General features: G+C 34.3%; 121 protein-coding genes, 1 tRNA gene, 6 pseudogenes, 1 riboswitch and 1 other annotated feature (2 of these 130 cut by a window edge). Of the genes and pseudogenes, 99 read left to right on the top strand and 29 right to left on the bottom strand.

What is annotated here, in order from left to right; all coding sequences use genetic code 11:
• The 6 genes from EPL02_RS10910 to EPL02_RS10885 all read left to right on the top strand — a co-directional run.
• Window positions 1-9, top strand: partial view of an alpha/beta hydrolase gene (locus EPL02_RS10910; protein WP_131887713.1) — the 3' end only. 921 nt of this gene lie to the left of the window's left edge; only the last 9 of its 930 coding nucleotides appear in the window; its start codon lies beyond the left edge, outside the window; the stop codon is at window positions 7-9.
• The gene (locus tag EPL02_RS10905) at window positions 2-202 is read left to right on the top strand and encodes a hypothetical protein (protein ID WP_094912916.1); all 201 of its coding nucleotides are present in this window, start codon (window positions 2-4) and stop codon (window positions 200-202) included. Before EPL02_RS10910 ends, EPL02_RS10905 begins: the two co-directional genes overlap by 8 nt.
• Window positions 183-503, top strand: a complete 321-nt coding sequence (locus EPL02_RS10900; protein WP_094912917.1) for a YbjQ family protein — start codon at window positions 183-185, stop codon at window positions 501-503. The genes EPL02_RS10905 and EPL02_RS10900 overlap by 20 nt, the downstream gene beginning before the upstream one ends.
• A gap of 142 nt (window positions 504-645) precedes the next feature.
• The gene (locus EPL02_RS10895; protein WP_131887712.1) at window positions 646-1,335 is read left to right on the top strand and encodes a hypothetical protein; all 690 of its coding nucleotides are present in this window, start codon (window positions 646-648) and stop codon (window positions 1,333-1,335) included.
• Between the two features lie 82 nt (window positions 1,336-1,417).
• Window positions 1,418-1,897 (top strand): GNAT family N-acetyltransferase, encoded by a 480-nt coding sequence (locus EPL02_RS10890; RefSeq protein ID WP_131887711.1) that lies wholly within the window; start codon window positions 1,418-1,420, stop codon window positions 1,895-1,897.
• A 237-nt stretch (window positions 1,898-2,134) separates the two neighbouring features.
• The gene (locus EPL02_RS10885) at window positions 2,135-2,332 is read left to right on the top strand and encodes a hypothetical protein (protein WP_094912920.1); all 198 of its coding nucleotides are present in this window, start codon (window positions 2,135-2,137) and stop codon (window positions 2,330-2,332) included.
• Window positions 2,333-2,550: 218 nt separating this feature from the next.
• Here the strand turns inward: EPL02_RS10885 and EPL02_RS10880 are convergent, their stop codons facing one another.
• Both EPL02_RS10880 and EPL02_RS10875 read right to left on the bottom strand, forming a co-directional pair.
• Entirely contained in the window at window positions 2,551-2,823 is a 273-nt protein-coding gene (locus EPL02_RS10880) for a hypothetical protein (protein ID WP_094912921.1), read from the bottom strand.
• Between the two features lie 47 nt (window positions 2,824-2,870).
• Window positions 2,871-3,419 (bottom strand): flavodoxin family protein, encoded by a 549-nt coding sequence (locus EPL02_RS10875; RefSeq protein ID WP_131887710.1) that lies wholly within the window; start codon window positions 3,417-3,419, stop codon window positions 2,871-2,873.
• A gap of 117 nt (window positions 3,420-3,536) precedes the next feature.
• On the opposite strand from EPL02_RS10875, the gene EPL02_RS10870 reads away from it, so the two are divergent.
• The 4 genes from EPL02_RS10870 (at window position 3,537) to cls (ending at window position 6,959) form a co-directional block, all read left to right on the top strand.
• Complete coding sequence (locus EPL02_RS10870) at window positions 3,537-4,445, top strand: LysR family transcriptional regulator (RefSeq protein ID WP_131887709.1); 909 nt, start codon at window positions 3,537-3,539, stop codon at window positions 4,443-4,445.
• A gap of 188 nt (window positions 4,446-4,633) precedes the next feature.
• On the top strand, window positions 4,634-5,194 hold the full coding sequence (locus EPL02_RS10865) for a 3D domain-containing protein (protein WP_131887708.1): 561 nt from the start codon (window positions 4,634-4,636) through the stop codon (window positions 5,192-5,194).
• A 194-nt stretch (window positions 5,195-5,388) separates the two neighbouring features.
• The gene (locus EPL02_RS10860; RefSeq protein ID WP_131887707.1) at window positions 5,389-5,646 is read left to right on the top strand and encodes a DUF1292 domain-containing protein; all 258 of its coding nucleotides are present in this window, start codon (window positions 5,389-5,391) and stop codon (window positions 5,644-5,646) included.
• 107 nt (window positions 5,647-5,753) lie between these two features.
• Entirely contained in the window at window positions 5,754-6,959 is a 1,206-nt protein-coding gene (cls, locus tag EPL02_RS10855) for a cardiolipin synthase (protein WP_131887706.1), read from the top strand.
• A gap of 14 nt (window positions 6,960-6,973) precedes the next feature.
• Here the strand turns inward: cls and EPL02_RS10850 are convergent, their stop codons facing one another.
• Complete coding sequence (locus tag EPL02_RS10850) at window positions 6,974-7,708, bottom strand: MurR/RpiR family transcriptional regulator (RefSeq protein WP_131887705.1); 735 nt, start codon at window positions 7,706-7,708, stop codon at window positions 6,974-6,976.
• A gap of 145 nt (window positions 7,709-7,853) precedes the next feature.
• On the opposite strand from EPL02_RS10850, the gene EPL02_RS10845 reads away from it, so the two are divergent.
• The 15 genes from EPL02_RS10845 (at window position 7,854) to fucP (ending at window position 20,434) form a co-directional block, all read left to right on the top strand.
• Window positions 7,854-9,320: a glycoside hydrolase family 1 protein gene (locus tag EPL02_RS10845; protein ID WP_131887704.1), complete on the top strand. Its 1,467-nt coding sequence runs from the start codon at window positions 7,854-7,856 to the stop codon at window positions 9,318-9,320.
• A gap of 127 nt (window positions 9,321-9,447) precedes the next feature.
• On the top strand, window positions 9,448-9,807 hold the full coding sequence (locus tag EPL02_RS10840; protein WP_131887703.1) for a rhodanese-like domain-containing protein: 360 nt from the start codon (window positions 9,448-9,450) through the stop codon (window positions 9,805-9,807).
• A 112-nt stretch (window positions 9,808-9,919) separates the two neighbouring features.
• On the top strand, window positions 9,920-10,300 hold the full coding sequence (locus EPL02_RS10835; protein WP_131887702.1) for a YidH family protein: 381 nt from the start codon (window positions 9,920-9,922) through the stop codon (window positions 10,298-10,300).
• Between the two features lie 95 nt (window positions 10,301-10,395).
• A complete protein-coding gene (locus EPL02_RS10830) occupies window positions 10,396-10,806 on the top strand; it encodes a MarR family winged helix-turn-helix transcriptional regulator (RefSeq protein ID WP_131887701.1) in 411 nt (136 codons plus the stop codon).
• A complete protein-coding gene (locus EPL02_RS10825; RefSeq protein WP_131887700.1) occupies window positions 10,790-11,134 on the top strand; it encodes a DUF3147 family protein in 345 nt (114 codons plus the stop codon). The genes EPL02_RS10830 and EPL02_RS10825 overlap by 17 nt, the downstream gene beginning before the upstream one ends.
• Before the next feature lie 208 nt (window positions 11,135-11,342).
• A complete protein-coding gene (locus EPL02_RS20890; RefSeq protein ID WP_165932553.1) occupies window positions 11,343-11,501 on the top strand; it encodes a hypothetical protein in 159 nt (52 codons plus the stop codon).
• 154 nt (window positions 11,502-11,655) lie between these two features.
• A complete protein-coding gene (locus tag EPL02_RS10820; protein WP_131887699.1) occupies window positions 11,656-12,441 on the top strand; it encodes a GntR family transcriptional regulator in 786 nt (261 codons plus the stop codon).
• Between the two features lie 83 nt (window positions 12,442-12,524).
• A complete protein-coding gene (gene xylB / locus EPL02_RS10815; protein ID WP_131887698.1) occupies window positions 12,525-14,042 on the top strand; it encodes a xylulokinase in 1,518 nt (505 codons plus the stop codon).
• 24 nt (window positions 14,043-14,066) lie between these two features.
• Entirely contained in the window at window positions 14,067-15,026 is a 960-nt protein-coding gene (locus EPL02_RS10810; protein WP_165932552.1) for a phosphoglycerate dehydrogenase, read from the top strand.
• Window positions 15,010-15,675, top strand: coding sequence for a bifunctional 4-hydroxy-2-oxoglutarate aldolase/2-dehydro-3-deoxy-phosphogluconate aldolase (locus EPL02_RS10805; protein WP_131887696.1), 666 nt, complete (start codon window positions 15,010-15,012; stop codon window positions 15,673-15,675). The genes EPL02_RS10810 and EPL02_RS10805 overlap by 17 nt, the downstream gene beginning before the upstream one ends.
• A complete protein-coding gene (locus tag EPL02_RS10800; protein WP_131887695.1) occupies window positions 15,672-16,628 on the top strand; it encodes a phosphotriesterase family protein in 957 nt (318 codons plus the stop codon). The genes EPL02_RS10805 and EPL02_RS10800 overlap by 4 nt, the downstream gene beginning before the upstream one ends.
• A 21-nt stretch (window positions 16,629-16,649) precedes the next feature.
• Entirely contained in the window at window positions 16,650-17,234 is a 585-nt protein-coding gene (locus tag EPL02_RS10795; protein WP_131887694.1) for a glucose-6-phosphate isomerase, read from the top strand.
• Between the two features lie 44 nt (window positions 17,235-17,278).
• The gene (locus EPL02_RS10790; protein ID WP_131887693.1) at window positions 17,279-18,235 is read left to right on the top strand and encodes a shikimate dehydrogenase family protein; all 957 of its coding nucleotides are present in this window, start codon (window positions 17,279-17,281) and stop codon (window positions 18,233-18,235) included.
• 96 nt (window positions 18,236-18,331) lie between these two features.
• Complete coding sequence (gene nagB, locus EPL02_RS10785) at window positions 18,332-19,063, top strand: glucosamine-6-phosphate deaminase (RefSeq protein WP_131887692.1); 732 nt, start codon at window positions 18,332-18,334, stop codon at window positions 19,061-19,063.
• 27 nt (window positions 19,064-19,090) lie between these two features.
• On the top strand, window positions 19,091-20,434 hold the full coding sequence (gene fucP / locus EPL02_RS10780) for an L-fucose:H+ symporter permease (RefSeq protein ID WP_131887691.1): 1,344 nt from the start codon (window positions 19,091-19,093) through the stop codon (window positions 20,432-20,434).
• A 149-nt stretch (window positions 20,435-20,583) separates the two neighbouring features.
• On the opposite strand, the gene EPL02_RS10775 is transcribed toward fucP, so the two are convergent.
• The 3 genes from EPL02_RS10775 to EPL02_RS10765 form a co-directional block, all read right to left on the bottom strand.
• The gene (locus tag EPL02_RS10775) at window positions 20,584-21,462 is read right to left on the bottom strand and encodes an SMI1/KNR4 family protein (protein ID WP_131887690.1); all 879 of its coding nucleotides are present in this window, start codon (window positions 21,460-21,462) and stop codon (window positions 20,584-20,586) included.
• A 132-nt stretch (window positions 21,463-21,594) separates the two neighbouring features.
• Complete coding sequence (locus tag EPL02_RS10770; RefSeq protein WP_286175402.1) at window positions 21,595-22,140, bottom strand: GNAT family N-acetyltransferase; 546 nt, start codon at window positions 22,138-22,140, stop codon at window positions 21,595-21,597.
• Window positions 22,112-22,507: a YunG family protein gene (locus EPL02_RS10765; protein WP_131887689.1), complete on the bottom strand. Its 396-nt coding sequence runs from the start codon at window positions 22,505-22,507 to the stop codon at window positions 22,112-22,114. The genes EPL02_RS10770 and EPL02_RS10765 overlap by 29 nt, the downstream gene beginning before the upstream one ends.
• 383 nt (window positions 22,508-22,890) lie before the next feature.
• Between EPL02_RS10765 and EPL02_RS10760 the strand changes: the two genes are divergently transcribed.
• The 4 genes from EPL02_RS10760 to EPL02_RS10745 all read left to right on the top strand — a co-directional run bounded on the left by EPL02_RS10760 (window position 22,891) and on the right by EPL02_RS10745 (window position 26,195).
• Complete coding sequence (locus tag EPL02_RS10760) at window positions 22,891-24,393, top strand: malate:quinone oxidoreductase (RefSeq protein ID WP_131887688.1); 1,503 nt, start codon at window positions 22,891-22,893, stop codon at window positions 24,391-24,393.
• 233 nt (window positions 24,394-24,626) lie between these two features.
• Complete coding sequence (locus EPL02_RS10755) at window positions 24,627-24,890, top strand: hypothetical protein (RefSeq protein ID WP_094912937.1); 264 nt, start codon at window positions 24,627-24,629, stop codon at window positions 24,888-24,890.
• A 352-nt stretch (window positions 24,891-25,242) separates the two neighbouring features.
• Window positions 25,243-25,857: a DedA family protein gene (locus EPL02_RS10750; protein ID WP_131887687.1), complete on the top strand. Its 615-nt coding sequence runs from the start codon at window positions 25,243-25,245 to the stop codon at window positions 25,855-25,857.
• Window positions 25,858-25,934: 77 nt separating this feature from the next.
• Window positions 25,935-26,195, top strand: coding sequence for a hypothetical protein (locus EPL02_RS10745; protein WP_131887686.1), 261 nt, complete (start codon window positions 25,935-25,937; stop codon window positions 26,193-26,195).
• A gap of 192 nt (window positions 26,196-26,387) precedes the next feature.
• Here the strand turns inward: EPL02_RS10745 and EPL02_RS10740 are convergent, their stop codons facing one another.
• The 3 genes from EPL02_RS10740 to EPL02_RS10730 all read right to left on the bottom strand — a co-directional run bounded on the left by EPL02_RS10740 (window position 26,388) and on the right by EPL02_RS10730 (window position 28,703).
• Entirely contained in the window at window positions 26,388-26,714 is a 327-nt protein-coding gene (locus EPL02_RS10740; RefSeq protein WP_131887685.1) for an antibiotic biosynthesis monooxygenase family protein, read from the bottom strand.
• 50 nt (window positions 26,715-26,764) lie between these two features.
• A complete protein-coding gene (locus tag EPL02_RS10735; RefSeq protein WP_131887684.1) occupies window positions 26,765-27,949 on the bottom strand; it encodes a hypothetical protein in 1,185 nt (394 codons plus the stop codon).
• 175 nt (window positions 27,950-28,124) lie between these two features.
• The gene (locus tag EPL02_RS10730; protein WP_131887683.1) at window positions 28,125-28,703 is read right to left on the bottom strand and encodes an undecaprenyl-diphosphatase; all 579 of its coding nucleotides are present in this window, start codon (window positions 28,701-28,703) and stop codon (window positions 28,125-28,127) included.
• Between the two features lie 354 nt (window positions 28,704-29,057).
• Between EPL02_RS10730 and EPL02_RS10725 the strand changes: the two genes are divergently transcribed.
• Entirely contained in the window at window positions 29,058-29,261 is a 204-nt protein-coding gene (locus EPL02_RS10725; RefSeq protein WP_131887682.1) for a cold-shock protein, read from the top strand.
• Between the two features lie 100 nt (window positions 29,262-29,361).
• On the top strand, window positions 29,362-29,532 hold the full coding sequence (locus tag EPL02_RS20885) for a hypothetical protein (RefSeq protein WP_165932551.1): 171 nt from the start codon (window positions 29,362-29,364) through the stop codon (window positions 29,530-29,532).
• Window positions 29,533-29,599: 67 nt separating this feature from the next.
• Here EPL02_RS20885 and EPL02_RS10720 read toward each other — a convergent pair.
• Window positions 29,600-29,884 (bottom strand): annotated as a pseudogene (locus tag EPL02_RS10720) (immunity protein Imm33 domain-containing protein); the annotation flags it as partial.
• A gap of 2 nt (window positions 29,885-29,886) precedes the next feature.
• Window positions 29,887-31,359, bottom strand: coding sequence for a serine hydrolase (locus EPL02_RS10715; RefSeq protein WP_131887681.1), 1,473 nt, complete (start codon window positions 31,357-31,359; stop codon window positions 29,887-29,889).
• A 604-nt stretch (window positions 31,360-31,963) separates the two neighbouring features.
• Between EPL02_RS10715 and EPL02_RS10710 the strand changes: the two genes are divergently transcribed.
• From EPL02_RS10710 to EPL02_RS10670, 9 genes are all read left to right on the top strand, one after another.
• Window positions 31,964-32,158, top strand: a complete 195-nt coding sequence (locus EPL02_RS10710; RefSeq protein ID WP_131887680.1) for a hypothetical protein — start codon at window positions 31,964-31,966, stop codon at window positions 32,156-32,158.
• 1,815 nt (window positions 32,159-33,973) lie between these two features.
• On the top strand, window positions 33,974-34,528 hold the full coding sequence (locus EPL02_RS10705) for a hypothetical protein (protein ID WP_131887679.1): 555 nt from the start codon (window positions 33,974-33,976) through the stop codon (window positions 34,526-34,528).
• 2 nt (window positions 34,529-34,530) lie between these two features.
• Complete coding sequence (locus EPL02_RS10700; RefSeq protein ID WP_131887678.1) at window positions 34,531-36,507, top strand: hypothetical protein; 1,977 nt, start codon at window positions 34,531-34,533, stop codon at window positions 36,505-36,507.
• Window positions 36,508-36,781: 274 nt separating this feature from the next.
• The gene (locus EPL02_RS10695; RefSeq protein ID WP_131887677.1) at window positions 36,782-38,008 is read left to right on the top strand and encodes a DNA cytosine methyltransferase; all 1,227 of its coding nucleotides are present in this window, start codon (window positions 36,782-36,784) and stop codon (window positions 38,006-38,008) included.
• Window positions 38,009-38,099: 91 nt separating this feature from the next.
• Window positions 38,100-39,104, top strand: a complete 1,005-nt coding sequence (locus EPL02_RS10690; protein ID WP_131887676.1) for a PmeII family type II restriction endonuclease — start codon at window positions 38,100-38,102, stop codon at window positions 39,102-39,104.
• 409 nt (window positions 39,105-39,513) lie between these two features.
• Window positions 39,514-40,020, top strand: a complete 507-nt coding sequence (locus EPL02_RS10685) for a cold shock domain-containing protein (protein ID WP_131887675.1) — start codon at window positions 39,514-39,516, stop codon at window positions 40,018-40,020.
• Window positions 40,021-40,106: 86 nt separating this feature from the next.
• Window positions 40,107-42,887, top strand: coding sequence for a hypothetical protein (locus EPL02_RS10680; protein ID WP_131887674.1), 2,781 nt, complete (start codon window positions 40,107-40,109; stop codon window positions 42,885-42,887).
• On the top strand, window positions 42,880-48,528 hold the full coding sequence (locus EPL02_RS10675; RefSeq protein ID WP_131887673.1) for a DEAD/DEAH box helicase: 5,649 nt from the start codon (window positions 42,880-42,882) through the stop codon (window positions 48,526-48,528). The genes EPL02_RS10680 and EPL02_RS10675 overlap by 8 nt, the downstream gene beginning before the upstream one ends.
• Before the next feature lie 95 nt (window positions 48,529-48,623).
• Window positions 48,624-49,961 carry an LAGLIDADG family homing endonuclease gene (locus EPL02_RS10670; protein WP_131887672.1) on the top strand — a complete coding sequence of 446 codons (1,338 nt, stop codon included), beginning with the start codon at window positions 48,624-48,626 and terminating at the stop codon, window positions 49,959-49,961.
• A 355-nt stretch (window positions 49,962-50,316) separates the two neighbouring features.
• Here the strand turns inward: EPL02_RS10670 and EPL02_RS10665 are convergent, their stop codons facing one another.
• Window positions 50,317-50,727 (bottom strand): hypothetical protein, encoded by a 411-nt coding sequence (locus EPL02_RS10665; protein WP_131887671.1) that lies wholly within the window; start codon window positions 50,725-50,727, stop codon window positions 50,317-50,319.
• Window positions 50,728-50,901: 174 nt separating this feature from the next.
• Window positions 50,902-51,210, bottom strand: coding sequence for a hypothetical protein (locus EPL02_RS10660; RefSeq protein ID WP_131887670.1), 309 nt, complete (start codon window positions 51,208-51,210; stop codon window positions 50,902-50,904).
• Between the two features lie 682 nt (window positions 51,211-51,892).
• On the opposite strand from EPL02_RS10660, the gene EPL02_RS10655 reads away from it, so the two are divergent.
• Window positions 51,893-52,291, top strand: a complete 399-nt coding sequence (locus EPL02_RS10655; protein ID WP_094912951.1) for a DoxX family protein — start codon at window positions 51,893-51,895, stop codon at window positions 52,289-52,291.
• Between the two features lie 254 nt (window positions 52,292-52,545).
• Window positions 52,546-53,484, top strand: coding sequence for a ring-cleaving dioxygenase (locus EPL02_RS10650; protein ID WP_131887669.1), 939 nt, complete (start codon window positions 52,546-52,548; stop codon window positions 53,482-53,484).
• Window positions 53,485-53,596: 112 nt separating this feature from the next.
• Here EPL02_RS10650 and EPL02_RS10645 read toward each other — a convergent pair.
• Window positions 53,597-53,668 (bottom strand) — tRNA-Ala (locus EPL02_RS10645).
• Between the two features lie 221 nt (window positions 53,669-53,889).
• Between EPL02_RS10645 and EPL02_RS10640 the strand changes: the two genes are divergently transcribed.
• The 5 genes from EPL02_RS10640 (at window position 53,890) to EPL02_RS10620 (ending at window position 58,602) form a co-directional block, all read left to right on the top strand.
• Window positions 53,890-55,278 (top strand): PepSY-associated TM helix domain-containing protein, encoded by a 1,389-nt coding sequence (locus EPL02_RS10640; protein ID WP_131887668.1) that lies wholly within the window; start codon window positions 53,890-53,892, stop codon window positions 55,276-55,278.
• A gap of 114 nt (window positions 55,279-55,392) precedes the next feature.
• The gene (gene solA, locus EPL02_RS10635; protein WP_131887667.1) at window positions 55,393-56,523 is read left to right on the top strand and encodes an N-methyl-L-tryptophan oxidase; all 1,131 of its coding nucleotides are present in this window, start codon (window positions 55,393-55,395) and stop codon (window positions 56,521-56,523) included.
• The gene (locus tag EPL02_RS10630; RefSeq protein WP_131887666.1) at window positions 56,523-57,392 is read left to right on the top strand and encodes a PhzF family phenazine biosynthesis protein; all 870 of its coding nucleotides are present in this window, start codon (window positions 56,523-56,525) and stop codon (window positions 57,390-57,392) included. The genes solA and EPL02_RS10630 overlap by 1 nt, the downstream gene beginning before the upstream one ends.
• Entirely contained in the window at window positions 57,361-57,585 is a 225-nt protein-coding gene (locus tag EPL02_RS10625; protein ID WP_131887665.1) for a hypothetical protein, read from the top strand. Before EPL02_RS10630 ends, EPL02_RS10625 begins: the two co-directional genes overlap by 32 nt.
• Before the next feature lie 447 nt (window positions 57,586-58,032).
• Window positions 58,033-58,602: a dihydrofolate reductase family protein gene (locus EPL02_RS10620; RefSeq protein WP_131887664.1), complete on the top strand. Its 570-nt coding sequence runs from the start codon at window positions 58,033-58,035 to the stop codon at window positions 58,600-58,602.
• A gap of 228 nt (window positions 58,603-58,830) precedes the next feature.
• On the opposite strand, the gene EPL02_RS10615 is transcribed toward EPL02_RS10620, so the two are convergent.
• Complete coding sequence (locus EPL02_RS10615) at window positions 58,831-59,028, bottom strand: hypothetical protein (RefSeq protein ID WP_131887663.1); 198 nt, start codon at window positions 59,026-59,028, stop codon at window positions 58,831-58,833.
• Between the two features lie 384 nt (window positions 59,029-59,412).
• Window positions 59,413-59,563 (bottom strand): annotated as a pseudogene (locus tag EPL02_RS10610) (IS4 family transposase); the annotation flags it as partial.
• 360 nt (window positions 59,564-59,923) lie between these two features.
• Here EPL02_RS10610 and EPL02_RS10605 point away from each other — a divergent pair.
• Window positions 59,924-60,721 (top strand): phosphotransferase, encoded by a 798-nt coding sequence (locus EPL02_RS10605; RefSeq protein WP_131887662.1) that lies wholly within the window; start codon window positions 59,924-59,926, stop codon window positions 60,719-60,721.
• Window positions 60,722-61,019: 298 nt separating this feature from the next.
• Here EPL02_RS10605 and EPL02_RS10600 read toward each other — a convergent pair whose 3' ends face one another.
• Entirely contained in the window at window positions 61,020-61,853 is an 834-nt protein-coding gene (locus EPL02_RS10600) for an aminoglycoside 6-adenylyltransferase (protein ID WP_131887661.1), read from the bottom strand.
• A 164-nt stretch (window positions 61,854-62,017) separates the two neighbouring features.
• Between EPL02_RS10600 and EPL02_RS21145 the strand changes: the two are divergent.
• Window positions 62,018-62,230, top strand: a pseudogene (locus EPL02_RS21145) (DDE-type integrase/transposase/recombinase); the annotation flags it as partial.
• A 118-nt stretch (window positions 62,231-62,348) separates the two neighbouring features.
• On the opposite strand, the gene EPL02_RS10595 reads toward EPL02_RS21145, so the two are convergent.
• The gene (locus tag EPL02_RS10595; protein WP_131887660.1) at window positions 62,349-62,570 is read right to left on the bottom strand and encodes a DUF3006 domain-containing protein; all 222 of its coding nucleotides are present in this window, start codon (window positions 62,568-62,570) and stop codon (window positions 62,349-62,351) included.
• A gap of 167 nt (window positions 62,571-62,737) precedes the next feature.
• Between EPL02_RS10595 and EPL02_RS10590 the strand changes: the two genes are divergently transcribed.
• From EPL02_RS10590 to EPL02_RS21140, 3 genes and pseudogenes are all read left to right on the top strand, one after another.
• Window positions 62,738-63,223 carry a GNAT family N-acetyltransferase gene (locus tag EPL02_RS10590; protein WP_131887659.1) on the top strand — a complete coding sequence of 162 codons (486 nt, stop codon included), beginning with the start codon at window positions 62,738-62,740 and terminating at the stop codon, window positions 63,221-63,223.
• A 22-nt stretch (window positions 63,224-63,245) separates the two neighbouring features.
• Window positions 63,246-63,386 (top strand): hypothetical protein, encoded by a 141-nt coding sequence (locus EPL02_RS20880; protein ID WP_165932550.1) that lies wholly within the window; start codon window positions 63,246-63,248, stop codon window positions 63,384-63,386.
• A 2-nt stretch (window positions 63,387-63,388) separates the two neighbouring features.
• Window positions 63,389-63,622: pseudogene (locus EPL02_RS21140) on the top strand (cytoplasmic protein); the annotation flags it as partial.
• Window positions 63,623-63,878: 256 nt separating this feature from the next.
• On the opposite strand, the gene EPL02_RS10580 reads toward EPL02_RS21140, so the two are convergent.
• Window positions 63,879-64,304, bottom strand: a complete 426-nt coding sequence (locus tag EPL02_RS10580; RefSeq protein WP_131887658.1) for an HIT family protein — start codon at window positions 64,302-64,304, stop codon at window positions 63,879-63,881.
• 371 nt (window positions 64,305-64,675) lie between these two features.
• Here EPL02_RS10580 and EPL02_RS10575 point away from each other — a divergent pair, with 371 nt between their 5' ends.
• From EPL02_RS10575 to EPL02_RS20875, 6 genes are all read left to right on the top strand, one after another.
• On the top strand, window positions 64,676-64,912 hold the full coding sequence (locus EPL02_RS10575; protein WP_131887657.1) for a hypothetical protein: 237 nt from the start codon (window positions 64,676-64,678) through the stop codon (window positions 64,910-64,912).
• A 111-nt stretch (window positions 64,913-65,023) separates the two neighbouring features.
• Entirely contained in the window at window positions 65,024-65,389 is a 366-nt protein-coding gene (locus EPL02_RS10570; protein ID WP_131887656.1) for a CPCC family cysteine-rich protein, read from the top strand.
• A 267-nt stretch (window positions 65,390-65,656) separates the two neighbouring features.
• Entirely contained in the window at window positions 65,657-65,851 is a 195-nt protein-coding gene (locus EPL02_RS21370; RefSeq protein WP_438822794.1) for an immunity protein Imm33 domain-containing protein, read from the top strand.
• 259 nt (window positions 65,852-66,110) lie between these two features.
• Window positions 66,111-66,827 (top strand): hypothetical protein, encoded by a 717-nt coding sequence (locus EPL02_RS10565; protein WP_131887655.1) that lies wholly within the window; start codon window positions 66,111-66,113, stop codon window positions 66,825-66,827.
• 142 nt (window positions 66,828-66,969) lie between these two features.
• On the top strand, window positions 66,970-67,332 hold the full coding sequence (locus EPL02_RS10560) for a DUF5412 family protein (RefSeq protein WP_131887654.1): 363 nt from the start codon (window positions 66,970-66,972) through the stop codon (window positions 67,330-67,332).
• 221 nt (window positions 67,333-67,553) lie between these two features.
• Window positions 67,554-67,691, top strand: a complete 138-nt coding sequence (locus EPL02_RS20875; RefSeq protein WP_165932549.1) for a hypothetical protein — start codon at window positions 67,554-67,556, stop codon at window positions 67,689-67,691.
• A gap of 402 nt (window positions 67,692-68,093) precedes the next feature.
• On the opposite strand, the gene EPL02_RS10555 is transcribed toward EPL02_RS20875, so the two are convergent.
• A complete protein-coding gene (locus EPL02_RS10555) occupies window positions 68,094-68,654 on the bottom strand; it encodes a hypothetical protein (RefSeq protein ID WP_131887653.1) in 561 nt (186 codons plus the stop codon).
• 169 nt (window positions 68,655-68,823) lie between these two features.
• Between EPL02_RS10555 and EPL02_RS10550 the strand changes: the two are divergent.
• The 4 genes and pseudogenes from EPL02_RS10550 to argS all read left to right on the top strand — a co-directional run bounded on the left by EPL02_RS10550 (window position 68,824) and on the right by argS (window position 73,551).
• A pseudogene (locus EPL02_RS10550) lies at window positions 68,824-69,832 on the top strand (IS1595 family transposase).
• 716 nt (window positions 69,833-70,548) lie between these two features.
• On the top strand, window positions 70,549-71,007 hold the full coding sequence (locus tag EPL02_RS10540; protein ID WP_165932548.1) for a glycosyltransferase family 4 protein: 459 nt from the start codon (window positions 70,549-70,551) through the stop codon (window positions 71,005-71,007).
• Window positions 71,008-71,012: 5 nt separating this feature from the next.
• Window positions 71,013-71,470 (top strand): annotated as a pseudogene (locus tag EPL02_RS21275) (glycosyltransferase family 4 protein).
• A 131-nt stretch (window positions 71,471-71,601) separates the two neighbouring features.
• Window positions 71,602-71,816 (top strand) — a binding site (T-box leader).
• Window positions 71,817-71,862: 46 nt separating this feature from the next.
• Window positions 71,863-73,551: an arginine--tRNA ligase gene (gene argS / locus EPL02_RS10525; RefSeq protein WP_131887650.1), complete on the top strand. Its 1,689-nt coding sequence runs from the start codon at window positions 71,863-71,865 to the stop codon at window positions 73,549-73,551.
• A 605-nt stretch (window positions 73,552-74,156) separates the two neighbouring features.
• On the opposite strand, the gene EPL02_RS10520 is transcribed toward argS, so the two are convergent.
• Together EPL02_RS10520 and EPL02_RS10515 are read right to left on the bottom strand one after the other, a co-directional pair.
• Window positions 74,157-74,993, bottom strand: a complete 837-nt coding sequence (locus EPL02_RS10520; protein WP_286175400.1) for a hypothetical protein — start codon at window positions 74,991-74,993, stop codon at window positions 74,157-74,159.
• Window positions 74,994-75,164: a hypothetical protein gene (locus tag EPL02_RS10515; RefSeq protein ID WP_286175399.1), complete on the bottom strand. Its 171-nt coding sequence runs from the start codon at window positions 75,162-75,164 to the stop codon at window positions 74,994-74,996.
• Window positions 75,165-75,224: 60 nt separating this feature from the next.
• Between EPL02_RS10515 and EPL02_RS20870 the strand changes: the two genes are divergently transcribed.
• From EPL02_RS20870 to EPL02_RS10495, 6 genes are all read left to right on the top strand, one after another.
• Window positions 75,225-75,401, top strand: coding sequence for a DUF8096 family protein (locus tag EPL02_RS20870; protein WP_165932546.1), 177 nt, complete (start codon window positions 75,225-75,227; stop codon window positions 75,399-75,401).
• A 214-nt stretch (window positions 75,402-75,615) separates the two neighbouring features.
• On the top strand, window positions 75,616-76,491 hold the full coding sequence (locus EPL02_RS10510; RefSeq protein WP_131887649.1) for an abortive infection system antitoxin AbiGi family protein: 876 nt from the start codon (window positions 75,616-75,618) through the stop codon (window positions 76,489-76,491).
• A 2-nt stretch (window positions 76,492-76,493) separates the two neighbouring features.
• Complete coding sequence (locus EPL02_RS10505; RefSeq protein WP_131887648.1) at window positions 76,494-77,729, top strand: abortive infection system toxin AbiGii family protein; 1,236 nt, start codon at window positions 76,494-76,496, stop codon at window positions 77,727-77,729.
• Between the two features lie 25 nt (window positions 77,730-77,754).
• Window positions 77,755-78,468 carry a hypothetical protein gene (locus tag EPL02_RS10500; protein WP_131887647.1) on the top strand — a complete coding sequence of 238 codons (714 nt, stop codon included), beginning with the start codon at window positions 77,755-77,757 and terminating at the stop codon, window positions 78,466-78,468.
• Between the two features lie 20 nt (window positions 78,469-78,488).
• On the top strand, window positions 78,489-78,644 hold the full coding sequence (locus tag EPL02_RS21365; protein ID WP_483295834.1) for a DUF8096 family protein: 156 nt from the start codon (window positions 78,489-78,491) through the stop codon (window positions 78,642-78,644).
• A 195-nt stretch (window positions 78,645-78,839) separates the two neighbouring features.
• The gene (locus tag EPL02_RS10495; protein WP_131887646.1) at window positions 78,840-79,103 is read left to right on the top strand and encodes a hypothetical protein; all 264 of its coding nucleotides are present in this window, start codon (window positions 78,840-78,842) and stop codon (window positions 79,101-79,103) included.
• A 254-nt stretch (window positions 79,104-79,357) separates the two neighbouring features.
• On the opposite strand, the gene EPL02_RS10490 is transcribed toward EPL02_RS10495, so the two are convergent.
• Entirely contained in the window at window positions 79,358-80,125 is a 768-nt protein-coding gene (locus tag EPL02_RS10490; RefSeq protein WP_131887645.1) for a methyltransferase domain-containing protein, read from the bottom strand.
• Between the two features lie 575 nt (window positions 80,126-80,700).
• Here EPL02_RS10490 and EPL02_RS10485 point away from each other — a divergent pair.
• From EPL02_RS10485 to EPL02_RS10475, 3 genes are all read left to right on the top strand, one after another.
• Window positions 80,701-80,991 carry a DNA ligase LigA-related protein gene (locus EPL02_RS10485; protein WP_131887644.1) on the top strand — a complete coding sequence of 97 codons (291 nt, stop codon included), beginning with the start codon at window positions 80,701-80,703 and terminating at the stop codon, window positions 80,989-80,991.
• Between the two features lie 15 nt (window positions 80,992-81,006).
• Window positions 81,007-82,002, top strand: coding sequence for an HD domain-containing protein (locus EPL02_RS10480; RefSeq protein WP_131887643.1), 996 nt, complete (start codon window positions 81,007-81,009; stop codon window positions 82,000-82,002).
• A gap of 175 nt (window positions 82,003-82,177) precedes the next feature.
• Window positions 82,178-82,657, top strand: a complete 480-nt coding sequence (locus EPL02_RS10475) for a GNAT family N-acetyltransferase (protein ID WP_131887642.1) — start codon at window positions 82,178-82,180, stop codon at window positions 82,655-82,657.
• Window positions 82,658-82,956: 299 nt separating this feature from the next.
• On the opposite strand, the gene EPL02_RS10470 is transcribed toward EPL02_RS10475, so the two are convergent.
• Entirely contained in the window at window positions 82,957-83,469 is a 513-nt protein-coding gene (locus EPL02_RS10470; protein ID WP_131887641.1) for a D-glycero-alpha-D-manno-heptose-1,7-bisphosphate 7-phosphatase, read from the bottom strand.
• A gap of 210 nt (window positions 83,470-83,679) precedes the next feature.
• Here EPL02_RS10470 and EPL02_RS10465 point away from each other — a divergent pair, with 210 nt between their 5' ends.
• The 3 genes from EPL02_RS10465 to EPL02_RS10450 all read left to right on the top strand — a co-directional run bounded on the left by EPL02_RS10465 (window position 83,680) and on the right by EPL02_RS10450 (window position 86,449).
• Window positions 83,680-84,147 carry a DinB family protein gene (locus tag EPL02_RS10465; protein ID WP_131887640.1) on the top strand — a complete coding sequence of 156 codons (468 nt, stop codon included), beginning with the start codon at window positions 83,680-83,682 and terminating at the stop codon, window positions 84,145-84,147.
• A gap of 556 nt (window positions 84,148-84,703) precedes the next feature.
• Window positions 84,704-85,525 (top strand): class I SAM-dependent methyltransferase, encoded by an 822-nt coding sequence (locus EPL02_RS10455; RefSeq protein ID WP_131887639.1) that lies wholly within the window; start codon window positions 84,704-84,706, stop codon window positions 85,523-85,525.
• 147 nt (window positions 85,526-85,672) lie between these two features.
• Window positions 85,673-86,449: an SDR family NAD(P)-dependent oxidoreductase gene (locus EPL02_RS10450; RefSeq protein WP_131887638.1), complete on the top strand. Its 777-nt coding sequence runs from the start codon at window positions 85,673-85,675 to the stop codon at window positions 86,447-86,449.
• A 163-nt stretch (window positions 86,450-86,612) separates the two neighbouring features.
• Here the strand turns inward: EPL02_RS10450 and EPL02_RS10445 are convergent, their stop codons facing one another.
• The 3 genes from EPL02_RS10445 to EPL02_RS10435 form a co-directional block, all read right to left on the bottom strand.
• Window positions 86,613-86,792: a hypothetical protein gene (locus EPL02_RS10445; RefSeq protein WP_131887637.1), complete on the bottom strand. Its 180-nt coding sequence runs from the start codon at window positions 86,790-86,792 to the stop codon at window positions 86,613-86,615.
• A gap of 16 nt (window positions 86,793-86,808) precedes the next feature.
• Window positions 86,809-87,393, bottom strand: a complete 585-nt coding sequence (clpP, locus tag EPL02_RS10440; protein WP_131888451.1) for an ATP-dependent Clp endopeptidase proteolytic subunit ClpP — start codon at window positions 87,391-87,393, stop codon at window positions 86,809-86,811.
• A 430-nt stretch (window positions 87,394-87,823) separates the two neighbouring features.
• A complete protein-coding gene (locus EPL02_RS10435; RefSeq protein ID WP_131887636.1) occupies window positions 87,824-88,252 on the bottom strand; it encodes a MerR family transcriptional regulator in 429 nt (142 codons plus the stop codon).
• A 348-nt stretch (window positions 88,253-88,600) separates the two neighbouring features.
• On the opposite strand from EPL02_RS10435, the gene EPL02_RS10430 reads away from it, so the two are divergent.
• The 4 genes from EPL02_RS10430 to EPL02_RS10415 all read left to right on the top strand — a co-directional run bounded on the left by EPL02_RS10430 (window position 88,601) and on the right by EPL02_RS10415 (window position 91,045).
• Window positions 88,601-88,900, top strand: coding sequence for a DUF2089 family protein (locus tag EPL02_RS10430; protein WP_131887635.1), 300 nt, complete (start codon window positions 88,601-88,603; stop codon window positions 88,898-88,900).
• Complete coding sequence (locus EPL02_RS10425) at window positions 88,897-89,184, top strand: hypothetical protein (protein WP_131887634.1); 288 nt, start codon at window positions 88,897-88,899, stop codon at window positions 89,182-89,184. Before EPL02_RS10430 ends, EPL02_RS10425 begins: the two co-directional genes overlap by 4 nt.
• Before the next feature lie 193 nt (window positions 89,185-89,377).
• The gene (locus tag EPL02_RS10420; RefSeq protein ID WP_131887633.1) at window positions 89,378-90,259 is read left to right on the top strand and encodes a PhzF family phenazine biosynthesis protein; all 882 of its coding nucleotides are present in this window, start codon (window positions 89,378-89,380) and stop codon (window positions 90,257-90,259) included.
• Between the two features lie 348 nt (window positions 90,260-90,607).
• Entirely contained in the window at window positions 90,608-91,045 is a 438-nt protein-coding gene (locus tag EPL02_RS10415; protein WP_131887632.1) for a GNAT family N-acetyltransferase, read from the top strand.
• A gap of 204 nt (window positions 91,046-91,249) precedes the next feature.
• Here EPL02_RS10415 and EPL02_RS10410 read toward each other — a convergent pair whose 3' ends face one another.
• Window positions 91,250-91,957 carry an IS6 family transposase gene (locus EPL02_RS10410; protein ID WP_131887631.1) on the bottom strand — a complete coding sequence of 236 codons (708 nt, stop codon included), beginning with the start codon at window positions 91,955-91,957 and terminating at the stop codon, window positions 91,250-91,252.
• Between the two features lie 272 nt (window positions 91,958-92,229).
• On the opposite strand from EPL02_RS10410, the gene EPL02_RS10405 reads away from it, so the two are divergent.
• The 4 genes from EPL02_RS10405 (at window position 92,230) to EPL02_RS21270 (ending at window position 97,550) form a co-directional block, all read left to right on the top strand.
• Window positions 92,230-92,484 (top strand): DUF7660 family protein, encoded by a 255-nt coding sequence (locus EPL02_RS10405; protein WP_131887630.1) that lies wholly within the window; start codon window positions 92,230-92,232, stop codon window positions 92,482-92,484.
• A 331-nt stretch (window positions 92,485-92,815) separates the two neighbouring features.
• Window positions 92,816-92,924: riboswitch (SAM riboswitch) on the top strand.
• Between the two features lie 124 nt (window positions 92,925-93,048).
• Window positions 93,049-95,403: a M14 family zinc carboxypeptidase gene (locus EPL02_RS10400; protein ID WP_094912966.1), complete on the top strand. Its 2,355-nt coding sequence runs from the start codon at window positions 93,049-93,051 to the stop codon at window positions 95,401-95,403.
• 381 nt (window positions 95,404-95,784) lie between these two features.
• Window positions 95,785-97,167 carry an LVIVD repeat-containing protein gene (locus EPL02_RS10395; RefSeq protein WP_094912967.1) on the top strand — a complete coding sequence of 461 codons (1,383 nt, stop codon included), beginning with the start codon at window positions 95,785-95,787 and terminating at the stop codon, window positions 97,165-97,167.
• Between the two features lie 164 nt (window positions 97,168-97,331).
• Complete coding sequence (locus tag EPL02_RS21270) at window positions 97,332-97,550, top strand: Lrp/AsnC ligand binding domain-containing protein (protein ID WP_094912968.1); 219 nt, start codon at window positions 97,332-97,334, stop codon at window positions 97,548-97,550.
• A gap of 491 nt (window positions 97,551-98,041) precedes the next feature.
• Here the strand turns inward: EPL02_RS21270 and EPL02_RS10385 are convergent, their stop codons facing one another.
• On the bottom strand, window positions 98,042-98,500 hold the full coding sequence (locus tag EPL02_RS10385) for an NUDIX hydrolase (protein ID WP_094912969.1): 459 nt from the start codon (window positions 98,498-98,500) through the stop codon (window positions 98,042-98,044).
• 258 nt (window positions 98,501-98,758) lie between these two features.
• Here EPL02_RS10385 and EPL02_RS10380 point away from each other — a divergent pair, with 258 nt between their 5' ends.
• The 17 genes from EPL02_RS10380 to EPL02_RS10295 form a co-directional block, all read left to right on the top strand.
• The gene (locus EPL02_RS10380; protein ID WP_353653414.1) at window positions 98,759-99,688 is read left to right on the top strand and encodes a DUF3231 family protein; all 930 of its coding nucleotides are present in this window, start codon (window positions 98,759-98,761) and stop codon (window positions 99,686-99,688) included.
• Between the two features lie 684 nt (window positions 99,689-100,372).
• Window positions 100,373-100,729: a DoxX family protein gene (locus EPL02_RS10375; protein WP_119542747.1), complete on the top strand. Its 357-nt coding sequence runs from the start codon at window positions 100,373-100,375 to the stop codon at window positions 100,727-100,729.
• Between the two features lie 346 nt (window positions 100,730-101,075).
• The gene (locus EPL02_RS10370; RefSeq protein WP_286175397.1) at window positions 101,076-101,558 is read left to right on the top strand and encodes a DinB family protein; all 483 of its coding nucleotides are present in this window, start codon (window positions 101,076-101,078) and stop codon (window positions 101,556-101,558) included.
• Window positions 101,559-101,774: 216 nt separating this feature from the next.
• On the top strand, window positions 101,775-102,890 hold the full coding sequence (locus EPL02_RS10360) for an MBL fold metallo-hydrolase (protein WP_131887627.1): 1,116 nt from the start codon (window positions 101,775-101,777) through the stop codon (window positions 102,888-102,890).
• A 29-nt stretch (window positions 102,891-102,919) separates the two neighbouring features.
• Window positions 102,920-103,351 (top strand): hypothetical protein, encoded by a 432-nt coding sequence (locus EPL02_RS10355; RefSeq protein WP_094910138.1) that lies wholly within the window; start codon window positions 102,920-102,922, stop codon window positions 103,349-103,351.
• A 14-nt stretch (window positions 103,352-103,365) separates the two neighbouring features.
• Complete coding sequence (locus tag EPL02_RS10350; RefSeq protein ID WP_094910137.1) at window positions 103,366-103,839, top strand: hypothetical protein; 474 nt, start codon at window positions 103,366-103,368, stop codon at window positions 103,837-103,839.
• 194 nt (window positions 103,840-104,033) lie between these two features.
• The gene (locus tag EPL02_RS10345; protein ID WP_131887626.1) at window positions 104,034-105,050 is read left to right on the top strand and encodes a nuclear transport factor 2 family protein; all 1,017 of its coding nucleotides are present in this window, start codon (window positions 104,034-104,036) and stop codon (window positions 105,048-105,050) included.
• Between the two features lie 100 nt (window positions 105,051-105,150).
• A complete protein-coding gene (locus EPL02_RS10340) occupies window positions 105,151-106,743 on the top strand; it encodes a sodium:solute symporter family transporter (RefSeq protein ID WP_094910135.1) in 1,593 nt (530 codons plus the stop codon).
• 46 nt (window positions 106,744-106,789) lie between these two features.
• Entirely contained in the window at window positions 106,790-107,989 is a 1,200-nt protein-coding gene (locus tag EPL02_RS10335; protein WP_286175396.1) for an MFS transporter, read from the top strand.
• A 136-nt stretch (window positions 107,990-108,125) separates the two neighbouring features.
• A complete protein-coding gene (locus EPL02_RS10330) occupies window positions 108,126-109,139 on the top strand; it encodes a LacI family DNA-binding transcriptional regulator (RefSeq protein ID WP_131887624.1) in 1,014 nt (337 codons plus the stop codon).
• A 36-nt stretch (window positions 109,140-109,175) separates the two neighbouring features.
• Window positions 109,176-109,934: an SDR family NAD(P)-dependent oxidoreductase gene (locus EPL02_RS10325; protein WP_131887623.1), complete on the top strand. Its 759-nt coding sequence runs from the start codon at window positions 109,176-109,178 to the stop codon at window positions 109,932-109,934.
• A gap of 63 nt (window positions 109,935-109,997) precedes the next feature.
• On the top strand, window positions 109,998-111,179 hold the full coding sequence (locus EPL02_RS10320) for an ester cyclase (protein WP_205687710.1): 1,182 nt from the start codon (window positions 109,998-110,000) through the stop codon (window positions 111,177-111,179).
• A gap of 40 nt (window positions 111,180-111,219) precedes the next feature.
• The gene (locus tag EPL02_RS10315) at window positions 111,220-112,449 is read left to right on the top strand and encodes an iron-containing alcohol dehydrogenase (protein WP_286175395.1); all 1,230 of its coding nucleotides are present in this window, start codon (window positions 111,220-111,222) and stop codon (window positions 112,447-112,449) included.
• The gene (locus tag EPL02_RS10310) at window positions 112,443-113,876 is read left to right on the top strand and encodes an aldehyde dehydrogenase family protein (RefSeq protein WP_131887621.1); all 1,434 of its coding nucleotides are present in this window, start codon (window positions 112,443-112,445) and stop codon (window positions 113,874-113,876) included. The genes EPL02_RS10315 and EPL02_RS10310 overlap by 7 nt, the downstream gene beginning before the upstream one ends.
• 55 nt (window positions 113,877-113,931) lie before the next feature.
• Complete coding sequence (locus EPL02_RS10305; RefSeq protein ID WP_094910129.1) at window positions 113,932-114,555, top strand: cupin domain-containing protein; 624 nt, start codon at window positions 113,932-113,934, stop codon at window positions 114,553-114,555.
• A gap of 6 nt (window positions 114,556-114,561) precedes the next feature.
• Complete coding sequence (locus EPL02_RS10300) at window positions 114,562-115,260, top strand: alpha/beta fold hydrolase (protein WP_131887620.1); 699 nt, start codon at window positions 114,562-114,564, stop codon at window positions 115,258-115,260.
• Window positions 115,261-115,274: 14 nt separating this feature from the next.
• Window positions 115,275-115,343 carry the 5' end (the start) of an HpcH/HpaI aldolase family protein gene (locus EPL02_RS10295; RefSeq protein ID WP_165932545.1) on the top strand. It continues 714 nt past the right edge of the window, so the window shows 69 of its 783 coding nt (coding positions 1-69); it begins with the start codon at window positions 115,275-115,277; its stop codon lies beyond the right edge, outside the window.

Genomic DNA, 115,343 nt, shown 5'->3' with positions numbered 1-115,343 from the left:
CATGAATAAACTGATTTTAATTATATTTACTATTGCTGTTGTTGCACAGCTGACGGGAATTGTTCTTTTATTTATAGATGCCAAGCTCGCCCTTCAGGCTTTTATCTACTATGTGGCAGCAATTATTCTATTAGTTCCTTTATTGATTATAAAAAAACGGAAAACAAAAGAGGAGGATCCAAATGATTATCGTGACTACTGATAATGTATCAAACTATCGAGTAACAGAAACAATTGGGTATGTAAAAGGAAGTACGGTGCAGTCTAAAAATATCGGTCGTGATATTTTAGCAGGCTTAAAGAATATCGTAGGGGGAGAAATTAAAGAATATACGGAAATGATGGACGATGCTCGAAAAATCGCGGTTGCCCGAATGGTTAGAGATGCTGAAGAAAAGGGCGCAAACGCCATTGTCGGCTTCCGTTTAGTCAGTTCAGCTATTGCCAGTAACGCTTCTGAAATTGTGGCGTACGGAACGGGTGTGAAGGTAGTTAACAGTTAAGAATAGCCCCCTCTTAACTCGCTTATGAAAATATATCTATGCTAAAAGTTTTAGTTTTATTGTAAAAATATATTTACATAGAAATATTTACAAAGTATAATGTTTCACTGTGAAAAAGTTTATGTAGGGGGCAATATACGTAATGAGTAAGTTTTTAAAAATACTAACATCAAGTTTAATTGTAGGAGGATTACTAGCTGGCTGCGGTAGCAATTCTGATAGTTCTAATAGTGCAGCAGAAATAAAAGAAGAGCCAAAGGCATCGGAGCAACAACCATTAAAGAATAATGTTCCAAAACCAGAGAAAGATGAAAGCGGGAATTACATACTGAAGGTTCCTGGTCAAAAGGTAAAAGAAGACGGTGCTACGGCAGAACTTTTAAAAATAAAAAAAGTAAACGAAACAGTTGATATTTCACCACTAAAAGTGACAATTGAAGATATTAAAGTAATTAAATTAACAGATCTAGACGAAGAGTTTGCTGAAGGTCTAGAGTGGATGGCTGACACAAAAATTAACCCAGAAGAAACTTCTTACGTTCAGGTTAATTACACTGCAGAAAATACATCTGACAGCAATATTGAATGGTACGATATTATGAATGTTGTTACAGATAAAGGTGAACAAATCGATGGACAGCTCAAAGATTTTATTTCTGATGATGGAGATTCAGATTCACAGTTTATCGGTAAAGTTAAAAAAGAATATACCGATGGTTTTGTTTTAAAAAATGAAGATATCAACTCTGTTAAGCTAGTTTTCGGCTATACTGAAGATGAAGACTATAACGAAATTACACCTGAACAGACGGTTGAATACACGTTTGAATAAAAAAACTGCCGAAAGTGATTCCTTTCGGCAGTTTTTTTATAATTAGATAAATGTAATTTCACAAGAAAGGAAGTAATACAAAATGAAGCATGTAATTGAAAAGATGAAAATGAAAGATATTCACTCTGTGCAACAAGTAGCCACAGAAAGTTGGCATCATACATATAAAGACATTATCCCTTTGGACGTACAAAACAATTTCTTGCGAGCTGCATATAGCACAGACATGTTGAAAAAGCGGATGGAAGAGTCGGAGCTGTGGGTAGCGCTCGTAGAAACGAAAGTAGTAGGCTTTGCAAGCTTTACGCCAGTTAATGAAAAAGGGGACAGCGAACTGCTGGCGATTTACTTACTGCCAGAGTATCAAGGAAAAGGAATTGGCACAGCACTTTTTGAAAAAGGAAGCCGTCATGTCAAAAAAGTAATTGTCCATGTTGAGCGCGAAAACCAAAACGGCATGTCCTTTTATCGTACACAAGGGTTTTCAGTTACAGATGAGTTTGATGAGGATTTTGATGGGCATCTCCTACAAACCGTTCAAATGACTCTTCAAATAAAGTAAAAATCAGTGAGTTAATACTGATTCTTTTTTTAGGACTAATTATTTTATTAAACTATGTTCTAAATAAACAATATTATATCAAAACCTTAGCACTTAAAACCTTTCCACAATATCATAATTTATTCATAATAACTACCCTTTTCATAAAAATAAAAATGCCTTTCTTTCCTAAAACGAGGTTGCTTTTCTTTTATAGAAAGCTTACACTAGTAAAGCATATTAAAAGGATGGTGTTTTATGAAAAATAGAGATAATGTGATTCCTTTTACTCCTAAGAAAAAACCTTCGCATTATTCCCCAGCTTCCGTTAAGTTAGATAAGAAGTTAGTGGAGTTTCTTGAAATCATGGACTTTGATGATCGCAATGATTTTTTAAACGAAATGATTGATTCATTCTTTCAATATGTAAAGAATGAAGAAGACGAAGTGCAATAAACGATAGGAAAACATCTTAACTAAACAGATGTTTTTTTGTTTGGTTTTATTTGTCTCCCCGACAAATGAGCTTTACTAGCATCTTCTTAGTAAAAGGCACAGGATATACGAATATATATAGATGAATTACATTCATTTTCACACATACTCTTCTCAACATATTTTCTTATTCCTAAAACAAAAAAGTGAGCTCATTGCTCACTTTTTTTGTTTGGGCATTATAATAGAAAGAACTGAACAAACCAAAGCTTATACGCAATCATCAGAGTACTTAGCATAATACCTGAAAACGCAGCCACTTTGTTTACTTTTCCTAACAATCCTACAAGTCCTAAGACGAAGGATAGTAGTAACATGGGAATTGCTAGCCAGCCGATAACGGGAATAATGCCTAGTAAAAAGCCAAACACCCCAAAGAAAAGTGATAGCGTTGCAACGCGGTTTCGCTGAGGTTGCTGAATAATGAGCTTTGTGACGTTTTCTGAAGCCATACCTTCACACCTTTTTTTATCCACAGCATGGGCAGATTATAAAGGGTTTATACGTGACTTTTTAGCTTCTTATTTATTTCATCAGCAGCAAATAATGCTCTTTTATCGCTTAATATGTCCCCTGGCTTATTTCCTTCTCCAATGATATAACCTTGAAAGTTCATATTCATAAAATCAAAGATATACTGAAACTGTTGAATAAGAGGAAGTCCCTTTAGATATGGATTGTCGCCTCCAACCGTAACAACATAGGCATGCTTGCCAGCCATTTGTTTCTTGAATTCTGGATAGTTTGCATCTCTCATTGAATGTGACCAGCGATCAATGAAATTCTTCATCACACCAGTCATCGTGTACCAATAGATTGGCGTCGAAAAAACAAGCGTATCATGACGCAATACTTCATCTATAACGTGATTGTAATCATCGTTGACTTCCGGGAAACCAGCTTCATCGTGACGCATGTCTTCAATTGGGTGAATGCTGTAATCTTTTAAGTATATTTCTGTGACTTCGATTCCTTCTATAACTTTTTTAGTTAATGTTTCGGTGTTACCACCTGGTCGATTTCCTCCATATAAAACAGCAATACTCATGGTTCATTCCTCCGTAGTTGTGATTTCTATACTTCCATTTTATAATGAATTAACTAATCATTGAAACGAATTATTTTAATAATATCAATCGATAAAACCGATTATAAGGAGCGAGATATGGATAGTAAACAACTTCAAACATTTATTCTTGCAGCGGATACGCTGAACTTTACTAAAACAGCTCAATTGTTAAACTTTGCGCAATCAAGCGTAACGGCACAAATGAAAGCATTAGAAGCAGAACTTGAAACACCTTTATTTGAACGACTAGGAAAACGATTAGTCTTAACAGAAGCCGGCCGTAAGTTTCAGCAATATGCCAATCAGATGGTCACTCTACAAGAAGAGGCAAAAACGGCTTTAAGAGGAGGAACTGCATTTTTTGGTAAGCTCACTATTGGTGCACAGGAAAGTCAGTGTACGTACCGACTTCCAATGGTCTTATTAGAGTTTAAAAAGCAGTATCCTCATATGGAGATTGTTTTTAAGCCTGCTCATTCTAATGAGAGAGCTAGAAGGCATCTAACTGAAGGGGTACTTGATTTTGCGTTTATCATGGATGAAGCAAAACCACACGATATGATTACCATCGAACCGTTAATTCAAGAACAGATTAAAATTGTGACGGCTCCCAATCATCCAATTCAGAAGCGTAAAAAATTCAGCGTGCAGGACCTTGAAAAGGAGACGTTTTTGCTTACGGAAGAAGGTTGCTCATATCGAACCCTTTTAGAAGACGCATTCGCAGAGGCAAAGATTCACCCACTGAATAAGTTTGAGTTCGGCAGCATTGAAGCCATTAAACAATGTGTGATGGTTGGAATAGGCATTGCTGTCTTGCCTGACATGGCAGTTCGTAAAGAGCTAGAAGCAGGTAAAATGAAAGAGATTCCTTGGCATCCGCATTTAGCGCCTATATTTACTCACATAGCATGGCATAAAGGTAAAGTAATGACACCACCTTTACAAGCCTTTATTGATCTTACACGCAGTGCGTTTAAAGAAAACAAAATGGGGACTATTTGATTAAAAATGATATTGTAATGTAATAAAAAAGCTTTAAGTTAATCATAAAGAGTCGTTAGAACTAAGTTATATGACATAAAAGACATCGTTTCAACAAGTTGTAACAAAATTTATACCCCTTTGAAATAATTCTGTAATAAAACTATAGTATTCTTTATTTACTGAATTGGAAAAAGGGGAAAATTTTGATGAAAAAACTAATTATTACGTCAAGTTTAGTTCTATTATCATTGTTTGGAACAGCAACTGCAACATCTGCGGCGTCAACTACATATAAAGTAAAAAGTGGAGATACATTATATAAAATTGCTTCTGTACATAAAGTGTCAGTAAAAGACATCCAGTCATGGAATAACTTAAAATCAGCAACAATTCGTCCGAATCAAGTGTTAAAAGTAGCTAAGCCACAAGCAGCTAAACCGAGTGCTAAGCCTGCAGCAAAAGCGTCTGCTCCTGCTGCGAAAAAAGAATTTACGGTTACAGCGACTGCTTATACAGGTAGTTGCAAAGGCTGCAGTGGAGTTACAGCAACAGGCATTAACTTAAAGAAAAACCCTAACTTAAAAGTCATTTCTGTTGATCCAAAAGTAATTAAGCTGGGGTCTAAAGTATGGGTAGAAGGTTATGGAACTGCAATTGCAGGTGATAAAGGAAGCGCAATTCGTGGAAATAAAATCGATGTGTTTATTCCAAACCAAAAAGAAGCCTTAAAATGGGGACGTAAAACGGTTAAAGTTCGCATTTTATAGTCTTTAAGTCATTAGCTAAATGGTGTTCTGCTATGCTATACTAAATTCACCATTTGCTTTATTAATTAATCTTTGTTTCTCAAGGCCTACTTATTCTAAATAAGTAGGTTTTTTATATTTTCTCTCTGAATGAAACAATGGATACAGGGTATACAAACAGTAAGAACAAAATATTTTTAAAGGAGAGAATGCAAATGGAAACGGTGAATACAGGTGAAATTTTTACCATTGTGGATGAAAATGAACAAGAGCAGGATGTCGAAGTTTTAGGAAAGCTAACGGTAGACGGAAAAGACTACATCGCTGTTGCGTTTGTTGAAGAGCTATTGATTGAATCAGAAGAAGATATTGACATCTTTTTCTTTTACATTGAACCAAACGGTGAATGGGCTAGTATTGAAGACGATGATGAATTTGAACGCATTTCTACTTTATTTGAAAATCTACATTAAACGAACCACGGCGACTGCCGTGGTTTTTTGCTCCCTTATATTCCCGCTTATAAAACTACACTCATTTTCAAATTCTATACGTATCTACACCATATAAGAGGTAGGGCATGTTCAAAAAAATAATGGTTATATTCCTTTTGGTTACCTGTTTTTTTCTGTTTTTTCAATGGGATGTAAAACAAGGATATAAAGAGTATACGAAGGCTCATCCATACACAGAAACTACATCGTATACCGGACAGCTAACAATGTTTCCGGAAGGAAGTAAGCTATACACATCATTATTCACAGATATGAAAGAAGCGGAAAGCTATATTTACCTTCAATTTTTTATTTTTAGAGATGATCCAATTAGCATGAAGTTTATTGAATTACTAAAAGAAAAAGCCAAACGTGGCGTCGACGTGAAATTTTCGGTGGATCGCTTTGGTGGGAAAGACATTTCGTCATCGTTAATTAAAGAGATGCAAGAGAGCGGCATTGAGTTTGCTTTTAGTCGACCGTTGCAATTTCCTCATCTTTTTTATAGTCTTAACCACCGAAATCATCGAAAGCTTGTTGCGATTGACGGGCATACGTCTTATATTGGCGGATTTAATATTGGAGAAGAGTATTTAGGCAACAACGAAAAGCTAGGATATTGGCGGGACTATCATCTTCGTATTCAAGGAAACGGTACGTATGAAATTGAAAAGCAGTTCTTAAAAGATTGGGAAGAAGATACGGGAGATGCTAAAAGCCCCAATGCTTTAAATAGAACAGTTCCTTCGAAAAATCAGTCAGCCTATCAGCTTGTTTTTACAACAGGAGAAACCCTAGAAAATCAAGTGTTAGATCTGATAAAACAAGCGAAACATGAACTTATTATTGCCACTCCGTATTTTATTCCAAGCGATACAATAATGGATGCGCTTAAAGATGCGAAAAAACGTGGTGTAGCAATTACCTTAATTGTGCCAGACCATACGGACGCTTGGTTTACTAAGCCACCTAGCTACCCTAAAATAGAAGAGCTTTTTAATGATGGAGCCGCTGTTTATTTGTACACGAAAGGCTTTTTTCACGGAAAGGTAATGATTATTGATGACAAGGTAGCAAACGTTAGTACAGCTAACTGGGATCCGCGTAGTTTTTACTTAAATGATGAAGCAAGCTGCCTCATTTATGATCAACACTTTATTGAACAGGTGAAAAAAGAGCTGAAGCACGATATGAAAGGTAGCAGAAAGCTCACAAGGGAAATCATTGATGACATTCCTATTTGGGAAAAGTCATTGGTGAATACGCCTGAATGGATTTACTATTATTTTTAACAAGCTGACGCATATTACGTCAGCTTGTATACTTCTCTAGCCGTTGCTTCAAGTATGTACATGACAGGAAGCTGAGTAGTGATGTTAAGTGGAAGGTTAGCAATTTTCCTACGCTCTTCCGTCGCGTAGTACGGAATGACGATATGAGATAGATGGGCTAACGTAGAAGATTTTGTGTTAGTAATGCTGATAATTTTACTTCCTTCTTCTTTTAACCGTGTAACTTGGCCCACTGTTTGAGGGGATTCTCCTGACACAGAAAGAGCAATGGTGATACTATTATCAAGCTGCTGAGCGTTAATTGGAAAGTAGGGGTCATTAATCGCAATTGAAAATTTTCCTAAACTTGAGAAATAGCGTGCTCCGTACTGCGCTAGTATACCTGAACTTCCAAATCCAACGAGTAAAACATGGTGAGCTTTTGCTATTGCCTGAGCTGCCTCGGTAATAATTTCATCAAGATTTCCCTTTAATGTACGCTCCATAAATTCATACGCGAACTCTTTCATTCCTTTTACATCTTCTTCACTTTCTCTTTCTAAATACAGCTTTAGCTTTACTTTAAATTCACTAAATCCGTCACAGCCTACTTTTCTACAAAAACGTAAGATTGTTGAGGTGGATACGTGAGTGGCTGTTGCCAAGTCTCGAATACGCATATAGATGACCTGATTACCATTGTTTAAAATATAATTGTAGACGCTATAATCTAAGTCATTAAATGTTGAAATAACTTCACTTGAAAACATAAGTCATCTCCCTGTGTAACAGTATGTTTTTATTATGTAACAAGTTTCATTATGAGAGATACGTGTCTAAATTGCAAAATAATCTATATTCTTACAGCAAAAATTTATACAATGACACTAGATTATAAAAGGGTGGTGCTCACATATGGCAAACGTAACATTAAAGTTCCCGGATAACTTTTTATGGGGAGGAGCAACGGCAGCAAATCAAATTGAAGGTGCATTTGATGTAGGTGGAAAAGGGTTATCAGTTGATGACATAATCGAACGTGTGAAACCGGAAGACCGCAAGAAATTCCATCTGCCTTTCCCAACATCAGAAGAAGTTAAAGACGCATTAGCAGACGAAGAAAATAGACATTTCCCTAAACGCTATGGCATTGATTTTTACCATCGATATAAAGAAGATATTGCGTTATTTAAAGAGCTGGGTTTTAAAACGTTTCGCATTTCTATTGCGTGGACGCGTATTTTTCCAAACGGTGTAGAAGAAGAGCCTAACGAAGCTGGACTAGCTTATTACGATGACTTATTAGATGAATTAAGAAAAAACGGCATTGAACCAATTGTAACTCTGTCTCATTATGAAATGCCTCTACATTTATCTCTTGAATACGGAGGCTGGAAGAATCGCGTAGTAGTCGAGCATTTTACACGCTATGCTAGAACTGTGTTAGAACGATATAAAGATAAGGTAAAGTATTGGATTACGTTTAATGAAATCAACTCCATTTTAATGAGTCCCTTCATTAGCGGAGGTATGCTTCGAGACCAGGTTGAAGAAGGAAAGTTATTAGAAGCAACATTCCAAGCAGCTCATCACCAGCTTGTGGCAAGCGCAAAAGCAGTAGAAGCATGCCATGAAATAAATCCAGATGCTCAAATTGGTTGTATGGTACTTGGAATGATTAATTATCCAGACAGTTCGCACCCGGAAGATGTACACGCGGCGTTAACGGATCAGCGCAAGACGTTTTTCTTTACGGATGTTCAAGCGCGGGGTCATTACCCAACATACATGAATCGTTTCTTTAAAGAGCACGATATTGAGCTTGATATCCATCCAGAAGATGAACATATTTTAAAGAACAACCTTGTAGATTTTGTTTCGCTTAGTTACTATATGTCAACGGTGTCAGCAAGACCTGAAACAGCTGGTGAACAAGCAGTAGGCAACATTTTAACTAATTTAAAAAATCCGTACCTAGAAGCATCAGATTGGGGATGGCAGATTGATCCTGTTGGCTTGCGCACCCTATTGAATATGTTTTATGAGCGCTATGAAAAGCCGTTGTTTATTGTGGAAAACGGACTTGGTGCATTTGATAACGTCGAAGAAGATGGCAGCATTCATGACGACTATCGCATAGATTACTTGAAAAAGCATATTGAACAAATGAAAGAAGCGATTGCCGATGGAGTAGAGCTCCTTGGCTACACAGCTTGGGGACCGATCGACTTAGTCAGCTTTTCTACATCCGAAATGTCAAAGCGCTACGGATTCATTTATGTGGACCTTGACGATGAAGGAAACGGAACGCTAGATCGTTCGAAGAAAGATAGCTTTTATTGGTACCAGCGTGTGATTAAAAGTAATGGAGAAGAATTATAATGCAAACACCCCCGGCCTGTAGGTCGGGGGTGTTTTGGGTTGCAGTAATTACATAAAATACGTTGACAAATATACCTATAAGGGTATAATGGTGGATGGAATATATACGATTAAAGGAGACGTATAAATGGATTATGTATTTTATGTAGTTGTAGCACTGTTCACTTTTTTCATGGTGAAACAACTCTTCGCGGCAAAAGGAATCAGAGAAATTTCAACAGCAATCTTAAAACAAGAACTAAAAGACCGTAATAAGCAATATATTGATGTTCGTACACCGAGAGAGTTTCGAGGAAATAAAATTAGAGGCTTTATAAATATTCCTCTTCAGCATCTTGACCAAAATCTAAGCAGTTTATCAAAAGATAAAGAAGTTATTGTCATTTGTCAAAGCGGGATGAGAAGCAAGGCAGCGTGCAAGCATCTTAAAAAGAAAGGATTCAATCGCATTACCAATGTAAAAAGGGGAATGAATGCTTGGAAATAATATGAATCAGGGAATAGAAATTTATAAAAACGATAAAACGATAAAATGAATTTGACAAATAGATCTGAGAAAAACTAAAGCTACTAGGATAATCAAACGGAGGAGGGATGAGATGAATAATCAAGATATAAAAGCTAAAGAAATAACGAAAGATTCAAAGTATATTCAGCAGCATCTTGCGAATGAACGAACGTTTCTAGCTTGGGTCCGAACGGCTATTTCAATTATTGGTGTAGGATTTTTAGTAACAAACCTGCACTTTACAATGCGAGCGACACTTTCTCCACTTGGTAATGAGCTTGCAACAGTCATTGGCATTTTATCTGTAGGAGTAGGAATTGTTACGATTATTGCTTCAGCTGTGGCATATGTAAGAAAGATTGAAGCCATTAACAGCCAAACATTTCGTCCAGCCGTCATCAGCATGGTACTTCTCGGTGTATTTGTCATTATTATTTCGCTTATTTTTGGCGCTTATTTCTTTATCATTTAAAAGCTTTCACATTGGGAGAAAGCTCTTTTTTTTATTGTTTTATATCGTATAAATAGATATAATCTAATTATACGATATAAAGGTAGGTATCAGACATGGAAAAGCTAAATAAACACTTCACGTCAATTTATTATTATTTACGACCTGAGCACGATGAAAAGATATCACATCAAAGCGTCCGCATTTTACAAACGCTTGAAAAAGAAGGAGCATTAACTGTGAGAGACATTGCAGAGAGATTTTCGATTTCTCATAATACGGCTTCTGAACACATCAAGAAGCTGGAGAAAAATAACTGGGTTTCTAAGACGAGGTCATCAATAGATCAGCGAGTTGTTACTATTCAGCTAACGAAAGAAGGAGAAGAAGTTATGCGTTTAAATACGCATTTAGACAGTGGGAAGCTAGAGCATGTAATTAATCAACTCACTTCTGCTGAGCAAGAAAAGATAATGCATGTGTTTCAACGACTAAGCGAGGTAGCTAAAGATGTATACGGCCGTTAAAATCTTAACTTCTGCGCTAATCATAGGACTTATCACCGAACTTGCTAGGAGGTTTCCTCTGTACGGTGGCATCCTAGCTGCGCTTCCGCTAGTCAGCTTGCTAAGCCTAGTTTGGTTAACTGTTCAAGGACAATCATCCGCTCAGCTTCAGCAGTTTATATGGGGGGTTATTATTGGCTTGCCTGCGACTATTGTCATGCTTGTTGGTGTTTTCATCGCATTGAAGTATCAACTTCCGCTTATAGCTGCTATAGCCATAGGTATCATGTGCTGGCTAGTATGTTTAAGTTTACAAAAGGGAATTGAGTTACTTATCACAGTAAGATGATATGGTTCAATTGAATCATACTGTACAAGAGATACTTATGCTAAAATTGTAAAATGATAAATAATAATCCAATACTAGGAAGTTTACCCATTTAAATACTGGTCGGAATTTTACTTCTTAGCATAACGTTTTTTAAAATTACGGGTTTACTATTTCGAATCAGCGCAAAAAACGTTGAGTTAGACTGACGAAAAGCGGAGGAAAAAAGATGAAAGATATTATCGCAGAATTAGAGAGAATGAAAAAAGATATTTCGGAGCGGTTTGATAGTTTAAAAACAGATATTGAGCAGGATTTAGGCGAAATTGATGAACAGATAGAGTCATTGAAGAAGCTGCAAACATCATCTCAAAAGCAAAGCGACTAGTATACATATTTAAAATAAAAAGAAGCGCAGTCATCTGCTACTTCTTTTTATTTTTCAGAAAATTTAATTGACATGAAATGAAACATATGATTAACTATTACTAAACCAACTGGTAATTACATCATTATCATCAGTTGTAGAATCGATTTAAAAGATGGGGTGTATCGAACTGGTAAATAAAATTGTTGTTGAAAAAAATAATCCTTTACCTCTCTATTTTCAGCTTAAAGAAGTACTGAAAGAGAAAATTGAACAGGGAGTTTATAAACCAGATGAGCCCATTCCCTCTGAAAGAGAATTAATTGATACATACGGAATTAGCAGGACTCCGGTTCGTCAAGCGTTAAATGAACTAGTATCAGAAGGTCTATTAAGAAGGGAACATGGGCGAGGGACATTTGTTGCTTATCCAAAGATTGATGAGACATTCTTGAAGAGTTTATCTAGCTTTGGCGATGAAATGAAGAAAAAAGGCTTAGCTTTTAAAACTAAGGTATTATATATGGATGTAATTGATGTTAACTCAAACCTAAAAGAATTATTTGGGGAAGAATACAATCAATTTTATCGAGTTGAACGTCTGCGTTATATTGAAGAAGACCCATACGTTTTGGTAACTACATATGTACCTGTATCAATTGCTCCGCAACTGTTAGAAGAAAACTTGGAAGAGCAGTCGTTGTACAAAACGCTGGAAACAAAATATGGTATTCATATCAGCTATGCAAAGCGTGTACTTGAAGCGGTTAATGTAAATGAAGAAGATGGTAAGCTATTAGATATTCCGTCTATGTCTGCTATTCAAATGACAAAAACAACAGCTTTCCAGATGAATTCAAAACCATTTGAGTATTCGATTGCTCGATACCGAGGAGATTTAAGTAAGTTTACGGTGGAAGTGACGTATAAAAGGGGTAACTATGATGAACAAGGTTTTTAAATCTTGTTCGTTCTTTTAACTCAACTGGTAATTACATCATTACGTAATGATTTATTTTTTCGTTAAAAAAGGGGATGATTTGGATGAGAAAGCATTATATCATTGCTCACGATATTGGGACTACGGGTAATAAAGCCACTTTATATGCATCAACTGGGGAGTTAGTTGGTAGCACACTTTATAAATATGAAACGCTTTATCCATATACAGGGTGGGCAGAGCAAAATCCACTTGATTGGTGGGAAGCTGTTTGCTATTCAACGAGGGAGTTGCTTGAAAAAACCAATGTCCCAAAAGAAGAAGTTGAAGCAGTCAGCTTTAGTGGACAAATGCTTGGATGCCTGCTCGTTGATCAAGTTGGTGAACCGCTTGGAAATGCAATTATTTGGGCGGATATGAGAGCAGCTGAGCAAGCGGACTTTTTAAATAGGGAAATTGGAATGGAGAGTGTCTACCGTATTACGGGACATCGCATCAGTTCTTCATACTCAGGGGCAAAGATTAGCTGGATGAAACAACACCAACCTGATGTATTTAAAAAGGCGTATAAAGTGCTCCAAGCAAAAGATTATCTTGTTTATAAGCTTACTGGAAAATTTGCCACTGATTACTCAGATGCATGCGGCACCAACTGCTTTAATCTTGTTTCGAAAGCTTGGTCAGATGATATTCTTGCTGCGTGGCAAATTGACAAAGATTTGTTTCCGGAACTCCATGCCTCGACCGATGTAATTGGCGGAGTAACAGCTGTAGCTTCTCAGCAAACAGGACTTCTAGAAGGAACACCTGTCGTAATTGGAGCAGGTGATGGCGTATGTGCAGCGGCGGGAGTAGGGGTTTTCAATGAAGGAGAGGCATTCAACTATATTGGTTCTTCTTCCTGGGTTGCGACTGCTTCAAACAAACCAATTTTTGACCCAGATATGAAAACGTATACATGGGTTCACTTAGATCCAACAAAATATTCTCCAAACGGTACTATGCAATGTGGAGGAGGATCTATGCAGTGGGTAACGCGTCTTCTCTATCAGAACCTTAAAGATGAAAGTACGATGTATGAAGTGATGAATGCGGAAGCGGCCCAATCATTGCCAACTTCAAGAGGACTTGTGTATCTACCTTACTTAATGGGAGAACGATCACCTAGATGGAATCCAGATGCACGGGGAGTGTTTGCAGGTCTGTCTATTACACATACTCGCGGTGACATGGCTCGTTCTGTAATGGAGGGAGTTGCTTACAACTTAAAGGTTATTCTGGATACTTTTCAAAATGAAGGAACTCCGATCGATCATATGTGGGTATTAGGTGGGGGTGCAAAGAGTACGCTGTGGAGACAAATTTTAGCTGATATATACGGGTTAGATATTTATGTACCGTCTTATTTAGACGAAGCCACTTCTATGGGAGCGGCTATGGCTGGTGCTGTAGGAGTTGGACTTTTACAGGACTTCAACGAAGCAAAAGCATGGGTGGAACGAAAGTATGTTCATCAGCCAGAACTGAAGGCTCAGAACATCTATGAACAATTCTTTCCTCTGTTTAATGAAACGTATAGGCAGCTCCAGCCAGTTTACGAAAAGCTAAAAGTTTTTAATTGAATTGAAATGAGAGGAGTTTATACCATGCCAAAAGTGTTAATCACCCCAAGATCGTATGGAATGTTTGACCTAGGAATTGAGGAGAAATGGGAAGGTGCTGGATTTGAAATCATTCGTGAGAAGGGACCACTTCCTGAAGACCGATTTATAGAACTTATTAAAGATGTAGATGCGTTACTTATCGGAACTGACCACCTTAATGAAAATATTCTACAGCATGCAACAAAGCTTAAAGTCATTTCGAAGTATGGAACAGGCATCGACAATATTCCTATAAACTATGCCAAAGAAAAAGGAATTACTGTGCGAAATACCCCTGCAGTTAATAATGAAGCTGTAGCTGACTATGCCTTTGGTTTAATGCTATCCACAGCTCGCCACATCTCCACGTCAGCACAGATGCTAAAAGCAGGTGAATGGAACAAGTCGGTTGGCCTTGAAGTTTACGGAAAAACGATTGGTATATTAGGGTTTGGTGCAATTGGAAGAGCTGTTGCTAAGCGTGCAAAAGGATTTCAAATGAATATTCTTGTATACGATGTTTTCCAAGATGAACAAATCGCCAAAGAATATGGTATTACATATGCTGAGTTTCCAACAGTGTTAAAAAACAGTGATTTCTTAACGGTACATATGCCGTTATTACCTGAAACTGAGAACCTACTAAACTTTGAAGCTATGAGGAAAATGAAACAAGATGCCATTTTAATTAATACAGCACGCGGAGGGATTGTAAATGAAGAAGATCTCTACCAAGCTCTTCAACAAGGGGTAATTCGAGGAGCTGGAATTGACGTGTTTAGCGTTGAGCCACCTACTGCATCGCCGTTATTCAAGCTTGAAAATGCGCTGTTAACACCTCACAATGCAGCAGCAAGTGAAGAAGCTATTAAACGAATGACTACGCAATCAACAGATAATATCTTAGCGTATTTTAACGATTTGCAAGGGAAGGGAGAAGAAATAAATGTCACGCAAATATGAAGTGTTAAATGCTATTTATAAGCAAAGAATTGTAGCAGTGCTTAGAGGGAGTGAAGAAGAAGTTCTAACGACAGCTAGAGCAGCGATTGAGGGAGGCATTTCTGTACTTGAAATTACAATGACAACGACTAATGCCGTATCTGTTTTAAAGCAGCTGAAGAAAGAGTTTAGTAGTCAACCAGTTTATGTCGGAATGGGTACGGTGATGGATGTGGAATCTGCTGTACATGCGCTACAACAAGGCGCAGATTTTATTGTCACTCCTCATTTTGATGAAAAGATTATTAGAATCTGTCATCAGTACCAATCTCTTATTATGCCAGGAGCATTTACGATTACCGAAATGGTGAGTGCGATGCGACAAGGTTGTGAAATCCTTAAGTTGTTCCCGGCAGACTTAGCAGGACCTAATCACATTAAGAATGTGAAAGGGCCACTTCCAAAGGTTCAGATTATGCCCACTGGAGGGGTAAATGAATCGAATATTGGGGATTGGTTTTCAGCAGGAGCTGTTGCGGTTGGTATCGGCTCAAACCTAACTAAAGCTGGTGGACCAAATAGAGATCCACAAAAAATTCGTGAATACGCTGCCCTTTTAGTTGAGAAAGTAAGCCAAGCAAAACGTCCTTTAAGCGGTGTAGGTCAGTGATCGCTCCATATATCCAAACGGTGTGTGGAGCAGTTAATCCGAAAAGGATTATTCACGTACAACCACACGAGCACCTCATGCTAGAAAAGGGGTACGCAGCTGAGCAAAACAAGGACTTGTGTATTGATAATGTGGAGCTATCTAGTCAAGAAATCCAAAAGCTCCCGGTAGGTTCAGCTATCGTAGATGCTCAGCCGTTAGGAGCCGGAAGAATGGCGAAGGAATTGGTAGAAATCTCAAAACAAACAGGTATGCACGTTATTGCTTGTACAGGGTTTCATAAATCCTCTTTCTATTGGCCCGATCATTGGATTCATACAGTGAAAGGGTCAAAGTTAGCTGACATGTTTATAACGGAACTGCAATCTGGGATGTATGTAGGAAATAGCAGTGACGTTCCAGCAAAAACAATTTCTGCAAAAGCGGGATTAATTAAAACAGCAGTAGGAAGCAATGGCATTACAAATGACAATATAGAAATGTTCGAAGCTGCTGTTGAAGCATCACTTCAAACTCAGGTTTCAATTATGGTTCACATTGAAGTTGGCTCAGACCCATTTCAAGTCATTCAATTTTTTACAAATCGCAAAATACCTGCTAATAAGTTAATTTTATGTCACTTGGATCGTACACACCATGATGAAATACTTCATCAAGAAATAGCGTCTACGGGAGTTTATTTAGAATACGACACAATTGGTCGTTTTAAATACCATGATGACAACAAAGAAATCCACCTTATTAAACAGATGCTTGAATCTGGATATGAGAATGCCATTTTATTAAGTTTAGACACAACTAGAGCACGCCTTGGAACATATGGAGGAGAGATTAGTATTGATTATTTACTTCGTCACTTTATTCCTAAGATGAAAGCGGCAGGAATCAATAATCAAACAATACAACAGCTCACACGTATTAATCCTATTCAAGCATTAAGTATAAAAAGTTAAGCAAACAAGGAGAGAATAAAAATGAATAATGTTGAAACAATCAACCCATTTACGCTTTATTTTGATTTACAGAACGGAATGTCTAATGAGAAAGCAAGCACTAAACGCTATCTATCAAATATGAAAGGGATGTTTGCTGATAATGAGGCACTTCAAGCACTAATTAAAGATCAGGATATTCTTGCATATGAATTTTACGAGCTAACCTTGCCTGAAACAGATGGAAATCTTCTGTTTGGAACAAGTATCGTCTATCCAGGTAAAGTTGGAGACGAATATTTTATGACCAAAGGCCATTTTCATACAATTTTAGATACCGCAGAAGTGTACTATTGTTTAAGTGGTAAAGGCTATATGCTTATGGAAAATCCAGAAGGTGAGTGGGCAGCTGAAGAGTTCGCTCCAGGTAAGGCAGTTTATGTACCGGGACGCTATGCTCATAGAAGTATAAATACAGGGGATGAGCCGCTTGTTACGTTCTTTGTATTTAGAGCAGATGCAGGACATGATTATGGAACAATTGAAACAAAAGGTTACCGCAAACTGATTGTTGATCAAGATGGAAAGCCTCACATTATTGACAATCCTAAATGGGGAAATGAGTAAGAGTTTACCAGTGCTAGATTTATTTTAGAGGGGGAGGAAGCAACTTGAACTTAACGCCTGCAACAAAACCAACATTCTATTTTATCGGTGTGACGACAGCACAATCATCAATTATGAAGCTATTCCCGCTTTGGGCTGACTATCTCGGATTAGATGCTGAAATGAAAGGAATTGACATTGAACTCAATGCCACACCCGAAACTTATCGCCAGGTTGTAAATTTTTTAAAACAGGATGAACTTTCATTAGGAGCACTTGTTACTACGCATAAAATTGATTTATATAACGCTGCAAAAGACTTGTTTGATGAGCTGGATTTTTATGCTGAAACTTTCGGTGAACTCTCCAGCATCTCTAAGCAAAATGGTCGTTTAATTGGTCATGCAAAAGATCATATTTCTAGTGGATTAACGATGCAAAACTTTATCGAAGAGAACTACTGGAAAAAACGCAGAGGAGACGTGTTTGTAATGGGAGCAGGAGGAAGTGGCATTGCTATTACCTCTAACTTAGTTGAAACTATTAATGAAGTGAATCGTCCTTCTAAAGTATACGTAACAGATCGTGGCCAAGAACGTTTAGACTCTATGAAAAGCATCATCAAAAAGGTAGCACCTGATGTTGATATTGAATATAAACAGGTGAACGATACGCTAGAGAACGACGCAATTCTTTCAAAGCTTAAGCCTTATTCTTTAATTATTAATGCAACTGGGTTAGGAAAAGATCGACCTGGCTCTCCATTAACAAATAACGCTACATTTCCTGAAAACAGCTTGATTTGGGAGCTTAATTACCGAGGAGACTTACAGTTTATGTATCATGCACAGTCTCAACAAGCCGAGCGTAATTTACATGTTGAAGACGGATGGATTTACTTTCTACACGGGTGGACACAGGTCATATCAGAAGTGTTTCATATTGAGCTTACAGATGAACAGTTTGATGCGATTGATTGCATCTCAAGTGAGTTTAATCAGCAAAAAACTCCTTCTAAATAAAGAAATGAGCAAAGAGAGAATTTTCTCTTTCTTTGCTTTAGATAAATGAAAGCGTTATCTAAATATGCTGAATTAAAGAGAAAAGGAGTGGATACAGTGCGTTTTATCATCACAGAAAACTACGATGACATGAGCATTAAAGCGGCCCAAGAAACAGCAAAGTTTTTGATAGAAATGCCAAACCTAGTTTTGGGACTATCTACGGGTGGAACACCTATTGGCACTTATAAGGAATTAATTAAGCTACATGAACAAGAAGGTTTAGACTTTAGTGGTGTCACGACTTTTAATCTCGATGAATATGTAGGGCTAGACCCCTTTCACATCCAGAGCTATCACCGCTATACGTGGGATAATTTCTTATCACATGTAAATATCAAAGAGGAGAATGTGCATATTCCACCTGGGGTTTTTCAAAATTCCAAGCAGGTATTGAAAGAATATGATGATAAGCTGGCTGCAGCTGGAGGTATCGATGTTCAAATTTTAGGAATTGGGGGAAACGGCCACATCGGTTTTAATGAGCCTTCTGAAGTATTGCATGCTCATACTCATGTTGCGAACTTAACTGAGGAAACCATCCAGGATAACGCTCGTTTTTTTACACATGAACAGGAAGTACCAAAACAAGCAATTGCAATGGGAGTAGGTGATATCTTAAAAGCTAAACACATCATTTTAATTGCAAGCGGAGAAGAAAAAGCAGAAGCAATTAAACACACTTTTTCATCTAGGATTACAACAGCATGGCCATCTTCTCTTTTACAACTGCACCCAAGCTTAACGATAGTTATTGATCGGGACGCAGCAAAATTTCTTACGCAATAAGCCAACCATAGTTGAGGGGGTCCTTACATGAAAGCAGAGCCATTAATCCAGCAAAATGATGGATACTTAAAGAAAACACCTATTTTTCAATTTATCTTGCTATCGATTTTATTTCCGCTTTGGGGAGCTGCGGCAAGCTTAAACGATATACTCATTGCCCAGTTCAAAAGTGTATTTACACTGAGCGATTTTGCCACGGCACTTGTACAAAGTGCATTTTACGGAGGTTACTTTCTAATTGCTATTCCAGCTTCCATGGTTATTAAGAAAACCACGTATAAAATTGCGGTTCTCATTGGTTTACTTTTTTACATTATCGGATGTTCATTGTTTTTTCCAGCTTCTCATATGGCTACATACACGATGTTTTTAGTTGCAATCTTTGCTATTGCCATTGGACTTGGATTTTTAGAGACATCAGCTAATACTTATAGCTCAATGATGGGACCTAGGGAATCGGCTACTCTCCGATTAAACATTAGTCAAACGTTCACACCGATTGGATCAATCATTGGTATTTTACTAGGAAAGTATCTAATTTTTCAAGAAGGTGAAAGTCTTGAAAAGCAGCTGGCGCGAATGACACCTGAAGAAGCTCATGACTTTAGCTTAGCTATGCTGCAGCATACGCTTCAACCCTATAAATATATGATTTTTATCTTAATTGCTGTACTAATCGTATTTTTGTTTACAAAATATCCGTCTTGTAAAGTTCAAGTCGATCAGAAGCTTAAATCTACACCAGGGATGAAAGAAACGCTAAGGTATCTATTTAAAAACAAGCGCTTTGGGAAGGGAATTATTGCGCAGTTCCTATATGTAGGAATGCAGGTAGCCGTTTGGTCATTTACGATACGCTTGGCGCTTGTATTAAATGATGATTTAAATGAACGAAGTGCTTCAAACTTTATGGTATACAGTTTTATTGCTTTCTTTGTAGGGAAATTTATTGCGAACTTTTTAATGACACGCTTTTCACCTAAAAAAGTGTTGGTGGTTTATTCAATTATCGGGACAGCTTTACTTGGGTATATCGTTTTTGCAACCAATATGTCAGCTGTGTATGCAGCGGTAGCTGTTAGCATGTTATTTGGTCCATGCTGGGCAACAATATACGGTGAAACGTTAAATGTTGTGCAAGACAAAAAGTATACGGAAACAGCAGGGGCAATTCTAGTGATGGCAATTGTAGGTGGAGCTGTCATTCCAGCTGTACAAGGAATTGCATCTGATTTGTTAGGGTCAATTCAATATGCATTTATCGTACCAATGTTGTGCTTTGTGTATGTAGGGTATTATTTTTACCAAGAAATGAAAAGAGAACAAGCTATTGATCCTTCAGCTAGTGATTATACAAGCATTCAGTCTTAATAAACAAAGAGTTTTCACATGAAATACTTAATCAAAACTAAAGAAACCCAAAAGGCCCGTAATGTTTACAGGCCTTTTGGGTTTGTGCTGCAATAGAGCAAGTAGTAAAAAAGAAACATCAGTACTTGCTTGTAAGAAAGTGAAGATTGTTATTTCTCATCTTCAAAAATAATCATCACGCCAACAATTTCTTTTAGGCGATTATATTTTACTTTTACTTCGTACATTCCGTCACCATAACCAGATGTTGAGACTGCGCCGTTTGAAACTGCTATTCCTTGCACACCTGAAGCGTCTATATCCTCTACGTAATTTACTTCATTACTGATCAACGATGCATAGTCAAAAATTCCAGCTTGAGCAGAGTCAACACCAATTAACTTGTCAAAAAGAGCCCATTTTCCAGCTGGCTTCTTTTCTCCGTGATATACCGTTAAATGTTTGACAACTTCTTCTGCTGTATATGATAGTGCAGCCGTCCATTTTCCGTTTTTTACATTGGTCAGCTTGATTTGAAGTTCCCGTTCTTCATTTGGCATATAAGATGGATCAGAAACAATGAACTCTCCACTAGTTACTGTAAAGTTCCCAAGTACTTTGGGCTTCTTAGTATACGCTTTAGGCACATGCCAATCGATAAAAGTAAATAAATTTAATGATTTACAGTCCACTTTTGTTGTTTTAGCATACCAAACATAGATCTGTTCCTGCATAAATTTTTTCCTAACACGGTAACATAATTTATCTCCATCTGAGTTTTCACCAATACAAATCATATCGCTGGGTATGTGTTCAGGTCTTTTTACAGTGTTGTGTTTTACGATGTCAGATGAAACTGCTAGCTGTTCATCGCTTGGAAGAGAAAATAGCACCCAATTACCAAATGTTGCGCCATTCGTTTCTAGAAAAAGCTCTTTATATTCATCTGGGAATAAAGCGCCTAATTCTTTTTCTATTCTTTTCAATTGGAGCTTTGACACTCCGGAAACCTTTGTGCTTGAATCAATCATATCAATTACTTTTTTCATTTGTCCTCCACTAATAGCTACAATTGATAAGTTTTTATTTTAACTTTAATAAGCATTTATTTCGATAACTGTTAGAAAAATCCTTTATGTTGTGAGTAGGCTAGGCATAATTAATTTAATAGTAACTGTAATCTATAAAAGCGAACCAGCAAATTCTCGGTCTAGTATACTCATGATAATGTCCGTTTCGTATAAGCCGTTGATGAGCGCACCTTCACGCTCAACGCCCTCTTGCACAAAGCCGCACTTTTGATAGCACGCAATAGCACGTTTATTAAAAGCGAGTACGCGTAAATCAATGCGGTGCAGCTTCAGTTCGTGAAAAGCGTACTGTAAGATAAGGCGCGTAATTTCAGTGCCGAGACCTTGATTCCAAATGGACGGATCAAATAAGCCAATTGCGTAGCGGGCACGGTTGTCGCGTTCATTCATCACAAGTCTGGCTTGACCAACGAAGCGGCCGTTATATTCTACGCACCATTCAAGTTTGTTTTTACGAATAGCTTCGACAAATTTTAATGCACGCTCTCTTGTTTTTGGCTGAATATCGGATGAGGTACCGCCATACATACGGACAAGCTCTGGATGTGTTTCTATTTGAAGATAATCATCAACGTCACGATCAATGGGTTGACGAAGCATTACTTTGTCACCTTGGATAATAGGAGCACGATTCACTTACTTCACCCCATTTATGTAGAAGGTTTATTTTAACTTGTTCTTTCAAGTAGACATACTGTTGGGCATTTGTATCTTGAAAAGCTTCACTGCGACTTGAAGGAATATGCTGATACGGTATAGGTTGATCAAACTGCGAAGCGGTTAGGTCATGGTATTCATCATTAATCCAGTTGTAGAAGTGCCAACCTCCAGCAGCAGGTGTTTTTACAATATCTCCTCCAAGCAAGTCGTGGATTACTAAAGATGTGACCCCACACTGACCTTTGGCTGGGTTTTCTTTCGTCCATTTTGAGCTAGAGTGGAGCGACCATGCCCTTGTGAATACGCTAAATAGGGAGGCGATATCAATATTTAATTCACTCATGCGAAACCTCCAGTGTTAATATTTTCTATATTCTACCTGATTATGTAGAAGATTGCTAGATAACGACAAAATTCAATGAACAAAATGCACAAAATGCACATAAAAGACGTTTTACTTCTTAAAATGTTTGGAAAAAGATGCTACAGTTGTAGTATGATATTATTATCAACACCCTATTTAAAAGTGATTTTGGTGTTTTAGATGCGAAATTTTTTTACTTTTTCATCACTTTTGAATAGTTTCTAATCATCATACAATTAGACTGTGATATAGTTATAGTAGTGGCAAAAAAGATAGGTTCCAACATCACGTCTCAGCATAGCTAATTAAAAAAGGGAACATCTACATCTTTTTTGAAAATTTAGGGGATGGGGAAGGTTATCATGAGCAACGTACAGACAAAAACAGACGTTATCTTAATAGGCGCCGGTATTATGAGCGCGACTTTAGGCTCGTTACTCAAAGAGCTGGCACCTGAGTGGAAAATTAAAGTATTTGAGTCACTGACAGACGCGGGAGAAGAAAGTTCAAACGAATGGAATAATGCAGGAACGGGGCACTCTGCATTATGTGAGCTTAACTACACATCTGAAAAAGCAGATGGATCTATCGACATTACGAAGGCAGTAAAGATTAACGAACAGTTTCAGCTATCAAGGCAGTTCTGGTCTTATCTTGTAAACAGCAACTTAATTGGTAATCCTAAAGACTTTATCATGCCGATTCCGCATATGAGCCTGGTGCAAGGGGATCAAAATGTTTCCTTTCTGAAAAAGCGTTTTGAAGCGCTTTCAAAGAATCCTTTATTTAAAGGAATGGAGTTTTCAGATGACCCAAACAAGTTAAAAGAATGGGTCCCACTTATTATGAATGGTCGTAAGGTAACTGAACCAATTGCGGCAACTAAAATTGATGAAGGGACAGACGTCAATTTTGGTTCTTTAACGCGCATGCTATTTGACCATTTGAAAACCAAAAATGTAGAGCTTAACTATCGACACAGCGTGAAAAACATTAAACGTACAAGTGATGGACTTTGGGAGCTTAAAGTTCAAAACTTAAACACGGGCATAACTGAATACCATCAAGCTAAGTTTGTCTTTATTGGAGCTGGTGGAGGAAGCTTACCGCTTTTACAAAAAACAGGTATTCCTGAGTCAAAGCGTATCGGTGGATTCCCAGTAAGTGGACTCTTCATGGTCTGTAACAACCCGGAGGTTATCGAGCAGCATCATGGCAAAGTGTATGGAAAAGCAAAAGTGGGTGCACCACCAATGTCAGTACCTCACTTAGATACGCGCTATATTGGAAACAAAAAAGCGCTGCTGTTTGGACCATTTGCCGGGTTCTCACCGAAATTCTTAAAAACAGGTTCAAATTTAGATCTTATTGGCTCAGTGAAGCCAAACAATATTCTAACAATGCTTGCTGCTGGGGTTAAAGAAATGGCCCTTACAAAATACTTAATTCAACAAGTTATGCTGTCTAATGAAAAGCGTGTGGAAGAGCTGCGTGAATTTATTCCAGATGCAAAAGGAGAAGACTGGGATATTGTTGTAGCTGGTCAGCGCGTACAGGTTATTAAAGATACAGAAGCTGGCGGAAGAGGAACGCTGCAATTTGGTACAGAAGTTGTAAGTTCTTCAGATGGAACGGTAGCCGCACTTTTAGGTGCATCACCTGGAGCCTCAACTGCTGTTCACGTCATGCTTGAAGTGTTAGAAAAATGCTTCCCAGAGCAAATGAACGCTTGGGAGCGAAAAATCAAAGAAATGATTCCATCATACGGCATGTCGCTTTCTGACAATCCAGCGTTTTTTGAGAAGATTTACGCATCAACTTCACATACGCTTGGCTTGAGCGAGAAGGAATCAGTTTATAATTGAGAGAATACTATAGTTAGAAGAGAACCCATTACCTTATGCAGGTAATGGGTTTTTTTATAAAGAAAACCGATAAACTTTTCTTTTTGCGATTATTTATTGAGATAATAAGTCTTTTGGTTTATAATGGAATTAACTATTAAAAGATTGAATTTTCTGAAATATAAAAGTGGTTACAAAGTTAATCTCAACAATGAAAGCTTGAAAACAAACTAACATTTTGAGGAGGGGCTTTTATGGAATGGAAGTATTGGAAAGTCGTATTACGCTATGGTCATGTAGGAAAGCGCAAAGATGTGACGGTTGCACGCTATCTCGTAACGCCCTCTCATTATAATTTAGTCATGGTAATGGACATTGGAAAAGAAATGCCCGGGGTGAAAAGTGAGGGAGTTGTTCGATTAACAGAAGTCGGGTTAGAAGAATACCTGACTGGCAAACGAGAAGAAACGGAAAACTTTTATTTGCAGCAGCTTTTCAATTATGAGCTGAGAGCATAGGAGAAACGTTCATTAAGAAACACCGCTTAATTCATTTCTTCTACTACCTTCATCTTCTACTATTCAAGCTGAATTGTTAACTGTTCCACCACTAGCCTTCAACGAAAACGGTATTCATTGTGTTCCAACATAGAAACCAAAAGAGCTGAAAGATAGTAAAAGAGAGCTGATGGCTTATAGAAATAGCCAGCGGTTCTTTTTTGTATGTCCTTATATTGAAGTGCTAACTCCCTTAACAATTAAACGTTGACTAAGACCTAAGATGTAGTTGAAATTGATGCTGGGGCTGCTGTTTCAACATTGAATTCTTCTCTATACTTAGTACATACAAAACATAGTTGGAGAAGATCGTATGACTGAAATTATATTAAATTTTGTAGAAGAGTGGGGGATTTGGGGTGTACTCCTTTCTTTGTTTATTGAAGGAAGCGCGTTTCCCTTTATTGGAACATTCTTTATCGTAACGGTAGGCTTTATTTTAGATTTGTCCTGGTTTGAAATCGTTGTGATTTCTCTGTTAGGCAGCTTCTTATATGCCGTAGGTAGTTATCTTCCTTATTTTATTGGATACAAACTAGGAGATTCATTGGAGAACAGATTAAGCCCTGCGAAAAGGGAAGGGTTAAAAAAAGCGAAAGCTCATTTTAGCAAATATGGCATTTGGAGCGTCATGATTTCAAGCCCTCTTCATTTAGGGAATGTTGTTCCTTTCCTAGCGGGCGCTTCCAACATGAATCTTCGCTTGTATACATTACTAACCATGGCCGGAATTGCTCCGACAACCTTTCTGTTTTTAAGTATAGGTCATTTTTATGATGGCGATACGGAAACTGTAATTAAAATCATTACAGATTACCAATCCGTACTGCTTATTGGCTTTGTAATTATCACTGCTTTATATATCGGTTGGAAAACATATAAGTTACGTGGAGAACGAAAAGTAGCTGTAAATAAGATAAACAATTAGAAAGCAAAAAGACCTCTATTAACCATCATCCACTTTCTGTTAAAATAGTAACTATATAGAAGGAAGGGTGGGTTGATATGACTGTAACTCGTATGTTTAATCCAGTTCTTGCTTTAATCATTTTTGGAGTGGGGATATGGATGGCAAGTATAATTCATCCGTTGTTTGGATTAATAGCAATCTTGGGAGGAGCACTATTAGGCTTCTCTAGCTTATCGCGAAGCGGAATCACACTAAAGAAAAACGCCAATGTTTTACTTTTTGCATCCTTCGTTTTTTTAGTAAGCTTATTTTCAATTGCTTACTTGGTTGCATCGGCGGTTATCTTGAATGTCTGAAAAAGTTTTAAGTCTGGTAGCAACTTTTAAAAATATACGCTAAACAATTTCCTGAAGGTATAGAGCTCTTCAAAACTATATATAAATTCTTGTAATAGCTTAAAAACCTCCTGTTACTTTGTCAGGAGGTTTCTTTTCATACACCTTAGTCGATATAACGAGCTTTTTATTAATACTAATCGAAATAGTTAATTACATCTCAAAAAAACTATGTCTCTCAACTTTGCAAACTCTAAAAGAAAAAGTTTTATACCATTCTGTTTTGCCTTTATTTTGCGCTATTCTATGATATGAATTTTCTTTCCAAGCTTTTATTGACTCTAAAGAATCCCAATATGAAACTGTAATCCCTAAGTCTTTATCTCTGGCGCTTTCTATTCCTAAAAAACCTTTTTGGTTAGAAGCAAGTTCTACCATTTTATCCGCCATTATTCCATATCCCTTGTCTCCTTCAGTTCTCTGTGAAGCAAAAATCACTGCAAAATAAGGAGGTTCAGGGGTTTTTGCAATGCCAACCATATATTATTCCTCCTTGAATAGTAAAATTAAATCTATCTTAGTTCTACTTTTTAACTAAACAATTCTTCCAAGAAAAAGTGATATTTATCTGGAAGTTTGTCACTTTTCCTCATTAATTCGGCTCGGTATCCTGATCGGCCTGATATTATAATTTCATCTTTTTTGATTGCAATCTTGTATAAGCTTGCTCCTGCGTAGAATGTAAGTAAGTTATCGATAAAGATTTCAGCGACTTGGTTCGTTTGTAAGTCAGTAACTCTTAAATGAAATGCGGTTTTGGTTACGTGGTCCTTTGGTATATGGTAAACAACTTCAGCTTTATATCTTTTATTCTCTCTTTGAAAATAAGTAAGTTCTTGGTTTAAGCCGTTTTTTTCAACTTGGGAGATGACGTTTTTTATTTTATTTCCATCTAAATGATCAACTTCTGCAAGCAGTAATAAACCTTCTGAAATGCTTTGGAGTAGCATTTTTTCCTGCTTCGTATCTGTGGCTTTATTAAAGCGATCTAAGTCAATGCTTCCGTAAGTCATCTTGTACCAAGGCTCCAAAGCAAGTTCCTGCTTAGCTTCTAATAAGCTTCCTGCGATATGGATATGTATGTGGCTGTATGAAGGTAAGTATACTCCAGCAGAACGCAGTAAATTAGAGAAGAGTTCAGAATAGCGATAGCTGAGATTATTAAATAAATCATAGGGATCATTTACTGTAAAACCCTCAATTAACTTATCGAGCGGTCTTTTGGTAAGTTTGTCTTGTTCCATTATACAGTCGATACGCTTGGCATAATTACACTTTTTGGTGAACTCTAAGTTGGCTTTATACTCGCTTAACTCTTCCTGAGAAGAAGGAGCATGTATCTTTAGCTGTTCGTACTGAGATAATAGCCTTTCTTTGTCATAGTAACATTCTTCTTTAACGTTTATTTCTTCAGCTTTATGAATGGTTTTTTCTATCGCTAATAGACTAGCGGTAAAATCCTCCAGGTTCAGTTTTTGATCATTTTTAAACTCCTGCACGATTTCCATCTCTGCCATGCTTCCATAGAGTAAGCGTAATTTTAACGTTTTTTTAGTACTTGGTATTTTTGAAACAAAGTGAATGTAGATGCATTCAAACGCATCGCCATGAAACGTCCCGATTAAATGTTGGTTTAGAAATACCTCAAGCACTTCTAGTGTAGGATTACTCGTTTGCTTTGTCTTAAAATTTTTATATTCAAGTAAAAACCTCATGAATTCACTCCTTTTTATAGGCGAATGTTTGTTCTTGTATTAATTTTACAAGGAAAGAGAAAAAAAGGGAATTTTTATTTTAAGTGAGGGACCAATATAATTTGTGAGCTTTACCAACATTAAACCAAAAAACTCCTATTGATGAATAGGAGTTTTTAAGCTAAAGAAAACTTAGTTAATAATTAGCTGTATCTGGATTCTTTTTCTTTCGGATGAGAAAAGAATAAATTGAAATAAGTAATTCTGCAAGTGGATTTAACCACTTAGTTATCTTATTGACTAGAATAGCAACAAAGGTAGCCACTACTATACTTCCTAATACGTCCCCAGGATAATGATGTCCTACCCAAATACGTGAAAAGCCTGTTAATAAGGCCATGAACAGCATAACTAGTCCCACTTTACGATGACGCATCCATATAAACATTGCGATGGCAAAAGCTCCCGTTGTATGATCACTTGGAAACGATGCGTCTGCAGCATGTGGGATTAAAGTGTTAACATCGTGAGAGACAAAAGGACGTGGCTCATAATAAATGAAGGTAATTAGGTAGTTGACAAACAAAGCAATAATACCAGTGAACCCTGCATAAAAAGCACTCTTTTTATAATAATCATCTCTAAATACCCAAAAAAGTAAAAGTGCAAGGCCAAACATGTAGATAGCATTGTTTGTCCAAAAAATCATAAACTTGTCTAATAAATCAAGACGTCCTGCCATTCCGTGAATGGACTTAAAAAGTTCGTAATTCAATTAAATAACCTCTCTTTTTTCAAAAACAAATTAAGAAGAATTCCTAAAAAATATCATCATATCAATGGTTTATGAAAAGAAAGTGAAAGTACAATTAAAAGTTAACCTTGAGAGAGTTAAGAATAGCCATTTTAATACCACTTAGAATGTAAGACTTATCCTAAATACAACTTATTTTCCATTCGTATATTTGCTATCGTGAGCTTTATATGGTACGATTAAGTTAATTATTTTTGTTCGGTATAGAATCAAGAGAAAAGAAATCTGTTCTATCGAAATTTCAATCTTAAGATAGTATGGTTGGACAAGGGTAGTAATACATATGTGGAGTATTCCACAGCAGGAGGCAATACTATGGAACAAGGTACAGTAAAATGGTTTAATGCAGAAAAAGGTTTCGGCTTTATCGAAGTTGAAGGCGGCGAAGATGTATTCGTACATTTCAGCTCAATTCAAGGCGAAGGCTTCAAATCTTTAGACGAAGGTCAAAAAGTAACGTTTGACATCGAACAAGGTCCACGTGGCGCACAAGCTGCTAACGTTCACAAAGTAGCTTAATTAATTAAATTAAGTAAAAAAGACTCCACCTCGGAGTCTTTTTTACTTATGAATTCAAATCAACAACTTTATGATTTCAATCGAAGAAAGGGGAACGGTTATGGCTGAGAAAATGTTTAAGGATGGAGAAACCGTAAGCATAAAAGCATCAAATGAATCCGTGACAATTTTAAAAGGGCAGTATGTGAAAAACATGAAAAGATACTCTTATATCGTGGATAAATATCCAAGTACTTTTTTCTTTGAAGAAGAGTTAATAAAACAGAAATAAAAGCGGGTTATATAAGACTTAACCTAGACAATAACGACAGCAAAAAAGGAGCGTAAATCGCTCCTTTTCAATTGTTTAAATAGTGTTCCCAATCGTAATCATCGATTTTGTAAAAACGGCCTTCATCATTTCTTTCATATGCGCATAAGGGCGGTTCTTGGATAAAGTCCAAAATAGAATCATCGAAATTCAAAATAACTCCGATAGAAACAATTTGAAAATTTTCAGAGTCACTTAAATAATCGTCGTCTTCATATCCGCTCAATATAGACCAACCTCAGTCACCCTCAGAATGTGGTTCATCTCTAAGCATAAAGTTAAACTCCTGTTTTTCTAGTACATCATCACTTAATTTTATGACGCTGTATCTCTATCTTCGAGTTTAGTAAATACAATCGGTTTTGCACTTAGCATTGGTGATAAGTTTAATTTTAACTGCGATAGCTTTCCTTCGGTTTCCATTTCATATGCAATTAATAAATTCATTTCTGAATAGGAAATATCCCACTTTACGGTGAACATATTGTAATGATGATGTTTCATCTCCGTATGAAGGGATCCCCATTTTAAATGTAAAAGGTCATTTTGTATATCAACTTCAATTTCCCCATATGCAGGGTGCTCAAATATTCCCGTATACTCTTTTAATTCATGTGTAGGGCTTGTTTCTTTTACTTGTGGAAAAGGTTTATCTAACTCTTTCATTATCTCTTTAAACTTAGCTGTATCTTTCGCAGATCTTTGATGCCAGTCGATTGGATCTAGCTCCAGAATCTCATCATAAATTTGATTTGCAAGGTAAGTTGGGAGTAGAGTCGTTCCAGCGTTTGTCAGAATAACAAGGCCGATATTTTCTTCTGGTATAAAAGAGACGAGCGCTGAAAATCCATCAATGTTCCCACCGTGATGAATGACTTTGTAACCGCGATATGCACTAATAAACCACCCAAGTCCGTAGCAAGTTAGCGTTGTTTGTGATGTAGATAGAAGCGGATCATCAGGAATTGGAATATGCGGTTCATACATTTGCTGCAGTAAATTTGGTGTAATAAGTTCATGATCCCCAGCTTTCCCTTGATTTAAATGAAATAAAATCCACTTAGCCATATCTTCTATCGTTGAGTTTATGCATCCCGCAGCACCAACTGTATCAATGTTACGCAACGGAATTTTAACGGTATCTTTATCTTTTTCAATGTATGGAAGTGCGTGGTTATCATTTTCTTGTGAAGCAGTAACTGAGAAATTTGTATTTTCCATATGAAGAGGCTGCAAAATATGCTCACTTACATACTGCTCCCATGTTTGGTTCGTGATTTTTTCTACCATATAGCTCATAGTTACATACATTAAATTATTATATAGAAAAGATGTGCGAAATGGTGCATCAAGCTCTAAGTGCTTAATTTTCTCCATAATTTCTTTTCGCGTGAATGAAGATTGATACCATAATAACTCATGACGACTTACCCCAGAACGATGGGAAGCTAAATCACGAGCTGTAGTTTGTGAGCTTACAAGAGGGTCATGAAGTGAAAATGTCGGAAGATACGTTTGAATAGGTTCATCCCAGTCAAACTTTCGTTGTTGAGCAAGTAAACTTAGAGAAAGGGTACCAAAAGCTTTTGTAGATGAGCCAATTGCAAACAGCGTGCTCGGTGTAACGGGTTTTTTGTGTTCAACGTCACGGTATCCAAATCCTTCAGAAAGAACAATCTCTCCATCTTTTACGATTGCGACTGCTGCTCCTGGTACATTTAGCTTTTTCATCATTTCTTTTGTACAATTACGCAGGTGATCTGTAAGAGAGGACTTTATTTTTTGCATAAGGTTTTTTCTCCTTTACCATTTTTTTCTACAAATAGCTTACTTCGAGGTAAGGAAGGAGAATACCTTCTTGTTAACAAAGATGTCATAATTTCCAATGTTCTTATTAAGCAGTAGGTTAATAATTTTGAGAAAAAAGATAAGACAAAACAATTTAATTGGTTTTATGGTTCCGGTGCAAAAACTCACTTAGTATACCACCAGAACGAAACTCTTCACTAGGCTCTTAGGAATTGAAGAAATAGAAATTTCATTTACTCCAACAAAAAAGCACATTCAGCATTCCAAATACAAAATATCCTCCTGTTAAACTAACATTTAGAGAACAATAAACTTATTAGTTATTAATTGACTTGCACAAATGTTCTACGTTACTATTGAAGAAACTTAATACTCCAAAGGGGAGTAGCTGTACAACACAGTCGTCATTACGAAACAATGAGTTTCCGGCTTTGTTGGCAATCTTAATTGTTAGCAAGACCTTTGCCTACGTTTTTAGTTAGGTAAGGTGTGTCTTTATAAATCAAACGCTTTTATCTACTAAAGAGATAAAAGCGTTTTTTTATTTTTATCAATTAAAAGTGAGTATGAGGAGTGACTATTTATGTTTAAGAAGCTGTTTAATTCATTAACGAATAATAGGCATTACAGCAGCAGTGATTATAAGAGAAGAAAGTCGAAATCTTTTAAGAGCTACAGTAGTAGTGACGACTATAGAAGAAGTCGTGATCGTCACGACAGTTATGGTCACCACCACTATAAAAGAAAACGGAAGAGTGGTAGTTTCTTTAGTAGCTGAGTAAAACGATGGGTACTAATAAGCAGTATAAAAATAATGCTAAAAAACAAAAAGGAGAAGTCTTTTTTATAGAAGGCTTCTCTTTTTTTGTGGTGGATTGTATGAAGGTTGGATTTTTGACCTCTACGCTGCCAGCGTGGAAAATGAAATTTCCTGTAGTTTTCTACTATATTCAGAAATACCTCTATATCGAGGGTTTAAGGGGATTTTTGGAATTTAAATGAACCATAGTTTCCGTTGATTTTCTATAGTGTATGACCAAAATATGACCAGTATTTTGGGAGTGAATGTAGCTTTTCTTTTGTAGAATGATATGATTTTGAGATGTGATAGTATGCCGTAAATTACTTTACATTTAAATTACAAAAAAAGCAATCAGGAATAGTATAGTCTGATGATGAAGAATGGTGTTTTCCATCTTAAATGGTCATAACTGAGGATGCAAATTCTGTTTTTTACATGCACATTATTATATACAGTCTATTTTTAACCTGCAGACATCAATAATTGAAATATTTTCACATCAATATTAACATTATATAATGACTTGATCAGTGTTTATTTTTCCTGTGACAAGGCAAAAGGTAAACCATTACTTATTAAGCAGATTAGAGATGTTTTCGTTTAATTTCTATCAAAGAGTCCTAAGGTGTTTAATAATGAAAAATAATCATTTCCTAAATGTGGATCTTTAATTCATTATAATCATGACTCTCCCAGCATAAGTATGATAGTATCACACATGTGTAAAACATAGGTCATAACATAAGTAAAAGAGTGTGCGACGATGAAAAAACTCACAAAAATAATCAGTGCAAGTATGAAAAATAGAAGCAATTCTTCAAACAAACCTCAAAGCTAAGAAAAAAGATTATCATAACCTGTAGCAAAAGGCTTTTCTTTAGTAGTAAGCTTATATTTTTTAAAAAGAATAAACTTATACTTAATCGGTTATGATAAGTTTATTCTTTTTAAAATTTACAAATGGTTGGCTTTAAATTAGTCATATAATTTATGAGATTTTAGTTTTTATTCGCTCTTTTAAATTCTTAAGGTATGTATTAATTTCAATTTGACTAATATTCTCATTGGCCAAATTATATAAGCAAATGAATGGTTCTTCATTTATAATTGATCTGGAGTTTCTAGCCTAAAGTAACTGGAGATTTAGATACTTCAAGGAGAGAAAATTCACTTCTATAATTTGTAAAAATTCATACTTTTTGAGTTTATATTAACATTTAAGTATAATTATTTAACTTATGAAAAAAAATCTTTATTAAAAAATAACTATAAAACAGTGTTAAAGGCTCCTACAGGTAAGGAGTCTTTAATACTGTTTTATAGGGGATTGGAATGAAATAAAGGGCATTAGAAGTTTTATATGTAATGGTCAACAACGAGGCAAGTTTTAAGGAAGGCCAATTAGAAGCAATAGAATTTGTTCTAAATCAAATAAGAATTTAGTTGTTCAACGTACAGGATGGAGAAAGAGCATGATTTATTTTTAGCAACTAAACTTTTTTCGAATTTTACCAAATGAACTAGCAGCACTGAGTTTTTTATTATTATTTGAACCTTTCTAATAAGCGCCCACAAGGAGGATTTATCCCTATCCCTCCTGCTTTTATCAGTGTTCTACAGTTCTATAATTTATTAGGATAGGGTATGGATGAATTTGTTATGGGACTTGACATAGTCAAATAGAAGTTAAAGTAATTTATATTAATTATCTTGTTTTTTTATGTCGATTTATCTTAAATCAAATTATAATATACTAGTGGTTTTTGAATAAATTCGGAAGGTAGGAAAGAAATGAAAAAAGATAAGTGGATGTTTTCTGTTAATAAAATATTATTTTTTATAATATCAGTAATCTTTATAGGCATCTTGCAGGCTTCTTATTTTAATAATGGTAATGAAAGCTCTCTAATTAAAGTTCTAACTATTAGGCAAAAAGATAGTGATAGCCTAATAAATACAATATGGCAAGTTCAAGCAGGTGTAACCACCCTAACAATTGCAATATTGGCTTTAATAGTAGGATTAAACAAAGAAAAAAGATATGGTATCAAAATCTTACAACACGTATTAATAACTAAACCAAAATTTCTTAAATATCATGACGTGATAGTTTTGAGTATTATCTTGTTATTTGTTAGTTATTTCTTCGTAGCATATAGAGCACTTTCTTCTGTGGTTTTTATATTTTTTATAGGTACTGTATTAATAGTGAATATGGTTTATACAAGTATTAAGGTAGTTTTGTATGATGAAAAGGTTGATTTGGAACTCAAAGATTACATACTTAATCAATGTCGTATTGGCATTGAAGAAGAAAACAGGCAATTGAAAGAAGAGGAAAAGTAAAAATGGAAAAGGAATTGCAAAATTTATTTTCACACACTATAGAAAGCATTCAAAAAAATGAGCTTGATAAATTGGATGAAAACATTGAAGTTTTTAGGTTAGTATATGAACAAATATTAAGAAATAGTAAAAATCCCGAAAAGTCAAATATTCAAAAAGAGTGGACTAGATATATAAACAAACTTGGCGAAAAGTTATTAGATGTGGATTTATTAGATAAAACAAGTGATATGATTAACTCAATATTTAATATTAGTAACAAATATAAGAAACACAATTTAAATGTGGACTCAATATTATATAAATTTTTAAGAATAATAAAGGAAATGGATAACCCTAATAAAATAAGAGATCTTTCTTTTCAGTCTATATTATATAATGCACTTAAAAATACTGGAACTTATAATGGTTATTATCAAGACAATGATGTTCCAAGTTATTTTGCAAGATACTACTACACTATTTTCCATAACAGGCACCTTACTGAAGAAGAAAAGGAAGAAATTATTAGAAGTCTTATTTCCGAATGTGTTTTTTTCCCATTCTATTCAGAAATAAGACAGGATAAATCTAAAATAAAGCTTACTGAAAAGATAGTTTTATATTTGCTAAAAGCAATGATTGATCAGGGAGATATTAGCAGAATTATTTTTTTAACGAAAAAATTAAAAAGCCAACCTTATTCCTCAAAAGAATTAGATTTAAAAAAGTTGTTTTTAACTACGTCTATATATATCTACTATCTGGGCTTAAAAGAGAATTTTTCAAATGAGAAAAAACAAAAGTATAAGAATCTATTACTTGAACTTAATTTTAATTTACAATCTCTGCTGGAATACGAAGTTGAGAGTTCTTGGGTATATTATAAAGAAATTAAAAATGAGTTAAGTAAGTGGGAACAATTTGTAGATGAAGACAATGCTAAATGGCTTATGATGAACTCGGTAGTTAGAGAGTTTTTCTTATTCTTAACTGCTACTGAAGTTTCGTATAATATCAAAAGTTTTGACGAGCATGTGTCCAGTGAAGCTGAACTCTTTACAATGCTAAGCAGTTTATTAAACGATAATAATCTAAAAGAGGGAGTATTAGAAGATTACCATAACTTTAAAAGTGTATTTGGGTATTCAAGCCAAGAGGACAAGGATAAAGATGAGCTTAGTTTATTGAAGGAATATTTATTAGCAAGATACAAGAATATTCATATTAGTAAAGTTAGACAGGAATCAAAGAAAATAGAATCCAAATCGAATAAATCGCAATATCTGTATAAACATTTAAAAAGGAATGCAGAAGATATTAGCTTTCTTAAAGGTTTAAACAAAGAAATCAATAGTGATTTAAAAAAGATTACTATTTTAAAAGGTACATACCCTACATCCTATTTTTTAGAAGATGAACAGCAGATGAAATTATTTGATAATATATTTGTTAGAAGGTTAACGAATTTTTTACTCCAAAGTATTGAAACAAGTGGATTTATAAAAGAAGATATTAGGTTTAGAGAGACTAAAAAAATTGAGAAGTTTTTCAATTTAGTAAAAGAGGTTGAAAAGGATAATGATTTTTCTATAAATTCTCTGATTGACGGATTAACTAGTAATTCTGGTTTTTTCTATACTGAAGAAGAGGGAAAAATTAAAATGTTTAATAACTATCTTGAGAGCCTGGAGTTTTTAGAGAAAAGCAAAGAACCGGTAATTGTTGGTTTAGATAAGCAATTAAATGGCTGCAAAATAGGTAATGTTAATGTACAGATACGAGGTCTTCGAAACAAAGAAGTAGAGGAATTATTAACTACATTTATAAATAATGAAAATCAATATAAAATTAATATTGTAAACGATATAGCTGTTTTCTTTGAAAAAGAGGAAGCTATAGAGTACGTTTTACTAGGCTATAAAGTTATAGAAATTGAAGTAGAAATAAGTTTGCATCTCACACCAGGGTCAGGATTTATACTTAAATTGAATGTTTAAAAAGTGGAATTTGAAGCTATCTGAGATGCATTTACTCCTCTAATTACTCAGAAAGAGGTCTAGCTCAGAAATAAAAAGACATACACTTTCCATATGTTTGAATTCATTTAGAGCTTAAACTATACTGATAATAAACCAGAGGGAAAGCAAAGAAAACAATTTATCTGTGATTTGCTAAAACAAACGGTTTTCCCTCAAATTAACGGTGGACCAACTCTTAAAATAATGTTATACTGTATCAAATAGGATTTATATAAGCAATGAGGTGCATTTTATGGCTACGGCTATTTCGTTTTTTTCTGGCGCCGGAGGACTGGATATAGGCCTTCAAGAAGCTGGATTTGATATTAAACTCTCTGTTGAAATAGAAAAAGTGTATTGTGAAACTTTAAGAATGAATCATCCTGGGTTAAATATAATTCAAGGTGATATAATGAAATTTAATAAAACTAAAGTCTACAAGGCAGCTGGTTTATCTCCTACTAATACTGTGGATTTAATGGTAGGAGGAAGTCCTTGTCAAAGTTTTAGTACAGCGGGAAAACGTCAAGCATTTTCAGATCCTCGAGGACAAGCAATGCTGCATTTTGCGGATTTAGTTACAGAAATAAGACCTCAGGCTTTTTTACTGGAGAATGTTAAGGGACTTCTCTCTGCTGCTTTAAAACATCGGCCGCTGAATCAAAGAGGAAAAGATTTTCCTCCGCTTGAATCAGAGGAACAAGCAGGGAGTGCTGTTTCTTATTTGTTAAGACGCTTTAAAGGTTATCATATTGAGTATAGACTAATAAATTCTGCAGATTATGGAGTTCCACAAAAACGAGAGCGTGTTTTCTTTGTAGGGATCAGAAAAGATTTAAGAAGAAGAATTCATAGATTTCCTATACAAACTCACTCTAAAGATGGCCTGCATGGCACAGAAAAATGGGTACCAGTAAGTGAAGTACTTTGGAAATTAACAGAAATAGAACATCACCATATGAATTATTCAAAAGACCGTTTGAAATATATGAAGATGATTCCTTCTGGTGGTGGAAACTGGCGCGACTTACCAGTTGATGTAGTAAGAGAAGCTATGGGTGGTGCTTTCGAAAGTGGAGGAGGAAAAGTAGGATTCTTCAGACGAATTCACCATGATCGTCCGTCACCAACATTGTTAACATCCCCAGTGCAAAAAAGTACAAATATTGGACATCCATTTGAAGATCGTCCATTAAGTATTGAGGAATATTTGGCTATTCAAGAGTTTCCCCGAGGATATAAAGTAGCAGGAAGTCTAGCTCAACAGTACACACAAATTGGTAATGCAGTGCCTGTTAAATTAGGAAAAATAATTGGTAATTCTATCTTAAAGGCAATTGTTACTAAGAAAAATAAATATAACAAGGCTAGATACCGTTCAAAAAAACACAAGGGTTTAAAAAAGACTGTGGGAAGACGCAGTTTCGGATTAAAACTAAAGAAAATATCTTATTTAGAAAAAAATAATTCTAAAAAATAGAAATGGTGAAAGCATAGGAAAAAACCTATGCTTTTTTGCTTTTCTGTGAAATAATTAACTTGTCAGTTAAATGTTTACAGGGGGAAGTTTGATGGAAGACTTAAGTGTAATTATTGAAGAACTTTTAAATGACTTTTATAAGAGGAGAATTGAAAAGATTAGTAAGCTAGAACTAAAAAACACATTAGCTCGCAAAAACCCTTACTTATATAAGGCTGTAGGTGTGGAAAAGGCCTCAGATATCGTAAGTGAAATATTAACAGCCTATATGTCCAGCAGTGACGAGGGGATTTTTGGAGATGCCTTCTTCGAACCACTCGCAGAAAGAATTGGAAAGGGACATGTAGCAGAAACAGAAGGTGTAGACGTAATTGTTGAAGATGAGCATGTTTATAAAGCATTTGCAGTTAAAAGTGGAACCAATGTTTTTAATGCTGATAGTAGAAAAAAACAAGCGGACAACTTTAACTCTCTAAGAAAAAGAGTAGCTAAAAGAAAGAAATTTTTTGATGCTATTGTTGGGTATGGCTATGGGAGGAAAGAAACTGCAATAAATAAACAGGGATTTAGAGAAGTTGCAGGACAAGCTTTCTGGGAAGAACTAACTGGAGATTCAGAATTTTATTTGAAAATTATTTCTGTAATGGGAGATAGACCTCAGCAACATCTCGTTGAATACCGGAAAGCTTTTGATGCTGCAGTTAATAGGTTTACAAAAGAGTTTATTAATGATTTCTGTAACGAGGACGGTGCAATTAATTGGGAGAAAATAGTTAAATTTAATAGTGGAAGAGCATGCAAACAATTAATTGTAACGCCAATTTCAAAGACAATGGATATTCACGAAGAACTTCAGTTATCCGTCAAAGCCTTTATGTTTGATGAAGAGGAAGTTGATATGACACAATCACCTGAGGTTGATTATTTAGTTAAAAGTGGAGAGGAATTTATAAATGTTGATGAATATGGAATTGTACAAGTAAAAGAGAATGCAATAGGAGGAACTATTGCTAAGATTATAATTTTTTGCTTGGGGAAATCAAGAACTGTAACTATTAAAGTAAAGAAAGCGAAAAGAAATTTGTTTGATTCTTAATAAAGATTTTTAAAAAATTATTTTTGTGATTAAGTAACTAACAACCCTCATAAAATTATTACAGTAAATAACTAAATAACAGTACTGATTATAAGGAACAAGCTTATGATCAGTACTGTTTGTTTATATATTATAATATTATTAATTTATAAAATATTATTAAGTGAATTAATTTCTGTTTTTATAATAGTAACCTTCCATAATCATTAAAGACTTGTATCTGATATGAATGGGAGACCAATTAGTGAATATAGAACCTTAGCTTTTCCACATATTTAGATAAGTGGATTATTAATATAAAGGCATAAGGATCTCTCTCTTCTTAATAGTATCTTGAAAGGAAAGTAAAATAGTGTTAAATTTATCATAGGTTGATTTACCTATATATTGTTTTGAAGGAAAAAATATCATGAAAAGTTTTGTGAAATATTTTAACAAAGAGAAAGGATATGGATACATCTCTGGTAAAAATGTCGGTGTTGAAAATGATATTAAGATTCATTCTAGTAACATTAGAAACGGGGAAACTTTTAGGAAGGGAGATACTGTAGAATTTGAAATTTATGAAAATCAATATGGAATGAATGCTAAAAATATAGTTAAAGTTAAAAGAAATAAAGTTCGGCATAATACCGAAGATAAATCTTATTGGTACGAAGATGGTGAAGAAAAGGAAAAAGAATTTGTAGATGAAATCACTCCTCTTATTAATAGAAAACTTATCATTCATCCTGAAAAAATATATAACAAATCTTATATTGATTTACTTAATACTGAAACAGGTGAGTTAGCAGATTTAAAATCTCAAAGAGAACCTTTTTTACTATTAATTTTATGGACAACAGGTATGATCCTAGAATGTGTAACTTGTAATAATATAAAGGCTATTATATTTGGTTTATTTCCAACAACTTAATGGATAGAATAATGCATAAATAGTTTTATAGAAGAACAAATTACAAATAAAATTAAGGCACACACATACAAGAGGGAGCTTTGTCTATGGGAACAGTTAAAAAAAATACTGTTGACTATACACTTTGGAATAATACTTTGTGCGAATACTTTTTTTCTGAAGATAATCGAAATAGAACCATGTATCTTCATGTAAATGATGATTTAATTATAGAGTTAGGTGAGAAGTTACGATTAAAGAAAGAAAATAGTCTAAAATCTTTTTGTGAAAGCGTTATCAGTTATGCCGGAAATGATATAAATAGAATTTTTGAGGTTGCTTATATATATGGGAGAAGGTGGTTTAACCAAGGTATGATAGGTTTTCCACCATTTTTACCAGTTTTAGCAGTAACGGTACTTGCAGCTAGTAAGATGAATACAGATTTAGAAGAAGGAATTCATGGTAATAATTATTATCGGCGTTTACGAGATCTTATACAATTAGAAGGAAGCGGTAAGCCAAGAGGCTTTGAGAAATGTAATGAACTTTGGGAGATGCTTGTAAAATGGCAAAAAAAATCTAAGGGTAAATATGGTTATTTTAATATATTTAAATTTGGAACAGAGTATATTGGATATGCAAGATCTCAATGTTTAATTAGAGACAACGAAAGAGAATTAATCTACGACTTTTTTTATTGGGCAGGCTTAAAACCAATGGACTCTATAACCGCTAAGCATCTTGAAGAACAACTAGAAATGTATTTATACAATAAAAGTAACCGTTTATCCAGATTCTTTTTTAGTAATGAATTGAAAGTTAAGGAATCATTAATAAATCTCCTACTCTTTGAGTTAGAAAAATGGGACGGAACAGTTGAGCCACTTCATAACAAGACAATCGGAGGATCCTGGGAGCAACGAGTAAAGTTATACAACCTTTTTCTGAAGGTTGATGTTGAGGGAACGCTACAAAAGAAAGTGAACTTGAGTTTATTTGGAATTATAGAAGACTTGAATAAGAATGATATTAATTACACGACTTTAGATGGATTTGAGGTTTTAGAAGGAGCTATTAAGCGTAAAGTTAGTTTTACGAACATTAGTAGTGATTTTAACTTTGAATCCAAGAATTTAGGGATACGAGCTAGATTCAAAGCAATGGGTACATTTGTATTGCGGAGTGGTTTGGATAAAGGAATTAATGGATGGATAGAGAGGGATGACATACAGTTAAGTCAAAATCATCTCATTCTTACAAGGAACTCTAAAGGTATAGAGAAATGGTTGAAATTAAATAATTATAAATATAAGGAAGTTAAATTTACTGATCAACCAAATACCTGGTTTTTCTATGTATTCAATCCTGAAGAGAGACCTCCAGTAAATATAAAGCTACTAGGTAGAGAACTGAATGTTGTAAAAGAAAAGGATAAAATTCTATTTAACGGCGGACTAAAAATCCAAAATGATGAATGGTTATTTGAATATCCGCCTAATCTAATTGTGCAGTCTAAGAGGGGAAGTACAATTTTTCTAAATGGAAATCCATTGTTGTCTCTATTGGAGAGCACAATTAGCTTAGATCTTAGAGAACTATATATCAAAAAACCTACAATTTATGAATTTGAAGTTAATAATACGAAGAGTAAATGTCTACTCAGAAACGATTATAAAAACAGACTATCATTTGATTATTTTAATCCAGAAAATTATATAGGGCACAAGGGCAATTTAAATATTACGGGAACATATATATATGAAAATTTAGAGCAATATCCTACTTTGATTGAGTATAACGGAAGAGAAAGAGCGAAATTGTCATCGGATGGAAAAATATTTGATGTTCTTGTGAACAAATCGGTAGAGGCACCACCTTTTAAATCTGGAAGAGACTATAAAAAGCTCAATCTTGATTTAATAGACTATGCTCAGGGATTGGAAAGAAAGGTAGATATCTTATTTGAATACCTTTCTATTAGGCAAATGGGAAATTGGAAGGTGTTCTTAGAGGCAGTAAAATTAATATTTGGTGAAGATAACTATCATCTGACTGCTTATAAAATTAGAAAGAATTTAACTTCATTAGGGTTAGTTGAATTTGAGAGCAATCCTTTTAGTAAAAGCTATAATTGGAAGGTTACACCTCCGTCTGCTGCCATTATTCCTTGTGAAACTCCAATGGTTTATCTAACTGGAGGTAGAACGAGAACGTTTTTAGGGGATATTAAGAATCAAGTACCTGTAAATACAGAGATGCTTATGTCCATTCCTAAGAGTGATTTTGAACCTCTATCTGTAATTTTTATAGATAAAATTAATAATAATATGGATCATTTAGGAGAATTCTTAGATTCAATTAATATAAAGTTTAATATTGACGAGGATTACTTTGCTCATGATCTACTTAAATGTTTGCCTAGTTTGTCGAGGATGGTGCTCTCTTTAGAGACTAGAGAAAAACAGAATTTTAATAGAGAATGGAAAATGTCTTCTTGGGATCTTAAATTTCATAGATGGGTCAATGGACAAATAGGTGAAATAAATAAGTATGAAAATCTGTTTGGTCAAGAGAGGTGTTTTCTCTTAGTGAATTCTACACAAGAAGTAGAGATAGAAAAGGAATTAGGAAAGCTGTATTGTGCTTCCAAATATCAACCCACGTCAAACATATTTAGATATAGCAATTATATACTTGAAGTTAGAAAAGAGTATCACTTACCTGATCTCTATGAAAGAGTTCTTGTATCTTGTATAGGACAATGTCCAGCTATTGAGAGAGGCTATAGAGTATATAGAAATGTACCATATGATATTGCTTTGGTGGTTTCTATAAGACTCGGGTTTAACCTTAATTATTTGAAGAGAGGTAGAATAAATGAATGATGTTTATAAGATATTTAATAGTTTGTTAGATACGTTTATTAAATACATGGACAGTCCCTTTGCACTAGGTCATGAGAAATTAACTCAAGAAAGGGAAGAGTTATTAAGAAAAACCGGAAATATATATCAGTTTCCTTATATTGAAGCAATGCCATCTTATATTTCATCAAATTATAATGTTACTCAGATGTGTGAGGAAATAGGTTGGTCCAGCGATTTTGGTCAATTTGCTGGGAAAGGCTTATTCCACCCTGATCATAAATTACATTTGCACCAATACGAAGCTTTTACGCAAATTTTAAAGCAAAAAAAAAATGTAGTTGTTACTTCTGGAACAGGATCAGGAAAAACAGAAAGTTTTCTTTTACCTTTAATTGCATCTATTTTAGAAGAATCCAAAAAATGGAATTCTTCTGAAAAAGTTTCAGATATTAATGTATGGGACACATCTAATAAGTGGCACAGTAAGCGGGAAGGTGAAAAGAGGACAGCGGCGGTAAGAGGGTTAATACTATATCCATTAAATGCGTTGGTTGAAGATCAATTGGTACGCTTAAGAAAAGCGTTGGATAGTAATTCTGTCCGAGACTGGTTAAAAGAAAATAGAGAAGGTAACCAAATTTATTTTGGTAGGTATACAGGGAAAACTCCGGTTGCGGGTCATCCAAATGGTAATAAAGTGAAGAAGATGAAAGAATTTATTCGAGATAGTTACAAGAAGCAGGAGGGACTTAAAGAGTACTTTGGAAATTTAATAACTTCTTTGAATGATAATCTTTCTTTTGAAGTCAAAAGAAAGATTACACTAGAACTACAAGACGAGCTAGGTTTAGATTATCTTAACAATGAACCATGGGATAATGAAAAACTAGAGGCAGTTAAAGAACAATTACAAATAAGGTTAGGAGAAAAATTAGCTTTTATATCGCAAACTGATGGTGCAGAACTTATATCAAGATGGGATATGCAAGAATATCCCCCAGACATATTAATTACTAACTTCAGTATGCTTAATATAATACTTACCAGAAGCATTGAACAAAATATATTTGAGAAAACAAAAGATTGGTTACAAGAAGATTCGTCAAATGTCTTCTATCTTGTATTGGATGAGCTTCATACATATCGTGGAACAGCAGGAACTGAAGTATCCTATGTGATTAAATCTCTTTTAAACCGTTTGGGACTTACTCCAGATAGTCCTCAACTTAGAATATTAGCTACATCTGCTTCATTAGATGAAACTGGAAAACAGTTTCTAGAGGACTTTTTCGGAGTTCCTATTGACAAGTTTGAAATTATAAATGGAGAACGCCAGTCAGAAAGCATCTATCCTGAGGAAATTCATTTTAACTCTCTTAAAAGAGAATTTGCAGAATACTATGTAAAAAGTAAAGAAGACTTTACTGAAGCTGCAAAAATGCTGTGTGAATCATTTGGAAAGCCGTTTTCTATCGAGGCCTTGGAAGAGTCCTTGTATAATCTTTTATATGAAACAGGAGCAATGCACGCATTTATCAAACATACTAAAAAGCCGGTTTCGATACTAGAGTTGAGTAAACATATGTTTGGAACTGTAGAAAGTATTGAACCAGTAGCAGGTTTACTACATGCAATTATTAATTCACGTAAAAATGACCAAGTGGTTGTACCTATCCGTGCACATCTTTTCTTTAGGAACTTTCAAGGGCTCTGGGCTTGTACGAATAAGAGCTGTACTGAGGTTGATCCAAGGTTTCAGTTTAAGGATCGTACTGTGGGGAAACTCTATTCACAACCAAAAATCCAATGTAATTGCGGTTCTAAAGTACTAGACCTTTATTATTGCCAGAATTGTGGAGATTTATTTTTAGGTGGATATAAGTCTGTGAATCAAGATGGATTCAAGCATAGCTATCATCTAAGTGCAGAATATGATGATCTAGAGAAACTACCAGACAAATTGCCACCTGTAAAAAAATATGGACATTATGCTTTGTTCTGGCCATCTTTAAATATTGATGAGGATGTTAAAAAGAAGTGGAAGAGGAAGTTAGATTATCCAGATCAAGACAAAAAACTAACGTTTGAATGGATAAAAGGAACGTATGATCATAAGCTAGGAAAGCTTACTGTCGATAAATTTGAGAACTCAAATGCATATGTATATATGGTTACAGGAGATGAAGAGCGGAAAAATAAGATGCCTGCATTTCCAACTCGTTGCCCGCATTGTGCAGATGACTGGGAGATAAGTGGTCAGTTTGTAAAAAATGAACCATTAGAAAGTACAAAGCGAACTCGTTCGCCTATTAGAGGGCAACGCACTGGTTTTGATACAATTGCTCAAATTATGCTTGATGCATTAATGAGGGAACTACCTGAGAACGAAAAACCAAAAGCTGTACTATTTTCGGATAGTAGACAAGATGCAGCAAAACTTTCAGCAAAAATTGAAATGAACCATTATTATCATTTACTTCGCCATATTGTAGTAAAAGCTTTAAACGGGAAAAATCATGTTGTTCGTATATTTCTAAAACAGCTAAGAAATCAACTGCTTAGTCCTGAAGAAGAAGAAATTGCAGAAGTATTTTGGAATGAGGAATACGATAAAGCTATGTTGTTAGACTCATACCTTTCTAATCGTAGATTGCCTCCACATAAGAGGGAAGAAGCAGCAAAAATCATAGATAATATTAACAGACCTGTACGTTTAGGAGATCTATGGTGGGATATTGAGAGGGCATTTATAAAGTTAGGGATGAATTCTGGTGGTCCAGAAAAAGGAGTTATGCTTGAGAAAAGCACGCATTGGAAGGATCTCTATGATTGGTCTAACTTTGAAAACCCAACCCGTATAGAGCTTAATCCGAATAATGAAAATGAAAAAGTTCTACGTAGAAAAATAGAAGAGGTGCTAAGGGAAAATGTAATTGTTAACGTTTTATTCTCACAGAGGAAAAGGGATTTAGAATCTTTAGCTATAGCTAGGCTGACTATAGATATTGATAAAGATTTCAAAGATCATTTAGGATTTAGTGGGGAAAAATGGAGGCAACTTGTGGATAGCTCAATAAGGATACTGGGTGGAATGAGAAGATATGAGGAAAATGAACGAAGAAGCCATCAAGCTGATCCACCAGCTAAACTAAAGGATTATTGGAAGGCAGTAGCGAGATTTTATACTATAAATGAAATGGAATTTGTTAATTATGCCAATGAAATATTCAACAATTTTAGGAGTATTAATGGATATAAAATCAATTCAGATAACATATATCTAATCCCTGCTGGCGACTGTATATATACTTGTGGAAAGTGTAATAGGCATCATTTACACCCATCTTGTAATATATGCACAGATTGTTATGCGAAGCTTGAATGGAAAAAAATAAATGATTTAGAAATTAATGACTATTACAGATTCTTATCACAAGAACCAAGTACGTATCGAAGGTTTCATTCAGAGGAAATGACGGGCCAAACTGATGCGAACGATGCATCTAAAAGACAACAACTTTTTCAAGGAATATTTGATGAAACAGATGTACCGCTTGTAGACGAAATTGATATTCTTAGTGTAACAACAACTATGGAAGCAGGTGTAGATATAGGTTCATTAAAGATTGTAGCTATGTCAAATATGCCCCCACAGCGCTTTAACTATCAGCAACGTGTAGGTCGATGTGGGCGACGTGGATCGCCTTTGTCTGTAAGTTTAACATTATGTAGAGGCAGAAGTCACGACGATTGGTATTTCCATAATCTTGACAAGATGACGGGTGATCCTTCACCACAACCCTACATTGATTTGAAGTCAAGTAAAATATTTAAACGTGTGGTTCTAAAAGAGATGCTTTTTTATGCTTTTCGAGATACAGAATTGACTTTAGAAACGAGTGGTGGAGACAGTGTTCATGGTGAGTTTGGGCTAAAACGTGACTGGGAAAATATAAAAGAAAAGGTTGATCAGTACTTTAAGTCTGAAAAAGGTATCTTAAGATTAGAAGATACAATTAAAACTTTATCTTTCAACTCAAACTTGATGGCTAAGGAAATTATAGAAGTAAGACAAAGTTTCTTAAACAGAAAAATTATTGAGCAGATATCAGATATTGCTAAGGATCCTAAATATTCTTCAAATGCATTAAGTGAAAACTTAGCAACGGGAGGGCTTTTACCTATGTTTGGGTTTCCAACGAGAGTTCGAAAGTTCCATCATGGGGAGAAAAAGTATGGTATGAGGGCTGCAAATTTAGATACTGCTACAGTTGATAGGGATTTAGAAATAGCTATTAGTGAGTATTCTCCTGGATCTGAGATTATTAAAGATAAGGTAAAACATAAGGCTGTTGGAATAGCTCATTATTGGGTTCAAGGAAATGATATTGTTCCAGAAGAGAACCCTCTAGGGAAAATTAAGTTAATTGCTTTCTGCAAGAATTGTCATATTCTTTATGATAATGAAGAACATTTTCCATCACATTGTCCTTCATGTAAGAGTCAGCTTAATGATGAGAATGAAGGGTCATTTAATACTTTGCCAATTGCTGAACCACAGGGATTTCGAAGTGACTGGATAGAAAGGAATTACAGAGAAGACTTTGAATGGTCTTCTAGAAGCTCTATTCCACGTTTAGCGGACAGTATTATGGACAGTGTACAAGAGGATACTGTCCATAATACTAAATACAAAGTTCAAGAAGGAAATGTATACTCATTAAACGATAATAACAGTGAATTGTTTACTTTTGTGAAAGCAAAAAATAATTTTGAAGGCTGGATTGAGAAAAAGTACACGAATTTAGATGATTATAAGCCTACAGTAACTGATAAAGAGGTAACTGTAGCTCTTGCTTCAATAAAGAATACAGAGGTACTTGTTTTAGAGCCAAGTCATATTAGCCAATATACTAATTTAAATCCAATGTATTTAGGAGTAAGAGCTAGTTTAATTTCCTTTGGCTATTTAATAAGAAGGATTGCAGCTACCCTATTGGACATTGATGCACAAGAGATTCAAGTAGGTATTAGAGCGAAAGTAAATAGGGGAAGTACAATAGGCCAGGTTTTTATAGCTGATCAACTTATAAACGGTGCAGGTTATGTAAAGTATTTAGGGCGTGCAAGTGTCTTGAAGGATATACTAAATGACATGAGTAATGACTTATTTTTTATGCCAAATTTAAAAACCCATGATTGTGACTCATCTTGTTATACATGTCTTAGAGGATATGAAAACATGGCGTTTCACGGTTTATTAGATTGGAGACTAGCATTAGACGTTGCAGGTATATTAAATGACGCATCTTTTATTCCTCAGATAGATGATAAATGGAATGAGCTAATTGTTAGGGCGTTAAGATCTTTAATATTTAATTATGAAAATGAGGGGTTAAAAGCTGTATGGTATGGTGATATTCCAATTATTGAGGCATCAAATAATACAGCCTTTATATTAAGGCATCCATTATGGGCTAAAGAAGATGATGGGAAGTTGTTACCAAAAATGAAAAAGGTATTAGAAATGTATAGAGAAAAGAACTACAATGTTATAACAGATTATGATATTTTTGATTTAGTACGTAGACCAAGCTGGTTGATTCAAAATATAGGACGTAAGATAAATGATGTTGATCCATTTAATTTGTTCATCTAAGTAGTAAGTAGGTTACTGTCAATTTAGAGATTGATAGTGACCTATAATATTATTACGAGATATTTAAGATTTTTGATTTATGAGGCGGGAAATAAATGAGTTATATTAACATTTGTAAGAATTGTGGTAAGGAATTTGAAGTGAAACTAAAAGCACAAAATGATCATACCAATGATAAAAAATTCAAACGATGCTGTTCAAAAGAATGCACATCAAAATTACGTTCAAAGCAAACAACCATACGTAATAAGCTCAGAGAAAAGAAGGCACCCACAATTTACATTAATGTTTGTAAGAATTGTGGCAAGGAATTTAAAGTTACACAAAAAAAACAGAATGATCCTAATAATAAGAAACATTTTAAAAGGTGTTGCTCTAGCGAATGTGTATCTGAATTGCGTTCTCACTATATTAAAGAAAACATAAAAAACGGAGTTTTTGATCATTACCATAAACGGATGAAACAGGATTTATTAAAGAAAACTGAAGAACGTGTAGGGATGAACCTTGAAGAAGCCTTGAATTTATATATTAATCATAATATGTCTATGAATGAGATTGAAAGAACACATGGTTTCCCAAAAACTAAAATTTCAGAGGAACTCCAGAATAGAGGAATTGAAAAAGATAATTATTATAGACAAAATCAACTCAAAATTGATAAAGCTGTTGAAGAATATCTGAATTCTAAGAAAACGCTGACAGCTTTAGAGAAAGAATTTGGAGTCACCCGTTTAACATTATCGAAGTATCTAAAGAGTAGGGGCATTAAAATTAGAGACCCATTAAAGAAATACCATTACAATGAAAACTACTTCGAGCAGATAGATACTGAGGAAAAGGCATACTGGTTAGGGTTTTTGGCTGCTGACGGCTGCATTAATGAACAAAGTACTTATAAGTCTCTAGAATTAACATTAGCAGAAGTTGACAGAGATCACCTTGAAAAGTTTATTAAATCTATAGAGGGAGAAAGTGCAATGATTAAGTCCAAGAAATCGATTTTGAATGATAATATCTTTTATTCAAACCGAGTGACAGTTAATTGTACCAAAATGGCTAATGATTTAATTGATAAAGGTATTACTCCTAGAAAATCCTTTACCTTGGAATTCCCACACTGGCTTTCAAAGGAATTATTAACGCCATTTATGAGGGGTTATTTTGATGGAGATGGTGGAGTTTATCAAAGAAAAAGTGCATTTACTATTAATGTAGTTGGAAATAAACATTTCATTAATGATTATGCTAAGGTAATACAAAGAGAGCTTAATATTAAAATTCCTCGAGTATATAAGAAAGGCAGTTCAGATTGTATTCAAATATATTATTATGGTTTAAATGCTTCTAGAATTCTAGCTTTCTTTTATGAAAATGCAGAAATTTATCTAAGCCGAAAAAGAGAGAAATTTATTACAGATAAAGTAAGATAATAAAAGGCCACTTTAAGGTGGAAGAAGGCAAAGTTAAAAATATCGACTTTATAACCTTAAAAGAAATTTTATAACAGAATTCTAAAAAGCATAGGAATAACAAGTTGATTATGTAAAGTTTTTAGCTTTTATAAAAACTTTTTTCTTGTGAATACTATATATTATATAAAAATTTAAATTTAAATTAATAGTGAAGGCACTCCTCAGTATTTGAGCGAAGTGCCTTTTCTATTTGAACTTTAGTCCATAGGGGAGGGAGTGATACTTAACTGGATTAGTATTTATTATTAAGGTTTCAGAAAGCTAAATATCCTTTTTTATTTATTTTCTTTCTCTTTATTCTTCTTTTCCTTTTTTAAACTATTATTATAGGCCATTTCACAACTAGACCTTTTCCTTCCTGGAAGAATAGAGCAAATCGTTGCCGCTTATGAGTTACTTCATACAGATGACCACAGTTTTCACAAATCCGCATTTCAGCATTGCTGTATATAGATAGTGTTAAAAAGAAAAAAGCTGCCTCAAATAAATCTTTGAACATAGAAGTAGGGGGGACAATATTGTTATTTGTAGTTAGCTTGTACGAAAATATATTCTTCTCTCCTATTTTTTCAATTAGCTTTAATCTTGCATTTTCCCTCATGGATTTTCTACTATTTGATGAAGATATTGTTAATTCAGAAAAATCATTTGTGTGCAATGATTTAAAAATGGAAAATGTTTTTTGATAATCATCAAATTTTCTATAGAATTCATCTAATGGCATCCAGAGTACATTAACGTCATTTACTGTGACCGAAAATTCTGAATCATTTACACCTGTTGGTAACCCCCATATATCACAAAAAGTTACCAACTCCTGAAAACTAGAAAAATTCCACTTTGCTAATTCTGTATATAGAGTTTCCCCAAAGCTGCTTAAGTCATATTTCTTTGTGATTTATTCTGATGGAAAATAATGTTCTAACATATTCTCTGAATCCCATGTTGTTACAGCCTTCTTGGATACTAAATAGGCCGCTGTTTTTTTATATTCTTTTTGTTTATTACCTTTACCTTCAGAATCAATTTTCTCTACCTCACCTTTTTCATTTTCTCCGTACAAAGGCGCATTAAAAAATGAATCCTTAAGAGGCAAAGATGGTGGTATTACTTTTGTTGGGGCATAGCCATCATAAAGAAAAAAAGTAACCTTTTCCTCTAAAAAAGAGCTATCCTGTTCCAAACTATATTCATTATAAACATACAAAGCTCTCGCTTTTTTTTAATAGAAAAGAGGGGATCCCCCCCTGACCGCTACGCTGCCAGCGTAAAGATTACTTAAACAGATGATTTGTTGTTAAAAATTATCAATTACTCAACAAACGATTAATATGTAGTATTAATTACATAAAAAAATAAACGTTTATTTCTTTAGCTTTATGAGCAGCGGCATTTAAGCGAAATAGTTTAAGGTGTTTATCTATAACTTACGATCAATATCACCTTTAATTAAGGAAAGCTATTCTACATACTTCAAGAATTTCGTAACGTCCGTTTTCTGGCACTATACAGGGAGCATAAAAGGAAATATAAGCAATAAAAAGCGGTGAATCATAGTTTCATTAAGGTATTCTCATCATAAATAAAAATTTATATTGACAATGAAATGACGTTCGTTTTATAATTATCTCGAATTAAAGATATTTTAATTAAAGATAAATTTAATTAAAATTAGAGTAGAAAGTGATGATATTGAATAAAAGTTTAGCAGAAACCGTTTTTAACCCTTCAGAAAGCTTCTAAATTTAAAATCAAAAAGTTATTGAAGATTTATTTATAGCTTTTAGTGATGAAGAAGAAATCTCTCATTAGGATTTTGGGGAAATACAGTATTGCTAACTATAATCATCAAAGTTAATAAAAATTATAAAAAATAGGAGGAATTAAAAATGATTAGTATTGGTTTATTATTAATTCGTTTAGTAATTGGATTGTCATTTATGGCCCATGGAGCTCAGAAATTATTCGGATGGTTTGGTGGTCATGGATTAAAAGGAACAGGAGGGTGGTTTGAGTCCATTGGAATGAAACCAGGTGTTAGAATGGCCTTAATAGCTGGATTATCAGAACTTGTAGGTGGTGCTTTATTTGCTGTAGGCTTTCTTACACCTCTTGCGGCTCTTATGATTGCGGGAACAATGTTAATAGCTATTATTAAGGTACATGGTCCAAACGGCTACTGGTCAACACAAAATGGTTATGAATATAACCTTACATTATTAGTTGTTGCTATTAGTATTGCTATAATCGGTCCAGGATACTACGCAATCGACGCCCTTATTTTCTAAAAGGAAACATGGTCAAGTAAAGAATAATTTATTAAAAGTAGTTAGATACGTATACTTTGTTACTCTAGAAGTTAAACATATGAATTTTGGATAATATCTCGAATTCGAGATATTATCAGTTTAATCATTTGAGTTTGTTAAAGGGATATCTTTTATATAGCGTACCTAGGTAATTTTGGTTAGATTGAATATTCCATTGCTTTATGAAGGACAATTAAAATAATTATTAAAATATGGTAAGGGAGAGATGAAGAATGACAAAAAAAACTACAGGAATCCATCATATTACAGCGATTGTAGGTCATCCACAGGAAAATGTTGATTTTTATGCTGGTGTACTAGGTTTACGCTTAGTCAAACAAACAGTCAATTTTGATGATCCAGGTACGTATCATCTTTACTTTGGTGATGAAGCTGGAAAGCCAGGAACCATTATTACCTTTTTCCCGTGGGCAGGAGCACGCCAAGGAGTAATAGGTGATGGTCAAGTAGGTGTAACTTCATACTTAGTGCCAAAGGGCGCCATGGATTTTTGGGAACAGAGATTATCAAAATTTAATATTCCGATAACAAAGATGGAACGATTCGGAGAACAATATTTAGAATTTGACGATCCTCATGGTTTACATTTAGAAATTGTTGAAAGAGAAGCTGGTGAAAAAAACACGTGGCAATTTGGTGAGGTTACACCTGAAGTAGCGATTAAAGGCTTTGGGGGAGCAACATTATTATCTGCTCGTCCTGAAGAAACAGCCAAGTTATTAGAAGATGTTATGGGTCTTGAAAAAGTAGGTGAGGAAGGAGATTTCATTCGTTTTCAATCATCTGCTGATATCGGAAATATCATTGATTTAAAGCTAACGCCAATCGGTCGTGGACAAATGGGTGTTGGAACCGTTCACCATATTGCATGGCGTGCTGAAAACGATGAGGACCAGTTAGAGTGGCAAAAACACGTAGCTAGTAATGGATATGGAGTCACAGCTGTTCGAGATCGAAACTATTTTAATGCTATTTACTTTAAAGAACATGGCGAAATTTTATTTGAAATTGCAACAGACCCTCCAGGCTTTGCACATGATGAGTCACACGAAACAATGGGAGAAAAGTTAATGCTGCCTAAGCAGTATGAAACTCATCGGGCTCAGCTTGAAAGAGAATTGCTTCCTTTTGAAGTGAGAGAACTAGACTAAATCCTAGTCTGAGTGCTTATTTTGCTTTCAATTCATCAATCTAATCTATTTCAATTAAGAAAGTAATGATAAAAAAGAGAGGTCTTTCTATAGAAAGACCTCTCTTTTCTTATGGAGCGTAGGGGATTCGAACCCCTGACCCCTTCGCTGCCAGCGAAGTATTCTCCCGCTGAACTAACGCCCCGATATGTATGTTCTCTTTTATTTTATAAATCTCTATAACGTCTGTCAATTCGTTTTTCGTATATTTTCGAAATAAAGCAACAATTTTTTTATGTTTCATTTTTTTCACACATTTATCTAGTATAACTAAAGGTGAATCAGTGATGATATCAATATTGTAAGCGTTAACTTATTGTATTCATTACTTAATTTGTGTAGATCTGATACTAGGGGGAACATTGGGTGGAAGCAGTTAAATTAACACAAGAATCAAAAAGACAAAGGGAGGTACATAAAAAGACAACCTCAGCCGCTATTTATCAAACAGTATGGCGATGGCATTTTTATGCAGGACTTATTTTTGCACCATTTTTAATCATATTAGCGTTTAGCGGTGCGGTGTATTTATTTAAGCCACAAATTGAGTCAGTTCTTTATCACGACCTGTATTACGTAGAAGAAAAAGGAGATATACTATCTCCAACAAAACAGATAGATGAGGTCCAAAAAGCGTATCCAGAAGCAGCTATTACTTCAATAAAATATTATGATGATCCACTTCGTACAGCTGAGATTGGGATTATGACAAATGGAGAGATGTCTTCAGCATTTATAAATCCGTACACTGGAGAAGTAGCTGGAACTCTCTCAGATGACGAGAAATTCACGACTATTTTCAAAAAGATTCATAGTGAATTGCTCATTGGCGGAACGCTTGCCAATCGACTTGTAGAGCTAGCTGCCTGCTGGGCTGTTATTCTATTAATTACGGGTCTGTACATATGGTGGCCACGAAATAAAGCGTCGATATGGGGAACAGTTTTGCCAAGGTTTAACCGAAAAGGAAGAATATTTTGGCGAGATATGCACGCTGTTCCTGCATTTTGGCTATCCTTATTTATGTTAATTTTAATTCTAACAGGACTTCCTTGGTCAGGAGTGATGGGAGAGCAAATTAATCGACTTGCTGCGTATTCAAACACGGGCTACCCACCATTTGCACATAGCTTTGGTGAAAAGCCTGAATCAATTGTTAAAACAAAAGACGTAGCAGAGGATATACCGTGGGCTGCAGAAAACATTCCAGTTCCCAATTCATCTGTTACTGGCTACGTGCCGCTTTCTCTTGAGAAAGTGACTGATATAGCACAAGCTGAAAAAATTCAAAAGCCATATACAATTTCAATGCCTCAAGGTGAAAAAGGTGTTTATACCATTTCAACATCTCATACTAAGCCCGGCGATAATGCAACTCTTCACGTTGATCAATATTCAGGTGCTATTTTAAGCGATGTTCGCTTTGATGATTACGGTATTATGGGAAAAGGAATTACAATGGGAGTTGCGCTTCATGAAGGAAGGCTATTTGGCGTAGCAAATCAAATTCTTGGCCTCATTACGTGTCTTGGATTAATTGGTTTAATTGTTAGTTCGTATGTTATGTGGCGTAAGCGAAAACCTCAAGAAAGTTCCGGAGCACCACCTAAGTCAAAGGACTCCAAAGTGACAAGAGTTGTTTTCTTTATCATGCTTGGACTCGGGATCGTCATGCCACTTGTTGGAATTTCAATTATTGCGGTATATTTGTTGGATAGGTTTGTATTTTCAAAGATACCCTCTGTTCAAAATTAAGTGCGTAACCTTTCGCTGCTTGCCTTGTTTCATGGCAAGCAGTTTTATTATACGTAATAACCTTCAAATATGTTAAAATAGTAAAAATATTCACTAAGTAAATTGGAGGCTATTATGAAATACGACGTAATTGTAGTTGGAGCCGGCTCAATGGGAATGGCAGCCGGTTATTTTTTAGCAAAAAAAGGGCAAAGAGTTTTACTTATTGATGCCTTTGATCCACCCCATACGAGCGGAAGCCATCACGGCGAGACGCGCATTATTCGCTATGCATACGGAGAAGGAGAAGAGTACGTACCGCTTGCACTCCGAGCAAAAGAGCTGTGGGAAGAGCTAGAAAAAGAAAGCGGACAATCGTTCTTTTTAAAAACGGGAGTACTGAGCGTAGGAGAAGAGACCTCATCGTTTATTCAAACAGTCATTGCAAGTGCAAAAACGTATAACCTACCACTTGAAGTGTTAAACGCAGTTGAAATACATACGAGATTTCCTGGAATCACTGTTCCGGATTCGTTCATTGGCTGTTTTGAACCAACCTCAGGCGTTTTAAAATGTGAAGATGCTATTCGCACTTACAAAGAGTTTGCGTTAAAATACGGAGCTGAGCTGTTAACTAATCATCCTGTGAAAGATATCAAAGTAGCAGAAGATAGCGTAAAGGTGCATACAGGTGACAACGTATATGAAGGTAAATGTTTGGTTCTTTCTGCCGGAGCCTGGTCCAAAGAGCTGTTAGCTAAGCTAGGACTCAATCTTCCTGCAACACCTATCCGCAAGACCTTTGCGTGGTTTGAAGCAGATGAAAAGTTTTACGGAGAAGGGAAATTCCCTGCGTTTTCATTTGATACAAAAAGTGGGATGTACTATGGGTTTCCAAGCATTGACGGAGCTGGTTTGAAACTAGGCCGTCATGATGGCATTCAGCAAGCCCAAAATCCAAATGAAGAGGTGGCGCCTTTTAACGATGGAGATCGTGCAGAACTGGAAAACTTACTTCGTAGCTATATGCCGCAAGTAGGAAAGCTGAAGTTCGGCAAAACGTGTATGTACACGATGACACCAGATGAAAACTTTATTATTGATACGCACCCATTGTATAAAAACGTTGTGTTCGCAGCAGGGTTTTCAGGGCACGGATTTAAATTCAGCAGCGCTGTTGGTGAAGTAATAAGCGACCTTGTGACTACAGGTAAAACACCGTATGACTTATCATTATTCTCAGCAAGTAGATGGGAGGTAGAATAATGAAATTTTCAATTGTAGACGTATTTTCGCAAGGAAAGTATACGGGAAACCAGCTGGCTGTTTTTAAAGAGGCAGGACATTTATCAACAGAAGAGATGCAAAAAATTGCCAAGGAAATTAATTTCTCTGAAACAACGTTTATTCTATCAAATGAGCCCACTGAAAAAGGGTATCCTGTCCGTATTTTCACACCTAATGAAGAAGTTCCTTTTGCAGGGCATCCAACGTTAGGTACGGCATTTGTTATTCAGCAAGATTATTTAAATGGTGAAGAAAAAGATATCTTGCTTCACTTTAAAGCGGGAACCATTCCTGTTACATATAACGCAAAAGAAAAGCTATTCTGGATGAAGCAAAACCAACCTACTTTTGGGAAGGTACTAGATTCGAAGATCGCTGCAGATGTACTCGGCTTAGCAGTCGAAGAAATTGATCATCGCTTTCCAGTTCAGGACATATCAACAGGACTTCCTGCCATTATCGTTCCACTCGTTTCGTTAGAAGCAGTGAAAAAGGCAAAAGTAAACCTATTAAAATATAACCAGCTTATTCAAGAAACAGAAGGGAAGACCCTGTTCGTATTCTCAAAGGAAACCTATGACTCTATGCATGATATTAATGCGCGAGATTTTGCCCATTACTATGGAATTCCTGAAGATGCCGCTACAGGAAGTTCTAACGGCTGTTTAGCTTCTTATCTTGTTCATCATAATTATTTTAATAAACATTCAATATCAGTAAAAGTCGAACAGGGTTACGAGATTGGTAGACCATCACTTCTTCATTTAAATGCTTCGCAAACAAGTGATGGAATTGATGTGTATGTAGGAGGACAGGTTGAGAAGATTGCTGAAGGGAAATGGGGATAACTTTTTCCACATGAATAGTAATCATACTATTTATAAAGGTAAGCGTTTGGTTCTTTCTGCCGGAACCTGGTCCAAAGAGCTGTTAGCTAAGCTAGGACTTAATCTTTCTGCAATACGTATCCGCAAGGCATTTGCTTGGTTTAAAGTAGGTGAAAAATTATCAGCCCTCTATTATTTTATTAACTGTAAGTAAGTGGTTACTGTACAGCGCTATTTTTCGTAATTTAGTTGAAATAACGAAAGAATACAGCAATCTATTTTTTTCTTTCCCTAAGAAGCTTTTTTCTATCATCATCGTTTCTATACTCCATCAAGGATGTTTTGTCTTGAAGCAATTGTCTATTATTACTAGCTAATTTTAAATCACTGCTATGACAGTATTTCATATTTAGTGATTACATTAATTATGTAAAAGATACTTAATCATGACAATATATGTCGTAATTAAGTATTATACTAGGTGTCTGTGTAGGAATAAAAATTACTTATACAATAATTAATGGACATAAAAGTCTAATTTTATGATGATAATATTTACTATTACTTTTTCTCCTATTTTGTGTCTGTTAATAATTACTGTAATATTTGGTTACATTACTACACATATCGTATATTCATTAGATAAAAGAGAGGAAAAATTATGTCCCAAAACACAGCACCAAGAAAGATAATTTTAGATTTAGCAGTAACTTTAGATGGATTTATTGAGGGGAAGAATGGGGAAGTTGATTGGTGTATCATGGATTCTGAGATGGATTTTATTAATTTCTTAAACCAAATTGATACTATTTTATATGGTAGAAAAAGTTACGTGGAGTGGGGGGAATATACTCCGAAAACAGGGGAATCTGATAGTGACAAGGAAATGTGGAATATCATTCATAGTAAAGAAAAGTATGTATTTTCCAAAACGCTAAAAGGGACAGAAAATAAAGCAGTATTTATAAATGATAATATTTTAGAAGAAGTAAATAAATTAAAGAATAAGCCTGGTAAAGACATTTGGCTATATGGCGGAGCAAACCTTATAACAACTTTTATTAATTTAGAGCTTGTTGATGAATTCAGATTATCCGTTCATCCTCTTATTTTGGGAGAAGGAAAACCAATGTTTATCGACATAAATCAGCGACTTAATTTAAAAATGGTTGATACAAGAATGTTCTCCTCTGGCGTTGTGCAACTAATCTATCGTTTGAATGAAAATTAATATATTGCATGTTCTAAAGATAAACACGCTAAACCATTATGAAATGATTAATAGTAATTTTTACTTCTTCCATAATGAGGCTCAATTTTGGGATAAGGCTTATATCATTAGAGGATCCTGCCGACAAAATGCAGATGTTATACGGTAATACATTTCCTGGAATATAATACCCTAATTTTTCTTCTTAGCAGAGAAAGATTAGGGTATTACCTTTTACTGACGTTTCAACTACTCTTCAAATGTCATCACTTCAAAATCTTCTTCTGTATCTAGTCGAATTGGAGTTATTAGTTCAATTGAGTTACCATCTGGAGCATCAAAATAGATTGCAGCATGCGCTTGAAGATTGTTAGGTAATACAAGTGGCTGGCGATGTTCATCAAAGCCAAAAGAAGTGCGAATGGCAATCCTTTTTCGTTTAGCCATTCTTTCGCATGTAAAATATCCTCCCTAGCAATTATTTTATTCCTAGAATTTTAATTATGTTGACAAAAACTAAATGTTATATACAGCCTAAAGGAGAAAAATCTTACTGCTCCTGCACAGTGGGGTTCCCCTGTTTAAAATAGACAATTTGGTGTGGTGCCTCACGGTGTCTTGCGTAGTGTGCTCATCATGTTTGTTGTTATTCCTAATAGAAAGGTTAGATATAATAAAATTAATAGACAGAATATTTAAATAAAATACTTTTATTTGTAATCGCTTTCATTTATAATGAAATTAGGTTGGATAGCACGCGTGGCTGTCATTGTATGTGGCGTAGGCGGGGCCAGTACAAGATAAAAATAACTCATTATACAACATACTTCATACACAAAGGGCAATAAGTTCGTTGGCTTGGTACTTACTAGATCGCTGCACAAAGCCAACTTGTTTCAATGTCGTGTAGCACTACTGGAGATAGAAACCGTTGTAATTCTCGTGAGAATAGGTGTAATTCTTCAGAAAGCAAGAAATCAATAAAAAAACGTCATCCTTTTCGAGTGTTTTATTGAAAGAATAATTAAAAAACTACGAGGAATTTCCTTTATTTAGTTCATGATCTTTGGTACTATATAATGTAGAGATGTAAAGAAAGGGGAATCTATACTACCTATGTGGATTAACTTGTAATGATTATGTAATTGGATAGAGACAGCTGCGGTCCTTAATTCTTAAGGATGCGTTTATTTGTCTATCTAAAAATCATTCAAGGGACTCATGGTGTGGACAATTACATTCCCATTGCCAAACAGATACCTTTGTATATCTGTTTTTATTTATGGGCAAAAATACATCTCTATTGACACAATTATAGCGTCCCTAAGTAGGGGGAATTTTAATGAAGAATCAGTACGAAAACGAAGAAATGCTAACAGGAGGGAATGTCTCAAACGTATATCGTTCAGGAGATACCGTACGCCGGGACTTAAAGCCTGATAGTGTTAAAATTCATAAATTATTAAAACATTTGGAGAAAAAAGATTTCCGTTATACGCCAAAGTTGCTAGGTATTGATGAAAAAGGCAGAGAGATCTTGTCATTTATTGAAGGAGAAGCTGGAAACTACCCGTTAAAAAAATATATGTGGTCGGATGAGGCTTTAAAAGAGATCGCAACCATGGTCCGTCTGTATCATGATGCGGTGAGTGACTTTCCAATGGAAGAACGTTGGCAACCCATTGATAACACTCCGCAGCCATTCGAGGTAATATGCCATAACGATTTTGCCATCTATAACATTATTTTTAACCATGAAAAACCAGTAGGTGTGATTGACTTTGATTTGGCTGGTCCTGGTCCAAGACTTTGGGATATCGCCTATACGCTTTACACGTGCGTTCCTTTAAGTAGGTTGTATCATACGGAAGCAGGCGAAGCCATTTATTACGATTCATCAAAGGATGCTGAGCGAATCAAACAAAGGGTTAGATTGTTTTTTGATTCCTATGGTATAGAGGGTATAGAAAAAGGATTTTTAGATATGGTATTGCTACGAGTAGAAGCATTATGTAAAACCATGCAAAGGAAAGCCAAAGAAGGCGATATGGCTTTTCAAAAAATGATTGACGAAGGACATTATGAGCATTATCAAGAGGAACTTCGATTCATTCGCGAACACGGAAGAGAGTGGATGTAAGAGAAAATTCTTGGTGAACTAACTATGGGCTTTAGCTTAATAAGTGAAATTAAAAAGTCGATTCCTTAGCAAGAATCGACTTTTTAGGTTGTAGTTCGCTTAGCGTATAATATCGCTTTTGCCGTCAAGACCTCATACTCACACGCCCATCAAGCCAAAGCTCAAAACAAAAATCCGGGGTCAATTGCTCATTTTTTTGTTTTGAGGTAGTTTACTTTCGTTAGGTTGATGGCGATGTGACGGTACCACAATTGCAAAGAAAAAGGTCAGCGAATTCCGCTGACCTTTTTAGCGTTATTTAAAATGCAATATTTAGTATTTCATCAACTAGTGTAGCGTTCTCTTCTATTTCTAATTTCTCGCACAAATTCTTATGAACTCTCGAAAACTCAGGTATGAGGCTCTTTACTACATTAAAAATCTCATCAGGATCTCGACTACTATACCATTGTTCGAGGAGACTTAGTTGCCAGCCCATTAATTTACTCCTGCTTCCTTCTAATTTAGCCCAATCTCCAAATGTATTGGGTTGAAAACCTGCATCCATATACCAACCAGTTACCATTGATAATCGTAAATTATCAAGGCAATGTAAAGCATAGTATATTTCCTTCCTCATTACCCTTCGATATATTTCGTGAACATATGCAAAAAACTTTGTTCTCCAAATTTCCACTTCCTCTACACTTGGTGAATAAGATAGGATTGCTGATTTTTCTAAAACATTTTTCAATAGACTGTTAGTATCACGAACAATTTTTATGTTTTGTAGCCAAACAGAAGGGTGAACATCCTTTACTTTATAATAAAATGTATCCACTTTAATAAAAGTATCGTAATGAGCAATACTGTAAGTTGACCAAGGGAAATCCTCGAAAAACAATACCTTTCCCCAATTCTGAGCTCTTTGTTTTTTGTTTAATCGGTACTCTTCAAATACTTCATCTTTAACCACAATGCGCAGGTCAACATCGGAGTATAAATCAGTATTCTTATTCCCCACTGAACCTCCATAAAAAACACCTACTATGTTTTCGTCACTTAATACATCTTTCTCAATAGCATTTAATAAGTATTCACGATGCTTTGGTATTGCTAAATCCCTATCCCTACGATTCGTTTCCAATCCCACACATTTCCTTACCAACTCCTTTTATTTTATATATTATAACAAAAATCCCAAATACTTGTATAAAAATTCAGCCTTTGTTAGGATGATTTATCGAAAGTAAATTATATCTTTTAGAGAAAATTGTTTATTAACCAACCCTAAGCGTTGAGCAGGAATGGCAATAGATGTACTGTTATCGTGCCGTTGATTCAGAAGGAAATACGATTGATTGTTAGTTGAGTAAAACAAGAGATCCTAAAGTTGGAAAGTACTTTTTCAAGAAAGTTTTGCGGCCTTATAATGTTTCCAAGCACTTTGTAATCACAGTAGATAAGAATTCATCCTACCCTATGGGGATTGAAGAATAAAAGAACGAAAAAAAGATACCTGGAGGCATCTAACTAATGCAAGTGAAATATCTTAATAAGATCACCGTTATATATATCTTTATTACGTAGGAATTTTCAGTGAAAAGTTCAATTGCTACAATGTACATGAATTGAAGTATTTAGGTTTTTAATCTTCCCAAACCTCATTCATTAAATCTTCAATTTCTTTCCGCAGTTTTTTTGTTTCACTTTTATCAATCTTAATTTTATCTCCCGTAATATAAACCACATCTCCAACCTGTACATTCTTAGGAAAAATATCTGTAGGATAATCCTTTGTTTTCCCTTCAATTTCAACAACGGTATATCCCTCTTCAAATCGATCAATAATACCTTTTATCTTTTTCATAATTACCTCGATTTTTTAACAGAATAAAATAAGATGTTCCATCACCTGTGATAATAATTTTTAGTTATATAAGTAATTCTAAAGAGATTAATGAAGGATGGATGCAATACATTTTTTTAAATCATTTGTGATAGTATGAAAATACAAGGTTAATAGGAGCTGATTCGGTGATTGAAACGAAACGTTGTTGGCTTAATGATATCCAAAAATCTGATTACAAAATTATAAAAGAAATATATATGGATCCGACTGTAAGGAAATATTTAGGAGGACCTCGTAAAGAAGAGACCCTTATTGGTGTGTTAAATGGTATGTTACAGCCAGATAAGGATTGCTGGAATTGGGCCGTTAGACAAAAAACAACAAATCAATTTATTGGAATACTGTCCCTAAATCCTCACGACATAATAAATGAAATAGAGGTGTCCTATCAATTTTTACCTCAATATTGGGGAAATGGTTATGCAACTGAGACAGTACAAGCGATAATAGATTATGCTTTTAACACATTAGGGCTATTAAAGATAGTTGCGGTAACACAAGTTGCTAACACGCCTTCTCGCAGATTATTAGAGAAATTAGATATGAAACTTATTCAGACACATTACAGATTTGGTAAAGAACAAGCAGTCTATTCCAGTGAATTGAAATAAATTGATTAGGAGAAACTATACAGTGTCTAGTTACGTTTATGTTTCAATTTTATTGTTTATATGTATCGTGGTTATTGGTTTTTATATAAGAGATAATAATACAAAGACAAAAAAAGAGTTTAAAAGTCACATTGATAATAAACAAGCAGAAGTAACAAGCTAAATCAAGCCCATTTTTATTCTAGTTTTAATCGAAAGAGTTTAGAGAGAGATTATATATGTGGCTGCTTTTATTGCTTAGAAATTTTTAATCCCACAGAAATTGAAGAATGGGAAGGGAAAAGGGAAGATACTGCACTTTGCCCCTATTGTGGTATTGATTCTATAATAGGTCAAAGTTCTAAATTTCCTATAACAAAAGATTTTTTAGAGAAAATGAATCAAAGGTGGTTTGGTTGAAATTTAAAAAGCGAAAAAGATTGTTAAAAAGGGATACATTATGGGGAGGGTTAAGTGCTCTTATTTTTAAATTAGTCTCTCCTTCAAACCATTTAGTTCAGTTCATACTTATATTTTTTATTGGAGCTACCGGAGCATACTTAGGCAACTATTTGAGAAGTCCATGCAAAAATAAATAAGATAAAACCTTTTTATTTAAAAAGGTTTTACTATCGATAGCACACACTGTGTTAACTAGGTATGCATATTTTATATATTAATTTAAAAGGTTATTAATTAGTAAATCTTTAGTCTTTTCTAGGTGGTTTTCTGCATTTTTATTATCTATTGGTTCACTCCAAGTAAAACCGTCACCTTTGTATCTTGGAATTATATGTAAATGATAATGGCTCAAATCATTAAACTTCCCACCATTTGCACAAGTAGTAACGCCATCTGGTTTAAACACTTTTTTAATTAGCTTGATCATCTTTAATGTAGCATTATTTATCTCGATTTGAGTATTCATATCTATCTCATCGATATCGTGAAAGTGTTGTTTTGATAGTATTAATAAGTGCCCTTCATTAAAAGGAGCTATATCTAAAGTGCAACAAACATATTTGTTTTCATAAATGATGTGTCCTGGAGGGACTAATCCTTGAGCAATCTTACATCCTATACATTCAGTATGTGGTGCCATTAACTTATCTCCTCTGACTTGAAAATTTAAATTCTAATTTATATATCATTCTGTTTTTTACTATAATACCCTTTCTGTAAGCACCAATAAATGAGTCAAAAACTTAATTGATTCCTAGAATTTTAATTATGTAAACGGTTGTTGTATAAGATATTCATTCTGAACTGAGCTATAATTCTAGATAGCAAGAGGTGATTATAAATGAAATTTAAATATTTCCGTAATTTAAACAAGAATGAGAGATACTCGACTACTAAAAGACAGCTTAAATCAGTTTTTTCCAACATAGAAATGGATGTTTTATTTGGTTTGGTAAGAAAATTCGAATTTGATAGTAGGTGTCCTAATAAACCAAATATGCTGGTAATGTAGTGGCTTCAATTTCTTATTCTAGGGATAGAACTGTTTATTTTTCGCTTTATCCTCTTTTAATTGCAGATTTCCCAAACCGTGCTTCTGATGATTTTAATAACCAAATACTATTAACTATTAAACAATGGATTGAAGATCAAATTAACAAACCAGACACTGCCCTCTTGGGTTATGAAAAACTTGTTATTGAGTGGACTGGAAAAGAACATTTACTTCATAAAGTAAAGTTCTTATAAGACTATTTCTAAAAACAACACCCTTCAAGGAAAGAGCCTCATTTGTTTTTACAGTTTTAGACTTTATATAAAATTCTTAAAACAACATGATTAATTTGAAGGAGGATTCAAATGCAACGTACACAATGTCCTTGTTGTAAATGCTTAACTTTAGAAGAGAGAGGAAATGATGATATTTGTATTGTGTGTGACTGGGAAGATGATGGACAGGATGATCCTTACGCTGATAAAGTATATGGAGGTCCGAATGGAGAGTATTCATTATCTCAAGCAAGAGAAAACTTTAAAGCGCATGGCACGATGTATAATAAATTACAATATAAACCTTCTGCTAAAGAAGAGGAAATAAAAAGCCTATTGATAAATACTTATAAAAAATTAGATTTTGATAAATATATAAAAAAGGAAGAAGCTTGGAAAGAAATACTTTACTATGAAGAAGCTCTAAGAAATGAACGATATTCTTCAGATATTTAACCTTTCGTAATGGTTATCAAAAAAGTCACATAAATAATGCTGCGTTTCAATATAGGATACATAGTTAAAGCTTATAAAATTTCTTTTAATAGTTTATCTGTAGTTCATAAAAATCAGTAGTTTAATTTTATCAATTGAAAATCATTAAATAATTTATTACGAAAGGTAATTTCTATCTATAGAAGATGTAAAGCAAGTAGATTATTTTTGTTGTGGAGACGAAGAATAACATTATTGGTTTGTGCATCATAACTATTTTATCAAGATTTGGATTATAATCTAAATACTAGTAACTTGCTAGAAAGATTACATGAGGATGATTTTCTTACTCTTCGCTTATATGAATTGACTTTAAAAAGACCGGATATACTTAAATTTTTAGCATTACCTACAGGCTATAGATTTATTTTAAAAGGAAATGAGTATAATGCTTGGAAAGATAAAAGTTTGTTTACCAATTGAGAAATAATAAAGTAGGAATTAGTTCATAACATGTAAAACGCAATGGTAAGTTAATTAGGGTAGACAAGCTAGTGGAAAACTTCAATAAAAGGTATCGAAATGAGTATGCTTCAAGAATAGTAAGAGTAAATCTTCGAGGAAGGTATAATGCAGAACGTTGGGAAGAACGTCATGTTAAGTACATTAAACGTTTACAAAAGAAAAAACTAGACGAACGTTTTCATCGTCGACCATCATAAAGTAAAAAGGAGAGATTAATATGCCTCTTTTAAGAGATATTCAACTTTTGGTTCCTAACAACAAAGACGTCAATAGTCAATTCTTCTCTGAAACAAGATGTATGGTTTCTTTTTATAACCGACTTTTGCCTAGAATTAAGCTGAAGGAGGATAAAGGTATAGTTATCAATTGTGTAAATACCTTGCAAGAAATTGCTAGTACAGATTCTGATTCGTATATAATTTTTAACTATATTCCAGTGTTTGTAGAAATAGATATAGATAATTTTTTTTTACTGCCTACAAATCAAGAAAAGAAAAAATATACACTTGATATTCTAAATAGAGGTATGATTAAATTTGCTGAACAACATAATTATGATAAAGAAGTTTTTGAAAATGTTTATAATAAAATTATAGAGTTAAACTATAATAATACCCATATATTTAATAAAAAGGTTAGCCCTAATAGAAAATATACATGTGCCGTAATTTATGAGCATGACGTTGATTATATCGACGTATATTTAGAAATTATTAGAAATAATAAAAAAGGTATTATTAATAGAGAGAGAATTTTTAGATATAAAGATAACGATGAACAAGATTTACTATCTGAATTTGGCGAAATTGTATGGACTTTAAATCATAAAGTAACTTTTTCAGGTTTTTATAATAATGAAAGATATATAATTACATTTATAGAAGAAAGAGAAAATAGACCTCTTTATTGGAAGCTTGAAAAACAAAGGTTATAAAAAGAGTATAGTTACTTTAAATTAATTAATGAAAGAAACGTTAAATGATGAAACATTCATGGTTTGATTTGCACAATAAAAAACCTTCATAAAGAGTTAAATATTGTAAGAACAGAGGGTACTAGAAAGGAAAAAATAGATATTGAAAAAGCTATTTAACTTCTTTTTGATTGTTATAGGTTTATTAATAATATTAGGCTTTATAGTGTGGAAGCTAATTCTTGATCCAAGTAATATACCGACTGGCGAATATATGTTTAAATCTGTATCACCAGATAAAAATTATACGGTTAAGATATATCAGTCAAGTGGAGGAGCTACTACTGGGTTTGCTATCAGGGGAGAGTTAATTGAAAATAACAAGCTTTTCAATGAAAAGAAAAACATTTACTGGAATTATCCTCAGGAAACTGCAACAGTTAAGTGGTTAGACAATGATACAGTGAACATAAGTGGACATGAGATCGATGTAAAATCACAAATTTTTGATTTCAGATATGACTAATAAATAATAATTTGTGACTCTTTAGTTTATCTAATAAATTGAATTTTATAAAAATGCAAAGACTAAAAGACTTGCTGCCAGATGGAACGGTAAAAGAATATGGTTATAATGGTTTTCGAAATTGAACATCCGTTAAAGTAACAGAGCCATTACAAAGAGAGAGGTGTTAGCGATTGGAGGTCTTTTCTTCTATCGTTATTAGATTTATAGAAGCTTTTATTATGATTTGGATATTAATTGTAATTTTAGAGAAAATCAATAAAATTACGTTAGCAAATAAAGCTAAGTATATTTTAATTGTAAAGCTTGCCACTGTAGGCACGGTACTAACACTTTTGTTAGACATTATGATTATGTAATACAGGTGTTATATTGAACTGTAAATAAAGAAGTTAAGCTAAAACGAGCAGTAATCTTAGAAATTGTAAATTTCAGATAAAAGTATTAAGTTGTTAAAACATGACTCTAGAAAATTCATAGAGTCATGTTTTATTTCAATATAGAATTGTCGTCTAAAGCTGTTATATCAATCTAGACTTAAAATGTCTAGGGTTCAATTTGTAATATCTATTGAATTAAAGTAAACGAGTGTTTGATGAACTGAAGGATAACTATGATAATTACCTCATCTTTCTCTTCACACAAACAAGAAAAGCAGCTTAAGAGAGTTAACTTTTATGTTTAAATGATTGACTGAAATCTATTTAAAGTACTCTTTCTCCATGCTTCTTTTTTGCTAATTCTAAATAGGAATATAATTATTACATATAATTATTAATGAAGAAGCTAGCAATGATAAGTGGTGCAACTAGATCTTCTTCAATATATTGGAGAGAGAAAACTCCATCTTTTAAATGGTATAAGTCAGATTTAAAAGTCCCAATATGCTTTCCATCGGCAGTTATCACTTCAACATCAGGGCCTAATTCACGTGAAGGGATAATTAGAGTTTTATCTTTTAAAAAAATTTCTAAAGCTGCTATGTCATCTTTACGTTGTATTTCATGCCTAATTATAGAACCTATATGCTCTTGACCCTGTGAAATTATCCATTGATTAATACCGTTTTGAGTGAGCGAAAAATGGTTGTCGTTGAAATTTATTTCCATATTAATTTTTATAGATTTTAATAGCACAATACACCATAGAGGTCGTATGAATGTAAAAAAAGAAAACACGTCTCGGGCGAAAAAGTCTATACCATGCATAATAAAGTTATCATATCTTCTTTTTATCACTCCTATCTGTTTTTTTTCTACCCTAATACTAATAGGCTTAGGTGAAGATTTTATTACTGGAAGTTTAAATATATACTCTATCATTGTTTTTACCTTTCTAAACGCCTTTATTTTCTATTTGATAATTATTATATAATTAAGCTAATAAATATTATAGTTATAATTATGCTAAGGCTGTTTTCGGATTAATTGTTGCTTACCTGACCATATTAATTATCGGTTGATATAATACGGTTTCAGGACGCGTTCAATTATGTGGTTAGACATCTATGAAGAATTCAGCGAGCTTTCAAAAGCAGAACAAATGGCACTTTTTAATGCTGTGAAGGAAGACTTATTTCCAGACGAATCAGATAAAATTACAGGGTTATTCAAAACCATTAGAGAAACTCATTTTTCTTCTGGTATGGGTTACGTTCATTGTGGAAGTACATCCGTTAAACAAAATGGGAAGTACCGTTCAAGACAAAGATACTTGTGTAATGGTTGTGGTAAGTCTTTCAATGATATGACAAATACACCTTTTTCGGGTTCACGATACCCTGAAAAATGGGCCAAATATATTGAAATGATGGTCGAAGGATACACCCTATCGAAAATCGCTGAACGTTTAAAAATTCATTTATCCACCGCATTTTATTGGAGGCATAAAATTTTGAACGCATTAGGAAGTCTTGGTTTTAATCAACTACAGGGTATTGTAGAGAGTGATGAGACCTTCTTTCGTGAGTCAATGAAAGTAGAGACATTACTCACAGAAAAGCCAAGAAACGTGGAGAAAAAGGTGAGAAAAGAGGGATTTCTAATCTTAAATTGCTGTTGTATTAGCACAAGATAGAAACGGAAGTGTAATCGCTCGTAAGGCGGGAACTGGTCGTGTTAGAGCTGAAGAAATCGATGCTGTGATAAGTGAATATATACACCTATCTGCTTTGCTATGTACAGATACAGCTACAAACTATAAGAAACTTGCTAAAAAGAAGGGACTTCATCACGAAACAGTTAATGAACGTCAAAAACAACGTGTTAAGAAGGGTATCTACCACATACAACACGTTAATAATTTCCACAACCGATTAAAAGGGTGGTTGGAGCGTTTCCAAGGTGTGGGTACTCATTATTTGGACAATTACCTTTATTGGTTCCGTTGGCTCGAATTAGGAAAGGATTTAGCATTTGATAAACGAGTAGAGCAAATGCTTGTCTCTGCGTGTCAAAAATCAAACTATGCAACTGTTAATTCATTTAGAAAGATTGCGTGAGGACAAAAAAAAGGATAGCAATTACTACCCTTTTGCCTTTTGAGATTATCAATTTTGTTTATTGAGAACCTACCATAAAGGTTCGTCTTTATCGCTCAACTTGATAATGAAAGGGAAAATCACAATAAATATAAGACTTAGATACCCTAAAGTAAATGTCCGTTGAGTGTTAGAGGAAATATATTGCTTAACCCCACAGTTAGGACAGCCTTTTCCCTTCTTTGAAAATCCGAGTGACCAAATTTCTTTGGCTTTCCACTTATAATCACAATTTGTACATCGTGCCACAGAACCATCTCCTTTCTACTTTTATTACGGTTCAACCAATATTAAGTTTCAGAAAATTCCTATATAAATATATAATAGCACAAAGTCCAATAATCTATTAACAGAACAACAAAGTTTACGAAAACAGCCTTAAAAAATAAAACCTGAGAATATCAAACAACAGTTAGGAAATCTTCTGAACGTGACGTTACACGTTACAGGACTACTTATTAAATTTCTATAAGTACGCCAAATGTAGAAAGCCCAGGAAAGACGATTATCACAGAGAAATGAATTCGAAAGATAATTCATTCTTTACCTAAAGAAAGACAGGAAAACCCTGTCTTTTTTTATATCAAAATATGATAAAGGTAGGTAGTTTTTTTGTAGGCATACTAGTACTTTTAAAGTATGAGAATTGTTTTGATATTCTACTATCTAACTTTGACATGGTGAGTGAAACATTACGAAATAACATAGATTGCGATATAATACATGCCCAAGATTTTATTTCAGGATATTCAGCACTCACTCTAAAGAAAATTTTAGATAAACCATTAATAGTAACACTTCACGATACTTTAGTAGGTAGAGCTGAAGATTACGATTTGGATATTTTTGGGGAACTATATGTAGAAACTCAAAAAGAACTAATTCAAAAAGCTGATGCTGTGATTTGCTGTAGTAATTCAATGAAAGATGAAATTATACGACATTACAAAGCAAACCCAGAGAAAATTCATGTTATTTATAACGGTGTAGAGGAAGCAAATAAGAAGAAAGAAACTTATGAAATTAATAGTGAAGTAAATTTGTTATATGTAGGAAGAATAACTGAAGAAAAGGGTATAGACGATTTAATTAAGCGCTTTACTTTTTACGCTCAGAAGGTATCCAAGCAAAATTAACTATAGTGGGAAGTTTAAATTCTTATAGTGAAGAACTTATAGTTCTTTCTAAAAGTTTAGCATTAGAAGAACACATTATATTTAAAGGTTTTTTATCAGGACAAGATTTGGATCATATTTACATTAACGCCGATATTACCATAGTACCAAGTCACTGCGAACCTTTCGGACTAGTAGCAGCAGAAGCTTGTCAATATGGATTGCCAACTATAGCTTGTGATGGGGTGGGTTACGAGAAATAATAAAAGACAAACAGACAGGTTTATTGGTACCTCCACGAAATCCACGAGCACTTGCTAATAGTTGTAAAACACTAATTGAAGACCCAGACCTTCGTAAGCAGCTTGGAACAAATGCAAGAAGTTTTTTAATAAATAATTTTTCATGGAAAAAAATAGCCGAAGAAACAACTTTATTGTATAAAAATATTACAGAGAATTTCTTCGTTAGTAATAAGCCATAAATAAGAGTATAAATTCCAAAAATTAAAATTATATGTACTAAAATCTTAATTTATTGTTTGGGATTTAATTGTTATTTTTGAAATTTTTGTTGATTAATTTTGCTATATTGTTTATAATCATTAAAAAATATATGAATTCTATGAAGAAGAGAGTAGTTTTGATTGAATCCGAAAAGCGAGTTAGGGACGGTGGAAGCCTAACGGTTTCACCATTGCGAAACGCACTTCTGAGAAGCAGCCTGAAAAGTAAAAGTAAGGTATGCCGGGAAAAAAAACCGTTATTAATCTTCGAGAAGGTTCAATTTGAACAATAAGAGTGGTACCGCGGGAAAATCCCGTCTCTAACATGAGACGGGATTTTTTTGCTTTAATGAAAAATGGAAGGTGAAAATATGGACTTAATAACACATTATGCAAAAGAAATAACTTTAAACTTAAACGGCATTTTGACTTTTGAGGAAGTCATGAAGTTAATTGAAAAACCAAAATATACTGGTCAAGGAGACATGGCATTTCCCTGTTTCTCATTAGCAAAGCTCTTGAAAAAATCACCAAATCAAATTGCAAAGGATTTATCAAATAAAATTCAGCACCCTTTATTTGATAACGTTGTGGCTGATGGACCATATGTAAATTGCTTTTTAAACAAAGAAAGCGTTAGCAAAGAGGTCTTATTTACAATTTTAAGTCATGGAGTTGAATATGGTAATCTTGACATTGGTCACGGAGAAAACATTACTATTGACTTTTCATCACCTAATATTGCAAAACCTTTTTCTATGGGACATTTAAGGTCAACTGTTATTGGAAACTCAATTGCTAACATTGTTGAAAAATGTGGTTATAATGCAATACGAATAAATCACTTGGGTGACTGGGGAACTCAGTTCGGCAAATTAATTACTGCATATAAACTTTGGGGTGATGAAAAAATAATCAAGGAAAACCCTATAAAAGAATTATTAAGCCTTTATGTAGAATTCCACGAACAAGCAGAACATAACGAAGAATTAGAAGACGAGGCTAGACTGTGGTTCAAAAGATTGGAAGAGGGGAATGAAGAAGCATTAATGCTTTGGAAGTGGTTCAGAGATGAATCGCTTCGAGAATTTTCTAAAATCTATAATTTATTAGATATACATTTTGATTTTTATCAAGGAGAAGCCTTTTATAATGATAAAATGAATAAAACCATTAATTTGTTGAATGATAAAGGCTTAATCTCTTCTTCCCAAGGTGCAGAGGTAGTCCGTTTAGAAGAATATGATTTACCTCCTTGTTTAATTAAAAAATCAGATGGCGCCACTCTTTATGCTACAAGAGATATTACGGCTGCTTTATATAGACAAGAAACACATAAATTCACAAAATCTCTTTATATTGTTGGCCATGAACAAAGTCTACATTTTAAGCAGGTTTTTCTGGTCCTAAAAAAAATGGGCTATAAATGGGCAGACGAATTGATCCATATCCCATTCGGTTTTATTATGAAAGATAAGAAAAAAATGTCTACAAGAAAAGGAAAAATCGTACTTTTAGAAGAGGTGATAGAGGAAGCAATCTCTTTAGCTACACAGAATATCGAAGTAAAGAATCCGAATCTAAAAAATCGAGAAAATGTCGCAAAACAAGTAGCTGTAGGATCTATTATCTTTCAGGATTTAAAAAATGAGAGATTAAACAATATTGAATTTTCTCTTGAAGAAATGTTGAAATTTGAAGGTGAAACAGGTCCATACGTTCAGTATACTCATGCTAGAGCTTGTTCTATCCTAAAAAAAGCCAATGAAGAGAAAAATTTAAATATTAATGGATTAAATGACAATTATAGCTGGTCTGTAATCAAGTTACTAATAGAATTTCCTGAAGTGATAAAGAAAAGCTTAAATCAATATGAACCATCACAAATTGCTAAATACCTTATTGATTTATCTCAAGAATTTAATAAATATTATAGTCATGTGAAAATCCTTGTTGATGATCCTCAAAAGGAAGATCGACTTGCACTTGTGAAATCAGTAACTTTCGTCTTGAAAGAAGGGTTACGATTATTAGGTGTAAAGGCTCCCGAAGAAATGTAATAAACAAATATTTTATATTTGTAGGGACACTGATTATTTTTTCGAATTTCATTTAATACTAAAAAATAAAAGGCTACATCATCTCAGAACAATGTAGCCTTTTATTTTTCAGCCTTCGCACTTATATTGTTTTTAAGGAAAACATATAATGGCTCTTCCATTTCGATGAGTAAACCGTTATTTAAACTAACTATTTATAGTTATGGTGATATTTGTACAATGCAAAAAGTTCGCAAAGGTATACATTTACAGACTTTTGTTTTTTATAAGAAATCTATCATCTTCACCGTCCGTTTATGTCATGAATTAAATTACGAACGTTCACTGAAAATCACATACTTTTACAAACATTTTTAGTGGCATAATAGGAATATTATCAGTAATAGTTTTTGACTTTTAAAAAAAGGCTCCTGCAGTAACTGTGTACTAGGAGGAGTCCTAAGTATTAACTAAGCTTGTTCAAGTGAGTCTTCTAGCAAAAATGATTCAAGATCTTTTAATAAGATATTATTTTTCCACAATTGATTTAATTACATCAATTCCGATTTTTTTGAGAATTCGGGATTGTCTTCTTTGATAAAGCTATCTGATTCATTCATATATAATTATTTTAATTTAAGGATTAAGTAACCGTATAAATATAATAATAAAAAAACAACAGTATCAGTACTTTCCATTATTCTTAATTTAAAAGATAAACTACAGTTTATTACAATGGTGGATTTTTCATGAATCATACAAGTAATAACTCTTAGTGTGATCTTTTTAAGTTCTCCACCGTTGCTTATAAATGCTTTAGTCGTTATTAGTTCTGTTGTCTGGTAAGATTCTCCTGTAAAAACATTAGCATCATCAGATATATTCCCTACAAAACCACTAATATTTTCTAATTTGGTAATTTCATTTAATGTTCCATTTCGTTCAGTATAAACATAGAATAACCAATTAAATATATCAGGATTAAGTAAGTATTCGGGGTTTTTTTGCGAAATATTTTCTTCACCAATAAGCTTTTTAAATCTACCAATGTTGTAATCATTTGAAGTAATAATAAGTACATATACTTTATTTTCTCTTTCAAAAAATAATGACTCTACATCTAGATTATTTACTCTTTCAGCTTTTGGTAGAAAATTTCCATCACTATCTTTTTTCCTTTTCTTTGTGTACTCCAAATTAGCAATTGCCTTTTGATATGAAATAATTTCTCTTGTAAAATTATCATTACCATTAATCTTGGGTACTTTTATTTCGTCTAATTCACCTATCTCTTTCCAAGAATAATTAAAATATTTCTCGGCTTCATGCATACTAGCAACCTGTTTTTCATCTTTCTTCACATGATGTAATAACTCGCTATGTTGCCTACTAAAAACTTTATCTAAAGAAGATAAGCAATTAATATTATTTAATAAAAATATATTTGAGTATACTTTTGACATTTATTTACCTCCTTCACATTCAATATTTAACTCTTTCATATTAGAATCACATAAAGCACTACTAATTCTATTTCCTATAGCTGAAGTAACCTTAAAATCTATATATGCAGTGTCTCTTTTAACCCGTTTGGGAAGAATAACTATACTTTCTGTCATTATATAAGGTTTCATAGAAAGCCTTCCTAAATGATAGTTATCTAAAACAAAGTCAATTAGAAAAGAGTGATCAACATGGAAGAGAAACAGCAGCAAGAAATAGATCTCACTAAAGTATATGATTGTGCCGAATATCCAGATAAACAAAGTGGACGATGTGACAACTGCAATTCAGCTGACTTCAAAAACTCCGTAAAAGGTGGCGTTTTCTTACGTGAATGCCGCCAATGTGGCATGAAGAAGAGTATCTAAGTATAGAAGATTATATAGTAAGGAGAGAAGGTTTTTATCCTTCTTTTTTTCTATTTACACCTGATTTATGCTCTTAGTGGCACTATTTGTGAACATTATGTAAGTCTTAAAACCTATATTTTTTTATTTTAATGCTAATTCTTTTTAACTGTATATTAGTAATGAATGGTAAAATAAATCGAATATATTAGTTTTTAGATTGAGAGGGGAAATAATGATTCAGAAGTCTATAGAACCATCAGAGATTAAAGCAAAGGAGACAGTAGTAGTTCTTCCAAACACTCCCGAAACAAACGAACAATCTATATATGTCCCACCAAGGCAAAGTGCAAATGTACTATTTAAATTTATGCCAAAGTTAGATTACCTTAAAGGAATTATTAAAGACAAGGCCATTATGCCACGTTATTATGAGGAGAAAATTGATTATCTTGATATTAAAGGGTTTGATAAAATAGCATTTCCGATGAGCTGTTTTTGCGATATTCATTTAAACAAGTTGGTTCCACACATGAGAAATTATGGATGGTATGGCATTGGATTGAGTAAGGAGTGGGGCATAAGGCAAGGAATCCAGCCAATCCATTATATAAATAAGGATTCTAAATTAAAAAAAGATTTTAGTAAAGTTTTTAATAATACTATGAAAATAGAACAGGCAGAAGAGAGAGAGAAATTTAAAGAATATAATGATTATCTGCTGTCTGATCTACTCTTTATGAAGCCAATCGAAGGAGAAATGATGGTAAATAATAACGATGAATATGAATATCGTAATTTTCATGATGAAAAAGAGTGGAGGTTTGTACCCCAATTTGCAGGTGTAGATACTGAATTGCCATTGGTTATCCCTCAGAATCAAATGAATCATCATAGTTATATGCTTCATTCTGCTGGAATTCAACAAAGATCTGAATTATGGTTAAAGTTTGATTTAGATGCGATTAAATATATCATTGTTGCAAATCAGAACGATAGAAAAGAACTTATAGAATTTATAATAGAAAATCAAATTGTGGAAAATGATTATGATAGATATGGACTTTTTTCAAAAATTTTAGTGTTTAATGAGTTAAGGGAGGATTGGTAAAAATGTTTGCCGATTTTGAAAAAGCTTTTTTTCAAAAAAATGAAAAAGATGTAAGGATACCCAAAGAAATAGTTAAATCTTTAAGTGAAACATTACCTGAAGGCTTTACTTATACAAATATCGGAAACGGAGCAATAGGGGTTGTTCCATTAGGTACAGAAGCAGAGTTATCAGGGCTACGAGTAGAATTACCAGATGATTTACCAGGGAACTTTAAACCATCGACAATGGAAGAGTTAGAAGAGTTTATGTACAGGGTGCAACATCCTATAAAAATGAAACTAGTTGAAGATAACAGTTTAGTTTTAAATGGCACTAGCTTCAATTTAGAAGATTTTATTAAGTTCCCATTTAAAACTGTAGATAATGAAAAGAAAGTAAGGGAATATGAACTTAGTCTAGTCCCACGCCCCTTTCAATCACCGTTTGAAGTTAAAGTCCAAGGTAATGGAGTAACAAAGCTGTTGCATTTTCAAAGACAACCTTATGCAGACATGCATAAGAGTTTGTTTAAAAGTATAAATAACGATAATTTCGAAATTTCATATATTATAGATGAAAAAAATTCTAAATTAACCTTTAATGTTAAATATAGTCTTGAAAACGTGGATAGTATTGAAGAAGGCATTGCAATATTAGAACTTTATCAATCCTGTATAGAAGGGGGGATTAAGCTTAATGATTTAAGACTTCCAGAAGCCCCTGCAACTTCTATAGAAAAAGAATCTATTCTTGAGACAATTAATTTTTGGAAAAAGGTTTTAACTTTACAAGAACACCTAGGCGTACAGTTCATTCCAGAATTTAAAACTAAAAGGGAAGACGTAATTTTAGTTGAGGAAATTTATAGATCTTTAATAGCAACAAGACCTTTTAAAAAATATTTAAATATCAACGATCTTACACTAACTGGACCTCAAGGAATGGACCTCAAAGAGTTAATAGGACGCGAAGAGCTATCCATACAATTCCATGAATATTTGGATGTAGGTTTGTTCGGAGTAAAATTAAATTTAGTTAGTGTTGTTGCTTTCTTCGACTTTATGGTAAAAGGTGTTAAGTCGATTAAAGATGATGTGCCTAAACATATATTAATTACTGAACCGATAAAAGGCAAAAGAACATATCAAGTAGCTAGACATTTTTGTGATAAAGAAACAGCCTCAAGCTATATGGAATATATACAAAAGAATATTAAGGAATTTGAGGACGCGGAAGAACTAAAAGTTAAATATTAAAAATTCTTGAAGGAGATGTTTGTCATTGGATTTATATAGTCCTTTTATTTCTTCCAATAATACAGCTAATTTTAATGTTTCTTTTTGGGCCAATCTAACCTCAGGATTAATATCTGGGGTTTTTACTGGAATATTTGTGGGCTTATTTCTTTGGTGGAGGCAAAATCGCTCACAAGACTCACAAGAACAAAAAGAAGTACAAAAAGAGTTTAGTGTTTTCATACAAAAGCTTAATCTAAGCTTTTCATATTCTGAGGAATTAGTAAAAAGCCCTTATGGGCATGAATCTTTACCCGAAAATGTGAGGAGGGTATTAGATACACTTAAGGAACACCCTCTTTTGTATTGGGAAGCTAGACTTAAGAAACAATATTACAAAGATATAATGAGTGCAATAAATTCCTTAAAAGAAGAACAAATAAAATTCCAAAAAGCCTCAAATAAATTAGATGTGAAAGCTATCAACACCTTAGTTGAAGATTATAATTATGCTGCCGTTATAAAAGAAGGAATGTCTGCCTTTTATTGCTTAGTTAATGAAAAAGATGATTCATATTTAATAACTTGGTTTGGGTTTGTATTATCGTTTAAAGACAGACCTCAAGACATTGATGAATTAAGAGAAATACGAAACAGATTTTCTGACTTAGTCAATGAATACGAAAGTAGTCGAAGGTTATTGATAACATCTGCTGATAATCTAAAATCCTTAATTAACAGCTCAAATAGACCTGCATAATTAGAACTTGCTATAGAACAGTGCACAACAATTACTACATAGGCGCTCACAGAAAGCACGAAAGGGTAAACTGCAATTCAGCTTACTTCAAAAGTTATGTGAAAGATAGGATTTTTTCACGTAAATGCCTTGAATTTGGAATGAAGAAAAGAAGGAATTCTCTAACATGTAAATAAAGTTTAGACGTAAAAAGAATCCTTTGCTCATCGTAGCAAAGGATTTTCAAATTCATCGAAATAGGGGGGAATACTTTAATAGTTTGTCCAACATTATAGATATGTATACTTGTAGTCTGCTATTTATTTTTAATAACTGTAATTATGGTAACTAGAATAACGCTCTTACATACCATCAATTAGGAGGGAAAAGCCATGAAGCAATTTGAACTAAAGCGAGTAAAAGACTTGTTAAGCATTGATTTAACAAACTTAATTATAGAAAGTGAAAAGGAAGGTTTTCTTTTTATAGAGAGATTAATCAATGATTATAAAAATGGAAATAATACTTTCAGTAAGCCAGGAGAATTCTTATATGGTGTATCTAATCAAGAAGGTTCAATAATTATTGCTATTGGTGGAATTAATAAGGATCGTTTCTCAACGAATGAACGAATTGGGCGTTTACGAATATTTTAAGTTTCTAAATACGGAGCTCTATCAACAAAACGCGAAAAACATACGCTAAGACATTTATTCTCCTAAAAGAGCAGTTTTTCTTACTTTTAAGAAACGGCTTTTTTAGGAGAATTTCGTTTAAACAGTTTTGAGTATAGCCTTTCAGTAGAACCGGGCCATTAGATAGTCTTCAAATTCATTTTGATGAAAAAAGCTGAAATTCTTTATATAATCACAGCTTTTTAATTCCTCTAAATGAATGAAATTTTATGTGATCAGTAACTTAGTTTAGTATTACGAGCAACAATTATAAATCGATGCTCATAGTTCAAAACATAACCCTTTCTTACTAACTCTTTAAAGGCATCCAACAACTGATTAAAATTGTCCCTTACATTAAATCCTGGAAATTCCCACTCTATCACTTTTGCATAGTAAATAAGAGCTTTCATATTAAAAAATTTTTGGTAAGGAAAGTATTCATCAGCAAACATAATCTCAAAATTACATTCTTTCAGATCTTGTAAAGTATTTTTCAAGTTTAAGGTCGCGTATTTTGGTTGGAAGCTTGGAATAAGCATATTTGATAAACGATTTCCATTCTTACCGCCTACTTGTTGAGTAATAAATACACCGTTAGGTTTTAAGACTCTTTTTATCTCTCCAACATTGAATGATTCATGTCTATTGATGATAATATCAAAACTATTGTTAACATAATCAATTATATCATCGTCGCCAATTGAAGCTAGTTTAATTCCTAAAGGAACTAATTTCATTTTTAAAAGTTCAATATTAGGCTGCCATCCTTCTGTTATTGATGTTTTTTCATAAGGATGATTTAAAGAAAGCAGAAATTCCCCTCCTCCAGTACCCATATCGAGTAATTCCAAATCGGAGGACAAATATTTGTTTAAGATTTCTGCATAATTCCATGGAAGATTTTCATTTTCCCAACTGTCATCTATACAAGAAAAATCCCAACCTTCAAATTTTATTTTTTCATATTGTAGCCATTCTTTTTTTAATAAATTTGTATTCATAATAACTATTCCTCCACTATTTTATATTCTAGATGTGGACGATACAGTTAACTAATAGATACTTAGGTTAAACTCGACACAGGCTCCATTAGATTTACTAACTGTATCGAGTAATTAATTCGTTTCATGTTAATTAATTCTCCTTAATGAATTGTTTGTTTAATTAATTATAACAAATCGATTCAATTAAACTATTTTTTTCCATGAAATAATAACCACTTAAATATATTCTAATTATATTGAACTTATTATTCGATTATCATAGAGTTAACATAACATGTGTCGAGGGGGTATTTTTATGTTATATTTATGCTTTCTATTCTAGCTGTTGGAACTATTGCCGAAGTATTTAGTGCACGTCTTGTATATATATCTGCTGGAGTTTTACTTTTAACATCTGCTTTGTATGGTTCTTATCAATTGTTATTTAAAAATAAAAGAATCAAAAACCAGGAGAACTTATATCATTAACTTGATTGACTCTATAATAGTTCAAAAGATTGTTTAGCATGTACAGGGCTAATGCTTGTTATATAGGTGATAAGAATAATATGTCATAAAAAGAGGAATTAAACATGGATAATAAAATACTAGAATTAATATCAAGAAGAAGAAGGCAGATCCTTGTGCATTCTTTTCTATATTATCAGTTAAATGAATCTTTAATTGATGATTATACATTTGACACCTGGAGTAAAGAATTAGTTAATCTACAATCTCGCTATCCAACTGAAGCAATGAAGTCTGTTTATGCAAAAGAATTTAAAGATTTTGATGGTTCTTCTGGCTACGATCTATCTTACTCTCGTATGGAAATACAAACAGTTGGTCATCGGTTACTTAACTTCATTAAGCGATATAAATGAGGAGTGGATAATTGTATGAAAGTTAATGATCCTATCTATGGGAATTTCATCTTAGAACCTGTTCTTGCTGACCTAATACAGGCTCAGCCATTTCAAAGACTTAAAAATATTCATCAAGGTGGCGCAAGTTATTTAGTGAATCCAAAGTGGAATGTAACACGATTTGAACATTCTGTAGGTGTCATGCTATTGATTAAAAAGTTAGGTGGTTCTATAGAAGAACAAATAGCTGGCTTGTTGCATGACATTTCCCACACAGCTTTTTCTCATGTGATAGATTTTGTTTTAGATAATCCAGCACAAGACTTTCATGACCAAATATTTGAAAAAGTAATTCAATCATCTGAAATACCTTCTGTTTTAAAAAAACATGGATTTAATACTTTGTCTATATTGCCTATTGAGAAATGGTCCTTATTAGAACAACCTCTTCCTTCGCTGTGTGCAGATCGCATCGACTACACACTTCGTGATTTATCTACCTATAATATGATTTCTTTAGAAGATGCTTGTAAATTTGTAGATGAATTAAGAGTGGTTAACGGTAAAATTTGTTTAAAAACAACAGAGGCAGCAGAATGGTTTGTTAAAGCTTATTATGAAGAGGTAATTGACTTCTTTCTTCATCCATCAAATGTATATGGGTACGCCGTACTAACGGATATATTAAAGATCGCAACGGCCAAACAGATTATTCATTTGGATGACTTATTACTGGATGATGAAACAGTCTGGAAGAAGTTAATTGACAGTAAAGACCATGAGGTACTACAAAAAATGAAAGATATAGGCAAAGAGGTAATAAATGATGAGAGAGCTTACGACATACACCAAAAGAAAAAGGTTCGAATTATCGATCCCTTTGTGTTGATAGGGAACGACCGAATAAAGAAAGCAACAGAGCTCTCCGCCAAAGTTAGAGAATTGAACCAGTATGCTCTAGAAAAATCCTTAAAAGGAACATTCGTTAGAATTCTTAATACTTATGGAAAAGAAAAGAAGCTTATTTAGTAAAATAGCGTTCTCTTCTTTTGCAGATAACGTTCAAAGCCAGTTACCATAATCACCATCTATGAATATGATAACTATGATTGTATACTTTGTGTACTCTTGTACTAGTGATTAATCTATGGGAGTGATAGCATTAATTTGAGTAAATTTATAAATAAAATAGGGAGAGATTAGAATGAAAATTCGTTCAGTAGAAGGATCAGATTATTATGTAATATCTCCATTAATTAACGAGTGGTGGAACGGTAGACAAATGTCTGATATGTTGCCAAAGCTCTTTTTTGATCATTTCCAAAATACAAGTTTTATTGCTGAAGAAAAAGGAAAAATTATAGGGTTTCTAATTGGTTTTTTATCTCAATCCCATATGCATGAAGCATATATCCATTTTGTTGGAGTTCACCCAGATTATAGAGGGAAAAAGATTGGAAAACAGTTATATAGTCATTTCTTTGATGTTACTAAACAAAACGGGCGAAATACTATTCGATGTGTAACATCTCCTGTTAATAAAGCCTCTATTGCTTACCATACAAAAATGGGATTTAGAATTGAACAAGGTGATAAGAACGTAGATAATATATCTTTACATACTAACTATGATGGCGTTAATCAGGATCGTGTTTTATTTGTAAAGCATTTGCCCATTATATAGGCACTGAGAAGAAAAAGCTTATGAGTAAATAGCCAAGAATGCATTTGTTTATAATTTACAGATAAAAAATTTGAGAATAAAACCCACTACTCAGGTGAGCAGTGGGTTCTTTTTATTTTATATACTTATGTTTATCTGCTAATGCCTTTTCAATTTTTATAACCTCCTGCATAATAGCTGATTTAGTTACGGAGTGATTAACTACTTCTAGATCTTCGTGTAGTTGTACAAGCTTTTCCTCATAATAATGAACGACTTTTCTTGCGTCTGATTGAGAGATACAACTTCCTCCTTTAAATCTAAATATAAGTTAGTAAATCTTTTATAGTATTCAGTTGATATATATTCCTTTGTTTGTAATTAGAGCCTATTCCCACTCCAAACCCTTTGATTCCCATATTTATTGCTAGTTCTACATCAACTATTGAGTCACCAACCATAAAACATTCTTCCAATTTAATCTCAGGATATGTAGAAATGGCTTCCATAATCATTCCAGTCTTAGGTTTTATACACGTACAACCTTCGTCTTTACCATGTGGACAATAAAAAATATCAAGCAACTCAATTTCTTGAGCCTTTAACTCGTTTATCATTTGATTATTTATATGGTGATACTGTTCAATCGTAATGTATCCTTCATTAATAATGTATTGATTTGTAACGATTATAATTTTATACCCTTTTTTTATAACTTCTTTTAACGTATTAATTGAACCTTCTATAAATATAGGATTCTCTATTCCATTCCATTCATGATCTGGATAATCTTCAATTATATTTCCGTCTCTGTCAAAGAATGCAATTTTCAATATTCACACCTCATATTATTTATACTTATAAAAAAATACATTTTAAACCTCAATTTCTTGTTTATTACACTGAGAAATTGGGGTTACTTAATATCTATACCTTTTAAATAAATATTTCCCTGCCGGTAACTGATTATTTAAAGGAGTTTTATAAAATTTATGGAAATTACAGATATTAACGTAAAAAATTTGATAGTTAAGGGGATTTAAGTGAATAAAGAAAGCATTATGAAAGAAAAAATAAGTTTAATAGAATGGTCTCTCACTTTAAAGAACATTTCAAATGATCTATGGTTCAAACCTTTTCTAGAAGGTTCTTGGGGCACTGCAGATGTCATTTCTCATTTTATTTCATGGGATAAGTTTATGATAGAGAATAGAATTTCTTTTTTACTAAGAGATAAGGATTTCCCTAAAATAGATATCAATGCTAAGTTAATTAATAAAGAGGCTTCTGAATATGCAAGGTCAGGTATATCTAAAGTAGACCTTATAAGTGAGTTTATCTATTTTAGGAAAGACCTAGTAGCTCAATTGGGGAAAGTTCAACCAGAAAAATTTGATCAGCCTTGTCCTGGCAAAGAACATATTCCCCTTAGTGAGTATTTTGTTGGGATGATTGACCATGACTTAAAACATAAAGAACAAATTGAAACACATATAAAGAGATATTCGTAAAAGATTGATATTAGGTAGTCGCAAGTTAATGTACATTGATTTTACAGATCTTATTGAATAAACTAGCTAATTTAGTTCCGTTAAAGAGCGCTTTAACGGAGCAACGAAAAAAGCCTAATTTCTCATATATACATGTTGAGAAATTGGGCTTTTTAATAGGGTGATTTTCTTAACGTTGTAAATTCGCATTTTCCTGACGATACCCCTATTAGAGAGGAAATAGAATTTAGTAAGGAACAGAATACGTTATTAGTGACACATGGAAACCTTATGAGTTTAATTCTTAGATATTTCGATGAAAGTTTTGGTTTTACTGAATGGGAAAACCTAACGAACCCGGATGTTTATAGAATAGATATCAAAGATAATCAAATTAATGTTACAAGACTATGGGAACCCTTAGCACACAATAATATCTAGGTAGTAAATTTCCCGTAATTCAAATTATGTTAATTAACTTTGTATATAACATCAATCACTAGTTTACAAATTCTACAAAGTAAATAATACTTATATTTATTGGAAGTTGTATAAGACATAGAAGGGGAATTTGTTTATGAACAAAGTTATGGATTATTACTCAACATTTGATGAATGGGGGCGCTTAGATAGGGAACCCTTGGAGTTTCAAATAAACTGGCATTATGTACAAAAGTATCTACCCGAAAACGGCAGTATATTAGATAATGGGGCTGGTCCTGGTAAATATGCAATGAAACTAGCCGAGAAAGGATTTCAGGTAACGCTAACTGATCTCACTCCTAAATTAGTAAAGGTAGCTGAAAATAAGGCAAAAGAACTTAAGCTTTTTAATAAATTTAATGGATTTCATATTATGGATGCAAAGGATTTAAATTTATTAAAAGACAACGAATTCGATGCTTCCTTGATGATGGGGCCAATGTATCATCTACAGAATGAACAAGATCGTGATGCTGCTGTTAAAGAACTATATCGTGTGACAAAACATGAAGGAGTTGTATTTGTTGCCTTTATGTCTAGAATTAGACATACTCTCTCTTCATTATTACATCCAGAAACGTGGAAACCTAATAATACAATGGATCACATCGAAGAGTTTATTGCTACAGGTGAATTTAATCATCAGGATGAAGGAAGATTTACAGGAGCTTATTACTTTGATATACAAGAAATTAATCCCTTTATGGAATCTAATGGATTTGAAACATTAAGTCTAGTGGGATCATCTAGTATTGGTTCCCTTTTATCTAGAGAACAATGGGACTACTGGACAAATAAGGGACAAGCCGAATTCAATCGATTAATTGAATTTTTAAAGAAAACAGCAACCGACCCTTATACTTTAGGAGTTTCATCACATTTACTTTATATCGGTAGAAAAAGGATAACTAAATAGTTGTCCTTTTTTTACCAGTAATGCGTTTTGTGGTAACTAACTTTCTATATCATATATAGCTTAAAATAGTATTTCACTAAAGGATATTCAAAAATTGAATAGAATTAATCTATTTGGATCTCATTGAATGCAAAAGGGGAGAAGTATATGTTTGAAGAAAAGGTAGGGATCATTACAGGTGGGACTTCGGGAATTGGTTTGGCTACAGCCGAATTATTAGCAAAAGAGGGCATGTGTGTCGTCCTAGCCTCTCGAAGTGCTGAAAGGGGAGAAGAAGCCCTTTCTATAATAAAAAAGTGGTCACCTAATTCTATTTTTATTAAAACTGATGTTACGATTAGTGAGGATGTCAAGAATCTTGTTAGTCAAACATATTCTACATTTGGTAAGATAGATATTGGCTTTAATAATGCAGCTAATACAGAGGCTTCATCTGCTGCTACCCATCAGTTTAAGGAAGAAGACTTTGATCATTTAATTAATGTTACCTTAAAGAGTGTATGGCTTTGTATGAAGTATCAGCTGCAAGTAATGACAAAACAAAATAATGGTGCCATCGTGAATACATCCTCAATGGATGCTCTCTTATGTTCGGCAGGAACTGGGGTTTATGCTGCCGGAAAAAGTGGCGTTATCTCATTAACGAAATCAGTTGCTCAAGAATATGGCCATCAAAATATAAGAATTAATTCTCTTTGTCCAGGTGCATTTCGTACATCTATGCTGGAAGAAAAATTTTCAACTTTGTCTCCAGAAGAAAAGGTAAAACTAGATGAATCATATAAAAGCTTAAATGCCTTAGGGAGAGTTGGTGATCCATACGAAGCAGCAAAAACAGTGAAATGGTTACTTTCTGATGATGCATCTTTTGTTACGGGTCAAAACATTATTGTAGATGGTGGAATTGGGTTTAAATTTACATAATCTTGTAGAACTAACAATGCAGCTTATGACTACTGATAAAAGCTACATTCATGTTAACTGAATTTTCATATAGCAAACATCGATAAAATAAAAAAAGACCCTGAATTATATTCAGGGCTCTCTTTCACGTACCTATATTAATAAGCTGGAAGGAACTAAATAGTTATTGTTTTTCTTCATCAGGTTTTAAAAGGGAAACAGATGTAATTGTACCGTCTATAAACTCAGCTTTTGCTTTTTGTTTAGCTTCTCCAATTGTTAAAGCGTCATACTGTCTATAGTACGTAACATTACGCTTTAGATCTAAAACTTCGACAGAATATAATTTATTTTCTTCACTCATCATTTTTCTCCCTTCATTAAGGTTGCTTAATTAAAATACGGTCAACAAGACCGTAATCTACTGCTTCCTGTGCTTGCATAAAATTATCTCGGTCCGTATCGTTAGAAATTTCCTCTACACTTTTTCCTGTTCGTTCGGCTAATATTCCATTAAGGTGTTCTCTCATACGCAAAATTCTTTTTGCACTAATTTCGATATCAGAAGCCTGCCCTCTGGCACCACCTAATGGTTGATGAATCATAATTTCACTATTACCGAGTGCAAACCGTTTTCCTTTAACACCGCCAGCTAATAAAAAAGCTCCCATAGAAGCTGCTAGTCCTATACACAGCGTGCTGACATCGGCTCTTATGTGTTGCATTGTATCGTAAATAGCCATTCCTGCGGTGATAGATCCCCCTGGAGAATTTATATAAATACTAATATCTTTTTCAGGATTGTCTGCATCAAGGAATAATAATTGAGATATAACACTATTAGCGACTTGATCAGTGATTTCCCCTGTTAACATAATAATTCTATCTTTGAGTAAACGAGAGTAAATATCATAAGATTGTTCACCACGGCTTGTTTGCTCGACTACATATGGAATTAAGTTCATTCTTTTTCCTCCCGTAATTAGCTTTAAATTATCTTTGCTTACTAATTCATTTACAAGGTTTGTTACCTCTTTATTAAGAGGTATATCATATGCTTCGTTTTCATCAACTAAAGGGATAGCTATTGATTGCTGTATAGATTTTTTAATTCCATCACTTCCCTCAAAGTGAACAGAAACAGATAAAGTTTCTACTAATTCTGGATTAAATGTTTCCGTGTTTAATTCAAAAAGAATAAACTCCTTTTGAACTAAACGATTTACTATTAGAGCTCCCCTCTCATTCTCCTTTAGTTGATTAAAATTAAAGCCTTTAGAACAATAAGGAGAATGATGTACTTCAATTGTATAAACATATTTATTTTCATTCCATTGGAGATGAAGCAGTACATAGTTCAACCCTTCTTCATTCTCCATTTTTTCTTTTGCTAACTTAATTTCCATTATGATTGTCTCCATTGGGAAAGAGTTGTGAAACTGATTGAATAACCTTTTGTTTCATAGATGGAGAAAGATTTGTATCCAACGTTATAGCTACACTGTTATTTATTAGATGAGTTTCTTGATGAAGGACATTCTCAGAGTTGATAAACTCTAACTGATGAGCTACACGTTCAATATCTTTAAAGGAAAGATCTTTTAATACATTATGAATATTGCCTAATGACTCTCCAGTTCTTGTAAGTGTAAGAATCGCTTTACCATATATTAAATGTTTATCTGTATAGACACGTTTGTTTCCAACAAGCTCTAGGGGAGGAAGTAAACTTAACTGTGTATAGTAACGAATTGTGCGTAATTTAAGAGTAGAATCGTACTCTTGAAGCATTTCAGTTAACTCGTTTGCTGTGTATATATTCATATAAGCCTCCTTTACATTAAGATGTAATAGTTACACTTTACTGTCACATGTTTATCTTACTATTTATTCCATATAATTTCAATTAATATCCAAAATAAGAACCATTCTTTAAAAGAATGGTTCTTATTTATACCGTTTCCTAGAAAATTTACTGTCTTAGAGCTTTTTGTTTCTAATAGAAACATTATGTTAACTAAAAATGAATATTATATTCATCTCTCAAAAAAAGATTGCTCTACCTTCTGAAAAACAATAAATAAAATTAAAGTAGAAATAAGTATTTTTAAATTAATACTTGAATTTTATTTAATATTTATTTAATATTATTGATACAGGAGGTGGTTTTTTATGGAAAGAGAAGAAATTCCTTCATGGATTCTTGCGCTAGATAAAGAGTCTTTAGAGTTTATTAGAAAATTTATATTAAATTCTGGCTCTCTAAAAAATATGTCTAGTCTTTATGATGTTTCATATCCAACTGTAAGAGCCAAACTAGATCGGCTAATAAAAAAAATTGAAGTACATAGTCAAGAGGATGATGTAGAGTTCGTCAATATGATTAAAGAATTTGTTATAGATGAACGCATTAGTTTAGATGTTGCAAAAGTTATAATTGAGAAATATAAAGGGGAGAAGGATATAAAATGATTGATCATCTAAATTCGATTCTTATTACAATTATAGTGTTGGGTACTCAACATTATTTGTCTACTAGAAACAATCCTTATCTTGGAGGGATCTTACCAGTAGGTTACATAATTTTTATAAGCTTCTTTTTCACTAAACTTGTTAGTGAAAATGATAAATTTTCTTCATTTCTGATGATTATTGTAGGTTTAACTGTACTTTTAGGCATATGGACATCAGGTAGAGAAAAGTTAAAGAAAAAAAGACAAAAAGAATTAGATCGAATTGAGCTACAAAATCTTTAATTGTGGTTAATGAATATAGGTTTGAGAAGAATAAAAAAGCTAAGGGTTAATTTCTTAGCTTTTTTTATTTCAGATAAATCTAGATTATGTTAACTGAAAATGAATACCTTATTCATGAAAAATAGCTATCTACTTATCATTTTAATGAAAATAATGGTATTATTTAAATATTAAAAAAATAAGGAGACTATCAATGTATTCATTAAATTATACAATCGTCGATGTTTTTGCCCAAGGAAAATATACGGGAAATCAGTTAGCAGTTTTTAAAAACGTCAAGAATATTTCTGGTAAAAAAATGCAAAAAATAGCCAAAGAAATCAACTATTCAGAGACTACTTTTATTTTATCTAACACAAAAGAACGTGGTGGATATGACGTTCGAATTTTTACACCTAATGAAGAAGTTCCTTTCGCAGGTCATCCTACTTTAGGTACTGCTTATGTCATTCAGAATGAAATGGAAGAAAAAGATTCTAATGAACTCACTCTAAACTTTAAAGCTGGCCAAATTTCTGTTACTTCAGATATTCAAGAGGGTACTATTTGGATGAGACAAAATGAACCGACTTTTAGCCGGGTTTTAGACATTAGTAGAATAGCTGAGGTATTAAATGTAGAAAAAGATTACATAGACGATCGTTTCCCTATTCAGGAGGTTTCGACAGGACTCCCAGTGATTATTGTTCCTTTAAAATCTCTTGAAGCTGTTAAAAGTGTGAAAATAAATAAAGAAAAATGCTTTGAGTTGATTGAACATACTGATGCAAAAGCTATAATGGTATTTTGTCCAGAAACATATAATTCTGAAAATCATATAAATGTCAGAGACTTTGCTGATTATTATGGTGTTCCTGAAGATGCAGCTACTGGAAGTGCTAATGGCTGTCTGGCAGCTTACCTAGTCAAATATCGCTACTTTGAACAAGATGAAATTAATATTCGGGTAGAACAAGGATACGAAATTTCAAGACCTTCTTTATTATTTTTAAAAGCGAAGAGTGATAATGAAAAAATTCATGTTCATGTAGGAGGAAAAGTAGAAAAGATTGCCAAAGGCGAATGGTTCTTATAATTAATTTACTTTGGATAGAAAATTAAAAGTAAATTCAGGAATCGATTTTATGTAAAATGAAGATTTACATGGTATAAGGCTTTTAGGTGAAAAATTATAATTCATTAAGCTTGGGTTGATTCTATTATAAGTATTTAATAAAACATAAAATAAACTAGAACTTACTGTATATGAGTCAAATATTTTACATAAAAAGAGCTTTTTATTATGTACTGTTAATTGGTACTGTGCTCATTAGAAAGTGAAGGAATACATTATATTTACTGTTACCTTATCATAGATAGTAGCAATATTTTAAGATATATATGTAATTAAAATTTATAGTTTAGATAATGAGGGGGATAACTCATGGTAGCTTTAACAGAAAAAATTATAGAGTTGATTAACCAAGATCAATACTTAGAAGCATTCCCGGTATTAAAGCAATTACGCACAGATTTAACAGAAGAGAGTTTTTTAGAACTTTTAACACAGATGAAACAAAATGGGTACAAACTTTTTGCCCTGTATGATGAAAATAGAATTATCGCATTAACTGGAGTAGGTTTGCAAGTGAACTTTTATAATAAGAAATATGTTTTTGTATATGATCTAGTAACAGATGAAAAACATCGCTCCAAAGGTTATGGTTATAAACTGTTAAACTTTATAGACAGATGGGCTAAGGAAAAAGGAGCTGAATTTGTTGCCCTAGAATCAGGACTTCAACGAACTAATGCACACAGGTTTTATGAAGAAAAACTTGATTATACTAAATGGTGCTATTCTTTCCGTAAGTCAATATGAGATATATTTTTACAAATATCTGTTGAAATAACTAATTAATTAGTGACAAATAGACTATATTCCTACATTGAGTTTTTATTTTTCAATATTGTTGAACATTGATAATTTATATTATGTTAACTTAATGTGTATACAGTATACAGGTTCTGGTGCAAAGATTGCATTTATTGAAAGAGGCGTATAGATTTCTAATGGAATCTGTGCTTATGCAGCAATTCCAAATAGTTCATGGATGAACTCCACTTGATTTTGGGCAGACTTGTCTCGTGAAATAAGTTGCCCTTTTTTTATCATATGCATCGCTTCTATTCCACAAATAATAGATGTAGCTGTACGAAAAGATTTTAACCCTAACATAGAGCGCACTCGTTTTTTAATAAATCGATGATCCTGTTCTACGATGTTATTCAGATAGTTTACTTGCTGTATTTGGATGCCTACCGGCATCTTTTTCTTTTTCTTCAACTCTTCAATCGCCATAGGATAGGCTGGGTTCTTGTCTACTGTGATCACACGGGGCTTGGAAACATGAAAAGACCGCAAAGCTTTCTTGAAGAAGCGCTTTGCAGCCTTATGATCTCTTGTTTTGTTTAAATAAAAATCAATCGTATTTCCTTCTGAATCAACGGCACGATAGAGGTACATCCATTGACCTTTGACTTTCACATACGTCTCATCGACTCGCCAAGAATCATTGGTTGGCTTAAGGTGACGCCGTACTCGCTCATCTAATTCAGGACCATACTGGTGAACCCAGCGCATAATGGTTGTATGAGCAATCGATAGTCCGCGTTCTTCCATCATTTCCACCAAATCACGAAAACTGAGGCTGTAACGTAGGTACCATCTTACTGTTAGCAAAATTATATCTGGTTGATACTGCTTCCATTTGAATAAATTTTCCTTTTTCATACTGATCACGTACTTCGTTTTAGAGTACTAGTATCAGTTTGTCCAAGATTTAGAGGTTACTTACAGGTGGTTTTAGTTTTTTGCACCAGAACCTTTAATTATGTATTGCTTTTTTTAGGTTATTGCCTGTATAAATAGAATTAACTATTAATATTAGAGTTCCTAAGAGCCAACCTACAGTAGCAGAGTACTCAAATACATTTTTTAGAGTCGTTCCCAAAGAAATAGATACCGTTCCTAACATTATTTAATCTAAAAAGGATGATTTTAAGATGGAATTATACGAAAGAGTAGAAAAAGTAAAAAGTCGAAATGATTTAATTAAATTCATAAATCACTTGCGAATGGATCTAAAGATAAACAAGGATGATTGGGAAAATGTAACTCTTGAAGATTTTTTAGAAGCTATGGAAGCTTGGGTAAATGATATGGAAGGACTTTATTTAAATTCAAATGAACCAATACCAAAGCAACCATCTTGGAAGACTATTAGTGATATGCTTTATGCGTCAAGTATGTATGAATAATTTTTGTTTTTATAAGAGATGAATTGAAGCCATACATTTGAGGCCTCAATTCATTTAATGCTTTTTGGTACCTAGAATGGTGATTATATAAATTAAATAACTTTATCTATCTATAAATGTTATTATCTAGATTATGAATATAAATACAAGGTGGAATGTTTATGAAAAATAGGTCAGTTGTAGCTTACGCTTTAATCTTCTACCATTGTGATTTCCACGAAATAAGAACTACTGTATTTAGTACATATAATCAAAAAGTATCATTTTCCTTTTTGTGTATTGACTCTAAGTGTGATTAGGATATAATTTACATTAATTTCATAGATTTACTTCTTTATCAAGAGCAGGTGGAGGGACAAGCCCGATGAAACCCGGCAACCGGTCGACATTGATTCGACACGGTGCTAATTCTTGCAGCTTTTAGAGCTGGGAGATAAGGAAGAGGAATATTGTCTTTATGATACAAAGCCTCTTTCTTAGGAAAGGGGCTTTTTTGTATGGAGAAAGGAGGATTTCTAAAGACAAAGCCATTGTATAAAAACAAAATACTGAAGGAGAATGAAAATGAAACGACCGATTATATCAACATTACTAAGCCTCTCTTTATTTACTGGAGCACTTCCAGCGGCTGATGTACTTGCAGAAAGTAATAAGTCAGGCGAAAGAAAACATAGCCTGTTCAACACAGAAAAATACGACTACATAACGTATGACGCACTTAAACAAAAACTGACTAACTATGCAAAGACAAGCAGCAGAGTTAATCTAAGTATTACAGGTAAGTCATCTACTGGCAAAGACTTATATACCGTTACGATAGAAGATTCAGAGTCTAAGAGTTCCGCTGAGAAATATAAAACGCTCCGTAAACTAATGACTGATAACCCTGTAAAAGCTCAGCAATATTTGAAAGATAATCCTGATGTAAAAGCACCCATATTAATTCATGCATCTATACACGGTACAGAGTTCGTAGGCACGGATGCGGTTATCGATCTGATTGAACGTTTTGGTTATGAAAACGACAAGGAAACGAAGGAGATTTTAAAAAATTTTACGTTAATTATAAATGTCAATGCTAATCCAGATGGAAGAATAGATGCAACAAGGTTTAACGCTGAGGGAGTTGATTTAAATCGAGATTTTGTAACACAATCGCAGCTAGAGACAAAAGCGGTGGTTAAACAAATTGTAGATTATAACCCGTTACTTCTCTTAGATCTTCATGGATACGTGAAACAGAGGGGAGCTGCTAAACATCCTGGCCTCATTCTTCCAGGAACACCTCCTCATAACCCGAATTATGAATATGATCTGTTATATAAATGGATGAACAAACAAGCGGAAGCGATGGAATCAGAACTAGTAAGTGAAAGAGAAAACTACGAATCTGAACTCTATCAAACGATGGAGGGGACGCATATTCCATTAAGAGATTCAGCCTCCGGATGGGACGTGTATCCGCCGATTTACACACCCGCTTATGCAATGCTGCATGGGGGCTATGGATATACACTTGAAGCGCCAACAAACGATTGGGATGGTGTGAAGTGGCAAGTCGATGCTGTTTCAGGCGCATTGAAGTTTGCTCTTCAAAATAAACAGGGCATGCTTAGTGACCAGATTGAAGTTTTTGTTCGGGGGGCCAAAGGGGAACATCCAAATAATGAAGAACATTTCTATCCCGAAGCTTATGTGATACCAGAAAACAAAGAAGATAATTCAGTAGTGTTAAAGGCTGTTCAGCATTTAGTAGACAACGATGTGAAGGTGGAAAAAAGTAATCAGTCCTTTACCTTGGATGGAAACCGCTATGAAAAGGGAACGTATATAGTAGATATGGACCAAGCGAAAGCTGGTTTAGCAAACGTTTTTCTGTGGGATGGTGAAGACATCACGAATGATATTGATGCTATGTATGATATTTCTGCCTGGAATCTTCCTGAGTTATGGGGTTTCGACGCAGTCCAATCACATGAAGAGCTTAAAGTGAAATCAACACAAGTGAAAAAGGTAGTTCATGCGGGAAAAGTAACCGGATCTGGTCCATACGTTATCCCAAATACTTCTGTCGAAGCTGTTTCTCTTGTTAATTCACTTTTAAAACAAAGAGTTTCCATTAAGAAAGATACGAAAGGGAATTTCTATGCCGATGCAAATAGAGAGCAAATTCAAAGAGAGGTTCAGAAAACTGGATTATCTGTAAAGTCTGGAAAGATACCAAATGAAGCTGTTGCTCTTAAAAAGAAAAAGGTTGCGATTCTAAAAGATGGTGGATTAGGGAAAGTTCAATCTCATGCTGGAACAAAGCTAGCGTTAGAGCGTTTAGGGTTTGATGTGACTGAAGTACATCCAAGAGAAGTAGCAAATCAGGGGTTAGGTGCTTACGATGCTTTTGTTTATAGTGGTTCAGCAAGCCTCGTGTCTTATAAACAAAGCGAAGCGAACAAGGAGTTTGCTCTAACAAGTGAAGAAGAAGTAAAGGCGTTTTATGAAAAATTGAATCAATTTGTGCAAGGAAAAGGTAAGTTCATTGCAGTAGGCGCTGGAGGATCTCAAATTGCGAAAGCAGCTGGACTTACAGATGTTGAAGTAAACAGAGGCTTTTCAAGCAGCAATGGAATTGTAAACGTTGAATATAAAAATTCACCGTTAACAGCCGGCTATAAACAAGAGGATATCGGTTTCGTATACAGTCCTGTCTGGTACACGAACACAGACAATGTGAACGTAGCTGCAACTTTTGCTAACAGCGACGACTTCTTTGTAGCAGGACATTGGAAGGATAGAAACAATGCAAAAGGACAGGCGGTAATTATACATGAGAAAGAAAAACCTGTGACGCTGATTGGTATTGAGGCAGGGTTTAGAAATCATACGGATTATTTGTTCAGATTGTTGTCTAATAGCATTCACTAAACCGAATATTTTATTATACATTCATAGGAATCGAAAAAGATTTTAAAAATTTCTAAAAATAAACAAAACCAAGTTGACTTATAAGAATAGTTTGTTATAGAATACAGATAACTTAAAAAATACGCTAACCGGAACACCGAAGGCGCCAGATTCTACTTTCAAGTAGGAATTGGTGCCTTTATTTATTTTAGGAAAGGATAAGTATAATCAGTTACTTTGTTAAAAAATCTGAAAGATCTACATGGGAATCCGGTTATTTAAGAAACAGCGTTCAACTGAGAATAGTATCAGTGCTGGATTTTCAGCCAACAGTGTTGAATCATGGACAATTCAATCATCTATTTATTATGAGGTTTATAGAAAATCGAAGGAGGAATTCTTTTGAAAAGAAAATTTTTGTTAAGTACAGCGCTAATCACGGGGTTAACAGTTTCGTCTATCTTACCTGTTACATATGCGCACGATGAACTTGGAGACATCAACATTGAAAAAGGCGAGCGTAACCCTGATGAGATTAATTCTGTTCCTGTTACAGAAGGAAGCAAAAACTTAAGATATTTGCACGAAGCGGCGACTGTACCTTTGAAAGAAATTAGAGAAGGTGTGAAGAACAGCACAGCGGACGTGTATGCACATAAAGGATTTGCTTACACGGGTACACACACTTCTGGGGGAGGAAACGGCGGAGTTCGTGTGTTTGACTTAAAAGACCCATCCAATCCTAAAGAGGTTGCTGTTTTCGCAGATCAAGACATTCCTGGAACTTGGCAGGAAAAAGTAATCGTTAAAACAGTCAACACAAAATCATTTAAAGGAGATTTAGCTGTTGTTTCTGTTCAGCAGCTGGACGTTAAAAACCCAAATTCTAAGGGCGGTTTTCTTTTATACGACGTAACCGATTCATATAAACCTAAGAAGTTAGGATTCTATGAAGTAACAAAGAAAACAAAAGGCACACATGAATTATACTTAACAACGCAAGGGGATCGTGTATTGGTTCTTGCTGCAAATCCTTATGCAGACTACTATTCTCATGGAAAAGAGAAGGACTTCCAGCTTGTTGATGTGACAAATCCAGCTGAACCAAAGAAGCTTTACGAGTTTGATCCACGTTCACTTCCAGAAGTGAGTGAAGACTTTGACGGATACAACTGGAACGCGCCAGACGGCAAGAAAAGACCGGTATTCAACCATAGCGCTTATGCGGATGAAACAGGAAAAACAGCCTTTCTTTCTTTCTGGGACCTTGGAACAATTATTTTAGATATCTCAGATCCTGAAAACGTAAAATATGAGGGAAGAACAACTTTTGCTTCAAATCAACAAGGTTCTGCACACTCGGCTGCACTTGCTAAAGGCGGCACGGTACTCGTTGAAACAAGAGAAGTATATGCTCCAATTAAGGAAGGCTACGAACAATCTTATGGTTACACAAGAATTTTTGACATTAAAGATAAAACAAATCCAAAACTACTAAGTGAATTTAAAACCGATCTAACAGAAGATATTTCAGAAGACCCGAATAAGCAAGTAACGTTTGGCAAAACGGTACACGATCCAAAAGTACAAGGAAATACATTGTATCTTTCTCACTATGCAGGTGGAGTTAGAGCTGTTGATATTTCGAATCCAAGTAAACCTGTGCAAATCGGGAAATATGTTCCTGCCAATGCGAACATCTGGGGAGTTTTTGTCGATCAGAACTATGTGCTCGCATCTGACATGGGCTCAGGTTTAAAAGTTTTACAAAAGAATAATAAGTAAGAAAACCGTATTAAAGTAAATATTGAAGGCTGTTCGTAAAGTAGTTGCTATTTTTTGAACAGCCTTTTTGCTTTTATTTTAGGGTTTTCTAACAATCTAAATCGCCGAATTAATAGTGATGGGGATGATGTCAACGGTTTTGAATTTTTTACTATTAGACTAAAATACAGAATTGTACGAACGCTGTTTTTTGTTACCGTATTGCAGGAAAAGCATGCTATATTATTAAATTAACTGCTTTATCCATGAAAGAAATAGAAGAATTTATTGATTCAATTTCCTCTTTTACTCATACAGTTACTTATTTTATTTTTTCCGAAATTCAAATTGACGAGAACTTTTCCGAGGCATTAAATAAGAATTTAAAATCAGAGATAAATTAGGTAACTTTTTTTGTTATTCACCTTTTAATATCAATGAATCGTTTCATTAGAAAGAAAAAAATCCAAAGAATTTGTATGATTAACGTTTCAATTTTAAAACATGTGGTACACATATAATATGAAACTAATATTATTACTATTGGTTGTTGTGAAAAGGTAAATACTTAATTTATGAAGGGACTGATTCGTTTTGAAAAAAATAACAGCGACTTCAACAAACGTATTACCTCAAATTAAAAGTAGACATTCGTATTTTGCACAAGGCACTTTGGTTATGAATCGATATACATAACGAAAGGGTCTCACAAGGGCAAACAAGTTCCTAAACAGTACGCGAAAAAGCCTGTATCTTTTTTAGATACAGGCTTTTTCTTTTTGAGTTGACATAATTTTAATTATTTTTCCAATGGTTACTATAGGAAAAAGAAATGGAATTATTAGATTAAAGTGTTACCTAGAACCCACATTACGTCAACTGGTTTCTATAATAGTTATAATTTTTGATGGACCATTTTATTTTGCCTGTATGTAAATAAATGATTTCCTTTATGAGCTAGTAATGTTGGTAAATAGTGTGGGATTTTTTCTGGTATGCCAAGATTATTAGGGTTTAAAATCCAATCAATATCTTTCCAATCTAAAATGCCTTCTCGGGTTTTTATTGGTGTATCGTATGTAAAAAGGGTGTCTAATTCTCCAAGAAAAACGTGTATTCCATCTACTTTACCTTCAGGAGTTAACCATGTTACAACTCCTTGAGATATAAAACCACTTAATTGAATAGTTGTTTCTTCCCAAACTTCACGGAGCGCAGCTTGTTCAGGGGATTCATTTTTCTCTATCTTACCTCCAACTCCATTCCACACCCCCATAATAGGTTCTTTTTCTCGATTTAACATAAGGATTTTATTGTCTCGTTTAATAAAACAAACTGTATATTTAAAGTTCATTGTTTACCATCCTTTTCTCATTCTCTTAAGATTATCATATAAGGACAATCAAACATCAAATAAAAATCCCGTAAAAGTATACTTTTACGGATGATAAATTCAAATCTATTACAAGACTTTAAAATTCCAGTTAGATGCCAAATTAACAATGTTGGCCTTTGTTATGAATATGAAAATCCTGTTAAATGTAAGAATTTGGAGCACAATACTATAAGTTTATATAGTATTGGAGGTAACAGATTTGGATAATAAAATGAGATTAACGTCCTCAGAATTACAACTTTATGCACACAATATATTCAAGATACAATGGCTGTTTGTATTAGCAAATACGTGTTGGCAACGGTTAAGGACCCTGAAATTTCTTCTCTATTTGAATTTACCCTAGGGATATCCGAGAAGCATTTAAAAGTGCTTAGAAATATTTTTAAATCTGAAAAGCTGGAGCCACCGAAAGGATTTACTGAAAAAGATGTAAATGTAGATGCTCCCCCTCTGTTTACAGATGTGTTTTGGTTAGGCTACATGCATGAGATGACAATGCACGGGTTAGCTGGATATAGTATATCTTTTAGTGTGTCGGCCAGAAAAGATATACGAGATCATTATTTCCAATGTAACATCGATGCTATGGAGATTTATAATAAGTCGATCGAAATCCTTTTATCCAAAGGGATTTATCAACGAGCTCCCTATTTTTCTACATCTCAAAGGAGTCAATTAGTTACAGAGATAGGATATGTTATGGATTTATTCGGAGATAAAAGACCTTTAAATTCAAGGGAAGCAGGAAACATCTTTTTAAATCTAGAAAAGAGTATTGCGGCTAAGGCTCTCGTCATTGGGTTTAAACAGGTAATTAAGGATAAAGACATTCATAAGTTCATGGATGATTGTTTACATACAGTTAATAAAAATATAAATATTTTCTCTTCTGTCCTTCAGGATGAAAACCTTAAACCTCCCCAATTATTAGACAATGAAATTACAAATTCTGATGTAGCTCCTTTTTCAGATAAATTAATGGTGTTTCATACTGGATTTTTATTTAATTTAGCCCCCACGTATTATGCTGCAGCTATGGTAACAAGCATGAGGATAGATGTAGCTGGACATTGTGACGCCTCTATTTTTCGGGATTTGAAAACGATCTCATCTTTTGGGAGAATTATGATTAAAAAAGGGTAGATAGAAAAACTACCAGAGGCGGATGATCGTAAAGAGTTACCTAATAATTAACGAAAGTTTTTACTTTTTTATAAATGTTTAAGATAGGGTAGCGTCAGAAAAGTGCGGAGTTACAACGTTAAGGAAATCCAAGTATAAGAAAGCCTACTATCTCGGTGTTTCAAGTGAGATAATAGGCTTTAGTTACCTCAAAGATTAGCAAAGCTTAACTATAAAAGTAGAACGAAAAACACAGAACTTTTAACCGATGAAATAATCCAGAGTATGAATGGTTTTTAGAAAGAGTTAACTCACAACCTGAACATACGCCAATGGCAGTAAGTTGGTTAGAAAAAATATTCCCTAAGAAAAAGAAAAAGGTAGGAAGTATTATTGTTTCAGCTGTTAATCTTGCTTTTTTTTACAAACTTGATTATAGTCACTAAAAGGAAACATAAAGTAAAACTTATCTAGTTGTCAGCTTATATAAAAACAGCTTATATAGCAGAAAATCTATTTAAAAAAATCAAGCCCTCATACACATTGTTCTAACAATTTACTCATATAATGTAACTAAGAAGATTTACTTTTACAAGTAGCTTCTGTCTTTATTCTTACTTTATAGGATTTGATGCTTACTACGCTGAAAAACTCTTTTCAAAAAGTTTTAGGCTTTGACTTAAAATGGAGAAGGAGTGAGTGGTTATGCTATCAACGGTACTGCAGTTTATTTTGGGAGTTGGCTTTTTATTTTTTGGTTTTATGAAGTTTTATTCCCAGGACATGGTTAGTGAGTTTGAGCGCTATGGCTTTTCGAGTGGGTTCCGAAAATTCACAGGATTTGTAGAAGTTGTTGGAGCTATTGTCATCGTATGGGGAGTTTGGTATGAAAGTCTTTCCGCAATTGGTGCGTTTGTATTGGGAGTGACGATGCTCGGTGCAATCTATACGCATTTAGTTCGTGCAAAAGATTCGTTTTCAAAAGTGGTTGTTCCTATTATTCTCTTAGCACTAGCGGTAGTAGTATTTGTACTGAATTTTGATTCCATACCGTTTTTATAAACATTAATATGCAATGTTAGCCGCGAGTTTCGACTAGCGGCTTTTTTCATTCTCTATTCTGCTTTTCAAGCAATTCAATCATCCTATCATTTTGTTTTACTGTTTTTCGCAGGTTTGATTCTATTGAAAATAAAGTGACCATAATTGCGAGAAACCCAAATATTAAAAAAATCATAGTGCTTTACAACTCCTACACAACATGTTATCTAAGAAAATAATAACTATATAATAACATATTTTCTATATTTTACATATAATTAGTGCTAACTTAATAGACCTTTTAATTATTTCAAATTAGTGTATAGTAAGGATAAATTATACAATTTACTAAAGAGGTGAGGTTTTGTTGGAAATAGAATACGAGTGGGTAAAGAAAACGCGGCAGATTTTACTGGATCAATGTAAAGAACTAAACGAAGCTGAATTTAGGAAAGAGTTTGAATTTGGATTTCAAAGCATCAGAGACTCTTTAGTTCATGTAGCTGGGTGCTACCATGCATGGTTGGGTTCTTTTGTGCTTTTAAAAACATCCTCACCGCTACTAACGAAAGAAGCTATTCACACTATGCGAGTAGAGGATATTGAACGTTATTTTCAAAAGGCTGATAGATATGTAGAAGAAGTAATCAGAAATGCCACAGATACATTTGATGAGCTTATCGAAAGAGAGCCTTCTTGGAAAACTACTAGTGAAGTGGTAAGAAAGACACCTCGCCAACTACTAATTCATTCCATCACTCATGAATTTCATCATAAAGGACAAATTGTGATTATGCTACGGCTGCTGGGTTACACCCCTGAAAATACGGATATTTTGGTGTTAGAGTGAAATGAGGTAGTTGCTTGTTATTCCGCTCGTTTTATTCGGTTGGCTCCTCACTGGTTTAACTGTAAACTCATTTGGAAACATAGGCAATATATTGTTGAAAAACAAAGCCATATGTAAATTTATTCTTGTTACAAGGAAGATAAATTGCTTCTTCATTAATATTCCATCTATAATAGGTTCACAACCTATTTGGTTTACTAATGGAGGCAAACAACCATGGCGTACGTATTGTTATTTCTAATTTTATTAATCGTTGGTATTGTGCTGTTTATTAATGTCCATCCAACGTTCGGGGCAAACCCAACCAAATTACAAAAAGAAGCCTATGAACGGTTTCCTCATTATGAAAATGGCAAGTTTAAAAATACGGTGCCTACTAACATGAAAATGAGCGCAGCTGACATTCTGTCGTTTATAAAGGACTCTATGAACAAAAAGCAGGAACGGAGTCCAAGAAACCAGCTTTCTATGAACAAGATTGACTGGGAAAAGGTGAAAAGTAGGGAAGATAGCCTTACTTGGTTTGGTCATTCCGCTTTTTTACTAAGCATTGACAATAAAAAACTACTTATTGACCCAATGCTTGGTCCTACAGCTTCGCCTGTATCCTTCATTGGAAGCAAGCGCTATAGCCAAGATATTTTACATATCATTGATGAAATGCCACCAATTGATGCAGTTTTATTAACGCATGATCATTATGACCACCTTGATTATTCGTCGATTAAAAAGCTTAAGCACAAGGTAAAGCACTTTTTTGTGCCGCTTGGTGTAGGCGCTCACTTAATGAAATGGGGCGTTTCTTCACACAGCATTACTGAGCTGAACTGGTGGGACGAGGTAGAATTAGGAGGTATAACACTAGCTTTTACTCCTTCTAAGCATTTCTCTGGAAGAGGCGTATTGAACCGTGATTCCACACTTTGGGGTGGCTGGGTTATCCTTGGTAAAAACACGCGCTTTTATACAAGCGGGGACGGTGGATACGACGCCCACTTTAAAAAAGTAGGAGAAAAATACGGTCCGTTTACCTTAACGCTGATGGAAGGCGGACAGTACGATCCGCGCTGGTCGTGGGTTCACATGAAACCAGAAGAGTCGGTTCAAGCACACCTTGATGTAAAAGGGAAAACGATGATGCTCATTCACTGGGGAGCATTTACCCTCGCCTATCACAGCTGGACAGATCCAATAGAACGAGCCATTCAAACAGCAAAAGAAAAAGACGTGAACTTGCTTGTTCCAGAGCTTGGAGAGACGGTTTTGCTTCGTGGTGAAAAAGCAAGCAGCGTGAACGAGTGGTGGACAAATGACAAAAAGAAGCATAAATGAAATGCCCCTAACAAAAGGGGCATTTTCTAATGGAGGAGACAATGAAGCCAAACTATAAAGAGTTAGGACATGCGGATATTTTAGGACCAAAGTTAAAGGATTTAGTGGAGAAGCAGCTCCTTGAAGATTTAAAGTTTTATGGTATTGATGGGGGGGAATTTAAGTTTGACTGGTCTGAAAGTTGTATTGAAGGTCATGACGAAGAGTACTTAGACGGAATAGTTGAAAACTTTTCAGGTGTGAACTTATTTAATAAGCAAGATGAGCATCAAATAGAAGGATGGATGGAATTTATTTATGAACCGGAACATCACTTTTTTATCGTATACTGGGAATTCTTACACGAAGTATCTGCCGCTAAACGATATCTCAAAGATATGCCTGGAATTCCTGAACACGTGTTTATTAGAATTCCAGAAGCGGTGCGCCCTAGTTATAAAAACGAACGACTCAATCAATAAAAGGAGAATGACATATGATAAGAGAAGACCGGCTTTTAGCAGAAAAAGTACTAAAGCACCTGTTGATTGGTAGCCAGGTAGATGGTATAAAGTTTGGGCCTCACAGTGGAACAACGATTCTAAACTTTAGCAACTACAGGAGAAAAGAAGACAGTGACTTTGTTTTATCAATTGAAACTACCTGGAATTTATACCCCAAACCAACTGATTATCCATCGTGCGAGGAGGAAGTGCCTAACTTAACAGAGAAAGAACAGTTTCAGCATATTTGGAGCATGCGTAGGGAAAAGGTAGTGAAAGTTGAATTAGGGAATCAATCGCCACATCTTATTATTCACTTAGAGTCTAACAAAGTACTGTTTGTGAACGGACACGACCCTAATTATGAATGCTGGCAGCTGGGAGAAGAATGGATGAGCGGCGACTGGCTTGTGGTAGCTGCACCTGGTGATGAAGTTGCTGTTTGGTGTCCAGATGATTTTAAATAAGCTACTATTAACTAATAGTAGCTTATTTAAATAAAAACCGTTAGAAATTCTTAAACGAATCTCCATTCTGATTTAAATATTATAAATATTCTAAATTTAATATTTACTTTTCGTTTGAAGTTCGATATTATTCAATATAAATAAGGGTTTGTTACTTTATATAATTTTGAATGCGCATTCAAAAGGAGGTTGCAATGAATAATTACCAAGATGAGAAAAAGATTGTAATGAATTACTTTGAGGCTCTTGAAAAAGCTTCACTTAAGGATGTAGAGGGCGTACTAAAAGAGTACACAAGTGAAAATTACCTTTGGAGAGGCGTATATCCTTTTCGAGAACAGCAAGGAAGTCATGCAGTAGTCACATCGTTTTGGAGACCACTACTAAAATCAATAAAAAGACTTCAGCGTCGCCAAGATATATTTATAGCAGGAACAAATGAAATTGGTGGAGAGAAATGGGTAATGAGTATGGGGCACTTTATGGGGCTCTTTGATGAGGATTGGCTTGGTATTCCAAGAACAGGAAAAATGATTAATTTAAGATACGCAGAATTTAATTGTGTGGAAGACGGAAAAATTACTCAAACCGGCCTATTTGTAGACATCATTGGCTTTATGCTTCAAGCTGGTATTAATCCTTTACCACCATCGACAGGTACATATTATGTATATCCGGGTCCAAAAAATCACGATGGTCTTTTATTTGAAGATGCTAATCCGGAAGAAGGAATTAAAACGTTAAACCTTGTTAATCAAATGGTAAATGATTTATCTGAGCTAAATAAAAATGAAGAAGCCGGGTGCCCTCCCCACGTACTGGAGCGGAGCTGGTCAGAGGACATTATTTGGTACGGTCCCGGAGGAATAGGTGCCAGTTATACGATACCAAGGTATCAGAAACAACATCAACTTCCTTTTCGAAATAACCTTAAAGATAAAGAATTTAATGGACATGTCTGTCGCTTTGCCGAAGGTTCTTTTGCCTGTTTTTTTGGATGGCCCAACCTTTCAAATACACCGGCCGGAGGTTTTCTAGGTTTGCCAGGAGGTAATATTCGCGCAGATATGCAGGTAGTAGACGTATATTATCGAGATGGAGAAAAGCTTTTAGAGAACTGGGTATTTATTGATATTCCGTATTGGCTAAAACAACAAGGTGTCGACATTATTCAACGGACGCAAGAAATTATGAACCCTAAATTAGTTTAATGCATTAATTCTGTAGAAATGATTTATCAACATTATAGAGAATAGATTGGTTTTGACAATGTTTGAATCCGCATTCAAAAAGAGGGGGTTTTATAAACATATGAGTTCAATAGATATAATTGTTGTCGCCGTGTATATGCTGGCTTTGGTTACTATGGGTTACAAGTTGGGAAAGGACAATGACAATCAAGATGATTATTTTGTAGGTGGAAGATCCGTTGCAACTTTTCCTATTGCCTTATCGATAGCAGCTACTACTGTAAGTGCAAATGGCTTTATCGGTGGACCAGGCTGGGCTTATGAATCTGGTTTAGTCGCATTCATGTTGAATTTCAGTATACCTCTTGTATTAGTACTAACCTTATCAATCTTCTTGCCTTTTTTCTATAATTTACGAGTAACTTCAATTTATGAATACATCGAAATGAGGTTAGGTGGGAAAAGTAGACTTCTAGTCGTGTTAGGTTTCATTGTTTCAAACGTCATTCAAGTTGGGTCGTTTTTATTTATCCCTTCTCTAGTTATTCAAACATTTACAGGCTGGCCACTAACCGTAGTAGTTCCCCTTGTTGTTGCTGTTTCTATTTTTTACACGTTACTAGGGGGAATAAAAGCTGTAATTTGGACGGATGCCGTTCAAATGTGTGTTCTCTGGGGAGGAGTTATTGCCACCATTGTTATTATCTTAATGAATATGGACATAGGGTTCTTTGATGCTATGAAAGTAGTAAAAGAAGAAGGGAAGCTCGATGCACTAAACTTCTCTTTTGATGCCAAGTTAGAAAATGGTGTATGGGTAGCTCTAATCGGTGGACTATTTATGTGGCTTAAATATTATGCGACCGATCAAACGCAAACTCAACGAATGTTCGCTGCCAAGTCAATAAATGAAGTGAAGCGCTCCATTTGTATTAGTGGCTTCGTGATGAATATTTTGTATTTTGTATTTATGATTATTGGCTTACTGCTTTTTGTATACTTCGATGGTGAAAAGTTTGATAACTCTAACAGCGTGATGATTACATTCATTGCTGATGCTATTCCTGTAGGGATATTAGGATTAATCATGGCAGGCGTATTCGCTGCTGCGATGTCAAGTATTGATTCAGTATTAAACTCTGTAACTACTGTGTTTATTAAAGATATTTATGAAAAGTTTGTTAGTAATGGGAAACAAGCTTCAGTAAAGGTCTCAATGACTTTTACATTAGTATTTGGGGTATTACTCATTGCGTTTACCTTATTAGCATTCAGCGGAACTACCGCATCGATCTTAAAAGTGGTGGGAAGCTACCTATCTTACTTTTCAGGAGCTATATTAGCCATGTTTTTACTGGCTATGTTTACAAAGAAAGCAAACGATGCTGGCGTAGCTATAGGGTTTGTCTCTGGGATTCTTCTTACAATTTATATTGGAAATTTAGGCGTCGTAAACTGGCTCTGGAACTATCCAATTGGTTGCATCATTACATTTACTATCGGTTATCTTGCTAGCCATCTTTTAAAAAGCAGCAGGAAAATTGAGCTTGAAGAGTTCACGTTTAATGGTCAAAGAGCAAAACTTATAGAAGAAGGTAATACGACAGATGAATACGGGCACTCAATTATTCCAGGGGGAATAGATAAGTATTCCTATGCTTTAATAGGACTATTTATTGCACAAGTTTTGCTGTTTATATTCATTCAGCTATAGAATGGAAGCGAAAAAGTGAGAGATGGAACGTAATAGGAGTGATAAGGTGAAAAAGAATGTACGTCTTGATATGATACTTTTTTTCATCATGAGCCTGCTGTTTTTTATGAGCATTTCAGCATTTGATCCGTTCATTTCAACATTTGCAACTGAAATTGGAATTACCCCATCGGTTGTTGGTGGGATTGTAGGAGTAGCTGGCTTAGCATCCTTATTTACTAGGCTACCTGTAGGTGTCCTGTCAGATATGCTTTTAAAAAGAAAGCTATTTATTCAGGTAGGACTTTGCATTACAATCATTTGCTGGTCGATTGCTTTTTTGTTTCCAAGTGCTGCTACTCTATATTTAGGGAAGATATCAGATGGTATTACAGGCTCTACATGGGTTATTTACAATGTTATGTTTGCTTCATTTTTCGGTGTGAAAGAAGCGGCAAAAGCTGTTGCTATTCTAGGGATAGCATCACCAGCAGGCTCTTTAATAGGTTCTACCATTGGTGGAATCGTCGCAAATCAGTACGGATATGAGTATAGTTTTATCGTAGCTGTTATAGCTGCATTTATTGCATTGCTTTTATCATTTTTTGTGAATGAAAAGCAAAATGAAGAATGTAAAGTTCAATATGATTTAAAGATTTTAGGTGAACAACTTAGTGATAAAGCCATCTGGCTTATAGGTCTGCTGGCAACTGTCTCTATAATGGTACCTTTTGGTACGAGAGATACTTTCACGCCGCTAGTTGCAGTTGCACTAGGTGCAAATCCATACATGATAAGCTGGCTATCCAATACCCATCTAATCTTATATGGGATTGCCACTGCTTTATGTGCTCCGTTTTTTTACAAAAAGCTAGGAATTGTTAAGACAGGTATTATAGGTGCTTTATTGCAAGGTATTACAGTCATGTTTATTCCTTATGCGCCTAATTTAATAACGTTGTTCATTTTACAGGCAGCTGCAGGTATAGCGTTTGGCATGAATTTCACGGTGTTAACATCTTTAAGTATCTATGAAATTCCGTATCGGAAACAGTCGACTCGAATGGGAATCTTTCAAAGCGTATATGCTGGAGGAATGTTTGCAGGTCCAGTAATTATGGGAGTGTTATCCGAATTTTCTTCACTGCATGTCAGCTTCTTTGCAATAGGAATAACGTCCATTCTTTGTGCTTTGTTTATGAAAATAACCCTCAAAAAAGAATTTACAGTGAATATAAGGAATGAAAAGGCTGTTCAGCAAAAATGATAAATTTATTGAAATTATCAGAATTATCAATTATAATTTAGTTTGAATCCGGATTCAAGATGATTGTTACTCTATTTTAAAATGCTTCATCTTCTTTCCAGCTTCAAAAACAAGTAGGTTGAAAGGGTTTTGGTTAATGAAGGGCAGAATTAGTGCGTATGATGTAGCGGAAAAAGCAAAAGTTTCTCAATCAACAGTATCGAGAGTGTTGAACAACTATCCGCATATCAAAGAAACTACAAGAAAGAAAGTACTCAAAGCAATTGAAGAGTTAGGCTTTACAAGAGATGAAATTGCCAGAAGCCTAGCAAGTAACAAAACGAGAACTATTGGATTAATTGTTGGAGATATTACAAACCCCTTTTTCGCTGAATCCGCAAAGGTCATTACAGGTAAAGCACAGGAGATGCAGTATGATGTGATTCTTTGTAACACAAACCATAGCGAAGAAAATTTAAACAAGTATATCCAGACGCTCAAAGGGAAACGTGTTGATGGAATCATTATTGCAGCGGCAAACAAAGATAACGAGCAAATAAAAGAGTTATATGATCAAGGGTTTCCCGTTGTGTTATTTAACAGTATCTTAGAGCATCAAAAAGCCAACTATATTGCTGTGGATAATTATAAAGGAGCCAAGCTAGCATTTAAGCACCTTTACAATTTAAATCATCGCAAAATAGCCTATATTGCTGGGCCATCTACTTATGTCACTACACACCTGAGAAACTTAGGTTATCAGGATGCCTTAAAAGAGTTAGGTATTGCTATAAATACAGACTATATTTATAGCCAAAATTTCTCATACAATGAGGTTTATCAATTTACGAAAAAGCTATTAAAGTCTCCTAATCGTCCTACTGGCTTTTTTGCTGCATCCGATCAAATGGCACTAGCAGTGTTAGATGCTGCTGCCAGTGAAAATATTAAAGTCCCACAGGAATTATCAGTTGTAGGGTTTGATGATATTGATTTAGCTAAAAATCAGTATATTGGTTTGACTACCATAACCCAGCCTAAAGAAAAAATGGCAACTCTTGTGTTGGAAAAACTATTATTGCTCATTGAGCGTACAGAAAATCAAGAAGAAGGGTTTCGAATCATATTGGAACCGGATTTAGTTCAAAGGAAAACGACGGCATCTATTTAGTGCTGTTTCATCCCAAGTGTTAGAGAGGTAAACTAAATGAATTTCGCTGATTTGCAAGAGAAAAAAGTAATTGTAACAGGTGGCGGCAAAGGAATTGGTAAAGACATAGCATTAGAATTCGCTAAATTAGGCTCAACAGTTGTTATTACGGGCCGTAATGAATCTACGTTACGCGAGGCTGTTGAAGAGTTACGGTCTTACAATTCGAATTGCACATATATGTCTGCAAATATTCAAAATGTAGATGAAGTGTACAAAATGATAGATGGTGCGGTATCACACATGGGAGGGTTAGATATCGTTGTCAATAATGCAGGAATAAACATTGCAAAGCCTGCTATTGAAGTAACAGAAGAAGATTGGGATGCTGTAATTGATACCAATCTCAAAGGAATTTTCTTCTGTTCACAGCGTGCTGGTAAGTACTTTATCCAGCAAAAAAGCGGAAAAATCATCAATATCTTATCACAGATGGCATTTGTTGGTTATATTAACAGAGCCTCGTATTGTTCGAGTAAAGGAGGAGGGATGCAGCTAACCAAAGCTTTAGCCGTTGAGTGGGCACCATATAATGTAAAGGTAAATGCTGTGGCACCAACGTTTATTGAAACTGAATTGACATCAGGAATGTTTGAAGATAAGAGCTTCTATCAAGATGTTATAAGTAGAATACCTCTAGGAACAATCGCTAAGCCATCAGACGTTACGGGTGCAGTATTGTTTTTAGCGTCTGACATGGCTAATTTCATCACAGGTGAAACCATTAAAGTTGATGGTGGATGGACAGCAATTTAACAACTGTATTTGCAAAAGCATTTTTGAATGCGCATTCAAATTATCAAAGAGGAGGCTAGTATCGTGACAAAATTAAGTGAATTGAACCAAGAAGCTTCAAAATCCTATACGGATACGAGCAATAAGCCTAATAATGAGAAGGTTTTTTACGGTAACTCAAAAGAAATTAAGCCATTTGGATACTCAGATTATAATGAATTTCTTACCAATACAGAAAGTAAGCAACGAATGCAAGGGTTTGATAAACAGTACCTTAATTTTGTTGATTACATTATTAAAATAACTCATCATATTTGGGAAGATAAAGGGATAGGCATTATTTATCAAACATATCACAATAACATTACGATGCACGTAGGTAGTCAAAGCGTGCAGGGCATTAACGAAGTAGTATCAGGAACGCTTCAAACATTACATGCTTTTCCAGATCGGAAGTTAATTGGTGAAAACGTTATATGGTCTGGAAATGACCAAGAGGGATTTTTATCTTCTCACCGTATTTCTTCCAATGCAACGAATTTGGGAGAATCGAGTTTTGGACCTGCTACGGGGAAGAAAGTTTATTTTAGAACTATAGTAGATTGCTTTGTTCACTCTAACAGAATTGTTGAAGAATGGCTTGTAAGAGATAATCTTCACCTTGTACAGCAACTAGGTTTTGATCCAATAGAAATTGCTAAGAAGATGCCAAATAAGAGACCCCCATTTCAATCTGATTTTGGTTTAAGTCAAACCATGGAAGGACAAAGAGTTCCTTCTGTTTATTCTCCACAATCAACAAAATTTGAAATTGGAGATTTCATTTTGAAGATGTATAACTTAGTGTGGGAATGGAAGTTATTCAATCATTTAAAAGATTTTTATGCTGATAACGCAGTAAGCCATTATATATGCAATAAGGATTTAATTGGTATTAATCAAATGCAAGGAATGTTGGTAAGTTTATTTGCTTCTTTTCCAAATGCGAAATTTCTAATCGACCGTGTAACATGTAACGAAGGAATAGTAAAAGATGAATGGGAAGTTGCCGTTAGATGGCGGTTACAAGGGCTGCACGAAGGAATCGGATACTTTGGAAAACCAAGTGGAAACACAGTAGAAATTTTGGGCATTACACATATCAAAGTGCGAAATGAAAAGATAGTAGAAGAATGGATTACATTTGATGGATTGGACGTATTAACTCAAATTCATTCCCAAAAAAAATCTGAAGTAGCAGCAACAAATATAGAAGAGCGCGTCTAACTAAAATATTTTTTGAATGCGCATTCAAAAAGGAGGAAATATGATGACTTTAACTGTTAAAAATATAAATCGAGCTTTACCTACTACGTACTCTAATTTTTTAAGCATAGAAAACCTTCGATTTGGACTTGATTCAGTTTATTCGTTACCTGAAGAGTTGAAAAAGTTGCGTGTGAAAAAAGCTGTCATTATAAGCGATAAAGGGATAGAGCGCGTTGGCATGGTTCAACATGTCCTTGAGCTAGTTGAATCAGCGGGGGTACAGGCAACGACCTTTACAGAAATTGAAGGTGAACCAACATTTACATTGTTAAAAAGAGCAATAGGTTTTATGAAAGAAGTAGAAAGTGAAGTAATAATTGGAATTGGTGGTGGGAGTGCGCTTGATGTCGCTAAAGCTACGGCGGCACTTGCAGATAAGGAGTATATAGCTCCCTACTTAAGTGGAGAAGAAACTATTTCATCTAGAAGTATTAAATGTATTCTGCTTCCCACCACCTCAGGAACTGGATCAGAAGTAACAATGAATGCTATTTTTGGAGACGAAGAGCAAGAGATTAAAAGAGGTATTGTCAGTAAATATCTTCTTCCTGATCTAGCAATAATCGATCCTTACCTCACGCGTTCATGCCCACCACGAGTAACTGCCGCTTCTGGAGTAGACGCTTTTACACATGCTATTGAGTCCTATGTCTCAGTGAATGCTACACCGTTAACGAAAATGTATGCCGAAAAAGCAATGAAATTATTTAGTTCCAATATCACCAAAGCAGTTCATAATGGTCAGAATATAGAAAGTCGTATTGGAATGAGCTGGGTAAGTGTTCTTGCAGGCGTTTCATTAGCTAATGCTGGCGTAGGAGCTGTTCATGCTCTAGCGTATCCTCTTGGAGGCAAATATCATATTGAACATGGAATTGCTAATGCGCTGCTTTTACCTTTTGTTTTTGAACAGGTTGGAAGAACATGTACTGAAGAAATGGCAGAAGTAGCAATGTACCTCGAACTTGGAGATTATACAACAAGACCTCACGATGCACTCAAAGCAGTCGTACACTACCTTTACGACTTATTAACCACCCTTGAATTACCGACTTCGCTAGCTGAACTTGGAATAAAAGAAGACGATTTACCAGTCCTTGCAAAGCAAGCCTCACAGATTGATCGCTTACTAGTTAATACACCGTATCAACTCAATGAAAAAAGTATTTTAGAGATTTATAGAAAGGCATTTCAAGGTGTACTGAAAGGAGGTGAAACGCTATGTTGAAACATGAAGTCGCACAACAGCTGTTTATTAATGGTAAATGGAAAGCCGGCAGTGACTTCTATGACTTAACATCTCCCTACAGCAAAAGAGTAATTGCTAAAGTTTCTTTAGCAAATGAAACTGACGTAGAAGCTGCAATAAAAAGCGCTCATAAAGGTGCAGAACAACTGCGACAATTAACTTCTCTAGAACGATCTGAAATCCTAGAAAGAGTGTCAGCTATTTTTAAAGAAAAAGCTGAACAGGCAGCAGAAATTCTTGCATTAGAATGTGCTAAGCCTATCAAGGATGCCCGCGCTGAAATATCAAGAACCATTGAGACGTATAAGTTTGCTAGTGAAGAAGCGAAACGTATCCATGGAGAAATTATTCCAATGGATGCTGCCAAAAACGGTAAAGGCAGGTTAGCTTTTACCGTTCGTGAACCTTTAGGAACTATCGCAGCCATTACGCCGTTTAACTTTCCATTTAACCTTGTTGCGCATAAGTTAGGACCGGCTTTTGCTGCAGGTAATTCTGTCATTCTTAAACCTGCCACCCAAACACCTTTAAGTGCTCTATTTACGGCCCGAGCTTTTGAAGAAGCTGGTTTACCCGCAGGAGCATTAAATGTAGTTACTGGTAAAGGAAGCGTTATTGGTAACCAATTGGTTAAGGATTCAAGGATTAAAATGATAACTTTTACAGGAAGCTTAGAAGTAGGTCTAGATATCAAAAGGCAATCAGGATTAAAGAAAGTAACCCTTGAGTTAGGTTCAAATTCAGCTGTTATTGTTGATAGCGTTGAAAATCTTGGTGATGTTGTAGAGCGTTGTATACAAGGAGCCTTTAGCTATGCAGGCCAAGTTTGTATCTCCGTGCAAAGAATTTACGTCCAAAAAGAGCTTTATCATCTCTTCCTTGAAAAGTTTATTGAAAAAGCAAAGCGCCTTATTATAGCCGATCCTCTTTTAGAAAGCACTGACCTCTCTTCAATGATAAATATATCGGAAGCGGAAAGAGTAGAAAAGTGGATTCACGAAGCGGTAGAAGCAGGGGCGAAAGTTGTATGCGGGGGTCAACGTGAAGGTGCTATTTTACAACCTACCGTCATTACAGAAGCAAAGCAAACTTTACCTTTAAATTGTAAAGAAGCTTTTGCTCCTATTGTTACCATCACACCTTATGAACAGTTAGAAGAAGCAATTACGTTAGTAAACAACTCAGAATATGGATTGCAAGCCGGTGTTTATACAACGTCTATTCGCAAAGCTTTTTATGCCACAGAAAACCTTCAAGTTGGAGGCGTTATGATAAATGATATTCCTACGTACCGAGTTGATCAAATGCCTTATGGAGGAGTGAAAAATAGCGGCACAGGACGTGAAGGCATTAAATATTCAATTGACGAAATGACAGAGTTAAAACTAGTTAATTTCAAACTATAAGCATAAGCCTTATTTATCTATCAATTAAATTAATTTATGGAAAGGAAGTTTCTTTATGCCAACACAACAACCTAAAATCAAACGCCATATCTCAAGTGAAAAAATGGAGGAAAACTGGATTGTTCGCTTTGATGATTTAAAGTCAAAGTCGATTCCTCTAATGTTTATTGACAGTATTATCCCTGGCCATCAACGACTGAATTATGCTCTTATTGGAGATACAGCAAGTGAAAACGATGATTATTCTCCTGAAATCACTGAGCCACATGGGTTTCAAATTGGAATGGTAAAAGCACCTCCTGGAAATGGTCCGGCTTATCATACACACGACTACATCGAAGCGTTTCTTCCTCTTTCCGGAAAATGGCGTTTTTATTGGGGAAACAGTGAAGATGAAATTGAAGGTGAAACAATCATTGAGGAATGGGACTTAATTTCACTACCTCCTGGTCTATGGAGAGGGTTTGAAAACATTAGTGACCAGGATGCTTGGATTTTTGCGGTACTTGAACAACATGAAGTGTTTAATGGAAAAGATCCATACTGGTCTCCTCAAGTTATAAAGAAAGCTGCAGAGCACGGCTTTTATGCAGATGAGTTAGGCAAGATGATTAAACCTGACAACTTCAGAGAACTAGAAAAGAAAATGGCAGAAAAGCTCCGTTCTGGAGAAAAGTGATAAAAGATGAAAGAACATCTTTTATTAATACCAGGTACTCTGTGTGATGAACGATTATGGAGCCATCAGCTGAAAAATCTAAGTCATGTAGCAAATCCTAACGTATTTATACCAAACCAAGGAAATTCCATTGAATGCATGGCACAGCTATTACTTAAAGATGCACCTGAAAACTTTGCGCTTGCAGGGTTATCTTTAGGTGGAATCGTTGCAATGGAAGTTGCGCGTCAAGCTCCAGAAAGAGTAACGAGGTTAGCTTTTTTAAATTCAAATCCGTACGGACCTAGACCAGACCAGTTAACGCAGTGGGATGAGCTTATTAACATGGTTAAGAAGGGTCAGTTTGAGGATATTGTGGAACATAAATTGCTTCCTAACTTAATTCATCCTAGTAGACAAAGTGATTATCCACTAACCTCTACTATTCGTGACATGGCAAATAAGATTGGGCCCACCGCGTATATACAGCAATTACAAGCAGTCTCAACAAGACAGGATGCTCGTGAAAGCTTGAAGGCTATCAATGTGCCAACACTGCTTTTAGTTGGGAAAGAAGATAAAGTTTGCCCGCCACCTCTTCATGAAGAGATGGCGGCATCTATCAAACATTCCCACCTTATTATTTTAGACAACTGCGCGCACTTAAGCAGTATAGAGCAACCTGTAGCTACTACAGGTGCTCTATATAATTGGTTAACTCTATAGTGAAAGGAGAGTTTATGTTGATTAATCATGTAAAGGAAAAGCTTAAAAAAGGAGAAAAAGTGCTGGGAAGCTTTATTAGCTTT

The organism is Bacillus sp. CBEL-1 (assembly GCF_004348885.1).
Classification (GTDB): Bacteria; Bacillota; Bacilli; order Bacillales; family Bacillaceae_H; genus Priestia; species Priestia aryabhattai_A.
This window is presented reverse-complemented; position numbering and strand designations above follow the sequence as displayed.

Excerpts from the sequence above, each read along its gene's own strand:
- EPL02_RS10840 (WP_131887703.1), top strand. The coding sequence starts at position 9,448 with ATGGATTATGTATTTTATGTAGTTGTAGCACTGTTCACTTTTTTCATG.
- EPL02_RS10760 (WP_131887688.1), top strand. The coding sequence starts at position 22,891 with ATGAGCAACGTACAGACAAAAACAGACGTTATCTTAATAGGCGCCGGT.
- EPL02_RS10475 (WP_131887642.1), top strand. The coding sequence starts at position 82,178 with ATGAAAATTCGTTCAGTAGAAGGATCAGATTATTATGTAATATCTCCA.
- EPL02_RS10900 (WP_094912917.1), top strand. The coding sequence starts at position 183 with ATGATTATCGTGACTACTGATAATGTATCAAACTATCGAGTAACAGAA.
- EPL02_RS10480 (WP_131887643.1), top strand. The coding sequence starts at position 81,007 with ATGAAAGTTAATGATCCTATCTATGGGAATTTCATCTTAGAACCTGTT.
- EPL02_RS10345 (WP_131887626.1), top strand. The coding sequence starts at position 104,034 with ATGAATAATTACCAAGATGAGAAAAAGATTGTAATGAATTACTTTGAG.
- EPL02_RS10825 (WP_131887700.1), top strand. The coding sequence starts at position 10,790 with ATGTATACGGCCGTTAAAATCTTAACTTCTGCGCTAATCATAGGACTT.
- EPL02_RS10325 (WP_131887623.1), top strand. The coding sequence starts at position 109,176 with ATGAATTTCGCTGATTTGCAAGAGAAAAAAGTAATTGTAACAGGTGGC.
- EPL02_RS10695 (WP_131887677.1), top strand. The coding sequence starts at position 36,782 with ATGGCTACGGCTATTTCGTTTTTTTCTGGCGCCGGAGGACTGGATATA.
- EPL02_RS10650 (WP_131887669.1), top strand. The coding sequence starts at position 52,546 with ATGACAAAAAAAACTACAGGAATCCATCATATTACAGCGATTGTAGGT.
- EPL02_RS10315 (WP_286175395.1), top strand. The coding sequence starts at position 111,220 with ATGATGACTTTAACTGTTAAAAATATAAATCGAGCTTTACCTACTACG.
- EPL02_RS10300 (WP_131887620.1), top strand. The coding sequence starts at position 114,562 with ATGAAAGAACATCTTTTATTAATACCAGGTACTCTGTGTGATGAACGA.
- fucP (WP_131887691.1), top strand. The coding sequence starts at position 19,091 with ATGAAAGCAGAGCCATTAATCCAGCAAAATGATGGATACTTAAAGAAA.
- EPL02_RS10450 (WP_131887638.1), top strand. The coding sequence starts at position 85,673 with ATGTTTGAAGAAAAGGTAGGGATCATTACAGGTGGGACTTCGGGAATT.
- EPL02_RS10895 (WP_131887712.1), top strand. The coding sequence starts at position 646 with ATGAGTAAGTTTTTAAAAATACTAACATCAAGTTTAATTGTAGGAGGA.
- EPL02_RS10875 (WP_131887710.1), bottom strand. The coding sequence starts at position 3,419 with ATGAGTATTGCTGTTTTATATGGAGGAAATCGACCAGGTGGTAACACC.
- EPL02_RS10305 (WP_094910129.1), top strand. The coding sequence starts at position 113,932 with ATGCCAACACAACAACCTAAAATCAAACGCCATATCTCAAGTGAAAAA.
- EPL02_RS10355 (WP_094910138.1), top strand. The coding sequence starts at position 102,920 with ATGGAGGAGACAATGAAGCCAAACTATAAAGAGTTAGGACATGCGGAT.
- EPL02_RS10555 (WP_131887653.1), bottom strand. The coding sequence starts at position 68,654 with ATGATAGAGTATATATTTAAACTTCCAGTAATAAAATCTTCACCTAAG.
- EPL02_RS10710 (WP_131887680.1), top strand. The coding sequence starts at position 31,964 with ATGTTTAAGAAGCTGTTTAATTCATTAACGAATAATAGGCATTACAGC.
- EPL02_RS10580 (WP_131887658.1), bottom strand. The coding sequence starts at position 64,304 with ATGGCACCACATACTGAATGTATAGGATGTAAGATTGCTCAAGGATTA.
- EPL02_RS10405 (WP_131887630.1), top strand. The coding sequence starts at position 92,230 with ATGGAATTATACGAAAGAGTAGAAAAAGTAAAAAGTCGAAATGATTTA.
- EPL02_RS10430 (WP_131887635.1), top strand. The coding sequence starts at position 88,601 with ATGGAAAGAGAAGAAATTCCTTCATGGATTCTTGCGCTAGATAAAGAG.
- EPL02_RS10880 (WP_094912921.1), bottom strand. The coding sequence starts at position 2,823 with ATGGCTTCAGAAAACGTCACAAAGCTCATTATTCAGCAACCTCAGCGA.
- EPL02_RS10435 (WP_131887636.1), bottom strand. The coding sequence starts at position 88,252 with ATGAATATATACACAGCAAACGAGTTAACTGAAATGCTTCAAGAGTAC.
- EPL02_RS10765 (WP_131887689.1), bottom strand. The coding sequence starts at position 22,507 with ATGAGTGAATTAAATATTGATATCGCCTCCCTATTTAGCGTATTCACA.
- EPL02_RS10620 (WP_131887664.1), top strand. The coding sequence starts at position 58,033 with ATGTCCCAAAACACAGCACCAAGAAAGATAATTTTAGATTTAGCAGTA.
- EPL02_RS10420 (WP_131887633.1), top strand. The coding sequence starts at position 89,378 with ATGTATTCATTAAATTATACAATCGTCGATGTTTTTGCCCAAGGAAAA.
- EPL02_RS10665 (WP_131887671.1), bottom strand. The coding sequence starts at position 50,727 with ATGCCATTAGATGAATTCTATAGAAAATTTGATGATTATCAAAAAACA.
- EPL02_RS10685 (WP_131887675.1), top strand. The coding sequence starts at position 39,514 with ATGAAAAGTTTTGTGAAATATTTTAACAAAGAGAAAGGATATGGATAC.
- EPL02_RS10735 (WP_131887684.1), bottom strand. The coding sequence starts at position 27,949 with ATGAGGTTTTTACTTGAATATAAAAATTTTAAGACAAAGCAAACGAGT.
- EPL02_RS10505 (WP_131887648.1), top strand. The coding sequence starts at position 76,494 with ATGTTTGCCGATTTTGAAAAAGCTTTTTTTCAAAAAAATGAAAAAGAT.
- EPL02_RS10755 (WP_094912937.1), top strand. The coding sequence starts at position 24,627 with ATGGAATGGAAGTATTGGAAAGTCGTATTACGCTATGGTCATGTAGGA.
- EPL02_RS10805 (WP_131887696.1), top strand. The coding sequence starts at position 15,010 with ATGTCACGCAAATATGAAGTGTTAAATGCTATTTATAAGCAAAGAATT.
- EPL02_RS10820 (WP_131887699.1), top strand. The coding sequence starts at position 11,656 with ATGGGGTGTATCGAACTGGTAAATAAAATTGTTGTTGAAAAAAATAAT.
- EPL02_RS10410 (WP_131887631.1), bottom strand. The coding sequence starts at position 91,957 with ATGAAAAAGGAAAATTTATTCAAATGGAAGCAGTATCAACCAGATATA.
- EPL02_RS10705 (WP_131887679.1), top strand. The coding sequence starts at position 33,974 with ATGAAAAAAGATAAGTGGATGTTTTCTGTTAATAAAATATTATTTTTT.
- solA (WP_131887667.1), top strand. The coding sequence starts at position 55,393 with ATGAAATACGACGTAATTGTAGTTGGAGCCGGCTCAATGGGAATGGCA.
- EPL02_RS10540 (WP_165932548.1), top strand. The coding sequence starts at position 70,549 with ATGGTGAGTGAAACATTACGAAATAACATAGATTGCGATATAATACAT.
- EPL02_RS10515 (WP_286175399.1), bottom strand. The coding sequence starts at position 75,164 with ATGAAACCTTATATAATGACAGAAAGTATAGTTATTCTTCCCAAACGG.
- argS (WP_131887650.1), top strand. The coding sequence starts at position 71,863 with ATGGACTTAATAACACATTATGCAAAAGAAATAACTTTAAACTTAAAC.
- EPL02_RS10890 (WP_131887711.1), top strand. The coding sequence starts at position 1,418 with ATGAAGCATGTAATTGAAAAGATGAAAATGAAAGATATTCACTCTGTG.
- EPL02_RS10360 (WP_131887627.1), top strand. The coding sequence starts at position 101,775 with ATGGCGTACGTATTGTTATTTCTAATTTTATTAATCGTTGGTATTGTG.
- EPL02_RS10310 (WP_131887621.1), top strand. The coding sequence starts at position 112,443 with ATGTTGAAACATGAAGTCGCACAACAGCTGTTTATTAATGGTAAATGG.
- EPL02_RS10745 (WP_131887686.1), top strand. The coding sequence starts at position 25,935 with ATGACTGTAACTCGTATGTTTAATCCAGTTCTTGCTTTAATCATTTTT.
- EPL02_RS10385 (WP_094912969.1), bottom strand. The coding sequence starts at position 98,500 with ATGAACTTTAAATATACAGTTTGTTTTATTAAACGAGACAATAAAATC.
- EPL02_RS10750 (WP_131887687.1), top strand. The coding sequence starts at position 25,243 with ATGACTGAAATTATATTAAATTTTGTAGAAGAGTGGGGGATTTGGGGT.
- EPL02_RS10725 (WP_131887682.1), top strand. The coding sequence starts at position 29,058 with ATGGAACAAGGTACAGTAAAATGGTTTAATGCAGAAAAAGGTTTCGGC.
- EPL02_RS10375 (WP_119542747.1), top strand. The coding sequence starts at position 100,373 with ATGCTATCAACGGTACTGCAGTTTATTTTGGGAGTTGGCTTTTTATTT.
- EPL02_RS10490 (WP_131887645.1), bottom strand. The coding sequence starts at position 80,125 with ATGAATACAAATTTATTAAAAAAAGAATGGCTACAATATGAAAAAATA.
- EPL02_RS10330 (WP_131887624.1), top strand. The coding sequence starts at position 108,126 with ATGAAGGGCAGAATTAGTGCGTATGATGTAGCGGAAAAAGCAAAAGTT.
- EPL02_RS10615 (WP_131887663.1), bottom strand. The coding sequence starts at position 59,028 with ATGGCTAAACGAAAAAGGATTGCCATTCGCACTTCTTTTGGCTTTGAT.
- EPL02_RS10630 (WP_131887666.1), top strand. The coding sequence starts at position 56,523 with ATGAAATTTTCAATTGTAGACGTATTTTCGCAAGGAAAGTATACGGGA.
- EPL02_RS10845 (WP_131887704.1), top strand. The coding sequence starts at position 7,854 with ATGGCAAACGTAACATTAAAGTTCCCGGATAACTTTTTATGGGGAGGA.
- EPL02_RS10485 (WP_131887644.1), top strand. The coding sequence starts at position 80,701 with ATGGATAATAAAATACTAGAATTAATATCAAGAAGAAGAAGGCAGATC.
- EPL02_RS10425 (WP_131887634.1), top strand. The coding sequence starts at position 88,897 with ATGATTGATCATCTAAATTCGATTCTTATTACAATTATAGTGTTGGGT.
- EPL02_RS10605 (WP_131887662.1), top strand. The coding sequence starts at position 59,924 with ATGAAGAATCAGTACGAAAACGAAGAAATGCTAACAGGAGGGAATGTC.
- EPL02_RS10445 (WP_131887637.1), bottom strand. The coding sequence starts at position 86,792 with ATGAGTGAAGAAAATAAATTATATTCTGTCGAAGTTTTAGATCTAAAG.
- EPL02_RS10350 (WP_094910137.1), top strand. The coding sequence starts at position 103,366 with ATGATAAGAGAAGACCGGCTTTTAGCAGAAAAAGTACTAAAGCACCTG.
- EPL02_RS10565 (WP_131887655.1), top strand. The coding sequence starts at position 66,111 with ATGCCTCTTTTAAGAGATATTCAACTTTTGGTTCCTAACAACAAAGAC.
- EPL02_RS10570 (WP_131887656.1), top strand. The coding sequence starts at position 65,024 with ATGCAACGTACACAATGTCCTTGTTGTAAATGCTTAACTTTAGAAGAG.
- EPL02_RS10830 (WP_131887701.1), top strand. The coding sequence starts at position 10,396 with ATGGAAAAGCTAAATAAACACTTCACGTCAATTTATTATTATTTACGA.
- EPL02_RS10885 (WP_094912920.1), top strand. The coding sequence starts at position 2,135 with ATGAAAAATAGAGATAATGTGATTCCTTTTACTCCTAAGAAAAAACCT.
- EPL02_RS10795 (WP_131887694.1), top strand. The coding sequence starts at position 16,650 with ATGAATAATGTTGAAACAATCAACCCATTTACGCTTTATTTTGATTTA.
- EPL02_RS10675 (WP_131887673.1), top strand. The coding sequence starts at position 42,880 with ATGAATGATGTTTATAAGATATTTAATAGTTTGTTAGATACGTTTATT.
- EPL02_RS10595 (WP_131887660.1), bottom strand. The coding sequence starts at position 62,570 with ATGAAAAAGATAAAAGGTATTATTGATCGATTTGAAGAGGGATATACC.
- EPL02_RS10700 (WP_131887678.1), top strand. The coding sequence starts at position 34,531 with ATGGAAAAGGAATTGCAAAATTTATTTTCACACACTATAGAAAGCATT.
- EPL02_RS10655 (WP_094912951.1), top strand. The coding sequence starts at position 51,893 with ATGATTAGTATTGGTTTATTATTAATTCGTTTAGTAATTGGATTGTCA.
- EPL02_RS10810 (WP_165932552.1), top strand. The coding sequence starts at position 14,067 with ATGCCAAAAGTGTTAATCACCCCAAGATCGTATGGAATGTTTGACCTA.
- EPL02_RS10400 (WP_094912966.1), top strand. The coding sequence starts at position 93,049 with ATGAAACGACCGATTATATCAACATTACTAAGCCTCTCTTTATTTACT.
- EPL02_RS10850 (WP_131887705.1), bottom strand. The coding sequence starts at position 7,708 with ATGTTTTCAAGTGAAGTTATTTCAACATTTAATGACTTAGATTATAGC.
- EPL02_RS10865 (WP_131887708.1), top strand. The coding sequence starts at position 4,634 with ATGAAAAAACTAATTATTACGTCAAGTTTAGTTCTATTATCATTGTTT.
- EPL02_RS10455 (WP_131887639.1), top strand. The coding sequence starts at position 84,704 with ATGAACAAAGTTATGGATTATTACTCAACATTTGATGAATGGGGGCGC.
- EPL02_RS10775 (WP_131887690.1), bottom strand. The coding sequence starts at position 21,462 with ATGAAAAAAGTAATTGATATGATTGATTCAAGCACAAAGGTTTCCGGA.
- EPL02_RS10510 (WP_131887649.1), top strand. The coding sequence starts at position 75,616 with ATGATTCAGAAGTCTATAGAACCATCAGAGATTAAAGCAAAGGAGACA.
- EPL02_RS20890 (WP_165932553.1), top strand. The coding sequence starts at position 11,343 with ATGAAAGATATTATCGCAGAATTAGAGAGAATGAAAAAAGATATTTCG.
- EPL02_RS10715 (WP_131887681.1), bottom strand. The coding sequence starts at position 31,359 with ATGCAAAAAATAAAGTCCTCTCTTACAGATCACCTGCGTAATTGTACA.
- EPL02_RS10415 (WP_131887632.1), top strand. The coding sequence starts at position 90,608 with ATGGTAGCTTTAACAGAAAAAATTATAGAGTTGATTAACCAAGATCAA.
- clpP (WP_131888451.1), bottom strand. The coding sequence starts at position 87,393 with ATGAACTTAATTCCATATGTAGTCGAGCAAACAAGCCGTGGTGAACAA.
- EPL02_RS20885 (WP_165932551.1), top strand. The coding sequence starts at position 29,362 with ATGGCTGAGAAAATGTTTAAGGATGGAGAAACCGTAAGCATAAAAGCA.
- EPL02_RS10495 (WP_131887646.1), top strand. The coding sequence starts at position 78,840 with ATGAAGCAATTTGAACTAAAGCGAGTAAAAGACTTGTTAAGCATTGAT.
- EPL02_RS10860 (WP_131887707.1), top strand. The coding sequence starts at position 5,389 with ATGGAAACGGTGAATACAGGTGAAATTTTTACCATTGTGGATGAAAAT.
- EPL02_RS20875 (WP_165932549.1), top strand. The coding sequence starts at position 67,554 with ATGATTTGGATATTAATTGTAATTTTAGAGAAAATCAATAAAATTACG.
- EPL02_RS20870 (WP_165932546.1), top strand. The coding sequence starts at position 75,225 with ATGGAAGAGAAACAGCAGCAAGAAATAGATCTCACTAAAGTATATGAT.
- EPL02_RS10835 (WP_131887702.1), top strand. The coding sequence starts at position 9,920 with ATGAATAATCAAGATATAAAAGCTAAAGAAATAACGAAAGATTCAAAG.
- EPL02_RS10340 (WP_094910135.1), top strand. The coding sequence starts at position 105,151 with ATGAGTTCAATAGATATAATTGTTGTCGCCGTGTATATGCTGGCTTTG.
- EPL02_RS10680 (WP_131887674.1), top strand. The coding sequence starts at position 40,107 with ATGGGAACAGTTAAAAAAAATACTGTTGACTATACACTTTGGAATAAT.
- EPL02_RS10870 (WP_131887709.1), top strand. The coding sequence starts at position 3,537 with ATGGATAGTAAACAACTTCAAACATTTATTCTTGCAGCGGATACGCTG.
- EPL02_RS10690 (WP_131887676.1), top strand. The coding sequence starts at position 38,100 with ATGGAAGACTTAAGTGTAATTATTGAAGAACTTTTAAATGACTTTTAT.
- EPL02_RS10670 (WP_131887672.1), top strand. The coding sequence starts at position 48,624 with ATGAGTTATATTAACATTTGTAAGAATTGTGGTAAGGAATTTGAAGTG.
- EPL02_RS10520 (WP_286175400.1), bottom strand. The coding sequence starts at position 74,993 with ATGTCAAAAGTATACTCAAATATATTTTTATTAAATAATATTAATTGC.
- cls (WP_131887706.1), top strand. The coding sequence starts at position 5,754 with ATGTTCAAAAAAATAATGGTTATATTCCTTTTGGTTACCTGTTTTTTT.
- EPL02_RS10740 (WP_131887685.1), bottom strand. The coding sequence starts at position 26,714 with ATGGTTGGCATTGCAAAAACCCCTGAACCTCCTTATTTTGCAGTGATT.
- xylB (WP_131887698.1), top strand. The coding sequence starts at position 12,525 with ATGAGAAAGCATTATATCATTGCTCACGATATTGGGACTACGGGTAAT.
- EPL02_RS10905 (WP_094912916.1), top strand. The coding sequence starts at position 2 with ATGAATAAACTGATTTTAATTATATTTACTATTGCTGTTGTTGCACAG.